Raw genomic sequence first — 115,343 nt, forward strand, 5'->3', positions numbered from 1 at the left:
CTTTGCCTACTTTCTTTGCGGCGGCAAAGAAAGTAGGTGCCGCCCCGCACAGGGGCGAAGCTAATAGACCACTAAGAATGCAAGGAAAGGCCAACGCCTCAAGAAAACAGCCAAAAACAGCCTGCGCAGCAACCCACATTTACAATTGGAAAAGACATGACGCAGATAGCACTGAAAGACCCATCCCTTTTCAAAACGAAGGCCTACATAGCTGGCGAATGGATCCAGTCGGACGACGAAACAACGCTAGAAGTCCAAAACCCGGCCACAGGCGAACTGTTAGGCAAAATCCCCCGAATGGGCCAACAGGAAGCCCGCCGCGCCATAGAAGCGGCCAATAGGGCTTGGCCAGAATGGCGAAAAAAAACCGCAAAGCAACGCTCGATCATCCTCCGTGCCTGGCACGACCTGATGCTCGAAAACGCCGATGACCTCGCCCTCATCCTCACCACCGAGCAAGGCAAACCTTTAGCCGAAGCCAAAGGCGAAATCCTCTACGCCGCCTCCTTCCTCGAATGGTTCGCCGAAGAAGCCAAACGCGTCTACGGCGACACCATCCCCACGCCGGCAAACGATAAACGTATCGTCGTCACCAAAGAACCCATCGGCGTCTGCGCAGCCATCACCCCGTGGAATTTCCCCGCCGCGATGATCACCCGCAAAGTCGGCCCCGCCCTCGCCGCCGGTTGCCCCATCATCGTTAAACCCGCCGAAGCCACGCCGTTCTCCGCGCTCGCACTCGCCGTGCTCGCCGAACGCGCCGGCGTGCCCGCCGGTATCTTCAGCGTCGTCACCGGCGATCCGAAAGCCATCGGCAGCGAAATGACCGCTAACCCGATCGTGCGTAAATTGTCGTTCACGGGTTCGACCGCCGTCGGTCGTCTGCTGATGGCGCAGTGTGCGCCCACCGTCAAGAAGGTCTCGCTCGAACTCGGCGGCAATGCGCCGTTCATCGTCTTCGAAGATGCCGATCTCGACGCGGCCGTCGCCGGCGCCATCGCTTCCAAGTATCGCAATAGCGGCCAAACCTGCGTTTGCACCAACCGCTTCTATGTGCATGACAAGGTCTACGATGCCTTCGCCGCCAAGCTGCGCGATGCCGTCGAACAGCTGAAAGTCGGCCGCGGCACCGAGGACGGTGTCACCCAGGGCCCGCTCATCAATGAAGCCGCCGTGCTCAAGGTCGAGTCGCATATCGAAGACGCGCTCGCCAAGGGCGCACGTATCGTCACCGGTGGCAAGCGTCACGCGCTCGGTCACGGCTTCTTCGAACCCACCGTCCTCTCCGACGTCACCCCCGCCATGAAAGTCGCGCGCGACGAAACGTTCGGCCCGCTCGCGCCGCTATTCCGCTTCTCGTCGGATGAGGAAGTGATCGCGCTTGCCAACGATACCGAGTTCGGCCTCGCGTCGTACTTCTATAGCCGCGATATCGGCCGCGTGTGGCGCGTCGCCGAGGCGCTCGAGTACGGTATGGTCGGCATCAACACCGGACTCATCTCCAACGAGGTCGCCCCCTTCGGCGGCGTCAAGCAGTCCGGTCTCGGTCGCGAAGGCTCGCACTACGGCATCGACGACTATGTCGTGATCAAGTATCTGTGCGTCGGCGGGGTCTGAAGCAAAACGGCATAGGCAGTCACGCGGACGACACAGCGTGACTGACTCGCAGTGCTGGGGTCTAGATGGCGCAGGCAGAACATCGCGCCGTCTCGGCCCTCGTATCGCATTCCACAAGGCACTCTCTGGACGGCACAGCGGGCGGGAAAGTGCCCGAAACGTCGGAGGAATGGGACGAACTTCGGGAGCGGTTGAGCTGGTTGACGGCGGAGCGGGCCAAGGATAGCGAAGCACCGCGTACGGGCTGCTGTCCGCTGCCGTACCGACTGTTTCGAGCGCCCACGTCATGCTGTTTCGATCGAAACGACACTCGGGGAGCCAGGTCATGAACAAGGATCAGATACAGGGCTGGGTGCGAGAGCACTCAGGCAAGCTGCGCGCAGGCGTTGGCAAGGTACTAGGCAACCGGGGCATCACCTGGAAGGGCCGCGTCGAACAGGTCATCGGCAAGACACAGGCGTCCTACGGCAATGCCAAGGCCCGCTTCAAAAAACGTTCATAAGCCCGGCGCCAAGGCCTGCTCCGAACCTCCGACGGCTCAATGGCGAGTCTTTGCCGCACTTGCACGGCACCGTATAGACGCCGCCGCACAACTGTGAGATGCTGAGGCCCTCCACTGTGGCGGAGGCCGATCAGCGGCGGTCAGGGCTAGTCCCGACCCGCAACGAATTCACGCTTTTCAGAGGCCGCCCGTCATGGCACGCTGCGTGCCGCCTCCAAGCGCTTAATCCTACCGAACGCCGCTAGCCGTATCCGTGCGTGCGAGGACGCTGCGCCGGTTCCTGGAACTCACCGATTTCACAAAACGCGTGAACATCCTGCTTATTGGATGTTTCCCTACCTTGGCGTCGGGTTTAGCGACGCGAACTATAATGGGGTAAGGGTCCGCCGCATTGCATTTCATCGCGTTACCTTGAGATCGTGCCGCAGCAGCACCACAGCACGGTTCAGCCAGCTTCACCTTGTGCCGTAGTGGAAGGCTGGCCTCAATAGTCGATTTTTCAGCTTAATTGTTCGAAGACGACGCCGTTTTTCAACAGAATGTCGAGGAGTGGCCGATGTCGAACCCGCAACACCCTAAACAGAATCACCTGCTATCCGTCTTACCCGATGCAGAGTGGCTACGCATCGAACCGCATCTCGTACCCGTGGAGATGCCGCTGGGACAAGTCGTCTACGAATCCGGCGACCGCCTCGATCACGTGTATTTCCCCACTACCGCCATCGTCTCGCTGCTGTACGTCATGGAAGACGGTGCGTCGGCCGAGATTGCGATTGTCGGTAACGAAGGGCTCATTGGCATCGCGCTGTTCATGGGCGGAGAGACCACGCCCAGCCGGGCTGTCGTGCAAAGCGCTGGGTTCGCCTACCGGCTCGACGCACGTCTTCTGAAGGAAGAGTTTCATCGCGCAGGCCCGGTGCAGCGGCTGTTGCTTCGCTACACCCAGGCACTAATCACGCAGATGGCGCAAACCGCGGTATGCAACCGGCATCATTCGATCGATCAACAGTTGTGTCGCTGGCTTCTCCTCAGCATTGACCGGCTGCCGTCCAACCAGTTGAAGATGACGCAGGAGCTGATTGCCAACATGCTCGGTGTACGCCGGCCTGGCGTGACCGAGGCGGCCACGAAATTGCAGGATGCAGGATTGATCCGCTACAGCTATGGTCATATCGAGGTGCTGGATAGGCCCGGCCTGGAGAACCGTGTCTGTGAGTGCTACGGCGTGGTAAGACGCGAGTTCGACCGCCTCCTACCCGATCTACGCGCGATCTAGGCGCCAATTTTCTGTTTCGACCAATAGCTCTCTCTGCCGTAAAACTCGTGCAACGCCGTTTCGTAGTCCCGAGTGACCGGCACCGTATCGTCGTATGCTGGGCTTTGTTTGATGGCATCGCGCGTCAGCATCGTGGACACAGTTGAGCCGAACCAGTCGATCAACTCGATCCACTCCGTCGCCAGCAGGACTTCCTTGCCCCCGGGCCACCAGTTGCGCGTGTCGACAGTCAGGTAGCGGATGACCCAGGTCTCATCGTCGAAGATGAAGCCGGATACGTGCCCAATGGTGCCGTCAATCGTTTCGATGTGGTAGCCCTTCACGCTCTCCGTGCTGCGTAAATGGATATCCAGGGGCGGCGCATCGGCGTCTGGCTCATCAGGCGGCAGAGCCGCTGTAGCGGCGAAGCCGTCGAAGGCGGGATACGCCCCCATGCCCCACAGGTTCGGGCCACCCCAATACGTCGGATAGCCGTAGTACCGCAGATACTCGATCTCGTGCTGACGCGACACCGGCTTATGGGCATCGATATTCGGACTGTCGCGCACCTGCTGCCGCGTGAGTCTCACCTGCACCTCGCTAGAACCGGGATCCGTGTGCAAAACCGCATAGGGTGAAATCAGGACCTGCCGGTCCCTCAGCCAATTGCCCGTGTCGACGACCAGATAGCGAACGCCCCACGCTTCGTCATCGAAGTAGAGCTGCGTAACGGTCCCGACATCACCGTCGCTTGCCTTCACGGTGGATCCCTGCAAAAACTCGATGTTGCGCAACATGTTCGATACTCCGTTTCTGCTTCGCCACCTGATTCGCCGCATCGTCTCCCAGACGGAAAGCGCGCGTTCAGCGAATGTGGCTTCCAAACAGCCCTAGCAGCCCGATCACGATCAGATAGATCGCGACGATGTAGTTCAACAGACGTGGTACGACAAGAATCAGAATGCCGGCGATCAGTGAAACCAGCGGACCGGCACTGGTGAGCATAGGCATGATTCCCTCCTCGCTCGCACGCGGCATGCACCGAATGCGAGTTCCAATCCGCTCGTGTTACAGGCTCGTGAGGCGGCTAACCTTCGTGCCGTCGAGCGTCGCGCCTGCCATCAACCCGGTGTTAGTCAACACGAATGCGTCCACCTGACTGCTTATCGTGCCCGTGTCGACATTGCCGTTCGCGCCGACTTTCAGCAACGCCACCGACGCATCGCCGCCTGCCGACCAACCTTCTGCACTACGGAATTTCGTCAGCGACTCGTCGGTCATGAACAGAAATACGATCGCCTTCGACTGCGCACCGGCTTGCAAACCGATCGAACCGGTTGCCGTGCTGTAGTACCCGACGGTATGGCCGCCGACTCGCAGCGAACCCTCTCCGTACTGGCCGCCAACCACGAATCCAGCATCGATCACCGAAGGAAACACCAGCACACCACGGGCTTTGGCCACCAGCTCGCGCGATCCATTGGCGGCGTTGTAGAGGCGCCCCAAGGTCGAGTCCACGCCGGCGTCGATACTGTGACGCTTGTCCGTCTGCGCGCTGCTACTGGTGTCGGACGAGCCAGTCATCGTGCAACCTGACATCGCAAGCCCGATCGCGAGGATCGAACCGGGTGTCGTCAAAATAAATGATCTTCGTAGCATGATGCCCTCCACTCTTCCAGATAATGACTTTGACACTACGCTGGATAGGGTCAGGAAGCGGTACGTCAGCGTACAAACTACCGACTATCTGTCACGTCGCTCATCGAGGGAAATGCTGGCCGAAAGCGGCTTATCGAATGCAATGCAGCTATCCCACAACGATCGATTCGGATTGCCATACAGCACTTGTACGGTAACGTGCAGACGTGGGATTTCAATCGGCCTATCTTCAAGGTGAGGCATTGACCAGCCTCACCAAGGAAAAACAATGTCACTGCATGACTTCGCCAAGGACTTGGCCCACCTCGAATATGTTGTCCCGCTACTCGAGAGAGGCAATCCGCTGTCACTACCGTACTGGCGCAATCGCGTCACCGCACTCCAGGCGCATCAATCCCTGCTGCCGGATGGCACCAAACGCGTGGCAAGACTGCTCAAACTCTTCACCGAATTTGAGCGCGTGTCGGGTACAGACCAATAGCACGCCCGCGTCATACCGGTTCGCCATGCCTGCACATGCGACGGCTACTAGAAGTAACGTTCGCGAAGGCTGTCCTCAGCGCGCTGTGTGGCGGGAACAGGGGGCTGCGCACGCACCGGCTGCACGCGCGGAACGGCATGCTGGCTGTACCTGTACAGCGAGGTCACGAATATCACGCCCATTCCTACTACGATTCCCCACATTGCAGAAGTCATATCGATCCCTAAGAGAATTAAGGGTTACTGTCCAGCCGTTACTACCCATCGTCCCCTCAACCGGGGCCCGTGTCTGTACGCTGCGGGACCGTCTCCGGATTGCCTGCCATCCAGCTCTGCCCCCAGATCAACGCCTGCTCCACATGGCCAAGCGCCTCGGCGCCTGGCGGCTCGCCGAGCTCGAAATGCACGCCGCGAATCGCCAGCAGCGTGCACGGTGGGGCCTCAGCGAAGTACAGGTCGCGATACACCTGCATCACCGCCTCGGGTGACATGGCATGGGTCGAGAAGCTGGCATCCCGCGCGGCGCGCAGCGTCGTCACTTCGAACGGGCTGTCGCAACTCAGGCTCGCGTCGACAAACAGCACACGTTCCCGTGACACCAGGTCGAGTGCATGCTCGACCTGGAGCTGGTAGTCCTCCAGAAACTCCACCTCGTTGCCCATTGCGGCTGCGGCCAGCGCGCTCAACTGCTGCACGAACAGCGGACCGAGGGCGTCGTCGCCGCGGCTCGCGTTGCCCCAACCGAACACCAGGAGCGGCGCTGTCATATGCCGTCACCTCTCGGAGAAAGCGCTCGGCGCTCCAGTTCGCCGTCGTGCGAGCGGGTAATGTGGTCGAGTTGTTCACCCGCAACGTCAAGCAGCACCACGTCCAGCGGCATCTTGCCCAACGCGTGCGTGGCGCATGAAAGACAGGGGTCGAAGGCGCGGATCGCGACTTCGATGCGATTGAGCAGGCCTTCGGTCAATTGCTTGCCGTCGAGATACTCGCGCGCCACTGAGCGTACTGCTTCGTTCATGGCCTGGTTGTTGTGCGTCGTAGAGACGATCAGATTGCACAGGGTGACGAGGTCGTCGCCACCCACGCGGTAGTCGTGAATCAGCGTGCCACGGGGCGCTTCGATGATGCCGACACCTCGCTCCTGGCGCTCGCCGCTCGCCATCAATTCGCCCTGCAGAATATCCGGATCGTCAAGCAGATCCTTGATCACCTCCACAGCGTGCAGCACCTCGATCATGCGTGCCCAGTGGTAGGCGAGCGTCGCATGAACCAGCGCCCCTTTACCCCAGTCGACGAACTCCTTACGCTGCGCTTCGGCCAATGGGCTCGGAATGAAGTCGCAGTTCTGCACGCGCGCGAGCGGCCCGACGCGATACCAGCCGGTTTCGCGGCCGATGCTGCGCAGATGCGGAAACTTCATATAGGTCCAGGGACGCGCCTCTTCCTCGATAAGGTCCATGTAGCGCTGGTCGCTCACGCCGTCGAGAATGATCTGGCCGTCGGCATCGCGAGCGCGCAGCACACCGTCGTAGAGGTCCATGGCGCCGTCCGCGCGCACGAGCGATAGCATCCTGGAGGGGAAGCTGGCGAAACCGTCGTACAGGGCGCGATTTTGCGCGTGCAACTGCTTGACGACGTCCACCGCTTCGGCAGCCCACGCGATCATCTGGCCCACGTCCTTGTAGAGCAGGTCGCGGTCCGTCCGGCTGACATGCCTGTTCATGCCGCCAGGTACCGAGCCGGTGCCGTGGATGCGCTTCCCCGAGGTCACGCGGATCAGCTCCTGGCCGAATTTACGCAGGAGAATGCCGTGCCGCGCGATGTCCGGATGCGCTTTCGACACGCCGACAATGTTGCGCAGGTTCACGTCCGAGTCGAATCCGAATAGCAGATCGGGCGATGCCAGGTAGAAGAAATGCAGCGCATGCGACTGCATCACCTGCCCGTAATGCATCAGGCGGCGGATCTTCTCGGCAGTGCGTGTAACCGGCCGTGCTCCTACGACCAGGTCCAGCGCTTTGGACGCCGCCAGTTGATGCGACACCGGGCAAATCCCGCATAGACGCTGCACCATCACCGGAACTTCCCAATAGGGCCGGCCTTCGATGAACTTCTCGAAGCCGCGGAATTCGACGATATGCAGACGTACCTGCTGGACGCGCTGCTGGTCGTCGAGCAGGATCGTGACCTTGCCGTGGCCTTCGACACGCGACACCGGATCGATGGCGACACGGCGCAGGCCGGTCGGGTTGGCGGCGGTCTCGAGGTCGAAGCTCATGGCGGGTTCATCTCCGGCACTCAGTCGTAGTGCATCAGTGCATGGGTCAGGCGCGGTGTGCGCCCGGCCATCAGGTCGTTCAGAAAACTCCAGAAGGCATCTGCCGAAGGCGGACAACCGGGTAGAAAGTAATCGACATGCACGACGGCATGGATCGGTCGCACTTGCCGCAGCAGAAGCGGCAGTTCGGGATCGTTCGGGATCGCGCTGCCCTCGCTCAGGCCGGGACGATCGCGGTAGACCTCATTGAGCACGTCGGCAAGCTCGAAGCGGTTTCGCTCTGCTGGCAGACCGCCATTGATGGCGCACGCCCCCATCGCTACCAGTGTCTTGCAGCGGGCACGAAACGCGCGTAGCACCAGCACGTTTTCGGAGTTGCAGACGCCACCTTCGATCAGCCCAATATCGCACAGGCCCACTTCTTTGATGTCCGTCAGCGGCGAGCGGTCGAACTCCACGTGCTCGATCAGTTCCAGCAGGCGTTCGTCGATATCGAGGAAGGAGGTATGACAGCCGAAGCACCCCGCTAGCGATACCGTAGCCACCTTCCACTTGCGCGGCTGATGGGCCACGTCCACACTCGTGAGCGTGCTCATGAGGCCTCCTGTGTATCCGGATCGGCGGCTGTGTGAGGATCGTAGCGGCGCTCGCCAATCGGAATCACGAAGCCACGCCGCTTGGGCAGAATCGCGCCAACGGGACAGATGCTCGCCGCGCGGTCGGTGAGTTCCATGGCGGTATCGGCCAGCTTGCCGCTCATGCTGTTGACCACCAGGTGCGTGCCGATACCGTGTCCGGCGATGGCGAACACATCCTTGCCGTCAATGTCATGACTCGCACGTACGCACAACTCGCACAGAATGCAGCGATTGAAATCGATCAGCAGATCGGCATGGCTTGCGTCGACGGGACGGCGCGGATAGAACTCGTCGAACAGTATGTCCTCCATGTTCATCTCGTAGGCCGTGGCCTGCAGCAGACAATTGCCGCTCTTCTCGCAGGAAGGGCAAAAGTGATTGCCTTCGACAAACAGCATCTGCAGCAACATCTTGCGTTCGGCGTTGAGCTCATCCGTGTTGCTCTCTACCACTTCGCCTGCTGCTGCGTGCTGGGTGCAGGCCGAGCAGGCGCGGCCCTTGACCTTCACCGTGCACACGCGGCAGGACCCTTGCGGATGGAAGTCCGGATGCCAGCACAGGTGGGGGATATAACGTCTTGCACGACGTGCGGCCTGCAGGATCGTTTCGCCCGGCTCGAAGGGCACGTCTTCGCCGTCGAGCGAGAATGTGGCCGTGACAGTTTCGACGAGGGTATTCATGACGGGCTCTCCAGATGCGCAGCCGCGTCGTCTCTGCCAGTCAGGCGGCGCGCGTCGGCCAGTTCGGCATCGAGATCGAAGGCCGGCTCAAACCGCAGCGACTTCAGGCGCCGCTCATAGGCGGGACGGAATTTGACGATGGTGTCATGCAACGCGTTACAGGCCGCGCCACCCAGACCGCAGTGGGTCGTGCCGTGCATCAGGTTGTCGACCTCGGAGAGCATGTCGACATCGCGCCGCGAGCCCCGGCCCGCGGCAAGTTTGTCCATGGTCCTGACAACCAGCGCGGTGCCGACACGGCACGGCGTGCAGAATCCGCAACTCTCTTCAGCGAAGAAACCTGCGTAGTTGCGCGCCACTTCGAACATATCGCGCGAGCGGTCGAAAACCATGAAGGCGCCCGCCGTCGGCACATCTTCGAATGCAATCCTACGGCCAAACTCCAGGACGGACAGACACTTGCCGGACGGGCCGCCAACCTGCACCGCCTGCGTATCGCGCGCGCCGCAGTCTTCGAGGATGCGATCGATGCTGGTGCCAAGCGGATATTCGTAGATGCCCGGTCGATCGCAGTCGCCCGATACCGAATGAACGCTGGTGCCGGTGGATTTCGGCGTGCCGATTGCGGCCCACCAGTCGCCGCCTTGCAACGCGATGTGCGTCGCGGCGCACAGCGTCTCGACGTTATCGACTGCAGTTGGCTGTCCCAGGTAACCATGCTCGGCCGGGAACGGCGGCCGGATACGCGGCGTGCCGCGCTTGCCCTCGAGCGACTCGATCAGCGACGATTCCTCGCCGCACACATAAGCGCCGGCGCCGACATGAATGTCTATGTCGAAATCGAAACCTTGTTGGCACTGGATCGATGCGCCGAGCAAATGCGCGTCGCGCCGTCGCTGCAGCACGTCGAGCAACGGCTCCAGCAGATAACGATACTCGCCGCGTAGATAAAGCATTCCGTGCCGCGCACCAATGGCGAGTGCGCCAATCGTCATCCCTTCAAAAACCATGTCGGGGTGACGCGACAGCAGCACGCGATCCTTAAACGTGCCGGGTTCGCCTTCATCGGCATTGCACACCATGTAATGTTCGCTGCCTTTCGCATCCCGGCACAGTTGCCATTTCATGGCAGTGACAAAGCCTGCGCCGCCACGCCCGCGAAGATTCGAGCGCTTCATTTCGTCGAACAGGGCAGGCACACCGCGTGCCAGAGCAGCCGCAATGGCTTCCCCAGGATGCAGGGACGTGCCGAGGAGAACATCCGCACGCCGCACATGGTCGTTCACACGAGACCAGTGCGCCGGCCAGGCCGACACCGGCACCCTTGCTTCGATCAGCCCTGCAAGCATCTCGACGCGCGCGGCATCAAGACGTGTCACCACCTGATGATGATTGATCAGCAGCGACGGTCCTTGATCGCACAACCCCGTGCAAGAGCAGAAGTCCACGCTGACGCGGCCATCGGCGCGCATCTTGCCGCGTTCGACGCCGAGCCGCTGACACAGGTCATCGAGCAACGACGCGTTACCGAGCATCCGGTCGGTGATATTGTCGCTAAACAGCACGCGGTACTCGCCCACCGGACTGGTATGAAAGAAACGGTAGAAGGTCGCCACTCCCTCCACGTGAGCCAGTGTCAGGCCCAGCCCGTCGGCCAGTTCGCCCAGCATGTCGCGCGGCAGCCAGCCGTGTTGCAGCTGGGCTTCACGCAGAATCTGCACGAGCGCATGCGGATTGTTGCCGTGGCGCGCCAGCAGCGCAGCGATCGGATCGCCGGGTACGTTGACGAGTTGGGCAGGCCCGGTCATGGCTTGTTCCTCGGTTGCGATGGTCTAGCGGGCTAGGCCACGGCGGGCAAGCCGAGCCCTCGGACCGCTTCGCTCATCTTGATGAGCACGGCCTGGGCGTCGCCATAGACCATGTTGCAGTTGTCCGCGTAGAAGAGTTCGTTGACGATGCCGGCGTAGCCCTTACCTTCCCCGCGCTTGATCACGAACACCTGCTTGGCGTGATCGGCGTTGAGAATCGGCATGCCGTAAATGGCGGACGATTTGTCGGTGCGCGCGGCGGGGTTCACCACATCGTTGGCGCCGATTACCAGCGCCACATCCGTGCTGGCAAATTCGTCGTTGATATCTTCGAGCTGAAAAATCAGGTCGTAGGGCACGCCGGCCTCGGCCAGCAGTACATCCATCTGGCCCGGCATACGGCCCGCCACCGGGTGAACCGCAAACTTCACCGATACGCCGCCCGTCTGCAACAATTTGACGAAGTCGTACAGCTTGCCTTGACCTTGCGAGACCGCGAGGCCGTAACCCGGCACGATGATCACCGACGCGGCATAGCGCATCGCGATGCCCGCGTCGCCCGGCTGCGTGGGCTTGAGACTGCCCTTGATCTTGCCCTGCTTGTGCGCAACCACGTCACCGAAATTGGTGAAGATCACATTGCTCACGGAGCGGTTCATCGCCTTGGCCATCAGCAGCGTCAGCAACATACCGGCCGCGCCCACCACCATGCCTGCGATCATCAATGCAGGGTTCTGCAGCACGTAGCCTTCAATGCCTACTGCGAGGCCGGTGAAGGCGTTAAAGATTGAAATGACCACCGGCATGTCCGCGCCGCCGATAGGCAGCGTCATCAGGATGCCGAGTGCCAGCGCACAAGCGAAGAACAGGTAGATCCATGTGGGCATAGTCAGAATCAACGCCGCATTGTCCGCGCCAGCGACGACGATGTAAGCGCCGAGCGCGACGGTAAGCAGCAGCACCAGCCCATTGAAAGCCTGCTGCCCCTTCACGCGTACCGGCTTGTTGATGACGCCGTCGAGCTTGGCCCACGCGATCAGCGACCCCGACAGGGACACGGCGCCGATCAGCGCGCCCAGCAAGGTCATGATGAGTGCGGTTGCGCCTTGTGCCTTGTTGCCGAACAGTTCCACCGCGGCAATCGCACCGGCCGCGCCGCCGCCCATGCCGTTGTAGATCGCCACCATCTGCGGCATGGCGGTCATTGCCACCTTGCGGCCGCCCCACCAGGCCACACCTCCGCCCAGTGCCAAGGCCACCACGGCCAACCCCAGGTTGATCGGCAGGTTGGGCCGTGCGGCCGCGCTCACATCGAACGCGTACAGGAAGCTTGCCAATACGGCGACTGCCATGCCGATACCGGCAACGAAGATGCCCGAGGGCGCGGTCACCGGCGACGACATGCGGTGCAGGCCATACAGGAAGAGGAAGGCAGCAGCGAGATCGGCTGCGCCAATGCCGATATGGGAGATCAGAGTCAACATGTCGGCATCCTCAATGTTTCTTTGCGTGGATGGACTTCACCGTACCGGCCTTGCTATGTGCGCCGTGCCCCGCAGGGTGCCCGCTGGTCTTGAACATCGCGAGCATGCGGTCGGTGACGGCATAGCCGCCCGCTGCATTGCCGGCACCGAACAGCACGGCAACGAAGCCAATCACCTGCTCCTGCACCGTACTCGCGTTCAGCAGCGCATAGATTCCGCCCACTACTACGATGCCGTGCACGAAATTCGAGCCTGACATCAACGGCGTGTGGAGGATGGCCGGCACGCGTCCGATGATCACCCAGCCGGCAAACGCAGCCAGCATGAAGATATAAACCGCGACAAAGCCGGAAATGCTGATCTGGAAGTCCATCTCTATGTCCTCAGTCGGAGCGTGCTCATGCTGGAGTCACGGGCGTAGCGGGCCTGGCGTGTGTCGCCTTCACGTGCAGCGTCTTCGCATCAGCGGCAGGCTTCGCCGCCTCGTCGCTCTGGTCCGCCTTGTTCTCGCCCGCATGCGTGAGCACCGTTTTGGCGAGCACCTCGTCGCTCCAGTCGATTTCGACCACGTTGTTCTTCATGAACAACGCGAGCAGGTTGTACTGATTCTTCGCATACAGCTCGCTCGCGTCCTCACCGAGCAGCGATGGCACGTTCAGCGGCGCGACAATCGTCACGTTGCCGATCCGCGTGGTCTCGCCGGGACGCGTGTCTTCGCAATTGCCACCGCCCTCGGCCGACAGATCGACAATCACGGAGCCCGCTTTCATGCCGCTTACCTGCGCGTGGCTGATGAGCTTGGGTGACGCTTTGCCAGGAATCGCAGCGGTTGTGATGATCAGATCGGCGCTCTGGATGTGCTTTGTCAGCACGTCCGCCACGCTGGAGTTTTCATCGGCGGTCAACTCGCGGGCATAACCCCCCTTGCCGCGCGCGTCGATCCCGGTATCGACGAAGGTGGCACCAAGCGAGAGCGCCTGCTCCTGGGTCTCGGGCCGTACGTCGTAACCCTCTACGACCGCCCCGAGCCGGTGCGCCGTTGCGATGGCCTCCAGCCCTGCTACGCCGAGGCCCATCACCAGCACATGGGCCGGTCCGATCGAACCTGCTGCACTGGTGATCTTGGGGACCACGCGAGCCAGATGCATCGAACCAAGTTGCACTGCGTAATAACCGGCGAGCGCGGACTGGCTCGATAACGCATCCATGGACTGCGCCCGCGTAATGCGCGGAACTCGCTCCATGGCGAAACAGGTGATCTTCTTTTCGAGCAGGCGCTTCACGAGCGCCGGTTCGTTGTGCGCGTAGATGAATGAGACGAGGATCGCGCCTTCCTTCATCGCGCTGACCACTTCCAGCGCGGGAGGCTGCACGGCGAGCACGACATCGGCGTCTTTAACCAGCGCCGTGCGGTCGGCAATGAACGCGACGCTCTCGAACGCGGTATCGTCCAGATGAATGGCTGCGCCCGCCCCCGGCTGCATGTGCAGCCGGGCACCCAGTTTGACCAGTTTCGGAACCACCGAAGGCACCAGCGCCACACGGCGCTCATGTGCCCGGGTCTCCGTCAAAACGGCAACGTTGATATACATGGCGAGCTTTCCTTGTGGCGATCAGGCCGGAGCGTCGAGGTTCAAGTTATGGCATGGGATGCTTCGTTAGCAGGTAATGGTTGCGTTTAGCGATGAGCGAACGAGTCTGCCATGGTCTCGTTAGGTTCGCGCCTACACGCGCTTCCAGTTCATCTTCGACACGGCCATATCCTGCGCTGCGCGCTGGCCGATGGCTGCCAATGTCTCGGTCTGCGACTTCTGCGCCATCTCGGCCAGCTCGCGCATGTCATCGAAGATCTTCTGAAAGGTCTGCTGTACAAACCGCCCCTGCTGCGAGAGTGCTTCGACAGGATTGCCGGTGTTGCCTTTCCGGACCGCCGCCTGAATCGTCTTAACCCGCTCGTTGAACATCTCCGCCTGCTTCTGCATCAGGGCCTGCATGCCTTCGTACGCGAGTTGATTGGCTGCAGTAAGCGCTTCGATGTTCTTGCGCTGCATTTCGATCACCGAGGCCATATCGAACCCAGGCAGCTTCACTTGCTCGATCAGCTTGCCAAAGTCGATGACGGAATGGACGGGCGTTGTCATGATGAATATCCTTGCTGCAAAAGGTGAAGCAATGAAACGGAGCAGGCGCGGACCCTACAGCCACAACAACTGGATCGCGTCCCGCGGTGCTGGGTATTACAGAACGACGGCGTGACCGGCGTCACGCAAAGTGAACTGCCTTGCTGCGCTACTGCATCGCAGCGCCGCTATCCGCCATGTGCGTGGCGGACAAAAGTAGTGTTCTCGGATGTACGGCATGATGGCCACTCCCTGGCTAAAGCGGGGCGGCACAGACGAGTGGTCCGGTTGAATCACATTGCGCTAGGCTGTCTCGAGCGCCTTTGGAATGGAAGCGCAAAGGCGCTTACGAACACGGTGCGCCTGCCGCGCACTGAGGTCGGTACGGTGGCGTACCAGGTTTTGTCCTGCTTCAGCACGAGCAGTAACAGGCGTTGGACGCTAGGCAATGCTCAGGCGAGCGAATACTGGGATCTTCACCGCGTTCATCACCACCGCAAAGACCACGGCGGCCCCCAGCACGCTAATCACCGTCATGGCCGGCAACGCCGTCATCGCTATTCCGCCAATGGCGAGAACCGAAGCAATCAGAACATCGGTCACTGACGACACGACCAGCCAGAGGCTCGGCGGTGCGCCCCACATGCGCCGACGCTGCCGGATCGCATATAGCGTGGCCTGACTGCCGAATACGAGCGTGACAAACGTCAGGCTTTGCAAGGCAGTCATACCCAGATGCAACTCGAACCGGCCGGTCGCGAGGATCGACGTGCAGAAGGCCAGCAACGCTGTGCCCATCACGATGCCTGCGATCGTCAGGTTGCCGATTTTCCAGGCGTTTGGCGACGGCGAAGGGTCCACGTTGTCCGTCGTCAGCGACATGGCAAGAAAGTCGCCTGCGATCATCAGGATGACCATGAGCAACGGCGTCAGTACCGCGTGACCGGTCATGACGAGGCCGAATACGAGCAGCAGCGCAGTCACGATCTTCTTGAGGATCGAGTTCAGCGTATAGGTCATGATGCGCTGAAAGGTGATGCGGCCTTCCTTCACCGCGGCAACGATCCCGGCGAGGCCAGGCTCGGTCAGCACCATGCCAGCGGCCGATTTGGCGACATCGGTCGCGGTCGATACTGCGATGCCGATTTGCGCCTGACGCAGCGCAGGCGCGTCGTTGGCGCCGTCGCCGCACATGCCGACGATATGGCCGGCCTGTTGGAACGCCTTGACGAGCTTGTACTTGTCTTCCGGCATCACGCCCGCGAACACCGCGAACGCTTGCGGCGCGACACCTTCCGGAATCGGCCCGGGTGGGCAGATCGCGCCGTCCAGACCCACTGCATGCGCGACAATCGCGGCGGTCGCGGGTGCGTCGCCGGTCACCATCATCGCGCGCACCCCAAGGCTATGGAGTTCGGTGACGAGCGCGGCCGAATCGGCGCGCGGCGGATCACTGAGCGCAACCAGTCCGACCAGTTGCAACGCGTCCGGGGCGCCAGCCGCGACAGCCAGCACACGGAAGCCCTGTTCTTCGAGCGTGTTCGCTTGAGCCGCCGCATTCGGCGATGGCGCAGCCAATGTTGAAACGACCGCGAAGGCACCCTTGACGACGCGCTGCGTGCCGCCGCCGGGCGCCGTGGCGAGCGCTTCGGACATTTTCCTCGCGGGGTCGAACGCGGTGAAGTTGACGAGCTTAGGTGCGTCAGCAACGGCACTGGCTTCGGCGGCCGTGCGGATCGCCGTGTCGACGGGGTCCTGTCCGCCCTCCGCGCTCGCCAGCGCCGCCAGCGTCAGCACGTGGGGGTTATCGAAACCGGGCATGGCCTGCACACAGGTGACGGTCAACCCGTTGCACGTCAACGTACCCGTTTTGTCGGCGCACAGCACGTCCATGGTGCCGGCTTCGTCCACCGCGGTAAGGCGTGTGGATAGCACGCCCAGCTTCGCCAGGGCTCGCGCGCCGAGCGCCGCAGACAGCGTGAAAGTGGCGGGCAGCGCAACAGGAATCGATGCGAGCACAGCTGTCAGCACCAGCGGCACGATATCCGCAACCGGCATGTGAACATAAAACGCGTACGCGATCAGTAGCGCGATAACCACGCCGTTGAACGCAGCAAGATTACGCACCACGAGCAGCACGGCCTTTTGCTGTGAACTCACCACGTGCGCGGTGCGCACCAGTTCCGCGGTGCGGCCGAAGCGCGTTCGAGAGCCCGTTGCCGTGACGACGGCCACCCCCTCGCCACGCCGTACCAGCGCGCCGGCAAAGGTCTGCACGCCGGCGCTCGCTTCGATCGGCTCCGACTCGCCCGTGAGCATTGAATGGTCGAGCAGCACGTTGCCCGAAGTGAGGCGCATATCGGCTGCAACCACGCCGCCTAGCGACAGCTTGACCACATCGCCGGGCACCAGGTCTGCAGCCGGGACAATCGACCACTTGCCGTCGCGCTGTACCGACGCACTCAGCGCGAGGCGCAATTTCAGCGCCGCGAGCGTCGCCTGGGCACGGCTCTCCTGCAATAGCCCGAGCGCTGCGTTAAACACGAGCAACCCCGCAATGATCCCCGCCTCGACGTACTTGCCGAGTCCACATTGCAGCACGATGGCGGCTTCGAGCATCCACGGTACCGGCGCCCAGAATTTTTCGAGCGCCACACGCAGCGGATGCGCCGACGTATCCGGCATGGTATTCGGCCCGGACGCCGCCAGTTCCTTACGCGCCTGCGTACTGCTCAGGCCGCCGGACGGTGCTGTCGTTGGCTGGCTAGTTGCGCCCTCTTGCGGCACGATCACTGCTGCGGGAGTCATGGTGGGTCAGCTCTCGGTTATCGTGCGCCGGATCGGCCGAGACGACGTGGGTGGAGGCGGCGCCCCACCCTCGATAGACTGGATCGGTCAGTGAACAGAAGGAGAAGGCGGCGGTGCGCTCGCCGAGGGACGCACGCGCCCCGTCGAGGTGTCACCGCTTGAGGGGACACAGTCAAACAGCCAATCCGCCATGGCAACCTGTTGACTCAGGATGCCCTCACAGGTGAACTTGGTTTCAAAGAAGCCGCTCGCTTCGGCAGCGGCAATCAATGAGGTGTAGGACGCAATCTCATAGCGTTTGAAAGCCATCAGAATGGCCAGATTACGGGCTAACTCTTCCGCCGTTTGAGCGATGCTTCCCGTTTCGATAGCACCAGCGACCTCATCAGGCAGTGTCGGCAGTATGGCGTCGCTACCGTCGGTGCCTTCAATACGCTCCATGCATCCTGCCAACGCTTTCTGGTTCGCAAGCGTAGCCGTCAGGTCTGCGTCAATGCGCTCGTTGACCTCGGGATAGAGCGTCGTTGCGGCTACGTGACTTCGCAGTAGCCACTCGGCATGCCGTTCCATCGCACAGGCGTCTCGCAGCGCGCGCATCAGGTCAGCTTTTAGATGAGTCATCGGGAATCCCTGTCAAAATCGTCCCAGCGGGTCTAACGAGCGCGTTTGCACCACGATGGGTAGTCGAAGCGTGAATTCGCTTCCCGCGCCGGGACCCGCACTGATCGCCGATACCGTTCCGTCGTGTGACTCGGCAACGGCCTTCACGACCGCAAGTCCTACCCCCAGACCGCCCGCGCTGGCCCCGATCGTTCTGCAGGATTGAGCGAACAGATCGAAAATATGCGGCAAAAGCGCATCCGATATCCCCATGCCATCGTCTTTCACCGATACGACCAGAACATGATGGTCCGCGAGCACGTTGACCGCGATGTGGCCATGTTCCGGGGTGTATTTAATCGCGTTATGCAGGAGATTGTTGACGGCCTGCGCGAGACGAACCGGGTCGCCTTCTACGCGCAGCGCCCTGTCCGCAATCTGCACCGCGAATGTCTGGCTGCGCTGGGCCGCTGCTAGCGCGGCGGCGGTCAGCGGAGCAGCGAGCACCGCCACCACGTCCACCTGAACCTTGCTCACGCGCAACGCACCATGCTCGACCCGCATGGCGTCCATCAAATCCTCGGACAAGCGCACGATGTGCGCGATTTGCCGGTCGATCATGTCCACTGAGCGGAGCACCTCCGGCCGGTCTGCCGATGCCCTGCGGATAAGTTGGGCCGCGAGCTGCAGCGGCGACAAAGGTCCGCGAAGCTCGTGTGCCACCATCGCCAGGATTTCGTCCTTGAGCCGCAACGCATCGAATTGACGAACGGGCTGCGAAGCGGGCTTGGTGAAAGCACCGGTGGGTCGCTGCTGCGGCTGCTCCAGTATGGCGTCGGTCAAAGGTGCATAGCCCGCCGCACGCGTGCCGACGGACCAGCGGAAAGAACCAGAATGAGTGGACATGTTGATCCCCAAATCCCGCCCCTTGTGGGAGCGATGGATCGATGGACGGCAGTTGGCCGTTGCCTGCCGCGTGAGAGCGATCGGAAGCTCACCGCTACGCAGAGGTGAAATAACAGAGTCCCACGAACGAAGCGGTAAGTCTGTACGGTAGCGTTCAAGTCAGTAATAACAACCGCACTCGGCGCGTGCGTTTAAACCGGGTGTTCTATTCCGCCGCTTTGTGTGGCCCTTCTGCACGCTGCACGGTGCCGCCTCTCAAGCGTACTGGCGAAGGCTCAGCGAGAATTCCACGAGTGCCTTGCTGCCACTCTGCTCAGCGCGACAGCACCAATCCTGCAACTGCGACAGCAACTGCTCGCTCGAGCGCGTCGACCGTTCCCAGATCGCCAGCAGTTCGTCACGCAACTCGACGTAGGTGCGCAATTTCTGGCTGCTTTCGACTATTTTCTTGAACTGTTGCTCATGCAGCCCGCTCTGTGCCGTGTGTGCGCAGCGAAGGCCTTTGCGTACCGCTCGCATCCGCGCGGCTCTTTCGCGGCGGCTGAGGTGCGCGCTTCGCTCCAGTTCCTGGCGGTACGCCCGCTCGGCTGTCTGCGAGTAACGCGCCATCACCTCAAGGCGGCTGCGAATGATGGCCTGCACCGCATCGTCGTCGAGCACGCATTTTCCTTTCACGAGACGCGGTTTCGGCGACGTTTTCCTGACCTTCGCCAAACCCACCGCAGAGAGCATGCAGATGTACACCCAACCGAGATCGAACTCATACCATTTGTTCGACAACCTGGCCGACGTCGCATAGGCGTGGTGGTTATTGTGAAGTTCCTCCCCGCCGATCAGGATGCCGAGGGGAAACACGTTCGTGCTTGCGTCTGCGGAATCGAAGTTGCGATAGCCCAGAAAATGTCCGACGCCATTGACCACGCCGCCTGCGAGGAACGGAATCCAGATCATCTGCACGGCCCAGATGGTCACGCCTATGCATCCGAACAACGCAACATCCATCACGATAAGCAGGCTGACGCCCAGATCCGGATACCGCGCGTAGAGGTTGCGTTCCACCCAGTCGTTGGGCGTACCATGGCCGAATTTGCGCAACGTCTCTTCGTTCTTCGCTTCAGCGCGATAGAGCTCTGCGCCGCCAAGCAGCACCTTCCAGATTCCACGAACCTGCGGACTGTGTGGATCAGCTTCGGTCTCGCACTTCGCGTGATGCTTGCGATGAATCGCAACCCACGGCCCCGTCGTCACGCCCGTCGTCATCCACAGCCAGAAACGGAAGAAATGGCTGACGGCGGGATGCAGTTCAAGCGCGCGGTGCGCCTGACAGCGGTGGAGGTACACAGTCACGCTGATAATCGTCACGTGCGTCAAGACGAGCGTGGTCAGCAGAATTTGCCACCATGACAGCGAAAGCACGCCGTGCGAGAAGAATGTAAGGGGAGTAGAGAACAAGATGGACCTTCGCGGTAGGGATCAGGCGTATCCGCGACAGCGTGCCTGGCAGAATCCGGCATGACAGTTCCCGGTGCCTCTTTATGACACCCAGATGTCGTGACCGGAGCATCGTTCCAAGCATAAGGTCCAGCGTGGAGTGTGTCGGTACGGTTCCGTACCGGAGCGGAAGTTTGAGGCAGCAAACAAGCCTGTTTGCCAAAGTCAAAGCCATGGTGGCTCGCACAGCCGCGCGGTCTGCACGAGCATCAAATGGTCTACCGCAAACGCCGCTAAGCCTCTCGTCGTGCGTCCTGGCGGCGAAGCTCGCCCGTGAATCTCTCGGGCGCCCACGACTCCCTGAGCGCCCGCCGGAAAAGTTCTTGCTGGCTTTCCGGCGCAAGGCCGCCGACAGGCGGGTCTCGGTCCAGATTGGTGGGAAATGGATAACCTTCGGCACACGATGCAATTACTGCATCGACCTCCACCACGGTCATCTGCTGCGAGGCGAGATTCTGCTGCAGGAGCGGATACATCACCTCGCACATCCGTGCACGATTTAACGATTCCATCGCACGACCGTAGGCCGAAGACATCTGCAACAGATTGGCCATGCGCTGAATCGACGAGGTCTGGTTCGAACCGGCAGCATGAAAGAGCGCTGGGTTGAAGAAGATCGCATCGCCTTTCTTCAGAGGCAGTTGTACAAAGTGACTCTCGAAGTAGGCGCGAAAATCCTCGCGACGCCAGGCGAGATAGCCCGCGGCATATCGCTGCGAAAACGGTAGCAGCCTGGTGGGACCGCTCTCAACGGGCATGTCGCTATGCACGACCGCCCCTTGGAGGGTGAGAAAAGGCGACATCGTATGCACATGGGCGGGGTATCGCTCGGCCTGGGCCACACTCTGAAATCCGAGGTGATAGTCCCGGTGTGCCTGCTGCGCTGCTCCACCGGGCCGGACAACATTGATCTGGGAAGTCACCTGGAAGTAAGGACCCAGCCATGCCTCGGCGGCGGCAACCAGTACAGCATTGGCGTAATAGCGCGCGAATACAGCCGGAGCGCGCAGGCAAAGCTTCTCCTGCGCGTTCCAGATACGGTCGTTGGCGCCAGCCTTCGCGAAGTGGTCTCCCACTGCGGTGCCGGCTTCGCGCTCGTCATGGATGATGGCTTCGAAGACTTTCGTCGCTTCGTCGATTGGCGTGGTATCGGCGAAGGCGCTTTCCAGTACCAGAACGCCCGCGCCGTGGTTCATCACTTCCGTCCACTCGGTCTGCAAGTCGCGGCGGCGGGACGGGGCATCGAGGTCCCGGCCGAGTTCGCGGCAGTCATAGATCGGAATGTGCTGACGTATTTCGGCAGCAAACCGCAGATCGCTATCTTCGGGGCGCGGTCGAAGTACGGCCAGAAAATCATCGAGCGAACAGTCCTGCTCGCGATACCAGGTGTCCTGTCTTGCGCCGGAGCGCGTGTCGTTGTGGTTCATGGTGTCTCCGCCATCAGTACTCCAAGCATAGCGCTTCACTGAGGTCCTGCGTTACCATCAAACACATCAAAAACACATCAAATCGGAACGTTTCAGTCATGGCTCATCGCTTTCTCATCAAGGAGATCGCGCTCCAGGCAGGCGTAGGCATGGCCACCGTCGACCGCGTGCTAAACGGCCGGGAACACGTGCGCGAACACACGCGTCAGCGGGTTCAGCAGGCAATCAAGGAACTCGAGAAACAAAAATTCCAGCTGGCTTCGAGCGGCCGGAAGCTCGTTGTCGATGTAGTTGTCGAGGCGCCGCGCAGGTTTTCCGATGAAATACGTGATGCGCTGGAAGCCGAATTACCCGCCCTGCTGCCAGCGGTATTTCGGCCGCGCTTCCTGATGCAGGACACCATGACGACCGCTGAAGTCGTCGAAGCGCTCCGGGCAATAGGCAGGCGAGGCAGCCATGGTGTATTCCTGAAGGCACGCGACGTGCCGGCCACGTCCGACGCGATTGCAGAATTGCAACGACGAGGTATTCCGGTTGTCACCATCTTCACGGACATTCCGGGGTCGGCGCGCATTGCCTATGCAGGACTCGACAACCGCGTGGCAGGCGCGACCGCCGCCTATCTGATAAGTCAATGGCTTGGCGGGCGAGCGGGCAACGTTCTCGTCACCATGAGCGACGACCGCTTCAGGGGCGAAGAGCAACGTGAGCTCAGCTTTCGCGACGAGTTGCGCACACGCCATCCGAACCTGACACTCATCGATGCGAGCGGAGGACACGGCCTCGATCTGCAGACGGAAGCGCGTGTGCGGCACGCTGTGGGAACAGCGCGCAAGATTGCGGCCGTCTATTCAATGGGTGGCGGCAACATCGCGATCCTTCGCGCGCTCAAGGCAATCGGTCAAACGCCGAAGTGCTTCATAGGACACGATCTCGACAGGGACAACGTCCAACTGCTCAAAGAGGGAAAGCTCAGCGCCGTGTTGCACCACGATCTGCGGCAAGACATGCGCACGGCATGTCGCCACATCATGCATTTTCATAGACTGCTGCCGGCTTCCGCCATTGGACTTTCGTCGTCCGTGGTCGTCGTTACACCGGTGAACATTCCGCATAGGTGAAGCCAACCCCGTCCGTAATGAGATCACGTGCGGGAGCATCGAGCAGTGCGAAACAATCAGGCAGCCGCCGCATCGGGGGGGTCCACCCGGAGCTTTTGCCGCAGCATCCTGGCCGCCGCAATCATGTTCGTGAGGGCGGCTTCAGTCTCCGGCCAGCCGCGCGTCTTCAGACCACAATCGGGGTTGACCCACAGGCGTTCGGCGGGGATTACCTCGCACGCACTCTCGAGCAAGCGCTGCATCGTTTCGACACTTGGCACGCGCGGCGAATGAGTGTCATATACGCCGGGGCCGATTCCGTTCGGATAGGCGAACGCGCCGAAGCCGTCGAGCAATTCCATCGACGATCGCGAGGTCTCGATTGTAATCACATCCGCGTCGAGCGCAGCGATGGACGGCAAGATGTCGTTGAACTCCGAATAGCACATATGCGTATGGATCTGCGTGGCATCCGAGACCCCACCCGACGCGATCCTGAACGCCCGCGTCGCCCATTCCAGATACGCTGTCCAATCGGCCTTGCGTAGCGGCAAACCTTCACGAAACGCAGGTTCGTCGATCTGAATGATGCGGATTCCAGCCTTTTCAAGGTCGATCACTTCGTCGCGAATCACCAGCGCCAATTGCAAGGCGGTGGTTGAACGCGGTTGATCGTCACGTACGTACGACCACTCGAGCATGGTGACCGGGCCGGTCAGTACGCCTTTTACGAGCCGGTCCGTCAAAGACTGAGCGTGACACGCCGCATCCACCATCATCGCTTCGGGACGATAGACGTCGCCGTAAATGATTGGCGGCTTCACGCACTGCGAGCCGTAGTTCTGGACCCAGCCGTTTTCCGTGAACGTATACCCCCACAGCTTTTCGGCGAAGAACTCGACCATGTCGTTACGTTCCACCTCGCCGTGCACGAGCACGTCGAGCCCGAGTTCCTCCTGTTTGCGCAACACCGTGGCCGTTTCCGCACGCATGCGTTCGAGGTAGTCCAGCGCGCGCAATTCGCCGCGCTTGTAGGCGGCACGCGCCTGGCGGATCGCGGGCGTCTGCGGGAACGAGCCGATGGTGGTGGTCGGCAACAGCGGCAGCTTCAAGGAATGCCGCTGCACGCGACTGCGGTCTTCAAACGGGCTCTTACGGCTCGCCATTGCGTCCGTCACGGCCGCCACCTTTCTTTGCACCAGCACGTTCATGACGGCGCTTGAACTGCGCCGCGCGTCGAGCGTTCTGTCCGCAGCCGCAAGCGCGGGCTCAGCCGCCGCCGGATCGCGTAGCGCGAGAGCGATGGTGCCGATTTCCTCGAGCTTTTCGGTCGCGAAGGCGAGCCACGATTTCACGTCGGCATCCAGCCGCTTTTCTGCGGCGAGCGAGACGGGCACGTGCAGGAGTGAGCAGGACGGCGCAATCCAGAGACGCTCGCCGCGTTCGGCATGAAGCTGCTGCAGCGAGCCGACGATTTCGCCCAGATCGGCACGCCAGATATTGCGCCCATCGATCACGCCGGCCGACAGCACCTTGTCCGCCGGCAGCGTCTTCTGCCATGCATCCAGCTGCTGCGGAGCGCGGACCAGGTCGATATGCACGCCGTGCACCGGTAACGTCGCGACCCGCGCCGCGTGATCGGCGGCGGTGTCGAAATACGTCGCAAGCAATACCTTGACGCCGGATGCGCCCAGCACGTCATACACCGCGGAAAACGCTTCGAGCCACTCGTCTTCGAGATCGAGACACAGCGCGGGCTCGTCGATCTGCACCCACTCGATACCCCGTTGCTGCAGCTTGTCTAGAATGCGCAGGTAGCGGATCACGAGCTTCGGCAGCAACGACAGCCGGTCGAATCCTGGTGTTTGACTCTTGGAGAGCCACAGATAAGTGATCGGTCCGATCAGCACGGGCTTGACCGGCAGATCCAGTGCGAGCGCCTCGTCGACCTCCTCGAAAAACCAGTCCACCCCGCCGTTGAAGGTCGTCTCCGGTCCCAGTTCCGGCACGAGGTAGTGGTAGTTGGTATCGAACCACTTGGTCATTTCCATCGCCGGCTGAGCCTTGTTGCCGCGCGCCAGTTCATAGTACTGGGCCAGCGACAGGGACATCGGCTCGAATTCGAAGCGCTCAGGCAAAGCGCCGAGGAGCGCAGTCAGATTCAGCATCTGGTCGTAGTACGCGAAATCGCCGACCGTCACGAAGTCCAGCCTGGCGGCGCGCTGCTGTTCCCAGTGACGGGCGCACAACTCCTTCGCGACGCCGCGCAGATAGGCATCGTCGGACTCGCCGCGCCAGAACGATTCCTGGGCAAACTTGAGTTCGCGATGGGCGCCGATGCGCGGAAAACCATGTATGTGAGTGCGAGCCATAGCGGATCCTTGACTGAATGGCGCACAGTTTGAGAGTCGCGCTATGATTCATCAAGCGACATGTTTTCATTATCGTATGAGCCACATTCATATCACCCATATCACTCACCCAGCGGCTTGTGGCCTCCCAAGGCAGCACCATGCTTGAACTGCGTCATCTGCGATCGCTGATCGCCATCGCCGATTCGGGCAAGCTGGTCACCGCCGCCGAGCGTGTCAATCTCAGTCAGTCTGCGCTGTCGCACCAGATTCGCGACATGGAGGCGCAATACGAGGTGTCCCTGTTCGAGCGCACCCGGCAAGGTCTGCGCTTTACGGTGGCAGGCGAGCGCCTACTGGCGCTCGCGCGCGAGACCGTGGCCGCAGTGGCTACTGCCGAGCGGGACCTGGTTCGCCTGAAGGGAGAAGTTCGCGGTGAACTTCGAATCGTGCTGGAGTGCCATACGTGCTTCGACTGGCTGATGCCGGTCATGGACGAATTTCGACGCCGCTGGCCGGAGGTCGAGGTCGATCTGGTCGCCGGCTTTCACGCCGACCCGATGAGGCTTCTGAAGGACGGGAAAGCGGACGTGGTGATCGGCTCAAAGCCCGCCACCCGGCGCAATCTGGACATTGCGCCGCTCTTCAGGTTCGAGATGCAGGTGGTAATCGCCAACGAACACCGTCTGCGCAACAAGCGGCGCGTGAATCCCGAAGATCTGCGCGGTGAGACGCTCATCACCTACCCGGTTCCTGAATCACGCATCGACCTGATTCGCGAAGTGCTGGAACCGTCCGGCATCCGGCTCGAGCGCCGGACCGCCGAACTGACCATCGCGATCATGCAACTGGTGGCAAGCCGCAGGGGCATCGCGGCATTGCCCAACTGGGGATTGAAGAACTACGTCGACCACGACTATGTGCTGGCAAAACGCGTGGGCGCGGACGGCCTGTGGAGCGAGCTGTATGCGATCGCGCCCAAAGGTACCGCTGGCCGGCCCTACTTCGACGATTTCGTATCGATTGTGCGCGACATCTGCGCCGCGCAACTTGATAGCATCGAACTGCTGTCCGGCCTCGATTGATGAGGCGTCCCGTGCCGTCACGGGCCCCGGATCAGCGATCTGGTCTGGTCAACTCGACATCGGCTGGGGCGGCTGGCAGCCAACCGGTCCTGCTCTTCTAGCCGACATCGACCAGCCTGCCTACGACGCGCAGGTCTGACAGGCTATTTGTGTGTCTTGCGATGAAAGCGGTGCTCAAGCGGCCGCAACGACATCGATGCGCAGCGCCTGCCCGCCAGCCACGATCGCGAGCAGGTGGTCGACGTTCGGGTGCGCACCCGGACGATTGCGCGCGTCGGCCGTGTGCTCGGCGAACACTGCGAGGCCATGTTCGGCCGCCTTGGCGTCGAGCGTGCCGAAAGTTTGCCGCAGATAGTGGTACACGGCCAGCGAGCCCTGTTTGCCCGGCTTGTTCTCGATGCTGGCCACCACGGCGCCCTTGCCGTCGACCAGATCGACGCGCTCGATACCGTCAATGGCGGGCAGCTGCGCGAGGTTGTCCTTGAATACGTTGCTCGGTTGAATCACTGAAATACTCCATCGGTTCGGGAAGTTGCATGACGGGCGCTATTTTATCCGATAGGGTTGTGCGCACGCGCCGAGCGCGGCGCATACCTTAGCCAAAACGCGCGTGCTATATTCATCCGATCAAAAGTCCGCGCCAGTTGTTGCGCGCGCTCGCCTGAGATGGGCCGCTCTCCTTCCTGCCGCGTTGCCAGTCAAGACATGTCGAACGCCGCCGACAAGACATCGCCTGCCGAATCCACCGCGTCGGCACCCGCCTGGAGCGGCATCGCACCGCGCCTGTGGCAACTCGCGGCGCTCGTTTGCGGCGTTCTGATCCTGCTCGGCTCTGTGCTGGCCGGCGCGCAGTACGCCACGCGCACCGTCGACGCACGCCAGCGGTTGATAGGCAGCGAACTCGCCATGTCGGTCGACCGCATCCTCAACAACGTGATATCGCGGCGTGGGGCCGAATTAGCGGCCCTGGCTGGGCGCCCATGCGCGCAGGTAGAGCGCCAGTTGTCGGAATTGCAGACCTACGTGACCTACGTGCGAGTGATCACGCTCGTCGAAGATGGGCGCCTGTATTGCTCATCCGCCCTCGGAGCGATCGACGTGCCTCTTTCGAGCTATCGATACAAGCCTGGCGCGCCCGTGAGCATCAAGCTTCTCCCCGGGACGCAATTTCAGCCAGATGTGCCGGTCCTCGCCCTGTACCATGCCACGAGCGACCGCCTTGGTGTTCTGTACATCATCGAGGGCGAGTACATTGCCGACCTGCTCGCGCACGGCGTCCGTTACGGCGCGCGGCAAACCGCCTTGTCGATGGCGGGCGTTGGGCGTCTTACGGACGACGGCACCTTTGTGGCGGCCAGCGAGCCGCCCCCCTCTGAGACCACCCGCGTGGCATCCGGCACGTGGCCGTTTTCGATCGAGCTGTCCGCTTCGCCGGAGTTCGTCTCGCAGATGCGCTGGAAGTACGGACTGCTGTTTGGCGGAATCGGCGTGCTTGTGAATGCGCTGCTTGCAGCTGTGTATCTCCTCACGTTCGCACCGCGTCGTCTGCTGCTCGCCGCGGTGCGGCGCGGCTTGCGGCAGGGCGAACTGTATGTCGTGTATCAGCCGATTGTCGACATCGCCAGCCGCGCTACGGTGGGCGTCGAAGCGCTGTTACGCTGGCATCATCCGAAGTGGGGGACCATCAGCCCCGCCGTGTTCATGATCGAAGTCGAGTCCAGCGCGCTGCTCGCCGATGTCACGCGCTTTACCCTGCGTACGGCGGCGGCGGAAATGAGCGCGCACATGCCAACGCGGCCGTTGCGCATTGCGGTCAACATCGCACCACGTGACCTCGAACGCAGAAGCTTCGTGACCGAAGTGCTGGCGGCGAACGATGGACTGCCTGAGGGCGTCAGCCTGGTGCTGGAACTTACCGAACGCTTTCTACTGAACAAAAGTCCTCGGATCATGGAGATCTTCGAGACACTCAAGGCGCACGGCGTTCGCTTCGCCATCGACGACTTTGGCACGCAGCACAGCAACCTCGATCTGCTCAGCCGTTTTCCATTCGACTTCGTGAAGATCGACGGGCAATTCGTGTCGCAGGTGGATACGGGCGGCGTCGAACTGATCAAAGGAATCGTGTCCGTCGCACGACACTTTGGGCTCCTCGTGATCGCCGAGGGCGTGGAGACGGAAGCGCAGCATCGTGCACTGCGCGACGTCGGCGTACCGTTCGGCCAGGGCTATCTGTATCAGCGGCCGCTGCGCGCAAACGAACTGGCGGAGAAGCAGAAAGCAGGTCTCTACGCGCATTCGTAATGACACGCTGCGGCCCTCTGCTACTGAACAGTAATCGTCGCCTTCATATTCGGGTGAATACCGCAGAAAATGTTGTACACCCCCGGCTTATCGAACTTGAACTGAAAAGTCTCATTCTGATCGAGCGCAGCAGAACGAAACAGCCCCGCGTCGTTGACCACCGTATGCGGTTCGCCATCGAGATTCTTCCACGTCACCGTCGTCCCTGCTTTAACGGTGACCGCCATCGGCGAGAACATAAAGTTCTTGATGACGACGGCATTCGCTTCCTCAGCCTGGGCAACCTGAAAGCCGGCTGACGCGGCCATCAACAGCATCGCTCCGAGATTGACGATCAACGCGCGTCTAATAGCAGTCCTGATCATGATGCTTTTCCCTTTCCAATCAATTAAATGTATCGATTCAAACGAGCGTGGTGTCGTCCAGCGTGGCCTTGAGCGGATGGTGCATGATCTTGATACTGGTCACGCCGAGCATCCGCGGTAGCTGATCGCTCGCCACGGTCAACGGCATGGGTCCAGGCCCGTTGCCGGCGGTCGGTTGCGGATAGGCGGTGGAACGCGCCGTATGGAAGGTGATATTGCCCTCGACCTTAGAGACGATCTGATGAATGTGCCCGTTGAGCACCGTGACCGAGCCGAAGCGCTTCAGATAGCTCATCGCCTGACCCGCGTCGCCGGTCCCCCAACCCCATGGCTCGTAGATCGTCCACATGGGCATATGCGCAAACACAACGATCGGTGTGCTCGACGAGCGGCCCTTCAGGTCGTTCTCAAGCCACTCGAGCTGGTCGTCGCCGAGGCCGCCCAAACCGTTCGGCTTGAAATGCATGACGTTCACGAGGCCAATAAAGTGCACACCATTATGGTCAAAGCTGTAATAGCCTTTGTTGTCCGACGCCTTGCCGAAACGACTGAAGTATTCAGCGCCGGGGCCGTCGGTCACGTCGTGCTCGCCCGGTACCGTATGCAGCTCGGTGATATTCAGACCTGACAACAACTGGGCCGCTAGATCGAACTGCTCCGGTTTCGAAAGATGCGTGATGTCGCCTGTGTGAATCGTCAGCGCGGGCTTGACCGGCATGGCATTGACGAAATCGATGGTCTGCTTGAGCGTGCCCGCCACATCCGGATTGGCCTCCTTGTTGAAGCCGATGTGAGTGTCGCTGATCTGCAGGAAGAGTGGCACGCCCGAAACCGCAGAGGAATCCTTAGTGCTGGCGGCAAGCGCAAGCTCCACTGGAGTAAGAATACCGCCTGCCAGGACAAACACAGTGCCCACGCCGCCGAAGGCGAGACACTTCAGCGCGCCGCGGCGCGACGGATCGGATGGAAGATCTGACGACATGGTGACCTCACGATTGAAGTTCAGGAGATCGTCCGCCGGACCATCCGGCGAGATTCCTGACTGGATTCAATGAGGAGACTGTAGCGATATCCGGTTTATTCCCTGTTTTACCGGTATTTATCAGCGGAGCCTCGCCTGGCAAGCAAGAGCGCTCCGCTGCACGCGCTACGAAGCAGGATGCGCCCGCAGATCCGTAATGAAGCCATTGAGTTCGGTTTCACCGGCATCGGTAATGGCCCAGTAGTTCATCCCTGCGGCACTCCAGTGCGCGAGGTGATAGCCCTGCCGCTCGTAGATATGCGGCGTTGCACCCGCATCGCTGCCCGGCCAGACATACAGGTTGATCGGATGCAGCTTGTAGCGATAGACCATCACCGCGACTGCTCGCCCGTTCAGGTAATCGAGCCGGCCACCCACCAGCGGATAACCTTGCTGCGCGAGGTCGATCACCGGCGGTGCAAAGTCGATCTTGCCGTCGAACCATGGCTTGACCGTGTGGCGGTCCGTCGAAATCACGTCATACAGGTGATCGAACTGTAACGACCGCACATGACTGTCCACCAGTTCCTCGGTCAGGTGCGTATCGCCGGACGGCGTCGAGAGGTAGAGCCCCGCACTCCAGGTCAACGCCACCAGACTCACCACCATCGCGCCGACGGGCGCCCAGCCCAGCGTTCCACGAGCGCCAGCAGTGCCACCCGTGCCACCCGCCACGCTCATGCCGCCGAATCCAGCGACTCCGCTAAAGCGCTCGCTCAATCGCTGCCACAGCGAGCGCTGCACCGGGAGCGCTGCCCGGATCCGTTTCACCAGTTCCGGCGGCGCATTCATCCGCAAATCGTTTTGCCGCAGTTGCGCACTAACTTGACGCTGCTGCTCATAAGCGCGCTTGCACTGCTCGCAACCGGCCAGATGACGCTCGAATTCGAGCGACTCGGACAAACTCAGTTCCTCGTCGATATAACCCGGCAGAAATTCAAACGCCTGTTCGTGATCCATCACGCCTCCTGATCCGTCGGCGCGAGCAGCGCCGCAAGTTGCTGGCGGCCGCGGCCGAGGCGAGACATCACCGTCCCCATCGGGATACCCACGATGACGGCGATTTCCTTGTATGACAACTCTTCCAGCTCACGCAGCACCACCACCTCCCGGTATTCCAGACGCAAGCTCGAGAGCGCGTTGTGCACCCGCTTGCGGCTCTGGCTGCGAATCAGCGTCGCTTCCGGGCTGTCGTCGTGCCCCGCACCATCGGCCTCGAGACTATGCACGTCTTCCTCGAACTCCGTGGTTTCCGCTGCATGCTCCCGGTTCTGCTGAAGCCAGGTGTAAAACGTGTTGCGCACGATGCTCAATAGCCAGGCGCGGGCGTCCTCGCCGCGGAACCCGCCAAAATAACGAAACGCGCGCAGATACGCCTCCTGGACGACGTCCTGGGCGTCCTGGTCGTTATGCGTCAGCCAACGCGCGACGTTGAAGGCCGAATTCATGTGCGGCAAGACGAGCGCCTCGAAGCGCTTCGCGATGATTGGATCGGCCATTGTTAAATCCCTGCGGTGCCCCTATCCGTGACCGACATTGATAAGACTGCAGGCAGAGCGTTTTTATTCCCGGACGGTCGAATCGACCCGCCTCACTTTGCCTGACAAGCGGATACCCGCAACCGGCGCCCCTCCCACCACGCATTGTGACGCAAGTTGAAAGTAAAACCATGTAACCTCTCGGTTTTTCCTAAAGTCGTGAAGCGGATGATCCGAGTGTTGGCGAGCCTGACAAAATCAGAAAAAGCGGCATATATAAGGCCCAGCCAAGCAACAGACCGCCTGCATTGCGCCGCCGCGCTGCTGGTATTCGGACTGCTTGCCTTTGTGGAATCCGCCCATGCAGCAGACGCGGCCTGTACGCCTCACGCCGGACCGGACGGCCGTCCCGCAGTCGGTCTCGTGCTGTCCGGCGGCGGCGCACGGGGCTACGCGCACCTGGGTGTACTGAAGGTGCTCGAAGAAAACCGCATTCCAATCGACTGTATCGCGGCCACCAGCATGGGCTCGGTGGTCGGCGGCCTGTATGCGAGCGGCATGACCGCGCAGGAAATGGAAAGGCGTCTCGCGCAGGTCAATCTGGCCGATATCGCCTTCGACGTAACCGAGCGCGCCGATCTGCCGCAATCGCAACGCGAGGACGAGCAGTTATACGCAGGCAGCCTCTCCTTAGGCTTTGGCAGCAACGGTTTCAGGCTACCGGCCGGACTCGTGCAAGGCAACCGTTTGCAGGCCTTACTGCAGGACTGGACCGCCGCGGTGCCGGGCAATGCCTCCTTCAATGAGTTGCCGATCCCGTTCTGCGCGATTGCCACGGACTTGCAGACCGGCCAGAAAGTCGTGCTCGAAAACGGTTCGTCAGCCTGATCCGTCGCGCGCTGAAAAAGGGCAGCGGGGTCCACTTTTACTGCGTCGTCTCGCCCTGCGGGGTGATCTGCACCGCCGCCGCCGACACGAAGACTGCGTGAACCATATCGCCCACCTTCACGTCCTTGAGATCGACGTCTGGCCCAACCTGCAAGGTCTGCGTCTGAGCGGCACCGCGCAACGTGACGAGTCCCTTCTTGTGGTCGATTTTCTGCACGGTGGCGAGCACCTCGATCTGCCGCGCCGATTCGAAGCCACCCGAAGCCGGTGCGTAGACCTGCGTGTCGACGCGCGAACGAATGCCGTTGTTGCCGCCCGACACCTTGTCGGCCTTGACGAGCAATGCGTTCTTATAGAGGACGTCGACCCGGTCACCCACCTTGAGTTTCTCGAAGCCTGCCACTTGCTGGCTCACCATCACGGCAATGACATGGCCGGCCGGCCCTTGCAAGGTCACAGTGCGCATGCCCGGATCGATACCGACGATCTCCGCTTTGATATGCACGGGCTCCACCGCGGTGGCCACACCACGTGTGGCGTCCGCGAGTGAGTTCTGCGCCCATACGGGTTGCGCGGTGGTCATCGCCAACAGCAGAGCTGCCCCTATCGTCGCTGCTTTCATTGATGCTCTCCTTGAAATAATCTGATTCAATACTGCGGCAAGGTAAATACTGAAATGCCCATATAAAGAATCATTGAATAAAACAGTCTTTCCGGACTAATACCATTCAAGGAACATCAGCGCAATGACTGAACGCGTCACGCTGAAAACCGCGAGTCTATATCTACTCAAGCGTCATCTGCTATGCGTCAGACATTAAATACATACGGAATATATGACGCCGTCATCCTGACTGGATTATTTAATTTTTATCAGTCGTGCCATGAATAAAATGGGGAATCCACTGCAAACCAACTGACGGCGGACACACGGAAATGTTTGAGATAAAAAAAGCCCCATTCGCTAGCGAACGGGGCTTCAATCCTTCATTCCTATGTGTCGCGGCGGCTCAACCTCGCCGCTCAACGGCGCCGCGCGCGTCGCAGTGAACAGCTACCGCTCAACACCGCGCCGCAAATTCAAACGCGCTCGATCGCGATCGCGATGCCTTGGCCAACACCGATGCACATCGTACACAACGCGAAACGCCCTTGCGTGCGCTGCAGTTGATACATCGCCGTGGTCACGAGCCGCGCACCGCTCATGCCGAGCGGATGGCCGAGCGCGATCGCGCCGCCATTCGGATTAACACGCGCGTCGTCGTCCGCCACGCCCAATGCGCGCAACACCGCCAACCCCTGCGACGCAAATGCCTCATTCAACTCGATCACATCGAACTGATCGATGGTCATGTTCAAGCGAGCCAGCAGCTTTTGCGTAGCAGGTGCCGGGCCGATCCCCATCACGCGCGGCGCGACGCCAGCGGTGGCGATACCGAGCACGCGTGCCCGCGGCGTCAGGCCGAAGCGCTTGGCAGTCGCTTCGTTGGCGAGCAGCAGCGCAGCCGCGCCGTCGTTCACGCCCGAGGCGTTGCCCGCCGTCACCGTGCCGTCCGCACGCACCACGCCCTTCAACTTGGCCAGCGCCTCGATACTGGTCTCACGCGGGTGTTCGTCTTGCGACACCACCAGCGGATCACCCTTCTTCTGCGGAATCGTCACGGAGACGATCTCCTGCGCGAGCGTGCCGTCGCGCTGTGCACGTGCCGCCTTTTGCTGGCTACGCAGCGCAAACGCGTCCTGATCGGCGCGGCTTACCTTGTAGTCGGTCGCGACGTTTTCGCCGGTTTCCGGCATCGAATCGACGCCGTAAAGTTGCTTCATCAGCGGATTGACGAAACGCCAGCCAATCGTCGTATCGAAGATATCGGCCTGGCGCGAAAACGCGCTGGTCGCTTTGCCCATCACGAAAGGCGCACGGCTCATGCTTTCGACACCGCCCGCCAGCATCAGCGCCGCCTCGCCCGATTTAATCGCGCGCGCGGCAATGCCCACTGCGTCCATACCCGAACCGCACAGACGATTGACCGTGGAGCCCGGCACACCCTCCGGCAAGCCCGCGAGCAGCAGCGACATGCGCGCAACATTGCGGTTGTCCTCGCCGGCCTGGTTGGCACAGCCGTAGATCACGTCGTCGATGGCGCTCCAGTCGACGTCCTTGTTACGCTCCATCAGCGCCTTGAGCGGCACGGCGCCCAGGTCGTCGGCCCGCACCGACGACAACGAACCCGCATAGCGGCCGATCGGCGTGCGAATCGCGTCGCACAGGAAAGCTTCAGTCATGTGATGTCTCCAGTTGGATGCTGCGCCGCTTGCGCGCTACATGAACGAACCGGCGCGCGGCCGCCACGTCGCGCAGCACAGCCGCCTTGCCCGGTCACGCCGTCACGGCGAGCGGAAGGGGTTATCCGGAGTCGATGCACTGCCCAACGCAGACTCCGTGCAGCCCATAGCAGAATAGCAGCGAATGGGCGCCGGCCGGCTCCAGATTGTTCGATATACGAACAACGGATCGCATATCGAACATTCAGGCTCGATGATAGGCGTGCTCCGGAAAGTGTGTCAAGCACGCCTAGCCGTCGTCAGGGAAATACCTGAACGGTAATGGCGGCCAGAGGCCTAAGCGTGGGCGTTATAGCGGCGCGCGCGTAGCCGGTGGCCATGCGTAACACCGCGGGTCCGGCAACCACAGGTAAACATCTGAAGAATGCCGTTGCGTTCCGATCAAACGGGGCGAATATGCTCGTCCTCGATGTAGCTGCGGATCACGTCCGCAAAACTCTTCTCGCCCGTCAAACCGAGTTGCTCCGCGCGTGTGGTGTCCCAGCGTCCCGGCCAACTGCCGACAATCTTCTCAATGCCCGGGTCCGGTCGCCATTCGATGCGCTTAACCACCTCCTCGCCCGCGACCTCACGCAGCGCGGCGACCATCTCGTCGACGCTAACCGAAATACCCGGCAGATTTAGCCTACGCTGGTTGCCGAGCGCGGCGGCGTCGACTTCGAGCCCAGCGATCAGGCATGCGATCGCCTTGCGCGGCGACAACAGCCACAAACGGGTGCTGCCCGCCACCGGACAAACGGTGGCCTCGCCGTTCAGCGGCTCACGGATGATGCCGCTCGCAAACGACGAAGCCGCCGCGTTCGGCTTCCCGGGACGTACGCTGATGGTCGGCAAGCGCAACACCCGCCCGTCGACGAAACCGCGCCGTGTGTAGTCACTCAGCAGCAGTTCCGCAATCGCCTTTTGCGTACCGTACGACGACTGCGGATTCAATGCCGTATCGTTACGCACCACGTCCGGCATATCGCCGCCGTACACCGCAACCGAGCTCGTGAACACGACCCTCGGCTTGTGCCCACGCAACCGGCACGTTTCGAGCAGCAGGCGCGACGCATCGAGATTGATCCGCATGCCGAGGTCGAAATCCGCTTCCGCCTGGCCACTCACAATCGCCGCCAGATGGAAGATGGCTGAAGTTTGGTCGTCGATCAGACGCTCGAGCACACTGCGCTCAGCGATGTCGCCCACTTCGGCGCGCACCCGGTTGTCGCCGTTGAAACCGCTCGCTGCAACGACGTCCATCAACACGAGTTCAGTGATCGGCTGCGGCTGGCCGTCCGGCCCCTTCAGTTCGCCGCGTGCCAGCAGTTCGCGTGCGAGGCGCTGACCGAGAAACCCTGCGCCGCCGGTGATCAGTACTTTCATGATGTTCGTTGTCCTTAATCGTTGCTAGTCCTGGCGTGCGTAGCCGTATCTGCGCGTGACCGAGTGTCTGAGTGTCTCAGCACGCATGAAGGCCTTCGATTCAGGGGTTATTCTGCAAATAAGGCTTAACCCAGCCCAACCCCGCCGACGTCCCCGCGCGCGGCCGATATTCGCAGCCGATCCAGCCGTCATAGTCGAGTGTGTCGATCAGATCGAACAGGTACGGGTAGTTCAGTTCGCCGAGATCCGGCTCGTGCCGCTCAGGGACACCAGCAACCTGAATATGGCCGATGCCCGCCATGTCGCGTTTCAGCTTGACCGCCAGATCGCCCTCGACGATCTGGCAGTGATAGCAGTCGAATTGCACCTTCAGATTCGGCGCGCCAACTTCTGCACAGATCGACTGCGCATCGTCCTGGCGATTCAGAAAGAAGCCGGGGATATCGCGCGTGTTGATCGGTTCGATCACTACAGTGATCCCGTCGGCCTGTGCAGTCTGCGCGGCGTACGCCAGGTTGCGCAGATACACCTCGCGATGCCGCTCGCGCGGCTGGTCCGCCGCGATCAAGCCGGCCATCACATGCAGTTTGCGGTTGCCGATCTGACGCGTGTAGCCGAGCGCGGTATCTATGCTGCGGCGGAACTCGTCTTCGCGCCCCGGCAGCGAAGCGATCCCGCGCTCGCCCGCCGCCCAGTCACCCGGAGGCGCATTGAAGAGCGTCTGGGTCAGGCCGTGTTCGGTGAGACGCGCCTTGATCTCAGCGGCCGAAAAATCGTAGGGGAACAGAAACTCCACGGCTTTGAAGCCGTCTTGCGCCGCAGCGGCAAAACGCTCGAGAAAGCCGTGCTCGTTGTACATCATGGTCAGGTTGGCAGCGAAGCGAGGCATTGCAGTAACTCCTTTTAAGCGTGACGCACGCGTTACCAGCGCGCGCCAAATACGTTGCGCAACTCATCCAGCGCCGCAGCATCGAGCGGTGCCGGACGCGGGTTCGTCATCAGCCACAGGCGCGCAGTCTCCTCGAGCTCCTCGAGCGCATACGACGCCTGCGCCACCGAGCGCTCCCACACCACGGGCCCGAGCCGCTCCAGCAGCACGCCGCGCACGGTGTCGGCCAGCGCCGCGATCTGCTCCGCGACCTGCGGGTCGCCCGGCCGCCGGTAGCGAATCAGCGGAATGTGGCCGACTTTCATTACGTAGTACGGCGTGATCGGCGGCAACACGTCGGTCTCGCTCCACACACCGGCCAGGGTCAAGGCAACCAGATGCGTCGAATGGGTATGCACGATGCCACGGGTTTGCGCGTTGCGAGCGTAGATGCCGCGATGCAACGCCAGCGTCTTCGACGGCTTGCCGCCCGACACCGCATTGCCCGCCAGATCGACCTTGGCAATATCAGTCGGATCGAGGCGCCCGACGCACGCGTCTGTTGGAGTGATAAGCCAGCCGTCGTCGAGGCGTGCGCTGATATTGCCTGCGCTGCCCACTGTATAGCCACGTTGGTACAAACTCGCCCCTGTGATGCAAATCTCCTCGCGGATCCTGGCTTCATCACCAATATGGATTCCTAAGCTCATGATGCCGCCCCGTCGAGATGACGCAGCGCCTTGGCAAAGAAATCGGTCGCACCGAAGTTGCCGGACTTGAGCGCGAGCGCAAGCGGGTCATCGCCGGTGGTCGCGGTGGCGGGCACACCTGGATCGATCTGCGCGCCGATACGCAGCGTATGCACCTCGAGCGCCTGTACCACGGCGCCCGAGGTCTCGCCACCGGCCACGACGAACTTGCGCACGCCCAGCTCGCGCAGGCCGCGCGCGATGGCCGCGAGTGTGCTTTCAACCAGATGTCCCGCCTGTTCGACGCCGAGTTCGCGCTGCACCGCCTTGACTTCGTCGGGCGTCGCGGTTGCGTAGATCAGCACCGGTTGTTGGTTGGTGAAGTGCTCGCGCGCAAACGCGAGCGCCTGTTCGACCACCGGCTCACCGCGCGCGGCCGCCAGCGGATCGATCCGGAACGCAGGCCGGCTTTCGCGCCAGGCCGCTACCTGCGCGTTGGTCGCTTTCGAGGCGCTGCCCGCCAGAACGACCGATAGGCCATTAACCGGCGGCAACTGACCCGCGTCCGCTGTCCCGGACAGCAACCCGGCGCGGCGAAAGTTCGCCGGCAAACCGATTGCGATACCGGAGCCGCCCGTGATCAGCTTGAGATCTGCGCAGGCCTCACCGAGCGTGTGCAGATCGGCGTCGGAGAGCGCGTCGGCAATCGCCATGCGCACTCCCTCGCGCCGCAGGGCGTCGAACCTCTCACGCACTGCCGCCGTACCCTGCGCCACACTGTCATACCGCACGAGTCCCACCTTCGATGCGGTCTGCCGCTGCAAGACGCGCACCAGATTCGCGTCCTTCATCGGTGTGAGCGGGTGGTTCTCCATGCCCGACTCGTTGAGCAATATGTCACCGACGAAGAGATGACCGCGATAGATCGTGCGGCCGTTCTCGGGGAATGCGGGACAGGCGATCGTGAAGGCTTCAACGCTGGTATCGGCCTCGCTGGAAACGCCCAACGCAGAAGCTGCAGAAGTAGGGCCCGCGCCAGGATCCGAGCCCGAAAGCACATCGAGCAACGCATCCGCAACCGGCCCGATGTTGCCCGCATCCGTCGAATCGAATGTCGAGCAGTACTTGAAGAAGAATTGGCGACACCCTTGCGCGCGCAACCAGTTGAGCGCGGCAAGCGATTGCGCCACCGCATCAGCGGCGGGGATGGTGCGCGATTTCAGCGCCACCACCAGTGCATCGGCCTCTACCGGTTCATCTGAAGAAGGCACGCCGATGGTCTGAACCGTGCGCATGCCGCCGCGCACCAGCATATTGGCCAGATCTGTCGCCCCGGTGAAATCGTCGGCAATGCAGCCCAGCAACGGCCGCGGGGATGAAATCGTCATGTCAGCGCTCCGGCTACGACTTCGCCGCCGGCACCTCGATGCCGGGGAAAATCTTGATCACTGCCGAGTCGTCCTCGCCGCCATGCCCTGCCGATGACGCCATCATGAACATCTGATGCGCGGCGGCAGAGAGCGGCAACGGGAATTTCGAACGGCGCGCGGTATCGAGCACGAGGCCGAGGTCCTTGACGAAGATATCGACCGCCGAGAGCGGCGTGTAGTCCCCTTTGAGGATGTGCGGCACGCGGTTTTCGAACATCCAGGAATTGCCGGCGCTATGCGTGATCACGTCGTATAGCGACTCGGCGTCGACGCCCTCGCGCAAGCCGAGCGCCATCGCTTCCGCAGCGGCCGCGATATGCACGCCCGCGAGCAACTGGTTGATGATCTTCACTTTCGAGCCGATGCCATGCGCGGCGCCCAGCCGGTAGACCTTGCCGGCCATCCCTGCGAGTACCTCCTCGCAGGCGGCATAGGCCGCAGCCGGACCCGCGGTCATCATGGTCATCTCGCCGGAGGCGGCACGCGCCGCGCCACCGGAGACGGGCGCGTCGAGCATCTGCAAGCCGGCCGCCTCGATACGCTGGCCGAGTTCGATGGCGAAATCAGGCGACACGGTGGCACTGGCAATCACCACGCCGCCCGGCTTCATGCTGGCCACCGCGCCCTGCTCGCCGAACAGCACCGCTTCGGTCTGTGCCGCATTGACCACCAGCGTGATGACAACCTCGCATTGCGCGCCCAGTTCAGCCGGGTTCGCACAGGCGACACCACCGTCCGCGGCGAAACTCTCCAGCACGGTGCTGCGCAGATCGCACGCGTGCACACGAAAGCCTGCCCGCAACAACGAGCGGGCCACGCCGAGCCCCATTGCACCGAGGCCGATGACTCCAACATTTCTGGACATGCTCTACTCCGGATGAGATTCGTAGGGTTCGACGTCGCCGCGCTACCGGTGACCAAGCACTGAGGCCAGGCCCAGCTTAAACGTCTCACGGCTCAGCAAATGCCGGCTTCCGCCAGACGGCGCGCGGCGTTGTACATATGCGTGCGGGCGGCGTTGCGCGCTGCCATCGGATCGCCCGCGCGGATCGCGGCGACAATCGCCGCATGCTCTTCGCGCACCTCGCGCGAAAAGTCCTCGCGCAGCGCCTCGTTGCGCCGCGTAACGACGGTCCCCGCTTCGAGGTACTGATTCAGGAACGCCAGTGTCTTGAGGAAATACGGATTGCCCGTGGCCACGGCGATCGCGCGATGAAACGCCACGTCCTCGGCGACCCCGTCGTGGCCAACGGCCACTGCCTCGTCGATCCTGGCGAGGGCGGCGTCAATCGACACCATGTCCGCGTCGCTGCGCCGCGTCGCGGCCTCGGAGGCCACCTCGGCCTCAATCGCCCGGCGCAGCGCGAGGATCTGCAACACCGAGCCGGCTTCGACCGCTTCCGCGTAGTCGATGCGCAGCGGCCGGATCGCGCCGTGTGCCGCGATGAACACTCCGCTGCCCTGGCGCGGCTCCACCACGCCCTCGTTCTTCAGGCGCGAAATCGCCTCGCGGATCACCGTGCGGCTTACGCCGAACTGCTCCGCCAGCACGGCTTCGGTCGGCAGCTTGCCACCCCGCGCGAAGGTGCCCTTGTCGATCTGCGTGAGCAATTGCTGCGCGACCGTGTCGCTGAGTGCGCGGACGGGAATCTTTTCGAACATGCTGCTCTCAATTGATCATGTTATCGGGTCATCATACAAATTATGACCACGTTCGGCATCGACAAAAACCCTGGGTATGCCGTCCGCGCTGTCGTCTTTTGTTGGTGGACGGCTCGAGGCCGATCTATCTTCTTCAGAACCCGCGTCTGGCCAAGCGCCAGGCAAGATACAAAATCGGCGAGGTTGGCGAAACGCAAGGCATAAGCTATCTTCACGGCTTTCTGCGCCGGCTCGTAGGCTGGCCCGCGCAGCGGCGACCTTGACTCGCGGCGCCAACCGGTAGCCCGCGCCGGTGGCGCGCCCTGTTACCCCATGCATATCTAAAAAGGCCCATGAGCAAAGCCCCCCAAGCGTCTCCTGCCGATCCAGCCAGCGCTCCCGACGCCACGGACGCACCGGACAAACCGGGTGATTCCTATGTGCAGTCGTTTGCACGCGGTCTCGCGGTGATCCGTGCGTTCAACGCGGAGCGTCCCGAACAGACGCTCACCGACGTCGCCGCCGCCACCGGTCTCACGCGGGCGGGGGCACGGCGCATTCTGCTGACCTTGCAGACGCTCGGTTATGTCGAAACGGAGGGGCGCCTGTTCCGCCTCACGCCGAAGATTCTCGACCTCGGCTTCGCGTATCTGACCTCGATGCCGTTCTGGAATCTCGCCGAACCGGTGATGGAAGAACTTTCGGCGCACGTCCACGAGAGCGTTTCGGCGGCTGTGCTCGATCGCACCGAGATCGTCTATGTGCTGCGCGTGCCGACCCACAAGATCATGACCATCAACCTGTCGATCGGCAGCCGTCTGCCGGCGTATTGCACCTCGATGGGCCGTGTGCTTTTGGCCGCGCTCGACGACGAGACGCTCGACGCCACGCTCGGCTCGACGCCGTTATACGCCCACACGCCACGCACGGTCACCGACAAGGAAGAGTTGAAGAAGGTGCTCGCCCAGGTGCAACGCCAAGGGTGGGCAATCGTCGATCAGGAACTGGAAGGCGGCTTGATTTCGCTGTCCGCGCCGATCCGCAACCGGCAAGGGCGTGTGATCGCCGCGATGAATATCAGCGGCAATGCCCAGCGCAATTCGGCCAAGCAGATGGTGAAAGCGTTTCTGGAGCCGCTACAGCAAGCGGCGCAGAATGTGTCGGATCTGGTGGCGCGGCGCGGTTGAAGATGGGGCGCCGCATCATGCGTCTTCCTTCCTGATAGTTAGTTGCGTACGCAACCACCGGTCCGGTCGCCGCGTCACTGCCCCAGATAGCGCTCGACGAGCCGTGTCCAGTACGCCGCGCCGACGGTCAGATTGCGGTCGTTGAAATCGTAGTGCGGGTTGTGCACCATGCAGGCGTCCTCGCCCACGCCGTTGCCGATGCGCAGAAACGTGCCGGGCCGCTTTTGCAGCATGAACGCGAAGTCTTCGCTGCCCATCAGAATGTCGGTTTGCGCGACCACCTTGTCGTCGCCCACCAGCTCGCGGGCGACTTCGATTGCGAACTCTGTTTCCGCATCCGAGTTGACCACCACTGGATAGCCCTCGATATACTCGACGAGTGCCTTGGCGCCATAACTCTGCGCCTGGCTCTCAGCCAGCTCGATGACGCGTTTTTTCAGCAGCGCGCGGATCTCCGGGCTAAACGAACGTATGCTCAATTCGAGTTTGGCCGTGCTGGAAATCACGTTGTTAGCGGTGCCCACGTGCATCGAACCGACGGTCACAACGGCCGGTTGCGACGGATCGACATTGCGCGCCACGATGGTCTGCAAAGCCATCACGATGCTCGCCGCCACCACGACCGGATCGATCGTCAGTTGCGGACGCGCCGCATGCCCGCCTACGCCTTCGATGGTGATGATCGCCTTGTCGCCCGCCGACATGAACGGCCCCTTGCGGAACAGGAGCACGCCTGGCTCCGCACCCGGATGGTTGTGCACGCCGAACACGGCGTCGCAAGGAAAGCGTTCGAACAGACCGTCTTCGATCATCTTCTTCGCACCGCTATCGATCCCGCTTTCTTCAGCGGGCTGGAAATACAGATGCACCGTGCCCGAGAACCGGCGCGTCTTCGCCAGATGCTCTGCCGCGCCGAGCAGCATGGTGGTGTGACCGTCGTGGCCGCAGGCGTGCATCTTGCCGTGGGTGCCGCTTGCATACGGCAGGCCGGTCTGTTCGATGATCGGCAGCGCGTCCATGTCCGCGCGAATCCCGATGCTGCGCGTGCCGTCGCCCACCTTGAGCGTGCCAACCACGCCGGTACGCCCCACTCCGCGCGTCACCTGCCAGCCCCATTGCTCAAGCTTGTCCGCCACCAGCGCCGCAGTCGCGACCTCTTCGTAGGCCAGCTCCGGGTGATGGTGAATGTGGTGGCGGATTTCGCGCAGGTGCTCGGCCGCGGGCGCCAGATGCTCGACCTCGGTGAAATGGCCGGCAGGATGGGATGCTTCGCTCATCGTGGACTCCGAATGGGTGACGCCGCGGACAGCGCCGCGAACAGGAGAACACTATAGCAATACCGTCGCAGCACGCGGCACGCAAACCGTCGCTATAGCGGCGCCGTCACAGCCCGAAGGCAACCGCGCCGCGCACTACCTCGACGAATGCGCGGCCAGCGTCTTCGAGTGCGCCGGAATTGTCGATAGTGGTGAGGTGAACCCCATCGGGCAACGAGAACGGCGCGCGCCGCGCGAGGCGTGCCGCCACCTGTTCCGCGCTTTCGCGGGCGCGCGCGCCGAGCCGCGCTTCGAGTACATGGGGCGCCGCGTCGATATGGACCACATCGACCGCCGGATAGCGTCTGAGCGTTTGCTCCAGATGCTGGCGCGAGCCGTTGATCACCACCGTACAGCCACGCTCGAGCCACGCATCGATTTCGATGCCAATGCCATAACGCAGGCCATGACTCGACCACTCAAGCGCAAAGAGACCGAGCGCGCAGCGCACCTCAAATTCCTCAACGGTCAGTTCGACATGCGCTTCGCCATTGCCGCTCGGCCGCGTAATGTAGCGATGCGCAAACAGGATGGGTTCAGCCTTGAGGCGGTCGCGCGCAAAACCCAGCAGTGAATCCTTGCCCGCGCCGGACGGGCCCATCACATAGATCAAACGGCCATTCATTGTTGCGCCACTCCCCCAGTCTGAAACGGCAGGCGCTGCCACAGCACGAAGGGCTCGCCCGGCGCCGGTTCGACAAACAGCGCTGCACTGTCGACCACCAGCGGGCCGAGTCCGGCAATCCTGTCGTGCCACCACGCGACCAGCGCGGCGCGCTCATCCGCGGCTTCGAGCGAGCTCGATAGCGTCATGTGAAAACGGAATTCGTCGAAGACGTACGGATAGCCCCACTCGATCAGCAAGGTCCGCTGGCGCTCCGTCAGCGGCGCAGCCAGCCGGCGTGCCAGATCTGCGGAGGATGGCTTGGCCCGCAGCCCGCCGAGCGTGCGCAGCGCGCTGGCTGCAAGCTCCCGCATGGCGGCTTCGCCTTCGGACGCGGCCGGCCGCAGCGCGACGAAATCGCCAAGCGTCGCGGCTTCCACCGGCAAATTAAAGGGCGCTTGCTGCTGCGCCCAGCCACGTGCGTCATCCAGCACGGCGAGGGGTGTCACGCCGTCAGCGAGTCGAAAGGGAGCGACCAGCGTGCCATGCCAGCCATAACGGCGCGGCGCTTTCGTGAGCTCACTCACTGCGCGCACCAACGTTGGCGGTTGCGGCGGCGTGTACGGCACACCGCTCTCCACATCGCCGCCGAGCCATTCGGAGCCCGCTCGCCACCAGGCGGAATCGCGTGACGGCGCGTAATACACCGCGAAACGCGCTTCGGCAGACCACTCGAGCGCTTCGTTCACTACTTTGGTCGCGCTGCTCATACGTCGTTTTCCACCATCAGTTGCACGCGATCCGCGGCGAAGTGCGTGATGCCGTATTTGACCGGCACGCCTTCCAGATCGACGTCGACGTTCTCGACCCACAACACCGGCTGCTGCCGGTTGATATTCAGGCGCCGCGCCACTTCGGGCTCGGGCAGCACGCTGCCGATACGGCTCCACTTGCGCAGATAGTCGGACACGCCTAATTCAGCCAGCGCCTTGGTGATGCCGCCAGTGCGCTCCAGTACGTCGGGCAGATCCGGAAAACGCGCGGCCGGATACCAGCTGCGCGCAAAGGTCAGCGGCACGCCGTCCGATTCATGTATCGTCTCGATCCGGTAAACCGGCGCGCCGGCACGCACGCCCAGCGCCTTGGCGACGTTCGGTTCGGCCTTTACCCGCGCCGCCGACAACATCGCCCCGGCCGTCGCATGATGCTGCTGGCGCAGATTCTCGGTAAAGCGCGTGCGACGGCCGATCGAATAGTCGATTGCGCCCGGTTGCACGAACGTGCCACGCCCCTGCTCCACACTCACGAGGCCAAGCGCGGCAAGACCCAGCATGGCGCGCCGCACAGTATGACGGTTGACGTCGAAGCGCTTGGCCAGTTCGCCTTCGCTCGGCAGGCGTCCTTCTGCGCCGAAGCCGCTCGCCGCAATCTCGGCAGCGAGGATCTGCTCGATTTGCCGCCACACGGCAACGCCCGCGCCCCGTTCAAGCTGTGTGCCTGGCGTAGCGGTGTCGTTCGATGTCATGGTGCTGTCATTCCCTTCGGTTCAAATATTCGTTGTGACGTGCATTGTAGTGCGCAAGCCGTGATGGAAATATGAAAACACGAGCGCGCTGCAGACACAACCACTTTACCTCCAAACGTCTAGACGTTTAGATGAATAGATGGTCAAATGATGACTCGCTGGAATAACAGGAACCCCGATGAGTGCCTCTTCCGCCTCGCCTTCCTCCGCCATGCGGCGCGCATGGATGGCCGTACTGGCGCACACGCCGCGCGCCGAACTCGAAGCCGCACTGAGCCAGGCGCTGGAGGGTGCCAGCCCGCCTGAATTCGACTGGCTGCGGCCGCCCGAAACCGGCCTCGCCATGGTGCGCGGACGCATCGGCGGTAGCGGCGACGCTTTCAATCTCGGCGAAGCAACCGTGACCCGCGCCACGCTGCGCTTGCGCAGCCCGGCCGAGCACGCGCCAGTCGGCGTCGCCTGCCATCTGGGCCGCGACCGTCGCCGCGCCGAACTGGCGGCACTCGCCGACGCGCTGCTGCAATTGCCGGAGCAGCATGCGCATCTGCACGGTCAACTGATCGAGCCGCTCGCCGCCCAGCTCGCCGCGCAGCGGGCAACGCGCCGGCAAGAAGCCGCTTCGACGCGCGTCGAATTCTTCACGATGGTGCGGGGCGACTGATGGACAACCTGACGAAAAACGCGATGAATCCCTCACAGATTGCCCTTTCCACGCTGGCACCGGGCTTTACCGATCCGGTCCACGACACTCAGGCGGTGTTCCGCACACTGCTCGATGCGTTGTCGCGGCCGGGCACGGTTGGAGTGGTGGAGCACGTCCTGCCGGCGTCGCAAGCAACGGGCACGCATCGCTCGCGCGCCGATCTGGCTGCATTGGCGGCACTCCTTACGTTGTGCGATTACTCGACGCCCGTGTGGCTCGCGCAGCCGGATGCAGCATTGGCTTCGGCGCTGCGCTTTCATACCGGCGCACCGCTCGTCGACGACGTGCATGACGCTGCGTTTGCCTATATCCATGACGCCGCGTTGATGCCGGAACTCGAGCACTTTTCGCTCGGCGCGGCGGAAACGCCGGAGCAGTCGGTGACCATGCTGATCCGTGTCGAGGCACTGAGCGGTGGACCGCAGATCGTACTGAGCGGCCCCGGCATCGAGCACACCGCCACCATCTCGCCGGTCGGTCTGCCTGAACATTTCTGGCGCGATCGCGCCACCCTCGCGCCGCTGTTTCCATGCGGCATCGATTGCTATCTCGTCTGCGGCAGCAAGCTGATCGGCCTGCCACGCACAACTCAAGCAAAGGTGAACTGATGTACGTAGCCGTCAAGGGTGGAGAACACGCGATCGAAGCATCGTGGCGTCTGCTCGACAAGTCGCGCCGCGGCGATCCGCGGCTCGCCGAGTTGAGCGTGGGGCAAATCCGCGAGCAGTTGCGTCTTTCGGTGGCCCGCGTGATGACCGAAGGTTCGGTGTACGACGAAGATCTCGCAGCGCTTGCGATCAAACAGGCCGCCGGCGATCTGGTGGAAGCGATCTTCCTGCTGCGCGCGTATCGCACGACATTGCCGCGTTTCGGCTACACGCAGCCGCTCGATAGCGAAACCATGGTGGTCGAACGCCGCATCTCGGCGACGTTCAAGGACCTCCCGGGTGGGCAGTTGCTTGGTGCGACTTACGATTACACGCAGCGTCTGCTCGATTTCAAGCTGATGGCTGAAGCGCAGGCCAACGGCGGCGACTCGACAAGCGGCCACGCTGCACAACAACCGCGTGCTGCGCTTCAGGAGCCCCCTGAAGCCATGCCGCGTGTGGTGACGCTGCTCAACAAGGAAGGCCTGATCGAACAGGAAACGCCGCTGACCGGCACGCCCGAACCCGGCGACCTCACGCGCGAGCCGCTCGCGTTTCCGGCGAGCCGCGCAACGCGTTTGCAGAATCTGGCGCGCGGCGACGAAGGCTTTTTGCTGGCGATGGGCTATGCAACGCAGCGCGGTTACGCAAATTCGCATCCGTTCGCGGGCGAGATCCGTTTCGGCTCGGTGACGGTCGAGATGGAACTCGACGAACTCGGTGAAGCGGTGGAAATCGGTGAGATCGACATTACCGAATGCCAGATGATCAACCAGTTCGCCGGCAGCACCGAAGTGCCGCCCACCTTCACGCAAGGCTACGGCCTCGCCTTCGGCCATTCGGAACGCAAGGCGATGGCGATGGCACTGGTGGACCGCGCGCTGCGTGCCGAAGAACTCGGCGAAACGCTGGCGTCGCCGACCCAGGACATTGAATTCATGCTGTCGCATAGCGATAACGTCGAAGCGTCCGGTTTCGTGCAGCATCTGAAACTGCCCCACTACGTCGACTTCCAGGCCGAACTCGAACTCGTGCGGCGCTTGCGTGCGGACCATGCTGCGCAAACGGCACAAACCGCACATACGCCCGACGCGGTCGAGGCGACGCAAGCCTCGCAACCGCACACCGGCCACGATCAAGAGGAGCAAGCGGCATGAACGCGCCCGACACTCAACTGGCCAGCGCACCGTACGACAGCGCGGCTGAAGGCTACAACTTCGCCTATCTCGACGAACAGACCAAGCGGATGATCCGCCGCTCGCTGCTGAAAGCGGTCGCGGTGCCGGGTTATCAGGTGCCGTTCGCTTCGCGCGAAATGCCGTTGCCGTTCGGCTGGGGCACAGGCGGTATTCAGGTGACCGCAGCAATCATTGGCCGTAGCGACACGCTAAAGGTGATCGACCAGGGTTCGGACGAAACCACCAACGCGGTCAATATCCGCCGCTTCTTTGCACGTACCACCGGCGTGGCGACGACGCGCCGCACCTCGGAAGCGACGATCGTGCAGACGCGTCACCGGATTCCCGAGACGCCGCTCACCGACAAGCAGATTCTCGTCTACCAGGTGCCGATGCCTGAGCCCTTGTTCCGGCTCGAACCGCGCACCGCCGAAACCAAGAAGTTGCATGCGCTGGCCGACTACGGCCTCATCAGCGTGAAGCTCTATGAAGACATCGTGCATCACGGCGGTATCGCCACCACCTACGACTATCCGGTGATCGTCAACGAGCGCTATCTGAGCTCGCCCTCGCCGATCCCGAAGTTCGACAACCCGAAGATGCATATGAACCCCGCGCTGCAGTTGTTCGGCGCCGGGCGCGAACGGCGCATCCATGCGATTCCGCCGTACACGAAGGTGCGCAGTCTCGACTTCGACGATCATCCGTTCGAAATCCAGCGCTGGGAACACGCCTGCGCGCTGTGCGGATCGAAAGAAAGCTTCCTCGACGAAATGATCGTCGACGATGCGGGCAAGCGCATGTTCGTCTGCTCGGATAGCGACTACTGTCACGACCGGCGCGAACAGCAGGCAGACGAGACCGGTGCAATCGCTGAAGGAGAATCCGCATGACAGCGCGCATGACCCCGCTTCTGAGCGCCCGCGCCATCACGAAGCAATTCGGCGGCCGTAACGGCTGCAGAAACGTGAGCTTCGATCTGTATCCGGGCGAAGTGCTGTGCATCGTCGGCGAATCAGGTTCGGGCAAGACGACGTTGCTGAACACGCTCGCGCTGCGTACCGAAGCCGATAGCGGCACGCTGCACTACCACGCCACGCACGGCGATATGCTCGATCTGCGGGCATTGTCCGAGCCGCGCCGCCGCTTGCTGATGCGCACCGAATGGGGCTTCGTCCAGCAGAATCCGCGCGACGGCCTGCGCAGTGGCGTCTCCGCCGGCGCCAATATCGGCGAGCCGCTGATGGCAGTCGGCGCGCGCCACTACGGCCAGATTCGCCATACCGCGACGCAATGGATGGAGCGCGTCGAACTGGATGCCACGCGTATCGATGAATTTCCGGCCGCGTTTTCCGGCGGTATGCAGCAGCGTTTGCAGATTGCCCGCAATCTCGTCACCGGACCGCGACTCGTGTTCATGGACGAGCCGACTGCCGGTCTCGACGTGTCCGTCCAGGCGCGGCTGCTCGATCTTTTGCGCACGCTCACCAGCACGCTGCATCTGTCGGTGCTGATCGTGACGCACGATATTGGCGTGGCACGTTTGCTCGCGCATCGCTTGATGGTCATGCAAGGCGGCGAGGTTGTCGAAGCGGGATTGACCGATCAGGTGCTCGACGATCCGCAACACCCCTATACGCAAACGCTGGTTTCTTCCGTCCTGCCGGTTTGAGGTCCACGATGTCATCCATCGAAACACACGCGTCCGAACGCGCTTTCATCGACAACGCAGCGCTCATGCTGCGCGCCGTCAACATCGGCAAGACCTTCACGCTGCATGCCCAGGGCGGCGTGCAAATCGATGCGCTCGCGGGCGTCTCACTCGAAGTCGAACAGGGCGAATGCGTCGTGCTGGTCGGGCCGTCAGGCGCGGGCAAAAGCACGCTGTTGCGCTGCCTGTACGGCAACTATCTGGCGAGTTCGGGTTCCATTGCGATCCGCTCGGATGCACACGATGCGCAGCACGTCGCCATTACCGGCGCCGAACCGCATGATGTGCTGCGCCTGCGGCGCAATGTGGTGGGCTACGTGAGTCAGTTCCTGCGCGTGATTCCGCGTGTGACTACGCTCACACTGGTCGCGGAACCGCTGGTCTCGCGCGGTGTGGCCGAAGACGAAGCGCGCGAGCGCGCCGCCGCACTGTTGGCACGCCTGAATGTGCCCGAGCGGCTGTGGTCGCTTGCGCCTGCAACGTTTTCAGGCGGTGAACAACAACGCGTAAACATTGCGCGCGGCCTGATCGCCGGGCATCCGCTTCTTCTGCTCGACGAACCCACCGCTTCGCTCGACGCCGAGAACCGCGACGTGGTCGCCGATCTGATCATCGAAGCACGCGAGCGCGGTGCGGCGATTGTCGGTATCTTCCACGATGAAGATACGCGCACGAAAGTGGCCACACGCCGCCTTGAACTCCAGCCGCCGCTGCGTCGTCAAGCAGCGCTACACTGAAGTAAAACCGACTACGGAGCAATTTCGATGTTGATCAGGAACGCTCGCATCGTGACGCGAGACGAAGTATTTACCGGCGTGGTGCGCATCGAAGACGGCAAGATCCACGACGTCGAGCGCGGCACGACCTCCGCACGCGAAGCCGAAGACTGGGACGGCGATTACCTGCTGCCGGGTCTGATCGAACTGCATACGGACAATCTCGAGAAGCATCTGGCGCCGCGCCCCGGCGTGCTGTGGAATACGGATGCCGCTTTCGTGATCCACGACGCGCAGGTTGCAGCGGCCGGCATCACTACCGTGTTCGACGCGCTTGCCATCGGCTCGCGCGCGAACGCCGGCCTGCGCGACCGCGATGTGCAGACGCAATGCGCGATGGCCCTCACCCGTTTCTCTGAACGGCGCTTGCTGCGCGCCGAGCATTTTCTGCATCTGCGCTGCGAGATCGCCACCGCCGATGTCGTGGAAGTGTTCGACTCCCTATGCGAGCACCCGCTGCTTCGGCTTGCCTCGGTGATGGATCACACGCCGGGTCAGCGCCAATGGCACGACCGTGAACAATGGCGCCGCTTCCAGGAACGCAACGGCAAGCTGAGCGACGAGCACGTGAGCACGGCACTGGCCGAACTGACCGTTGAGCAGGAACGTTATGCCGACGTCCACCGCCGCGAGATCATTGCACGCTGCAAGGCGCTCGGCTTGCCGGTGGCGAGCCACGACGACACGCTCGTCGAGCACGTCGAACAGGCCGCCGCCGAGGGCATTGTGCTGGCAGAGTTTCCGACCACCCGCATCGCCGCCGAAGCGGCCCGCGAGCATCGCATCTCCACGATCATGGGCGCACCGAATATCGTGCGCGGCGGTTCGCACTCGGGCAATGTCTCCGCGCTCGAACTGGCCAAGGCGGATCTGCTCGACATTCTGTCGTCGGATTACGTGCCGTCGAGCCTGCTCACCGCCGTGTTCGAACTGGTGGAGAAGGCGGGCTGGACGCTGCCGCGCGCCATGGCGACCGTATCTGCCGAACCCGCGCGCACAGCTGGGCTGCATGATCGCGGCGCGATTGCGCCGGGTCTGCGGGCCGACTTCGTGCGGGTGACGATGCTCGATACGCTGCCGGTGCCGCGCGCCACGTATCGCGAGGGTGCGCGGATCGTTTAAGCGCGGTGCGGGGCCCGAACGGCAAAGTTGCGCATTTGCGTCACTTATTTGCGTCTTTTACCTCTCCGCATCTTTACGTTCGCCAAGGCCGTGCGCGGTTTCGTCACCGCATTGGCCGGGGCGAACGCGCCCTCTTAGGCAACCTGCGCGGAAATCGGCCGCCCCTGTGCATCAACCCACTCACGGATCGAATGCCGTTGATTTAATTGCGAAATCCTGGCGATTAGCGTGGGCAACGGGAGCCCTTCATGCATGACGCATGACGATGCCACTAGCCCCATCAAGCCGGCAGGCAGCACGGTCAGCCCATCAGAACAAGCGCACACAAGGCGAATCCAACCGCGCGCCGCATGCAAACTCCGAGTGCCTTGTCAAGGCGCCATCCGGTGTTTTACTGAGTACGTAAACTTTTTGAACTGATAAGCTTTGCCCGCGCTGCTGGCCGCCCGGGTCCGCAGCCGTTCAACCCTGCCCGGTTGTGAGTCGCGCCGGACACTATCTCGCAGCGGCACAACCGCGTGCGTGAGTAATACGAACTACCACCGAGGAGTAAAACAGTGAAAAAACTGCTAGCGGCTTTGACGGTTGCTCTGCTTGCCACCGTCTCGATTGGCGCACACGCGAAAGACTGGACCACCATCCGTTTCGGCGTTGACGCCAGCTACCCCCCGTTCGAATCGAAGGGTTCGGACGGCAAGCTCGTCGGTTTCGATATCGACCTCGGCAATGAAATCTGCAAGCGTCTGAACGCGAAGTGCGTCTGGGTCGAAAACGACTTCGACGGCATGATCCCGGCACTGAAGGCCAAGAAGTTCGACGGCGTGCTGTCGTCGATGTCGATGACGCCGCAACGTGCGGAACAGATTGCCTTCTCGGCAAAGCTGTTCAACACGCCGACGCGCCTCGTCACCAAGAAGGGTTCGGGTCTCCAGCCGACGCCGGAATCGCTGGCAGGCAAGTCGGTGGGCGTCGAACAGGGCACGATCCAGGAAACGTACGCGAAGACCTACTGGGAGCCGAAGGGCGCCAAGGTTGTGTCGTACCAGAACCAGGACCAGGTCTACACTGACCTGCTGTCGGGTCGTCTGGATGCATCGCTGCAAGATGCCGTGGAAGCTGACATCGGCTTCCTGAAGACCCCGCGCGGTGCTGGCTACGAGTTTGCCGGCAAGGACATCGTCGACGAGAAGGTCCTCGGCAATGGCGCAGGCATCGGCATGCGCAAGGAAGACACCGATCTGAAGACCAAGGTCGACAAGGCAATCGCCGACATGATCAAGGACGGCACGTACAAGAAGCTCGAGAAGAAGTACTTCGACTTCGACGTGTACGGCAGCTAAAGCGAAGCTGGCGCGGCTTGCCGCGCCACTTCGAGTTGTGCAGACGGGCTCCGCAAAATGCGGAGCCCGTTTCGTTTGATGCTGCGCATCAATTCACATCCCGCCCGCATATCGGCTAAGATCGAGCGATTACGCTACGCCGCGCGAGCCGCACTCGCGGTGCAGCAAGCCTCCCAAAAGATCGATTTTCCAAACTGAAATCAACGACATAGCGCGACTCCTCGCGAGGCCGCCGCGCTTCAGACATCATGCAAACCCAAACCCATCCGCTGATTTCCCCGACGCTCGGCACCGCACGCAACCTGACGAGTTTTCACTACGGTCCCGGCGGCGGGCAAAAAATCTACATCCAGTCTTCGCTGCACGCCGACGAGCTGCCCGGCATGCTGGTGTCCTGGGCGCTGCGCAACAAGCTGGCTGCGCTCGAAGCCGCGGGCAAGATCAAGGGTGAGGTCGTCATCGTGCCGGTGGCGAACCCGATCGGTCTGAACCAGCATTTTCTCGGCCACCACACGGGCCGCTTCGAGACCAATACCGCGCAGAATTTCAACCGCAACTTCCACGATCTGTCCGCCCTCGTGCAACCGGTGATCGAAGCGCGCCTGACCGACAACATCGACCAGAACCGCAAAGCGATCCGCACCGCAATGCGCGAAGCGCTCGATGCGATCAAACCGGAAACGGAACTGGAATCGCAACGCCTCGCGCTGCAAAAACTCTCGTATGACGCCGATGTCGTGCTCGACCTGCACTGCGACTGGGAAGCGGCCATGCACCTCTACACGAATCCGGACCTGTGGCCGGAAGTCGAGCCGCTCGCGCGCTATCTGGAAGCCAAGGCTTCGCTGCTGGCGCTGAATTCGGTCGGCAACCCGTTCGACGAAATCCATAGTTTCTGCTGGTCGGATCTGCGCGGCCGTTATGGCGATCGTTTCCCGATCCCGAACGGCTCGGTCTCGGTGACGATCGAACTGCGCGGCCAGCGCAACGTCTCGTACGAATTTGCCGAGCACGACGCGCAGGGCATCATCGAGTATCTGACGCAACGTGGCGTGATCGACGGCACTGCGGCGCCGATGCCCGCGCTCGAATTCGCCGCGACGCCGCTCGCCGGCGCTGAGCCGATCGTTGCGCCGATTAGCGGCGTGCTGGTGTATCGCACGGAAGTCGGCACCTGGGTCGACGCCGGTCACGAGATCGCCGATATCGTCGACCCGCTGACCGGTCAAGTCGTGACACTCAAGAGCACCGTCGCCGGCGTGCTGTATGCGCGGCATCTGACGCGCTTTGCGACCGTTGGGCTTGAATTCGCCCGCATCGCCGGCGCGAAGGCATTCCGCTCGGGATCGTTGTTGTCCAACTGATTGATGCGATGACGGTGGCGGCAGAGATGCCGCTGCCGGTTTGGCTGTCCGTCGTCATATGGCGCAGAATAAATTAGTTGTACTTGTCATTGCCCATCGCATCTCACGGACATGGGTTATTCATTTTTGTTGGCTATTCATTTTCATCGCGCCGCCATTGGTTATTGATTTTGAATGATGAGGGCCTCACGCTGCGATCCCGCCTCTTTTCAATAATAAAACTGGGTACCACGGTTTTATATACCTTATTATCCGCAACAATCCTCGTCCGCACGCCAGCACAGGCGTTAGCCGCGCGCACGACTTTCGTCATGTCAATCATTCGAATGTCGCATTCGTACGACAGATTCCGCAAATAATCTAGCTGTCACATTCCTTACCTGTCGCTCCCTTAAATTGGCGGCCATCGCGCGACCTGCCCAAAGAGCCAGGCTCGCGATCGCCTCTTTTAAATCGGAGAATCACTTGAAAAAGACAGTTTTTGCCACCGCTATCCTCGCGACATTCGCCGGCACCGCTCATGCACAAAGCAGCGTCACGCTGTACGGCCTGGTTGACGCAGGTATCACGTATGTGAACCACGCCAATGCCAAGGCGCAAGACCTCGTCCAATACGGCGACGGCGTCGCTCAAGGCAGCCGTTGGGGCCTGCGCGGTTCGGAAGACCTCGGTGGCGGTCTGAAGGCCATTTTCACGTTGGAAAACGGCTTTAACTCGGGCACAGGCACGCTGGGTCAAGGTGGCGACCTGTTCGGCCGCCAGGCCTACGTCGGCCTGACCAAGGACGGTATCGGCTCGCTGACGCTCGGCCGTCAATACTCGTTCTCGACCGACTATCTGGGCGGCACGTATGCCAACGGCGGCCAGACCGTCGCGGGTAACTACGGCTACCACATCAACGATGTGGACCAGCTCACGTCGAGCCGTATCAACAACTCGATCAAGTTCAACAGCGCGAACTTCTACGGTCTCACGTTCGGCGCGATGTACGGCTTCTCGAACCAGGCTGGCGCGTTTGCGGGCGCACCGGGCACGAGCGGCTCGTCGTCGGCGTACAGCTTCGGCCTGAACTATGTGAACGGCCCGTTCGGTATCGGCGCAGCGTACACGGACATCCGCTTCCCGGGTTCGGCATCGCCGGCGTTCTCGACGTCGCTGGCCAATGCATCGGCCCTCACGGGTACGAGCGTGGCGAAGGACCTGGCTACGGCTGGCGTCGGCGCCAAGTACTCGATCGGACCGGCTACGTTGTGGGCTCTGTGGACGCACACGGACATCGAGCAGCTGACCGGCCACATGACGACGTTCAACGCGTATGAAGCAGGCGCCAAGTACTCCATCACGCCAGCACTGTCAGGCGCGCTGGGCTACACGTACATGCAGGCGAAGGACCAGACCAACGGTCACTGGAACCAGGTTGACGCCAGCGTCGACTACGCACTGAGCAAGCGCACCGACGTGTACCTGCTCGGCGTGTATCAGGCAGCCAAGGGCAAGACCGCGAGCGGCGCTGCACTGCAATCGCAGATCGGCGTGAGCACGAGCAGCTACCTGCCGGTGGCTGGCGCAGACACGCAGCTGGCCGTTCGCGCCGGCATCCGCGTCAAGTTCTAAGCGGAATCTGCGTCTCCCGGCGGCAGCACGCTGCCCGGGACGTGCCGTGTGAACTGAAAAACGCCTGAGCGGGGCGCCTGTCATGGGCACTTCGTTCGGGCGTTTCTTCATTTGAAAAGCCCTCTGCGTCACCCCGCCCCTTCCTGCGCAAGCGCCGCTTCTGGTACCCTGCGCCCTTTGCTACCGCTTGCATTCGACCCGATGGAAACCCCTTTCAACGACCGTGGCGTCTCGGTCACGCGCAATGCACTTTCCGCCGCCGGACAGGTTTTCCCGCTCCGCGACATCCTGAACGTGCGCGTCGTCACCGTGCAGAAGAACAAGGTTCTGCCCATTGGCATCTCGGTGATCGGGCTGATCGGCGCCATCGTCGGCGGCGTGTTCCGCTCCTCCGCAGGCATCGTGTGCGGCGTCATGCTGGTGGTCGTAGGCTGGCTCACGTGGCTTACCCAGGACGTCACGCACCGCCTGATCGTCGAAACCAGCACCGGTGAGCGCGAAGCGCTGTCGAGCATCGATCTCGAGTTTGTCGAACGGGTGGCGCAAACGGTCCGCGAGGCCCTCGCAGCCGCTCCGGCCGCGGCGCCGGTGCCGAAAGCCTGATTTCGCGCCACTTGCGGGCAAAAAATCGCGCCGCTCGCCGCTTCGGCGTTAACACAAAATTAACCTGAAAGCCGTGAGCTTTTGCACTCGCTTGAGACTCACACGGATACAGTGGACTCGTCTCCACAACACGCCGCCCAACTCCGTAGCGGCGCACCACGATGTTACAGTCCACCGCCACGCCTGCCACCGTCGTCCCCCGAGGTTTGCGCTCACTTGCGCCCTCCACACCCGTCCGTGTACCCCTCGTGACACTCGACGTCACGGTGCCCGGCACCTCCTCGGCCATCGGCAGGCAGGCATTGCATGCAGCGCTAGGCAAGAATCTACGGCTTTATGTGGTGACCATCGACAAGCGCAACGAGCGCATCACCTTCCGCGTCGAAGTCATCTCCCGCACCCTCGATGAAGTAATCGGCGCGCTGGCCGGCGCACTCGACCGGGCCATCCTCGGCCGCGCAGTGGAAAGCGTGATCCGCCGCCCACTCGATCTCCCCTGCGATCTTTGATCGAAATCAAGCCTTTACACATTTTTGCAATTCGGTATAGCGAGGCAGGTAGAGTCAGCGGTCCTGTTATCCCGCGTTCCCTTCCGCAGGCCTCGCAAGCGCCTCCACTCCACTGCTCACAAGGCAAACGGCCCTCGCGACTGTCGCCACTGCGGCACGCTTTACAGTTCACGATGCACCGCCTCCGTCAGGGACACGCACTTTTGCAAAGTGTGGCCCCATGTATCTGCTGTCCCGAAATTCCCTGCGTTCCCTGCGTGGCCGTCTGACGGCCCTCACTACCGCTACGCTCGTCGGCGCGGCTTCATTAAGCGGCTGCGGCGTCACCTTTCCCGTGCCCACTCCTCCCGCCCCGGCCGCCACGTTGATCAATGGCGGCAATGACGGTGTGCTGATTCCGCTGCATGTCGAGCGTGCCGATGAAGGCCACGCGCGACTCGGCTTGCCGGTCCAACTCGATGGGACGGCCGTGTATATGGCATTCGACACCGGCACCCAAGGCGTGCGCGTGCTGTCGTCGGTGCTCCCCGGGGTGAACTATCCCGTCACCGGCCCGGCGACCTCCCTGACTTTTGCGAATGGCGCCGTGGTTTCAGGGCCGTCGGCCAAGCTGCCGTTTAGCGTAATCGGTACCAAGCCGGTGGACGTCACCGTGCAAACCGTCAACGACGTTCGCTGCCAGCGCAACCAGAGAAAATGTCTCGCTATGGACGGCTATACCGGCGAGTTCGGCTTTGCGTTCTCCGGCATCGTCGGGGCAGGCGCTGCGCAATCAAACGACGACTGCTGCACGCAGCCGCTGCGAGCGCTGCCGGGCAATATCGGCCAGCGCTATCTGGTCCACGCCAATTTCGGCAAGCCGTTTGTGATTCTGAGTCCGTCCACGGGCCTCACGCATGAGTTCACGCTGGTGCCAATGACGGCGTCGCAAAACGGCGCAATGCAATGGCCAGTGGGCTGCGTGCAGGTGGGCGACAAGATGCGCTTCTGCGCACCGGTGGTGTTCGCCACCGGCAGCACCGAAATGATTCGCATCGAAACCGACAAGGCGCCGAACTGGACCGGCGACGGCGATGTGAACGACGTGCTCACGCAAGGCAACTACGATATCGCGCTCGGCGTCGGCTCGTGGGTGCACCGCTATGAAAGCGCTCAGGTGACGATTGCCAAGGCGAATCCAGGCGCGAACCGCATCGTGATCGGTCTGATGGCAATGCAGAACCTCGACGTGCTGCTCGATTTCCCGCGCGGCCAGCTTGGACTGCACGCCGCGAAGAGCTCTGAAACGCTCGCGCCGTAACGACACGCTCCTACCCGCATACGTAAAACGCCGCCGGGCCGCATGCTCCTCCATGCGGCCCGGCGGCGTTTACCGGCGTTTACTGTTTAACCAACCTCACGACATATCGAGCGGCTTCACGTGCCAGATATTGCGTGCGTATTCGCCAATCGTGCGATCGGACGAGAATTGCCCCATGCCGGCCACATTCTCGATTGCGCTTTCGGCCCACGCGCGCTGGTCGCGGAAGCGCTCATCCACCTCCTTTTGCGCCTCGGCAAAGGCCGCAAAATCCGCCAGCACCATGTAGTGATCGCCCCAGTCGACCAGCGTATGGAAGATGTCCGCGAAACGCAGCGGATCGTCGGGTGAGAAGAAGCCCGTGCGAATCTGGTCGAGCGCCATGCGCAGTTCGGGGTTTTCTTCGTAGACCTGCCGCGGACGGTAACCGGCCGCACGCAAGCCGTCCACCTCGTCGGCGGTATGGCCGAAGATGAAGATATTCTCCCGCCCGACCGCATCGCAGATCTCGATGTTCGCGCCGTCCATCGTACCGATCGTCAGCGCGCCGTTGAGCGCCAGCTTCATGTTGCCGGTACCGGACGCTTCGGTGCCCGCCATCGAGATCTGCTCCGACAGATCGGCGGCCGGGATGATCAGCTCGGCGACGCTCACGCCGTAATTTGGCACGAACACCACCTTCAAGCGATCGCCGACCAGCGGGTCGTGATTGACCTTTTCGCTGACGTCGCCAATCAGCTTGATGATGGTCTTCGCCATCCGGTAAGCCGAGGCCGCCTTGCCCGCAAACATCACGACGCGCGGCACCCAGTCGCGTTCCGGATTCGCCCGGATCTGGTTGTAGCGCACGATCACGTGCAGCACGTTCAGCAGCTGCCGCTTGTATTCGTGGATGCGCTTCACTTGCAGATCGAACAACGCATTCGGATCGAAGGAGACCTTCGTATGGTGGGCGAGATGATGTGCGAGGCGCAGCTTGTTCTGCCGCTTGGCTTCGCGAAACGCGTCGACAAATCCGCTGTCATTGCGCAGATCGCGCAGTTTCTCGAGCTCGAACAGATCGCGGCGCCAATGTGTGCCGATCTGCTGGTCGATCAGCGACGACAACGACGGACTCGCCTGCGCCAGCCAGCGGCGCGGCGTGATGCCGTTGGTCACATTGGTGAAGCGCTCGGGGTAGATGCGCGCGAAGTCCGCGAAGATATCGCGCGTCATCAGTTGCGAATGCAGCTTTGATACACCGTTGACCTTCTGGCTCGCGACGATCGCCAGGTAGGCCATCCGCACGCGCCGCTGGCCGTATTCGTCGACGAGCGAGATGCGCCGGATCATTTCAGCGTCGTGGCCGGACTGTTCGCTCACGTGCTTGAGGAACTGCGCGTTGATCTCGAAGATGATCTCGAGATGACGCGGCAGCAGGCGCGCGAGCGTCTCGACATCCCACGTTTCGAGCGCTTCCGGCATCAGCGTGTGGTTGGTGTACGAGAACATCTGCTGGATCTGATGCCACGCCTTGTCCCACGGCACGTGATGCACGTCCACGAGTAGGCGCATCAGTTCAGGAATAGCCAGCACCGGATGCGTATCGTTCAGGTGCACCGCGACCTTCTCAGCGAAGCGGCCGAAGGTGCTATGCGTGCGCTGATAGCGGCGGATCAAATCCTGCATGGTCGCCGAAACGAAGAAATACTCCTGACGCAGCCGCAGTTCGCGGCCCGCCGGCGTGGAATCGTCCGGGTACAGCAGGCGCGAGACGTTCTCCGACATCGTCTTCGCGTCGACGGCGCTGCGGTAATCCCCGCGATTGAACGCGGATAGATCGAGTTCTTCGCTCGCCCGCGCAGACCACAAACGCAGCGTATTGGTCGCGCTGGTCGCATAGCCGGGGATGACCGTGTCGTAGGCCATCGCGTTGACATGCTCGGTGTCGATCCATTCGACGTGCTCGCCCCGCTGCACCGTGCGGCCGCCGAAATGGACCAGATATTGAATCTCGGAGCGCGGAAACTCCCATGGGTTGCCGGCGCGCAGCCAGTAATCCGGCGCTTCGACTTGCTCGCCGTTGACGATCTGCTGGCGGAACATGCCATATTCATAGCGGATACCGTAGCCGAACCCCGGAATGCCGAGTGTGGCCATCGAATCGAGAAAGCAGGCGGCGAGGCGCCCCAGGCCGCCGTTGCCGAGCGCGGCATCGGGCTCCATATCGGTCAGGACTTCCATGTCGACGCCAAGGCCCGCCAGCGCTTCGCGCATCGGCTCATAGATGCCGAGCGCCAGCAACGCGTTGGTGAACGTGCGGCCGATCAGAAATTCCATTGACAGGTAGTACACGCGCTTCACATCCTGCTCGTATTGCAGGCGCGTGGTCTTCATCCAGCGGGCGACCAAACGGTCGCGTACCGCGAGCGCCGCGGCGTGCAGCCAGTCATGTGGACGGGCCGTGACGGCGTCCTTACCGACACCGTACATCATGCGATTGGAAATAGAGCGCCGTAGCGCATCGACAGTGCTGTTGAGCTGGTCAAACTCCAGATCCACGGCTGTCATTGAAGCCTCCGGTAAATGCGACGCGGTACACGCGAACCGCTCAGTTGACGGACGGGAGGCGCGTGCCGGTCAGGCGGGTAAACATGCAGAGTAGGACATTTCCGACTTTCCGTCACCGGGACGCTCGGCCCGCGGCGCTGCGCGCAGCGTGCCTTGCGCGGTGACTAAACACCGCGCAAGGGCACATCAAGCACAGATACGGTGCAGGCACGCCTCAATCGGCCCGCTTGCCTGCACTAGTATGGAGGAAGAAGAAGGCACATCCGCGACCGCGTACCCGGTACATGCATACGCCGCGCCCGCCCTCTTCATCCTGCTCCGACGGAGGTCGAGATGAACGCACAATCCATGCTCGGAATGTTCCACGCCCAGGAACTGCTGCTGGTCTCGCTGATTCGCGCCCTACCGCCGGAGACGCGCCGCCAGATTGCCGACGAATTCCAGCAACAGGTCGAACTTGCCGAAGCGCCGCATTTGAGCGCCGGGCATGAACGCGAGACGACGGAAGCGTTCAAGGCGCATATTCGCAAGCTGTCGATTTTGTTGGCTTCGTTGAGTTGACGGATTGGGTGGCGGAGGGGATTGACGAGGCCACGGTGGAGGGTGATGCTCGCGGCCTCGCTGTGCGGGCTGGTTTGACCTCAGAACGTCACACGGCCCACGATCGCCGGTGCTCTTGGGGGTACGCCGGGCTTGACCGTTAGTTGCGTTATGGCATCGCCACGCGGAGTTGGCTGTTAGTTGCGTTTTAAGCCCCAACACATATTCGGAACAACGATAAGCCGCCCCACGACCCTGCCCGGCCGCCAGCAGGATTTCAGCGGCTCTGTAACAATCTGCTTAACGCAGCGTGTCTGGGCGTCGGGCCAATCGCGGTCGCTCACGCAAGCCCTGCATGCAGTCGTTGAATCCGCTTCATCCTTTTAATCCGCGCAATTGCATCGATCCCGCGAGGCGCTCCCCAGCCGCCTCGCCGAGGAACGCGCGCCACCCGACGAGCCACGCCCTTGTCTGCGAAGACCCCGGTTTCTCCCGATTACACACCGCCTGACGATGGGCCGATGTCCGCCAGCAACCGCCGCGCGATGGCGGCGATCATGCTGGCCGTCGCGCTCGCTTCACTCGACACCGCAATCGCCAACACCGCCCTGCCGACCATCGCCGCCGACCTGCACGCCGCGCCCGCCGCGTCGGTCTGGATCATCAACGCCTACCAGCTCGCGATGGTCGCGACCTTGCTGCCGCTCGCGGCGCTCGGCGATATCGTCGGCCATCGGCGCATCTATATCGCGGGCATCGCGGTGTTTACCGTGGCCTCCCTCGCCTGCGCGCTCTCCGGCACGCTGCCTCTACTCGCCGCAGCGCGGGTGCTGCAGGGGCTGGGCGCCAGCGCGATCATGAGCGTCAATACCGCGCTGATTCGCTACCTGTTCCCGCCGCATAGGCTTGGGCGCGGCTTAGGGATGAACGCGCTAGTGGTAGGGGTGTCGTTCGCAGTCGGGCCGACGGTGGCTTCGCTGATCCTGTCGCTCGCCACCTGGCCGTGGCTGTTTGCGATCAACGTTCCGCTGGGCATCATCGCGCTGACGTTCGCCCTGCCCGCGCTGCCCCACACCACGCGCGGCACGCATAATTTCGACCGGGTTGCCGCACTGCTTAACGTAATCACGTTTGCGGCGTTGATCTTCGCGCTCGGCGAAGCGGCGCAGCGTGAGCCAGCCCAGTACGTCCTGAGCGCGGCGGCCGTGGCGATCGTGTTCGGGCTGCTGCTGATGCGGCGCGAAGCCGGACACCCGGCGCCGATGCTCCCCGTCGATCTGTTCAAGCTGCCGGTTTTCGCGCTGTCGGCGGTAACCGCGGTCTGCTCATTCGCCGCGCAAGGCCTCGCATTCGTCTCGCTGCCGTTCTACTTCGAAGGTGTGCTGCATCGCAGCCAGGTCGAGACGGGTTTTCTGATGACGCCGTGGCCAGTGGTGGTCGCCCTGGCGGCGCCGATTGCCGGACGCCTGTCGGATGTCTATCCACCTGGCCTGCTGGGCGCCATCGGACTGGCGGTGCTGTCCGCGGGCATGGCGTCGCTCGCGCTGCTGCCGGCGCATCCGCAGGTGTGGGACATCGGCATCCGGATGGCGGTCTGCGGGGCGGGGTTTGGCTTTTTCCAGTCGCCGAACCTGAAAGCGTTGATGGCCAGCGCGCCACCCGAGCGCAGTGGCGGCGCGAGCGGCATCATCGCCACCGCGCGGCTGCTAGGTCAGACGACGGGCGCGGCCTTGGTGGCGCTGAGCTTCGGAATTGCCGGCCGGCATGGACCGACGCTATCGCTGAGCGCCGGCGCGGTGTTCGCGGGCGCCGCGAGCATTGCGAGCGGCTTGAGATTGTTCGCGCCTTCGCATCGTGCGGCGGTGAGTGCGCCGTCGTCGGCGAAGTGAATTGAAATGATGCCTGGCTAAGTGCGGTTGGTGGCGTTTGCTGGCCTTGGCTGGCATAAGCCCGCCAAGGCCTCAACATCAGCCCCTCGCCACGCCTCAATGCGCGGCGAAATACCCCTTCACCGCCGCGAGGAAGGTGTCAATGTCCGCGCGCGACACATCCATATGCGTGACGAAACGCGACGCATACAGCATCTGCGTGAGGATGCCACGCTCCTTCAGCCATGCTTCGAGCGGCGCGCAATGTTGCGACGGAAACTGCGTGAACACCATATTGGTGGCGTGCGACAGCACCTTGACCTGATCGATCTGCGCGAGACCCGCAGCCAGATGCGCGGCGTTGGCGTGGTCCTCGGCGAGGCGTTCAACGTTGTGATCGAGCGCATAAAGGCACGCCGCCGCCAGCACGCCGGCCTGGCGCATGCCGCCGCCCAGCACCTTGCGCCACCGATGCGCACTCTGCAGCAAATCCTTGCTACCGACCAGCACCGAGCCCACCGGCGTCCCTAGCCCTTTCGAAAAGCAGATCGATACCGAATCGAACGGTGCGCACAGCGCCGCCACCGGCTGACCGGAGGCGACCGCGGCGTTGTAGACGCGCGCGCCGTCCAGGTGAGTCGCCAGCTTGTGTTCACGCGCGAGTTGAACCGCTTCGGCCACATAGCCCGCCAGCAGCACCTTGCCGCCGATCGTATTCTCGAGCGCCAGCAAGCGCGTGCGGGCGAAGTGGTCGTCGATAGGTTTGATGGCGGCGGCGATCTTGTCGAGCGGCAACGAGCCGTCAGCGGCATTCTCGATCGGCTGCGGCTGGATGCTGCCCAGCACCGCGGCACCACCGCCTTCGTATTTGTAGGTGTGCGCCGCCTGGCCGACGATGTATTCGTCGCCACGGGCGCAATGCGCCATCAGCGCGGCCAGGTTGCTTTGCGTGCCGCTCGGAAAGAACAGGCCCGCTTCCTTGCCCGCGCGCTCGGCCATGGTGGCTTGCAGACGCAACACGGTCGGGTCGTCGCCCCAGACGTCATCCCCTACTTCGGCGGATGTCATGGCCGCCAGCATGGCCTGACTCGGACGGGTGACGGTATCGCTGCGCAAATCAATCATCTTACATTCCTGTGTGAGAGAGCGCCTCGCGCCGGGGACGATTTCCGCTCGTCCCCGGCATGGGTTGCGGCGCGTGAATCAACGAGTGTATTCAATTACGCAGGCGCTGGAAACTGTGCGAAAAAACGGCGCCCCTCTCGCAGCCGCTCTCGTCACACTTACCCGCCTGACTTCGGCAACCACGTCAGCGGATCGACAGGATGTCCGTCCTGGCGCACCTCGAACTGGATAGAGCCGACACCCCGGCTATCCGCGCCCACCGCGCCGATGACCTGCCCCTGCGTGACGGCGTCGCCTTCCTTGACGAGCAATGTGCTGTTCTGGCCATACGCCGTAATCAGCGTGTCGCTGTGCTTGATGATGATCAACGGCCCATACGCCTCGATACCGGTGCCCGCGTACACGACACGCCCTGCAGCCGCGGCCTTGACCGGATCGCCGATCCTGCCGCCGATCACGATGCCCTTGCTGCTACCCGGCACGAAAGGCTTGAGCACCGGCCCACGTAGCGGCCACATCAGCACGCCCTGCTGCGCGACCGCGCCGGCAACCGGACCACCCGGCTCAGGCGGCGCCACGCCGGCCGGCGGTGGCGCCACCCGCAGTACCTGGCCGACCGTTACGCTCGCGTTGGGCTGCAGACCGTTCCAGCGCGCCAGATCTTGCGGACGCTGGCCGTAGGCGGCAGCGATACTCGGCAGCGTATCGCCGGGGTTGACGCGGTAGTAACCGGCGGCCACCTGCCCCGTTGGCACGTTGTTGGTCTGATAGCTCCCGGAAGCGCCGTTGTACGAGGAGCTCTCGCCCCATGGCGTCGTCATGCAACCGCTGAGTGCGGCCACGACCGAAACAGCAATCAGAACCTGCAAAGCTGCACGTTGCGACTTTTTTGTCATCTGATAATCCTCGGCACGTGAGTGAATCAATCTTCAAACGTCTGCGCTCTGGCCGCTGCGGCACGACGAGCGCACTTCGACACTGCTGCACTGGCGACGCCTCTCTTACACCGCCGGTCCCCGACCACGAGCAACGGCATGCAAATCCGCACCGCCACTGCAGTTGGCGCTATTGTTTCGCGCTCCGAAACAACCTCGCTCGGCGCACTCAAACGCTGCCCTCGGACTCGACCACGAGAATGCGCGCTTCACCCAGCGGATGCGCAACATGTTCGGTGCCGACCGACGCATAGAACACATCGCCCGTCTCCAGTAGCACTGAACGTTCCTCGCCCGCTTCGCGGTAGCGCATCTCAACCCGGCCATCGAGGACGGCAAAGACTTCCTCGCCGTCGTTGACGTGCCACTTGTACGGCTGATCGGTCCAATGCAGCCGCGTGGTGATGCCGCGCATGTTGGCGATATCGAGTGCGCCCCAAGGACGCTGCGCTGTAAATGCCTTGCTGCGGAAAATCTTCATGATGAACGGTTATGCCAAGCGGATCGGCCAAGGCTAAACAAGGTCATGGTGCGCTGCACAGGAGCGGCCTCAGAACCCCCGCCGGACCGGCTTGTGCACCGCGGCAGCGAAACCTCGCCGTCGAAATCTGCTGGCCCCATTATAGGGTGCACCGCCGGCTCGCCAGGCCCCGCAGAGTCCCAGCGCGCGAGGCCGCGATTCGTGTGACCATTGAATCCATCCCCGGCTCGCCTATACTGGGTCTTGCTGACGCAACGCACAGCAGGCGAACCGCTCGCCGCCATGTCCTGTCCGTGAGGGAGCTCGGGGATGAACAAAGCCACATTTCTGGCCGTGCAGTTAAACGTTGAAGATGTCGCGACATCCCCGGGTTTGGTTGAGCTGCTCAATACCCACCTCGTCTTCGCGGCAGACGTGGCCGAAGCGGCCGACGCCCTGGTCCAGCTAGCCAGCATTGCCCGTCTTTCGAGCGGTGTCGAGGCTAGCGTCGAGCTTCCCGCTCTCGCGCTCGAGCGACTGCGCGAAGCGCTCGACAACCTGAGCGGCTACGACGAATCGTGGCTGCTCGCACTCGAGCCGAGCAGCGCGCTGTTCGACGGTATCGCGCGCCGGCATCGCACGTTGCACTGAGTCGCATGCTGCGGGCTGGCGGCTTCTGCCGCTGCGCCCCTCCGCTTTCGTTCACCGCACGCACTGCCTTGCGGCCCGGCATGCTCCACCGTCGGCGCCGCCTCGCGGTTTCGGGCGAGTCACTTTGAGGAACTGCTGTGAAAAGTCTCCTGAACCGACGCAGTGCAGTGCTTACCACTGGCCCCTCCCACCTCGTCCAGATGGCCCACGATAGCGCCACAACATCACACGACGCGCTCAATGCCTCACCCGCCGCCATCGCGGCTGCACCGGCGGCCGCCTCCTCCGAGACCGTCGAGAATACCCGGCCGGTGACCACCTTGCGGCCCGTGCCGGTCGTGCCCTCGCCGCCAACCGGCCGGGCCATACAGATAGCCGACACCGCGGAAGTCGAATGGCTGGCAGAGGAAGAAGCACTGACGCCGTTCCGGGTCTTCCGAAGTTTCGACTACTCGGTGAGCCTGTTGTTCCATGCCCGCGAACTGGCGTATTACGTGGCGTTATACCAGGAAGGCGCGCTGTGGCGAGCCTTGAAAGCCGCAGACCTCGATGCCGCCGAGGCCGCCTTCCACCACTTCGAGGAACAGGCCACCCGCTTGTCCGAAGGCGAAACGCGCCGCGCCCAACTGGCGGCACAGAACGAACAACTCGCGCGGATGATCGCGCAATCGGAAGCCCAGGCGGAACGCTTGCGTTGCGACTTGCAGCGTAACGCTGCGCAGGAGCAGGCGGTGACGGGACGGCAGCATCAGGTGCGCAAGGAGGTGTCGCAACTGGAGGCGCAGCGGGTGGCGGCGCAAGCCCAGTTGAACAAGGCGCATCGGCAGATCCATCAACTCAATCTGACGAGCAACGAAGGGGTGCCACATTTGCATGGCCGCTGAAGGGCAAACTCGGGTGAGGCTGCGAGAGGGACGCCTTCATAGGGACAGTGCGGTACACGCGAAGAGGTAAACGCAAGACGCCGGCCAGCTAGCCTGGTCGGCGTCTTTTTCATTCCCGTTCACTGAGGAGATTTAGGCCCCGGGCGACAAGCCCCGCGCCACTACAGAATCGCCGGTACGTACCGCCCAGTGCAGAGTACTTACGTCAGTGACTCCGATTCGCCTCACTGCCCGTTTTGCGACGAACCAGCGCTCGCCGGGCCATAGCCGCTGGCGTTGGCCTGCGCCGCGGCGTCCTGCGCACTCACACGCGCTTCCGCTGCCTGGATGTGGACCGGGTAATCGTTACGGTCGCTGCCGGGGGAGTAACCGGCTTTCTCGAGCTGCGCGAGTTCGGCACGCACCTGAGCACGCGTCACTGGCGGGTTCGATTGAGCAAAAGCAGCGACAGGAGCGGCAAGAACCGTAGCGACAACCACTGCAGAAATAAGGGCTTTCATAACTACCTCCGAACTGTCTTTGGTTCGCTCGCGGCCCCACGTCGTGAAGCGATTAGGTACAGTCTAGGCAAAGCACTGACTGGGGAAATCCCGTGTTTGAGATTAATTCTATTGCGAACGACGCAATGATCTTTCGACCATGCACAAATTCGGCCATCGCATGGACAGCCTCACGCAGCAAAAACGTCATTGCCAGCGGACGAATCACGTTGCCGGCGCATGATTCAGCCGCACCAAAAGAAACAGCCCGGCCCACCCCGTGACGGGGCGGGCCGGGCTGCGGCTTGGCGGACCGAAGTCCTGCTACGCTCAGGACCAGCTGGCGTGGAAGCTGCCCGGCTTGTCGATGCGCTCGAAGGTGTGCGCGCCAAAGAAGTCACGCTGCGCCTGCACGAGGTTGGCCGGCAGACGTTCCGAACGATAGGCGTCAAAGTACGACACCGCCGAGGCAAACGCCGGCACCGGCACGCCTGCCTTAATCGCGGCGATCACCACGTCGCGCAGTGCGGACTGATAGTTAGACGAGATGTCGTTGAAGTACGGATCGAGCAGCAGGTTGGCGATCTGCTTGTCCTTCGTATAGGCGTCCGTAATCTTCTGCAGGAAGCGGGCGCGGATGATACAGCCCGCGCGGAAGATCTTCGCAATCGTGCCAAAGTCGAGATCCCATTTGTACTCTTGCGAGGCGGCGCGCAACTGCGCGAAGCCCTGCGCGTACGAGATCACCTTACTGAAGTAGAGCGCGCGGCGCACCGATTCGATAAACGCGGCGCGATCGCCGTCGAACGCTTTGGTGGCGGGTCCCTTGATGACCTTGCTCGCCGCCACCCGCTCGGTCTTCAGCGACGAGAGCACGCGCGCAAACACAGCTTCGGTAATCAGCGGCAACGGCGCACCGAGGTCTAGTGCGTTCTGGCTGGTCCACTTGCCCGTGCCCTTTTGCGCCGCGCGGTCGAGGATCACGTCGACCAGATCCTTACCCGTCTCGTCGTCCTTCTTGCTGAAGATCTTCGAGGTGATTTCGATCAGGTAGCTGTCGAGCTCGCCCTTGTTCCATTCGGTGTAGACCTCGCCCAATTTCTTGTTCGACAGGCCGACGACCTCCTTCAATACCGAGTAGCTTTCGGCGATCAGTTGCATGTCGCCGTATTCGATGCCGTTGTGCACCATTTTCACGAAGTGACCCGCGCCGTCCGGGCCCATGTAGGCCACGCACGGCTCGCCGTCCGGCGCCTTGGCGGCGATTTCCGTGAGGATCGGGGCAACCAGGTCGTACGCGTCGCGCTGGCCGCCCGGCATGATGGACGGGCCTTTCAGCGCGCCTTCTTCGCCGCCCGAGACGCCCGTGCCGATGAAATGCAGACCGTCCTTGGCCAGTTCCTGGTTGCGGCGAATCGTGTCGGTGAAATGCGTGTTGCCGCCGTCAATCAGGATGTCGCCCTTGTCCAGCAGCGGTTTGAGCGAGGCGATGGTGGCGTCGGTGCCTTCGCCGGCCTTGACCATCATCAGGATGCGGCGCGGCTTCTCCAGCGACTCGACGAATTCTTCAAGCGTGAAAGTCGGCACCAGCTTACGGTCAGGAAACTCTGCGATAAGTTCATCGGTTTTCTCGCGGCTGCGGTTGTACACGGACACCGCATGACCACGGCTCTCGATGTTGAGTGCCAGATTGCGGCCCATGACCGCTAGCCCCACTACGCCGATTGCCTGTTTGCCCATTTGAATTCTCCAGATTCCAGATTGTCGTGGCGCCGTGCCGGAATTGCCGTCGGCAGGACGTCGAGGATGAAAGCATAAAAGAAATGCCCAATTGCCGCTCGTAAGTGGACCCTGCGCGCCCGAATTTCTCTTCGGACCCGATTCGCGCGCTAGCGTTTCGTGAGCACCAGACTGAAATTGTTCGCCGGCATCTCGACCGGCTCGCCGCACACAAACCCTTGCGCCTCGCCGAGCGCCGCCACGGCCTCCATATTGCGCACGCCCCACGCGGGATTGCGGCTGCGCAACTGCTGATCGAAAGCTTCGTTACTGGGCGACGTGTGCGCGCCGTGACGCCGGTACGGGCCGTACAGATACAGTACACCGCCGCTGCCGAGCAGGCGGCTCGCGCCATCGAATAATGCCTCCGTGGCGGTCCACGGCGAGATGTGAATCATGTTGATGCAGATCACCGCCTGTGCCGAGTCGATGCCCCACGGTGTGCGCTCGACGTTCAGTTCAAGCGGCGCGCGCACATTGGCGAGCCCGGCATGGTCCGTCCACGCGGCAATCGAGGCACGCGCGTCGGCGTCTGGATCGCTCGGCTGCCAGACCAATTCAGGCAGCGCCGCCGCAAAATGTGTCACGTGCTGGCCGGTGCCGCTGGCGATTTCAAGCACTACGCCGGTTGCGGGCAATACGCGCTTCAGAACCGCGAGAATCGGCTCGCGATTGCGTTCGGCGGCGGGGGCATGCTGGCGCATCGAGGGATCGGATGGAGTCATGTTCAATAAAGGCCCGTGCGCAGTCTTTCGACTAGTTCGAGGTCGTACTTGACGGCATCGAAGGTGTCCCCACTCAGACGCTTGAGGATCGACCCTGTGCTCGGCAGGCGCGAGCGTTCGACGTGGCGCGCCGGATCCCACAGTCTGGAGCGGGCCAGCGCCTTCGAGCAATGGAAATATACGGCGTCGACGTCGACCAGCAGTACCGTGCGCGGCAACTTGCCGTCGACGGCGAAGCTCGCGAGCAGCGCCGCCTCATTGGAGATGCGGCCGCGGCCGTTGACCCGCAGCGTCTCGCCGACACCCGGCACGACGAATAGCAGCGCGAGGCGCGGTTCGACAATGATGTTACGCAGGCTGTCGATGCGATTGTTGCCCACCCGGTCGGGAATCGCCAGAGTCTTTTCGTCGATGATACGTACAAAACCGGGCGCATCGCCGCGCGGCGAACAGTCGAGGCCTTCCGGCCCCGCAGTGGCCAGCACGAGGAACGGCGCGAGCTCGATAAACGCGCGGTAGTCCTCGTTGACGTACGGAATCTCTTTGCGCAGCGCGCGTTCGTTCGGCTCGCCGTAGATCGTCTCAAGTTCTTCGATGGTCGTCAGCATGGAGCTTCCTGGGGTTTGGCGCGACGCTGGGATACCCGTCGGCGCGGCAAGCGGCTTTCCATTATCGGCGATCTGGGCTCAGCGTGGCGAGGGCTCTCAATCCACCGCAAGACGTGCAGCCAGCGCCGTCAGCGTCTCCGCGCACGGCGCGGCGACCTTCAGCGCCAATAACGGGTCGGCGCGCGTGCGCCCCAGATTGATCGCGGCGATCGGCTTGCCCATCTTTTGCGCCCAGACGCAGAAGCGATAGCCCGAATAAACCATCAGCGACGAACCCACCACGAGCATCGCATCCGCCGCCTCGAGCGCGCGGGTGGCTTCATCGACCGTCACCCGTGGCACATTCTCGCCAAAGAACACCACCGACGGTTTCAGCAGTCCACCGCAATTCGGACACGCCGGAATGCGAAAGCCGCCCAAATCGTGCCATTCGAGGTGCGCGTCGCCATCGGCGGCGGGCCCGGCGATTACATCGAGCAGCGCGGGGTTGTCGGCTTCGAGCATTTGCTGGATCGTTGCGCGAGCATGCCGCGTGCCGCAATCCAGACAGGTCACGGCACCGATGCTGCCGTGCAGTTCGATCACGTCGCTGCTGCCCGCGCGTTGATGCAGGCCGTCGACGTTTTGTGTGACGAGAGTCGGCACATGCTGAGCGGCTTCGAGTCTGGCCAGCGCACGATGGGCGGCGTTCGGCTGAGCCTCCGCCACCACCGGCCAGCCAATCATGCTGCGCGCCCAATAACGCTGCCGCGACGCCAGCGAGCCGAGAAACTCCTGCAAGGTGATCGGCGGCGAACGCTTCCACTCGCCGTTTTCGTCGCGGTAGCCGGGAATGCCTGAGTCGGTGCTGATGCCCGCGCCGGTCAGTACGAACAGACGCGGGTGCCGCTGCACGAAATCATGCAGTTCGTTGAGTGCGGGCGTTTCGATTGGGGCGGGCTGGAGGTCGGTCATTTGCGCGGACTATCTATCAGGGGAAGGCGGAGAATATGCGGCAATCCGACGGCAAGGCGATGATGAAGTTCCGGCAGACAGACAGGCCACGCCAATCTATCGCCGGCGGCCACGTGCGCCCGCGGCAACCTTCGTCTGGCGCGCCTGCCACTCGGCGAGCGCCACGTAATAGCGCTCGAGCGCGTCATCGTACAGATCGAAGACACAGGGGCTGCATCCGCTATGACAGCAATCGTCGAGGCCGGGCCGCACAGGCGGCACCGGGGGTGGATCGTCGAGCGGGTTGTTCTGCGGCTTCTTGCGCAGTTTGTCCTTCGGCGAAGCTTGAGGCACGGCTCTATCCGGGTGATCTGGATCGGTCAGTATAAGTTGATCTGGCGCGGGACGTGGGGCGAGCGGCGTGCGGTGCGGGCGGCGAGAACGCCGTTCGCGGCAAGTGAGCCGCCGGGGACGTGGCGCCCCCGGCGCGGCTTACCTCGTCGCTCACCGCCGCCCTTAGCGCCGCTTAGCCGCGTCCAACGAACGGCATCTTGCTCGCCATGATGGTCATGAACTGCACATTCGCGGACAAAGGCAGCTCCGCCATATGCAATACCGCATCGGCGACCAGTTCCACATCCATCAGCGGCTCGATCGCGATCTCCCCGTTGGCCTGCGGCACGCCACGCGCCATCCGCGCGGCCATCTCGGTCGCCGCATTGCCGATGTCGATCTGCCCGCAGCAGATGTCGTACTTGCGGCCGTCGAGCGAGACGGATTTGGTCAGTCCGGTGATGGCGTGCTTGGTCGACGTGTAGGCAATGCTGTTCGGACGCGGCGCGTGTGCCGAGATCGAGCCATTGTTGATGATGCGGCCGCCGCGCGGCGTCTGCGTTTTCATCAGGCCGAAGGCCGCACGAGTGCAGAGAAACACACCGGTCAGATTGGTGTCGACGACGGCGCGCCAATCTTCGACGCTGAGCTCGTCGATATCGACCGGCGGTGCACCGCGCCCGGCGTTGTTGAACAGCACATCGAGGCGTCCATAGCGCTGCCGGATCGCGTCGAACAGCGCGGCGACGCCTGCTGCGTCGCTCACATCACACGCAACCGCGAGCGCGTCCGTGCCGCGTTGCCGCGCCTCGTCGGCTACTTCATCGAGCGGCGCCTGGCGGCGTCCGGTCAGCACCACGCTATAGCCGTGCTCGAGCAGCCTGAGCGCCGTCGCGCGGCCGATGCCGCTGCCCGCGCCGGTTACCAGCGCCACCTTGTTTGTTGCGGTCACAACGAGTCTCCTTGCAAATGCGCCGTACACGACCCGTCATGCGTGCTGATGCAACCGGGTGGGCGGCGTTCGCGCACGGCCGTGTCATGTATGCCGCGCGCGAAGGGTTCAGGGGGAAGATTCAGGGTGGATGGCCACGCATGCGAACGCCATCCACCAGAGAAATCGCGTCCAACGTACCACGTCTGCGCGCCGACGGCAGCGAAGTTCGCAGGCTGCTTGCCCAACCTTCGCAATCTGCTCAGCCGACGTTCATCGGCAACAGCACCATCTGCCTGCCCTGCTGATGCAGACGCGTCTGGATTTCGACGGGCGTCTGGTTATGCAGCCATGCGGTCAGGAAGTTGACGCGCTTGAAGATCAGTTTGCTGGCAAAGCACACGCTGTTCGGAAACTCGTCCATGGTCGCGTCGGCGAGCTTCATGAACTCGATCACCGGATGCGTGCCGAACGCCATCCGGTAATCGGCGGCGATGCCATGCTGACGGCAAAACCCCACGTAGTAGGCGAGCGACGCGCTGATGGTTTGCTGCAAGCGCTGCAGGTGTTCTTCGCCCTCGTAGCTCTTCGCGTCCACTTCGCCTACGGCGAGAAAGATAATGCTCTTGAAGTGGCCGGGAAACAGCCGGTTGACCCACAGCAGCGCATGCATGCTCGCGCCACGGTGTTTGCCCACCAGCAGGATCGCCGTAGGCTGCGCCGGATCGGGCTTGAGCAAGGCCGCTTCGCCGGACAGCGCAGGCGGATCGCCAGCAAAGAGCGAATCCTCCTTGGCCAGTTGCGCACGCGTATCGCTGTAGTGGCGCTTGATAAGAAAGCACAGCGCCACCACAGCGCTCGTCACCAGCACGGTCAGCCAGCCGCCTTCCGTGAATTTCTCGACCAGCGTGATCACCAGCACCGTGCTCGTGACCGCCAACCCGAGCGCCGACAGCGCGAAGTGCCGCACCCAGCCGCCCTCGTGACGATGCTTCCACCAGTAGATGCACAAGCCCAGCAACGACAGGCTGAAGGTCAGAAACACGTTGATGCTGTAAAGCACGACGAGGATGTCCACGTTGCCGCGCGTCCACATCAGGATCGCGAGACTTGCGACGCCCATCACGACGATGCCGTTCTGCCGCACGAGGCGCGTCGACAGGTCACGGAAATGTCGCGGCACCCATGAGTCGGCCGCCATGTTCGAGAGGACCGCCGGGCCGTCGAGAAAGCCGGTTTGCGCGCCGACCAGCAACAAGCCCGCTTCGAAAGCGAGCACAGCGGCCAGCAACGCATGGCGCGCGGCGGCGGAACCGAGACCCAAATGATCGATCACGCTGCCGAACACCACCGCGTTGAGCGTTTGTCCCTCCACCGGCTGGGCGTGCCACAACATGTAAAGCAGGATGATGCCGCCCGCGGTGAACGCGAGCGATGAGGCCATATAGAACATCGTTACCTTGCCGGCCGGCACGCGCGGTTCGGCCAGCATATTGACATTGTTCGAGACCGCTTCGAGGCCGGTGTAGGTGCCGCCGCCCAGCGAAAACGCTCGCATCAGCAGCGCCGCGACCACCAGAGGTCCTAACGAATGCGACATGCCGCGCGCTTCACCCACGGCGCCAGGCACTACAGCAGCCAGATTACTGCCGTGCACGGCCACGCCGTAGACGATCAGCCCCAGATGCAGCACGACAAAGCCCATGAAAATGGGCAGAAGAACCATGATGGATTCGCGCATGCCGCGGAAGTTGAGGCCTGTCATCAGCACGATCAGGATCAACTCGGTGGTGAGCTTGAATTCCTGCGCGCCGACCGGCAACAGACTAAAGAAAGCATCGACACCGCTGGCAAGCGAGGTCGCCACCGTCAGTACGTAGTCGACCAGCAGCGCCGCACCGGACACCAGCCCCGGACGCGGCCCCAGCAACGCAGTCGCAACCCGGTAGCCGCCGCCACCGGTCGGGAACAGTTCGATCACCTGGTTATAGCCGAGCGCGATGATGAACACGGTTGCCGCGGTGGCCAGCGCGAGGAACAGCGCGAGCTGGGTGTGCTGGCCAAGCGCGAGGAACGCTTCTTCCGGCCCGTAGCACGAGGAAGACAAACCGTCGGCGCCGAGTCCCACCCACGCGAGTATCGGCGTGACCGCGATTGCGTGGCGGGTGCGGGGATCGAGCGGGTCGAGGGGTTTGCCGAAGAGCAGTTGCCACATCCTGTTGACCGCTGTCATGGCGTCTCCTCGCGAGGGATGTCGTCAACGGACTACGCATTGGAAATGTAGGGCAGTTCCATGGCGTCTGCCAGTCGGCGTTACCCGTGACGCGACCGGTCGGCCTCCGCGAATCGGTCCACGCGCCGTGTGACATGGCACGGGGGCGCCACAGTCTTTCAACTCGATTTCGATTCACTGTCGAATCGCACAGCACTCGCTGTGACGTGCGCGCTGATCCTCACGCCCAATCAAACGCGTGATTGCGTAAATGTTTTGTTATGTTATAACATATTACAATTCGCAATCAGACTCCGCCGTAATGCGGCGCGAAATAGCCTGGTGCGACAAGAGGATTTCCCACCCGCACAACAAAAAGATGAAACATCACACACTCATTTCGCGTGCCGCATTGCTGCTGTTTGCGCAGACGGTTTCCTTGCATGTCCTCGCCGCCTCCGCAGGCGCTCCTGTGAAAGGCACCGTCACCGATACCCAGGGGCATGCGGTCGAAAACGCCGCTGTCTCCCTCCAGGACGCCGACGGCCATACGCTCGCGCAAACCCATACGGGCCACGACGGCAGCTTCGTGCTGCCGGATGTCCAGCCCGGCACCTATGCGGTCACGGTCGGCGCGAAGGGGTTTGGCGCCAATACCAGCATCGCTACCGTCGACGGCGGCGCGCCGCATCCGTTGAAGGTGGCGCTCGAAAAAGGCAGCGCGATCGATGTCAACGTAGAGGCGCAACGTCTCAACGTGGCCCGTAACGGCCTGCAGCCTGACGCCGGCGCAAGCGTCTACCGTTTCACGCAAGCGGACATCCAGGCCCTGCCGCAAGGCGACAACACGCCGATCAACCAGGTGCTGCTGCAGGCGCCGGGCGTGGCCAACGATTCGTATGGCCAGCTCCACGTGCGCGGCGACCACGCCGACCTGCAATACCGCATCAACGGCATCATCATTCCCGAGCCGATCAGCGGCTTTGGGCAGTCGCTCGATACGCACATCGTCGACCAGGTGAACCTGATCACTGGTGCGTTGCCCGCGCAATACGGCTATAAAACAGCCGGGATTGTCGATATCACGACGAAATCAGGCGACCTCGGCAACGGCGGCGCGATCGACGTGTACGGCGGCAGCCACCAGACGCTGCAGAGCAATGCCGACGTCTATGGCTCGCAAGGACCGCTAAGCTATTTCTTCACCGGCACGCTCGGGGTGAACAACCTCGGCATCGAGGCGCCAACCTCGGACGGCAGTCCGCTGCACGACCATACACGCCAAGGCAATGGCTTCGGCTACCTGTCGTACATCATCAACCCCCTCACACGTGTGACATTGATGGCGGGCACGGCCGCCAATCAGTTCGAACTGCCAAATACGCCGGGCCTGCCGACCAATTTCGCGCTCGCCGGCCAGACGACCTTCAATTCCGCCAACCTCAACGAAACGCAATCGGAGCTGAACAACTTCGCCGTGCTGGCGTTGCAGGGCACCAATGGCGGCGCGCTCGATTATCAGGTGTCGCTGTTCACGCGCTATACGCGCACCCAGTTCAATCCCGACCCGATCGGCGATCTGATGTTCAACGGAGTGGCGTCGACAGACTTCCGCAGCAACCAGGCAGAAGGCGTGCAGGCCGATACGACTTACCGGCTCAACGACGCGCATACGCTGCGCGGCGGCGTGTGGGTCGAGCAGGAACACGCCGTCTTCAACGACAGCGTCTCCGTATTCCCGGCCGACGCCAACGGCAACCAGCTTTCGGATGTCCCGTTCACCATCAACGATTCGGGCGCGAACACCGGCTATCTGTATAGCGCGTACCTGCAGGATGAGTGGAAGCTCAATAGCAAGCTGTCGCTGAACTACGGTCTGCGTTACGACGGCATGGCCGAGTTCGTGCACGCGAGCCAGTTGAGCCCGCGCATCGGTCTGGTATTCACGCCGACCAACGCCACCACGCTGCACGCCGGTTACTCGCGCTATTTCACGCCGCCTGACTTCGAGCTGGTTGCGCCATCGACCGTCACGCGCTTTAACGGCACCACCAACCAGAGCGAGGTCACTCAGGACAGCCCGGTGCAACCTGAACGCAGCGACTATTTCGACATCGGCGTGACGCAGCGCATCACGCCTGCGCTCACCGTCGGGCTCGACGCGTACTACAAGATTGCGAGGAATCTGCTCGATGAAGGCCAGTTCGGCACCGCGCTGATCGAAACGCCATTCAACTACCAGTACGGCCGCGTCTACGGGCTCGAATTCACCGCCAACTACAAGCAGGACAACGTTTCCGCGTATCTGAATCTCGCGTGGAGCAAGGCCCAGGGCAAGGACGTGGATTCGGCGCAGTTCAACCTCACCGCGGCAGAGCTTGCCTACATCGCCAACAACTGGGTGTTCCTCGACCACGACCAGCGCGTGACTGTTTCGCTCGGCGGCGCCTATGACCTGGGCAGAACCACCTTCACGGCCGATGCGATCGTCGGCAGCGGCTTGCGCAGCGGCTTTGCGAACACCGACAAGCTGCCGTGGTACGGACAGCTCAATCTGGCCGTGATCCAGCATTTCGACGAACCGATCGTCGGCAAATTCGAAGCGCGGGTCGTGCTGATCAATGCGATCAACAGCGCGTATGAACTGCGCGACGGTTCGGGCATCGGCGTCGAGGCGCCGCAATTCGGTCCGCAACGCGCCATTTACGCCGGCATCACGAAGCGGTTCTGATCACGCCGGCGACAGCAGGGCAACAGAAGGAGTTTAAGCATGAACGACTGGACCAATCTCGCCGATGCAGCACGCCTCGGCGGCTGGGTGATCTATCCGCTGACCGTGCTGGCAATCGTCGCGCTCGCCATCACGCTCGATCGGGCTTATGCGTTCTGGAGGTTCGCGCGGATGCCGGTGTGGGCGGACTCGGCACTGGCGAACGCAGAACACGGCGCGGGCAACGAGCTCGCGTCGGGGCCGACCGCAGACTGCCCGGCGCGACCTGGCTCTCGCCTGACCGGCACCTTGCCGCAACAGCACGCCCTTACCCGGATTGGACGCTTGCTCGGCGACACGCGTGTGCCGCTGTGGCGCATCGAAACGCGGGTCGAAGCCGCCGCCGCGCAAATCGAGCGTGACATGGGCCGCGGCCTGTGGCTGCTCGAGACCATCGTTACGGCGGCGCCGCTGCTGGGCCTGCTGGGCACGATCGTCGGCATGATGCATTCGTTCAAGCTGATCGGCGGCGATGGTCTGGTCAATCCGTCGGGTGTCACGGGCGGCGTCGCGCAGGCGCTGATCGCCACCGCGATCGGTCTGGTCATCGCCCTCCTTGCGCTGTTTGCGTTCAACTTCTTCTCGCGCCGCATCGACCGGCTGATGGACGAACTCGAATCGTTCGCCAACGAAGCCCTCAGCGACCTGCGCCTCGCGAGCGAAAACGCCGGACTGTCATCATGAAACTGCGGCGCTCACGCCGCTCGAAGCGCGGCCGCATCGAGATCATCCCCATGATCGACGTGATGTTCTTTCTGCTGGCGACTTTCATGCTTACTTCTCTGGCCATGCAGCGTCTCGATGCGGTACGGATCAACCTGCCGCAAGGACACGCGCAGCAACTGTCGCGGGACAAACCGCTGACACTCTCGGTGAATCAGGCCAATCAGGTGTTTATCAATCAGCAGGCCGTGCGGCTCGATCAGGTGACGCCGATGATCGCGCGCCTGCTGCGCCCCGATGCCAACGTGGTGGTGGCCGCCGACGATCATGCGTCGCATGGCGTCGTCGTGCAGGCCATGCTGGCCGCGCGCCAGGCTGGAGCCGAACACTTTCTTGTCGCCGTGCATCGTGAGTAGCGGCTTGCAACGGCTGCTGGCGCTCGCTGACCGGGAGCGCGTACGGTTTTCGATGGCGGTTGTGCTGGCTGCGGTACTGTGCCTGGTGCTGCTGGGGCGTTCGGCGGCGTGGCTCTCCAGTCGTGAGCCCGAGCCACACGCGCCGCCGACGACGATGGAGATGCGGCTGGTCGAACTGGCGCCGCCAACGCCAGTGGCTCCCGCTGCGCCAGCCACGCAGGCACAAGCGGCACCGCCGCCGCAGGCTCCTGCAAAGCGTGCGCCGCGCGAGGCGCAGGCTCGGCAGCAGCTGCTCACGCACGTGGTCACTCCGCGCAATAGTCCGGCGCGCTCGCCAATTGAACCGGCAACGCACGATCAACCTGTGGCGCCTTCGGCGCTAGGGCAAGCACCAGCACCAGCGGTCGCGCAGGCTGCATCAAGTACGACAACAACGTCGTCGAACGGCACGGTCTCCTCAGCGCCACCCGCGCCATCCGGCAGCACCCAGGCGCGCCTGCTCTCGCAACCTATGCCGGTTTTGCCCGACGATCTACGCGAGCAGGGTTATCAGGTCACGGCCGTCGCCCACTTCAAGGTACACGCAGACGGGACATTCGAAGTCGAACTGGTCAAGCCGACGCAAAATCCGCGGCTCAACCAGATCCTGCTGGAAACCTTGCACCGCTGGCGCTTCTTTCCGGCTATGGAAAACGGGCGTCCGGTCGAAAGCGATCAGGACGTGCGAGTGCACTTCTCGGTGAGCTGAGCGGGCAGCGCGTGTCACGCGGCGCTGCCGGGCAAGCGAAACGCCTGAAGCCGTGTGCGTGCGAAACGTCTGACGCACCGCCCTGCATCGATGCGTGACGGCTCAGACTGCTCCGCTGAGGATTACAGACGAAAATCCGCTGCCATATCCTCATCGCTACGCGCCTCAAGTTCGCCACCACGGCAGGCTTTCATGAACACGTCGTAGTCCTTCTCGACCTGGTCCGAATACGCGGACGCATACTCGGTCAGCGCCTCGCCGAACTGATCGCCACGGCCGATATACGAACTGATCTCGATCGCCTTGCCGCTCGCCTTCGCATGGGCTCGCGCCATGACCCAGCCGCACAGCTTCGCGTAACCTAGCAGCAAGTCGTTATCGAACAGTTCGATGTTCGCCGAGAGTTTCATGTCGCGCAGTTGCCGGAAATAAAAATGCCGGCCGGATGGACCGGTCGCCCAGCCGAGGAAAATATCGCTCGCCGCCTGCAGCACGCGCTGCCCGCGCACGACGCGTTCGCCATCGTGATGCAACGTCTGGCCCTTGAAGTACTGCGAGATCACCGACTGACGCGCTTCCTTGATCTGCAGGAAAAGCGGCTTACCCATGTGATCCGTGTTGAGCAGCACCAGACAGCGCGTGCCGACGCTGCCGACGCCGACCACCTTGAACACCAGGTCCTGCATCGAAAAATGAGTGAGCAGCTCGCGCCTGTCATGGGTCAGCGTTTTCAGGTATTCGCCGTACATCGGGCAGATCAGTTTGCGCCAGTCGCCGATCGTGAACCAGTCGTCTTCGGCTTCGAACAGCGTATTGGCGCCATGCACGTGAAAGAGTCCGGGCGGCGCATCACGGATGGTGAGCTTCTCGCCGTCGTGTTCGCACATCTTGTCGAGCATGCTCTCCTGGGTGCGCCCAGCGGCCTTTTCCATGCCCCGCCTGACCGTGCGGCGACGCTCGGGCGTCAACGCCGTTTCGGCCATTCGTTCGAACGTGATACGTTCGTACCACAGCTCCAGCGACCCGCACTGCGCATACTGCGTCATGCGATCACGGTATTCGCTCACTGCCGTCATCACCAGATCGGCGGCGAAGCCGCGGCTCAGGCGCATATGCCGCGCGGCCACCACGAGACTCGCCGTCAGCCGCTTGAGATCCCATTCGAATGGGCCAAGCGCCACTTCGTCGAAGTCGTTCATGTCGAATATGAGTTGCCGTTCGGGCGTCGCGAAACCGCCGAAGTTCATCAGATGGCCGTCGCCGCAGATCGGCATCACGAGGCCTGTATCGGAGACCCGGCTGAGGTCGTGGGCCTGGATGATCGCGCTGCCGCGAAAGAAAGTGAATGGCGACACGGCCATGCGACCGTAGCGCAACGGTACCAGCATCTGAACCCGCCCTTCGCTGCTTTGCTTGAGAAGATCGATCGGGTTGCGGTGGATATCGCCCAGCGCGCGATGACTCGAACGCTTCGAATGCTCGCGAGCCGCCCGGCCGATGGCTTCCCGCTCCGCGATGGTGCTGGCTTTCATGCTCTTCTCCGTTTATGGTGACTCGCTGTAGCCGGCCTCACGCCGCTACCGTGCCGATGCGCCCCACATGCGCGCGCAACGGATTGCACTGTTCGTTATTCTTCGAAGACCACCTTACAACCGCGTGGGTAAGCGCCATCGCGTTGCCGTATTAAATCCTGTGGTGAACGCGGGCGCAAGTGCCGCGACCCCAGATGCAGAAAGGGGCGGGCGCCGCCTGTGCGCGCCCGCCCCCTTATCTTCTCGCACCGCGACTTCACCGCGCATAAATAACAGACCGGCGACGCCGCCGCTGTCACGCCAGTGTCACCGGAACGTGTCATCCGCGCGAGGTTGCCGAGGTGCCGTTCGACTTGCTGAGTCCGTGCAAACTCAGTGTGCGGCGAGTGGTGCGTTCGACGCGGTACGCATATCGGCAGACAACCCCACGAGCTGATCACGTGCAACGCCGGCCACCTGATCGAACGCCGCACGTTGAGCGCCCGCCAGCGGTAGCGCGAAGCGGCTCGTCAATCTGAGCGGGTTAGTGGGCTGATTGTTCAGGCGTACTTCGAAATGCAGGTGCGGTCCAGTTGCGACGCCCGTCTGTCCGACCGCGCCCAGAGATTGGCCCTGTCTGATTTGTGCGCCTATCCGCAAGCCGCTCGCGAACGCCGACAGATGCGCATAGTAAGTGGTGTAGCCCCGCGCGTGGCGCACGATGACATGCTTGCCGTAGCCGCGGTCGAAGCCGACGAACTGCACCGTGCCTCCCGCTGCAGCAACGACGGACGTACCCTGCGCCGCCGTGAGGTCCACGCCCGTATGCAGCAGACGCTGTCCAGTGACCGGATGAATCCGGTACCCGAACGGCGAACTCACGCGGACGTAGTTCAACGGCATGGCGAACGGTTCAGCGGTGAGACGTTCGCCGTTGAACGAGTAATAGTCTCCAGCGGTTCGCCCTGGTGCGACGAACCACACGGCCTGGTACATCCGGCCCGCGAACCGGATCTCGACTGCTGTCACGCGTCTGCGCGACGGGCTCGCCCGGTTGCCTGCGACGGGTTCGTAGACGACGCGATAGTAATCGTCGGCTTGGGCTGGCCGCGTGGCATCCAGTCGCCCTGCGAGGATCCGGCTGAGTTGCGCTGCGAGATCCGCGGGCAACCCGATGGCCGTCCATGCGCCATGCAAACCACCTTTCATCTGTCCGGCATAGGTGCCGGTGTCGGGCACCGGCATGCTCAACGGCGCGGCGCTCGAAAGTGTGGAAGGAGTGCCGCGTGCGACGCCCTGGCGAGGCAGGCCGCTGTTGGCAGCGACGCTGCCACTGCTGACGGCAACCCGCCCGTACCATACATCTGGGTGCGCCACCGGAGCGAGCGGCGCGCAAATGGAAGGGCTGAACCGGCACATTGTCGCGGGCACCGATTCATTCAGCAATAGCACGAGCGGGGGATGCGCATGCAGATCGCGGTGCATAGGCGGCATATGCGCATCGGACACGGAGCGCATGACGGATACCAGAGGTAGATCGCCAGCGCCTGTTGGGCTTGCAGCGCTGGGCACCTGGGGTTGCGCGCCCAGCATGGCCGATTCCACCGCGAGTCCGCGCGTGCCGGCCGATGCGGCCCGGCTGAACGTCTTCGCTGCCACGCCCGGTGCGACCGGCGCGCCCAGCGCGGCGATCGCGCCGCTCAGCAACGCCGCATTGGCGGCAACACCTCGCGGGGATTTGCGTTTGAAATGAGCCTCGCGGCTCGTATCAGTGGAAGTGACCTGCTCGCGCGCGATGATGTTACGTAGATACGGCCACATTACGGAGAAATCTCGCAGTCGAAACAGAAGGCTGCGGGCATGAGCGCCAGTGCAATAACACTTGGCAGCGGTGCAGAACAGATGGGTAAGCGACTGTAGGAAGGTTACGACATCGGACTGCACGGCCCGGCAACAGGAATCACCAGTCTACTGACAGCTATGAATCGGAAAAATAGGACAAGTCCTGTCTTACACGACTTGAGTCTGAATTTCGCCGATCGTCGTACAGACCGTGTTGAGGGGCTCTACGACAGCTTCTCAACACACGCTGCGGCCCACCCCGTGCGCTTCTCGACCTATAACCCATCGTTAATGCATCGCCGCAGAAACTTTAACTATCCCCAATCGTAGCCGCCTCTTATGCTCGGACCGTGGCCCTTTCCGGCCGCGTCCTGCAGCACTGGCGTTATCGTCGGCGCAGCGCGCACGGCACGCGGACGCGCCTCGCGCGCTGACGGGCAAGCGGTTTTTCATTGTGACTGAGGCGATAAATCATGAAAATCTGTATCTTCGGCGCAGGAGCAATCGGCGGTCTCATGGGAGTGCAACTCGCGCGCGCGGGCGCCGACGTGAGCTTCATCGCACGCGGCCCCCATCTGGCCGCGATGCGCGAGCACGGCGCGCGTTTGCTGATGGATGGCGAGGAACTCAGCGCACCAGTGCGGTGTACGTCCGATCCCCGCGAACTCGGCGTGCAAGACTATGTGATCGTGACGCTCAAGGCACACTCACTGCCTGGCGTCGTGGAGTCCATGCAGCCCTTGCTCGGCAAACACACGGCAATCGTCACCGGCGTCAACGGCATCCCTTACTGGTATTTCTATCAGCACGGCGGCAAGTTCGCGGGCACTCGCCTGTCCAGCATCGATCCGGACGGCACGCAATGGAGTCGTCTCGGCCCTGAGCGCGCGATAGGCTGCGTGCTGTATCCCGCAGCGGAAATCGTCGAACCGGGTCTCATCAAGCATGTGTATGGCAAGAAATTCCCTATTGGCGAGCCCAGCGGCGAGCGCACGCCGCGCATCCAGCTGCTTCACGAGATCATGCAGGCTGCCGGTTTTGACGCACCGATCCGCGAAAACATCCGCGATGAAATCTGGCTCAAGCTGTGGGGCAATCTGTGCTTCAACCCGATCAGCGCACTGACTCACGCAACGCTCGACGTCCTCACCAGTGACCCCGGCACACGCGCCGTGTCACGCACCATGATGCTCGAGGCGAAGCAGATAGCGGATCACTTCGGCGTACATTTTCGCGTCGACGTCGAGAAGCGGATCGACGGCGCCGGTGCGGTGGGCGCACACAAGACTTCGACGCTGGTCGATCTGGAAAACCGGCGGCCGATGGAAATCGATCCGTTGCTCACCGTCGTGCAGGAAATGGGCCGCCTCGTCGGTGAGCCCACGCCGACCATCGACGTCGTGCTGGCGCTGATCAAGCTCCGCGAGCGCATCGCGCTACAGGGCGGATGATTCTTCGCATCCCGTAACAGCTCGCTTTCTCCGCTGACCTGTCAATTGAAAACGGAATCGAGCCCAAAAGGCTCGATTCCATTGCCGCGCATCCAAACCTCATTGATCGATCGACAGCCACACCGCCTTGGGTTCCGTGAAGTTTTCGATTGCCACATCGCCGTGTTCACGGCCGAACCCTGAATCGCCCGCCCCGCCCCACGGCAGCCGCACATCAGTGTAGCCATACGTATTGATCCACACCGTACCCGCCTTGAGCGCATGCGCCACCCGATGGACACGGCCAATATCGGCGCTCCACACGCCTGCAGCCAGGCTGTATAACGTACCATTAGCAATCCGTATCGCATCGTCCTCGTCATCAAAGCGGATCACGCTCGCCACCGGCCCGAAGATCTCCTCCTGCGAAATCCGCATCTCGTGTTCCACGTTGGCAAACACGGTAGGTTCAACGAAAAAGCCGCGTTTGCCCAGACGAGCGCCACCCGTCACGAGCGTTGCACCTTCCTCACGGCCTATGTCGACGTAATCGAGCACGGTCTTCATCTGCGCGGCCGAGACGACCGGTCCCATCGAGGTTTCGCGCGCCGCAGGATCGCCGACCTTGATCGACTTCGCACGCGCCGCAAGCCGCTCGACGACTTCGTCATAGACGTCGCGATGCGCCAGGATGCGCGAGCCTGCCGAGCACACCTGGCCGGTGTTAAAGAAGATACCTGACGCCGCTGCACGCACGGCGTTGTCCACATTCGCATCGGGGAAGATCACGTTGGCCGATTTTCCGCCGAGCTCCAGCGTCACGCGCTTGAAGTTGACGGCGGCACCTTGCAGGATGCCGCGCCCAACCGAAGGCGACCCCGTGAACGTCACCTTGTCGCCACCCGGATGCGCGACCAGTGCATCGCCGACCACGCGTCCCTTGCCGGTCACGATGTTCAGCACGCCAGGCGGCACACCCGCCTCCAGCGCGAGTTCGCCCACGCGCAATGCCGTGAGCGGCGTAATCTCAGCGGGCTTGACGATCATCGTGCAGCCGCACGCTAGCGCAGGCGCGATTTTCCACATGCCGATCATCAACGGAAAATTCCACGGCACAATCGCCGCCACCACGCCGACAGGTTCGCGTATCGTGTACGTCAGCGCATCCGGGCGCACGGGCACCACCTGCCCGGTGATCTTGTCGCACCAGCCGGCGTAGTAGGCAAGCGTATCGATTGCGGCGGGCAAATCCTGCCGTTGCACGGCGGCAATTGGCTTGCCGGCGTCGAGACTTTCAAGCGTCGCCAGTTCATCCTGGTGCGTGCGCAACAATTCCGCAAAGCGGACCAGGATACGGCCTCGTTCGGCCGCACGCAGCGCGTTCCAGACCTTCAGCGCGGCGCGGGCGGCACGCACCGCTGTGTCGACATCGGCGGCGCTGCCTTGCGCGACGAGCGCGATCGGCTCTTCCGTGGCGGGGTTGATGTCGATCGAATATTCGCCGCTGCCAGGCGGTACGCGCTTACCGTCGATCAGGAGGTCATGTCGCCTGAGGTCGAGTTCGGTGTCCATCATGGTGCTCCTTGCTTTGAGGTACAGCGTTATTCACCGGTCTGCTCCGGCCAGTGACGCAGATGCGCCTGACCATTGGCAGCGGCGGCAGGCTCATTGCGCAAGCCGATCCAGCGCGCACGCATCGGGGCAAGAATGAACTTCGCCGCGACGGCTGCCGTAATCGCGACCACTGCGGATACGATAAAAACCAGACTCCAGCCGCCGGTCGCGGACAGCACTGAGGCAAGCGGCACAAGCAGCGAAGCCGTCCCTTTCGCTGTGTACAGCGTCCCCGCGTTAGCCGCCGCGTACTTGCTGCCGAAGGTATCCGCACAGATCGCGGGAAAGATCGAGAAGATTTCGCCCCAAAACAAAAAGATCAGGGCTGCGAAGGTCATGAAGGCATAGGGGTTACTGCCGTATTGCATCATGCCGAGCAACGCGAGGCCTTCGCCGATAAAGATCATGAACATGGTGTTCTCGCGGCCGATCTTGTCGGAGATGAAACCGCATAGTGGGCGCGTGAAGCCGTTGCAGATATTGTCGATCGACAGCGTTGCCGTCAGCAGCGGCAAGGTCATGCCGAAGAAGCTCATGGGAATCCGGGCGAGCCCCCAGTCCTTCGCGATCGGACCAAGCTGAGCCGTGGCCATCAGGCCGCCCGCCGCGACGGCAACGAACGAGACATAGATCACCCAGAACAGCGGCGTCTTGATCATTTGGCCCGGGGTGTAGTCGACCTTGGAGACGATAAACTTCTTGTTCGGCGCCTTTACGTGACGCGCATCCGGCTTTTTCAACAGCATCGCGAGGCCAAGCATGCACACGCCCTGGAGGATGCCGAAAAAGAAAAACGCGTGCTCGTAGCCCGAGCGCACGATCATGGTGGCAATCGGAATCACAGTCACCGCGGCACCGGCGCCGAAGCCGGCAGCGGTCAGCCCTGCTGCAAGGCCGCGCCGGTCGGGAAACCATTTCAGTGCATTTCCGACGCACGTGCCGTACACACAGCCTGCACCGATACCGCCAATGACAGCCGCCACATAGAGATGCGGCAATGTCGTCGCATACGAATCGATCACCCATGCGAGCCCGGCGCACACCGCACCTCCCGCCACCACCGGACGCGGGCCGAATTTGTCGACCAGCCAGCCCTCGATCGGCACGAGCCACGTCTCGGTCAGAATGAAGATCGAAAACGCCAGCTGAATGGATGCGTCGCTCCAGTGATGGCGCGTGCTCATCGGTGTCACGAAGAGCGTCCACGCGTATTGCAGATTCGCCACCAGCGCCATGCACAGCATGCCGATGACGAGCTGGCACCACCGGTTCGCGCCGGCGGCGTGGGTCGGCGCGCGCTGAGTGATATCGTCCATGTGCCTTGTCTCCGCTATCTATTTAGAGCAGCCGGCCATTTCGCCGTGCTGTATGCAGCCCACCTTATGGTTGCGACCCGAAAAGCCTGCCATCGGGCATATTTAATCTTTGCACCGCGCATTACGACCATTTAAATCAGGCGGCACGGAAATCTGAATTATTAGTTAGATAAATCGGTTCGCTTCCGCACGATCGGCGTTAACCCTTTCCATATAGGGCCTCGCTCCGCGCGTTAACCCGGTAGTCGCTCCTCTCCAATCTGCTTCTTTATCTGAATCCATGCTAGGGTCATTGCTGAATTACGAATAATTAAAGTTTGTTATTATGTTGATTCACATTCGTTTATACATCGGCCATGACGATGAGAAACGCGACACTGCGGCAATTGAAGGTCTTCGAGACGGTGGCGCGCCATCTGAGTTTCTCGCGTGCAGCCGAGGAACTGCATTTGACCCAGCCGGCCGTCTCCACTCAGGTACGCCAACTCGAGGAGCACGCGGGGCTGCCGCTCTTCGAGCAGCTCGGCAAGAAAATTTACCTGACGCCTGCCGGCACCGAGATGCTCCACTACAGCCGTGCGATCATCCAGCAGTTCCACGAAGTGGACGAAGCGATGAGTCAGTTGAAGGGCGTCTCTGGGGGCAAGCTGAATGTCGCAGTCATCAGCGCGGGCGACTACTTCTTTCCGCGCCTGCTGGCCGAGTTCACGCGTCGCTATGCGGGCGTCGTGCTGAATCTGGCGGTGCATAACCGCGAGGAACTGTTGCATCAACTCTCCACCAACCAGACCGACCTCGCGGTCATGGTACGTCCGCCGCACGAGATGGACGCGACCAACGAACCGTTTGCCCCGCACCCGTATGTGATCGTCGCCGCGCCGAGCCATCCGCTCGCGCACAAGCGCAACATCAAGATGAGTCAACTGGCGAACGAAGCCTTTATCGTTCGCGAGCGCGGTTCGGACACGTGGAATTCGATGGAGGAAGGGTTTGCCGGCCGCCTCACCAACCTCAAGATCGCCATGGAGATCAAGAGCACCGAGACAATCAAGCAGGCCGTGATTGCCGGCATGGGCATCGCGTTTCTGTCCGCGCATACCATCAGTCTGGAATTGCAGGTGGGCAATCTTGTGGTGCTTGATGTCGAAACCTTCCCCGTCATGCTCAACTGGTATGTCGTGCATCGTCGCAACAAACGCCTGCCGCCCGTTGCGGTGGCCTTCAAACGCTTCCTGATGGAGGAAGGCGCCCCTCTCATCGAGAGAATCACGCGTGTCAAGGAGCTGAGCGTTCATAAGCAATAGGCTATGGATTTCCAATAAAACTCTAACTATTGCGACCTTGGCCTGCGGTTTCGCTGGGACCGCGATACCCCGCGATTTCTTTGCCGCTCGTGACAACCGTGGCGCTCGCCCCGCGTTACCGAGTGACCGACGCTGCGGTCACAGCGACAAGTGCCGACGCGTAGCGCCTCAGCCACACGATGCGAGTCGTCAAGCGGCGACCACGACTGCGCGAAGTCGTCGTCGAACAGCGCAGGCATGTGATCGTCAGGCCATTCGAAGCCTTCCAGCACATTGAGTACACCGCGGCGCTGCACAACGCCACAGCGGACCATCGAACGCTGACCCAACCCTCCGGCGAACGCATAGCGTCCACGGGCGGTGCCCGCGTTTATCATCAGATGGGCGCCCAAGGCGGTCGCGAGCAGGCTCAGCGCCAGCAGCACGGCCAGCCCGAACGGTTGCGCATGTTCGGTCACGAAGCCGTAGCCCATCCAGACGCAGAGCAGGATCGCCGTCAGATTGACCACGCCGGTACCCGGATGCACGACCCCTTGCGCAATAAGCCAGCCGCGCGAGATGCACCAGGCCGTCGCCGAGACAGCAAAGAGCAACGCGCCGATAAATACCGCGACATACACCTCGATGCACGCCCACTCCCCGCAGGACGTCGACGACAGATAGCGCGCGAAGCCACCCAGCATCGCGGCCATCCCTACGCCGCTGCCGCGTAACGCAACGTGCTGCGGCCTGGCTCGAAAATCATGCCGCCACGCGAAGCGCGCGCCGAGTGCCGCACCAGCGATGGCGGCCGCAATGCTCGCGGCAGCCACGCCCATGCCCGCAGCCAGCAATCCAGTCAACATGGCAGTCGTGACCATGGAACGCCATGGCGTACGCTGGCTTTCCTCCTCGCAACGCGATGTGCTCACCAGTTGCGCGACGCCTGCCAGCACCACAGCTAGCAGGATGGAAAGCAAGAAGCTCGCAGCCACCCACACGGTATTGCCTCGTAAATCCGGCATGCGCGTCCCCTCATGCTTGCTTGGCTGCGGTCCCGTTCAGACGGCGTTCGCTGCGGTGCGTGCTGCCGCAACGGCCTCGATTTCCCGCGTCGCTTCGAGCGTATTGCTCAAAGTGCCGATGCCCGCGATCGTGACCGTCACTGTCGCGCCATCCTTGATCGAACCGACGCCTAGTGACGTCCCGCAAGCGATCACATCACCCGGCTCCAGCGTGAGATCCTGCGAGATCAGGCTGACCTGCTCCGCCGGCGAAAACACCATGTCGGCCAGTGGGTAGTTCTGCCGCTCCACGCCATCGAGCATCGTGACCACGCTGCCCGCTTGCCAGTCGAAGCCCGAGACGATGGCCGGTCCGAGACAGCAAAACGTGTCGAAGCCCTTGGCGCGGCACCATTGCGGAAAGTGCGGATTTTCGTTGATCAGGTCGGCCGCGGTGACGTCGTTGACGATCGTGTAGCCGAAGATCGACGCCGCCGCGTCGGCCAGATTCGCGTTGCGGCAGCGTCGTCCAATCACGATGCCGAGTTCGCCCTCGTAGACGATCTTGCCCGCGTAACTCACCGGTCGTCGTATGGTTGCGCCGTCACCTATTACCGAACCCGCGGGCTTGAGCAGGAACAACGGATGCGCCGGCACCGGCTTGTCGAGTTTCGCGGCCAGCGCGTGATAGTTGTTCCAGAGCGCGATGACCGTTCCGGGCGCGCAAGGTGCGAGCGGCGTCAAGGCCCGCGTCGACAGAACCGCGCCGGTCGGCACCCGCTGGTCGAGGCTTTCGTACTCGTGCAGATAACCACCTTCGACACGGCCAAACACGATCCCGCCATCGCTCGACATGAAACGCATCCACGTATCCACAGTTCGCTCCCTGGTCATCAGATCGCGCCAACCGCGCGCAACGCGCTGATCTGGTCGCGCGAATAGCCGAGCTCGGCCATCACTTCATCCGTATGCTCACCCAGCAGCGGCGAGCGCTTGACATCCGTCGGACTGTCCGACAGTTTGATAGGATTGCCAACCGTCAGATATTTGCCGCGCACCGGGTGATCCACTTCGACGATCGTTCCGGTCTTGCGCAGTGAGGGTTCTTCGGCCAGTTCCTTCATCGACAGGATCGGGCCGCACGGAATATCGTATTGGTTGAGGATCTCCATGGCCTCGAACTTGGTCCGGGTCATGGTCCAGCGCTCGATCTCCGCGAAAATTTCCTTAAGGCGCGGCAAGCGTGCGGCAGGTGTTGCGTAGTCGGGGTCGGTAGTCCATTCTTCCTTGCCGATCACGTTGCAGATCTTCGTCCACACCGGCGCCTGGGCAATGAAATAGATGTAGGCGTTCGGGTCTGCCTCCCAGCCCTTGCACTTCAGGATCCAGCCAGGCTGTCCGCCGCCCGACGCATTGCCGGCACGTGGCACCGCCTCGCTGAAGGTGCCGTTGGGATACTGTGGGTACTCCTTCATGACGCCAGTACGATCCAGTCGTTGTTGATCGCGCAGTTTCACCCGGCACAGATTCAGCACGCCGTCCTGCATCGCTGCGAGTACCTTTTGACCGCGGCCGGTCTGGGTGCGCTGATAGAGCGCCGTCACGATCCCCAGCGCCAGATGCAAACCGGTGCCGCTATCGCCGATCTGAGCGCCGGTCACAACCGGCGGACCGTCGTCGAAGCCCGTGGTCGAGGCTGCACCACCGGCGCACTGGGCGACGTTCTCGTACACCTTGCAGTCTTCGTAGGGACCCGGACCAAAGCCCTTGACGGACGCCACGATCATGCGCGGATTGAGTTCCTGGATGCGCTCCCAGGTGAAACCCATCCGGTCAAGCGCGCCCGGTGCGAAGTTCTCCACCAGCACATCGCATTTCTGGATCAGCGCTTCGAGCACCTGCTTGCCCTCCGGATTCTTCGTGTCGATCGTCACCGAGCGCTTGTTGTGATTGAGCATCGTGAAGTAGAGGCTGTCCGCGTCCGGAATGTCGCGCAGTTGCTCGCGCGTGATATCGCCTGCGCCGGCCCGCTCCACCTTGATCACGTCTGCGCCGAACCACGCCAGCAATTGCGTGCACGTCGGACCCGATTGCACATGCGTGAAATCGAGGATGCGTACGCCGTCGAGTGCTTTAGCCATGCCTATCTCCTTAGGGTGCGGCCGTTTTACTTGTACATGGTCTGGTTTTTGGTGCCCGGCGCGTATTCGCGCGGGTCGACCCAGATGTTCACCACCGCCGAGCGTCCGGTACGATGAATCGCTTCGCGAGCGCGTTGCAACGCGCCGGCAATGGCGGCCGGATCGCGCACTTCTTCGCCATAGCCGCCGAGCATCTCCGCGAACTTGCCGAACGGCACGTCGCTCAACAGATTGCCGACGTTACCGCGCTCCTCGCCGTACTTCGCAAGCTGGCCGTAGCGGATCTGGTTCATCGCCGAGTTGTTGCCTATGACGGCCAGGTATGGCGCGCCGAAGCGGTTGGCGGTTTCCATGTCGAAGGCGGTCATGCCGAACGAACCGTCGCCGTAATAGCACAGCACTTCCTTGTGCGGATGCGCAAGCTTCGCAGCGAGTGCAAAGCCGGTGCCGACACCGAGCGAGCCGAGCGCGCCAGGATCCATCCATTGCCCCGGGCGGCGCGGCCGCACCGCCTGCGCAGAGATCGTGACCACGTCGCCGCCGTCGCCGATGTAGACGGTATCGTCAGAGAGAAACTCGTTAAGTTCGTAGGCGACGCGATACGGGTGAATCGGCGTGTTGGTCGACTTGAACAACGGCATCAGCTTTTCGGTCGCGGTGGCTTCGGCGTCCTGCAACTGCGCCATCCATTTGCGGCGCGCCTGGCGTTTGTTGTCCTTCAGGCGTCCGCTCGCCGCTTGCAATACCGCAGCGAGAATTGCTCCGGGGTCGCCGACCATGCCGAGGTCGATGTCACGGTTCTTGCCCACCGTGCGATAGTCCATATCGATCTGCACCAGCTTCAGTTCCTTGCCGATACGCTTGCCGTAGCCCATTCTGAAGTCGAAAGGAGTCCCAACGACAATCAATACGTCGGCGTTCGCAAATGCCTGTGAGCGTGTTCGGTCGAAATGGTGCGGATCGCCCGGCGGCAACAGGCCGCGGCTCGCACCGTTGAAGTAACCGGGGATATCGAGTCCGCGCAACAGCGCCACCGCTTCTTCATGACCGCGCGCGGTCCACACCTGCTGCCCGTACAGGATGGCCGGACGTTCGGAATTGACGAGGATGTCCGCCAGTTTTTCGATGTCGCGGGGGTCGCCGATCGATTTCGTCGACGCGCGATAGTGGCCGGCTTGCGGCACCACGGCCCGCGTCAGTTCGATTTCGCGATCGAGCACGTCGCGCGGAATTTCCAGGTACGCAGGCCCCGGCGCGCCGTTGACGCATTCGCGCGCCGCCATCGAAATCATGTCCGCCACCCGCTCAGTGCTCGGTACGCTGGCCGCGAACTTGGTGATCGGCGCCATGATGTCCACGTGAGGCAGATCCTGCAGCGAGCCCATCTTGTGCTGCGTCAGCGCCCCTTGACCGCCGATATGCAGGATCGGGCTTTCCGAACGGAATGCCGTGGCAATGCCGGTAACCGCGTTCATACAACCGGGGCCCGCCGTCGTTACCACACACCCCAGCTTGCCGGTTTGCCGCGCATAGCCGTCCGCCGCATGCGCCGCGACCTGCTCGTGGCGCACGTCGATGATACGAATCCCCTCGTCGACGCAGCCATCGTAGATATCGATGATATGACCGCCGCACAGCGTGAAGATCGTATCGACCCCTTCGTTTTTCAGCGCCCTCGCGACCAGATGGCCGCCAGAGACAACACCGGCATTGCGGGCCTTCTGCTTGAGCGTGTCTTCGGCCGTCGTGCTGCCCGTGGTGGGGTTGACGGATGAAACAACTGCAGACATGGTCGTCTCCTGGTCAATCGGTTGTTCAGCGTTGCTCGACGGACGCGGCCGCTTCTATGACTCCTCGCTGGGGAGTCTGGCAGGCTCTGGTCCATACGGTATGTGATATATCACATTCGATCAAGTGTAAATTGCACGTAAGGATTAACGCGAGATTAGTGCTCTTGAGGCTTGCCTGGAGGCGATTTCGAGGGGAAATTGGGCTTCAGACGAGGACTTTCCAAGGGAAAACACTGATACGCCGTCCAATCCTTGTGTCTTGATATATCACATACTATATTTTTAAGAACGTCAAGGAAGATCTGTTGCGCATCGCGGCGAGCTGCGGCGTTACAGACGAGAGACGCGAATTAATCAGGAATACCAGGCGAATGGCGATACGCGCGCCAATGCGAAAGGCCAGCGGTGTCGCCACCACTGGCCTTACTTACGCATTAGAAGCAGCTACCAGCCGCTCAATCCAGGAAGTCGCAATTCGCTTCGACGAAGGTCGCGAGATCCAGCGAGTGCTGGCGCGTGAGCCGCTCCGCCAGTTCGGTATCGCGTTTCTCGAGCGCCTCGATGATGCGCAGATGGTCGACGATCGAACGCGACGCGCGGTCGCTTTGCGAGATCGTCATCCGGCGGATGGCTCGCACGTGGATGAAGATGTTCTTGATCGTATCGAGAATGATCTGCGACTTCGACAACTCGACAATCGCCTGATGGAACGCGATGTTCGCGTCCGAGTACTCGGCAATGTGCTCGGCGGGCGTCGTGTCCTGGAAATTGTCGAACATATGGCGTAGCTTGGCGATCTCCTGGTCCGTGGCGTGCAGCGTGGCTAGCCGTGCCGCCATGCTTTCGAGGGCGGCCCACATCTGGATCATCTCGACAATTTCGCGCTTGCTCTTGCGCACGATGTAGATCCCGCGACGCGGCACCATGCGCAGAAAGCCTTCCTGTTCGAGCAGCGTCATCGCTTCGCGCACCGGTGTCCGGCTGACGCCAAGTGACTCGCTCAGCACGCGCTCGTCGAGGCGAATCTCCTCGCGCGACTGATAGATGTCCGCGTCGGCAATGGCCTGGCGCAGCATCGCATAAGCCTGATCGCGCAAGCTCGCGCTCGCGCCGATGGGCTGCAACGACAGTGTGAGAGGGGTGGCCACTGCTTCAGTTTGAAGTTCTGACGACATTCATCGCCTCTTGTTGAACACGTGCAACCACCTGGGTACCGGGATTTCCGGCCGGGTGAACATCATAAGACGCACCGGGCGTGGCCGCGCTGTCCTGCTCGCCCAGCCCAACGAAACGTCCATGTTGCGCTGCCAGTGCTGCAACCGGCTGCGGAATCCATTGGGCCAACAACACGGTGGCGGCCGAACCCAAACCTACGACGGCAATGGCAAGCAGGGCCAGAGGAACAAACTCCATTTGCAACTCCGAATGATTGAATCTGCAGATCGTCCGATGATATGCTGCATCGCCGCAAATATCAATATTCCGTATGTAGTATATCAATCCTGTTTGCTGGTCTTCGATGGTTTTTTGACCGTAGAACTATGGCGACGTATCGGCTGCGGCGAACGTACGGCCCCGCGCGGCGTCAGCGGCTCACCAGATTCCTCCGAGCGCCTTGACCAACAACACACTCGCGTCCATCTGGCGGCGCTCCAGGTCGACAGCGGTGCGCTCGTTCGCCAACGCCGTGCTCTGCGCGGTGACCACCTCCAGATAGCCTACGGTACCGATCCTGTACTGGTCTAACTCAAGCTGCAAGGTCTTTTTGGCCGATGCGACCGCTTCGTCCTGCTTGCTGGCCTCCTGCTGCAAGATGCGCAATGACGCCAGGTTGTCTTCGACCTCCTGGAAGGCTGTCAGGACGGTTTGGCGATAGTCGGCCGCGCTGGCATCGTATTGCGCCCGAGCCTTCTCGGTCATCGCACGCCGCCGGCCGCCGTCGAACAATGTGCCGACCAGCGCCGGTCCGATGGTCCACATGCGCGCCGGCGCGGTGAGCCAGTTCGTCAGCGACGAACTCTCAAGGCCCCCGGTGGCCGACAGCACCAGATCGGGGAAAAACGCGGACTCGGCGATGCCGATCTGGTCATTGGCTGCTGCCGCCAGCCGCTCCGCGGCGGCAATATCGGGCCGGCGCTGCAGCAGTTCGGAGGGCAGTCCCACGGGGATCGCCGGCGGTGTGAAGTCCGCTGTGGCGGGCGGTAACGTGAACGTCGATGCAGGAACGCCGGTCAGCGTGGCGATGGCGTGCTCGTATTGCGCCCGGGCGACGCCCAGGTCGATATCCTGCGCCTCGGTCGCCTGCAGTTGCGTCTCGGCCTGGGTGACGTCCGACTGCGACGATACTCCGACCGTGAAGCGGCTTTTGGTCAGGTCGAGCGTCTGCTGATAGTCGGCGATGGTCTGGTCAAGCAACTGCTTCGAGGCATCGAGTCCGCGCAGGTTGAAGTAATCGACCGCGAGTTCGGCGTGCACGCCAAGCCGCACGCTCTCCAGATCGGCGGCGCTTGCTTGCGCACCAGCCCGCGCGGCGTCATTCTCGTGCGCGATTTTGCCCCACAGATCGGGCTCCCAACTCGCATCGAGCGCGACGGCATAGTCGTTGTACGACTTGCCGGCGGTCTGCTGATGACCGAACAGGTATTGTGAATCGTGCAGGCGGCTCCCGTCCGCCTCCACGCCGACCGTCGGCAAGTACGCGGCATGGGCGGATTCGACCATCGCGCGCGCTTCCTGGAGCTGCGCAACGGCCTTCTGGATGGTCTGGTTCGAGACGCTCACGCTTGCTTCGAGTGTGTTCAGTTGCGGATCGCCGAAGCGGGTCCACCATTCGCCGCGCGAGTCTGTATCCGCGGGCGTGGCGCTAGTCCAGCCAAGGGTGGCTCGTGCCGGTGCAGGAGTGGGCTTGCCGGCGGTGGTCGAGAGCGCGCCGCTGCCGGTGGCCGCGGCCCCGCCATTTTCCTTAAAGGCTGCGGGCACCGTCACGGAGGGACGCACATAGTCAGGCCCGATCGAGCAGCCCGCCACGCCCAACACACTCGCCGCGCAGACGGCGCCGAGCAGCAGCGAGCGAACCCCGTGCAGCGGCTTAAGGTCAAGCGGCCTTGTCTTCATGACCGGCTCCCTGCGCCGTTTGCTGGCGCTGTCGACGAGCCGGCAGTGGCGCTCGTAGAAACCCGCACGGCTTGACCATTGGTAATCGAGTCGGACGGATTGAGGATCACCCGGTCGGTCGCGGCAAGCCCTGAGGCCACTTCGATACGCGTGCCGAAGTCGCGGCCGGGTTTGATGGTCTTCAGCAGCACCTTATGTTCCGCGTCGACGGTGGCGACCTGCAAACCCTCCGGCCGATACAGCAACGTGTTCACCGGCAGCGACAATCCCGGCTGTGCCGCTTTCACTGACAGACGCACTTGCCCATACGACCCCGGCAGCACCGCTCCATCCTTGTTGGGCACGTCAACTTCGATGCGCAGCGTGCGCGTGACGGCATTAATGGCCCCCGCGTTGCGCGCCACTGTTCCCGGCAGACAAGTCCCCGCGACTTGCGAGACTTCGAGGCAGGCCGACGTGCCGTCGAGCGAGGCACTTGCATTGTTCTGCGGCACATCGGCGTACACACGCAGCACGCCCGTTTGCGCCAGATCGAACATCTCTCTGGCGGGACCGCCGACGCTACCCGCATCGATCAACGCGCCGACGTCGATGTTGCGCGCCGTAATCACGCCGTCGAACGGCGCATAGACCTTCTCATAGGACTGCATTTGCGCGAGGCGGGCCACATTCGATTGCGCCGCGAGCAGCGCCGCGTGCTTCGCCTGCGCATCGCTGTCTTTCATATCCGTATCCTGCTGCGAGACTGCGTGCGTCTGCACCAGTTGCTGCCAGCGTGTCGCGCTCACCTGGGCAAACTGATCGTTCGCCTGCGCCTGTTGCTCGTCGGCGCGCGCCTGGCGCAGCGCGGCGTCCACCTCGGGCGCGTCGATGGTTGCCAGCAGTTGCCCGGCTTTCACGTGGGTGCCGATATCCGCGTACCAGGCCTTCAGATAACCGTTGGTACGCGCGAAAATCGGCGTCTGCTGATACGCCTCGATATCGCCCGGCAACACCAGCGTCTGGTCGGGCGGCGCGATGGTGGGCAGCGTGACCTGAACCGTGGGTACCGCGAGCGCCGCGGTCTGCTGTTGCAGCGCGGCACGCGCATCGAGCCGCGGCACGATGCCCACGGTCAGCAAGACGGTAAAGCCCGCTGCGATCAAGACGACACGCACGGCGCCGCTCCGGCGCTGTGGAGCGGGCTGGACGTCCGGCGCGGACTGGGGAGATTGAGTGGACATGCGGCGTACTCCGTTTATTTCAGAAGATCGAGTTCGGCTTGCGTCAGACCACGTGGCTCGCGCTTCGCGAGCCACGCATGCACCAGCGAGAACACAACCGGCAGGAACATCAGCGTCGCGACCGTGCCGATCATCAGGCCGCCGATGACGGCGCGGCCGAGTGGCGCATTCTGCTCACCGCCGTCGCCCATGCCGAGGGCCATCGGCACCATGCCGATCATCATGGCGAGCGCCGTCATCAGCACCGGACGGAAGCGCCCGGCGCCTGCCGCCAGGGCCGCCTGCAGTGGCGCCATGCCTTGCGCCAGCCGCTCGCGTGCAAAGCTCACCACCAGAATGCTGTTAGCCGTCGCCACGCCGATACACATCATGGCGCCCGTCAATGCGGGCACGCTCAGCGTCGTGTGAGTCAGGAACAGCATCCAGACGATGCCGGCCATGGCACCCGGCAGACCGCAGATGATCACCAGCGGATCGATCCACGACTGGAAATTGATCACCATCAGCAGGTACACGAGCAGCACCGCGAACGCGATGCCCGTTGCGAGGCCGCTGAACGAGCTCTCCATGGTCTGGACCTGACCGCGAATCACCACGCGGGCACCGCGCGGCAAATTCGCTTTAGCGGCGTCGACGATACGCGTCACGTCCGATGCCACGCCGCCCAGATCGCGTCCCTGCACCGAGCCGTAGATATCGATCACCGGTTGCACGTTGTAGTGCGTCACCACCGCCTGCTGCGTCGTGCGCGAGAACGTGCCGAGCGAGCCGAGAATCCCGTCGACCCCGCCCGCGTTGCTGCCCGAGCCGCCGGTGCCCGGCGTGAACGTCGCGGCGAGCGGAATATTGGCCAGAGCCTGCAGCGAGTTGACGTCGTACTGCGGAATCTCCGTCATCACGGGATAGCTCACCCCGTTCTGCGGATTGAGCCAGAAGTTCGGCGAGGTCTGCGAACTGCCGGACAGCGCAATCAGCAGACTACGCGCCACGTCCTGCTGCTGCAGACCCGCTTGCAGCGCCTTGGTACGGTCCACATCGACCGCGATCGCCGGTTGATCGTCCGGCTGCTGGATGCGCAGATCGACGAGCCCTTTGACGTTGCGCAACTGGTTCAGCAACGTATCGGCAAACGCGCGGTTGTCGTCGAGGTTGTTGCCCACCACCTGAATGTCAATTGGCGCCGGCAGCCCGAAGTTGAGGATCTGACTCACCATATCGGCCGGCAGGAACGAGAACGTGACCGCGGGGAACTTCTCGCCGAGCATTTGGCGTAGCTTCACCACATACTGCGCGGTCGGTTTGTGTTTCTCGTTCAGCGTGATCAGGATGTCGGCATCGGCGGTGCCGATCGGCGCGGAACTGCTATACGACAGGTTGATGCCGCTGGTCGGCAGGCCGATGTTGTCGACGATGGTCATCAACTCGTTTGCCGGGATCACCGTGCGGATGCTGTTCTCGATTTCGTCGGCAAGACGCGCGGTCTGTTCGATGCGCGTGCCGGTCTTCGCCCGCATATGCAAGCGAATTTGCCCCGAGTCGATTTGCGGAAAGAAGTCGCGGCCGAGCAATGGCAGCAGTGCAAGCGAGCCGATGCACACAATCAGGAAGCCCGCGATAAAACGCCGCGGTGCAGCGAGCGCGCCTTGCAGCAGCCGCTCGTAGCGGCTGCGCAGCGCTTCGAAGCGCCTTTCGAAGGCTTGCTGGAAGCGCACAAAACGGTTCGCCGGCCGCGCCGGCTGAGTACCCGGCTGAGTACCCGGCTGAGTACCCTCCTCACCCGACTGATGGGCGCCGCGCAGCAGATACATCGCCAGCGTCGGCACCAGTGTGCGCGACAGGAAATACGACGCGAGCATCGCGAACACCACGGCTTCGGCGAGCGGCGTGAACAGATAACGGGCCACGCCCGACAGCAACAACATCGGCACGAACACGATGCAGATCGATAGCGTCGAGATCAAGGTCGGCACAGCAATCTCGCCGGAGCCTTCAAGGATCGCCTGCAGTAACGGCTGTCCTTGCTCGATGTGATGCGTCATGTTCTCGATCGCAACCGTCGCGTCGTCGACCAGAATCCCCACCGCCAACGCCAGACCGCCGAGCGTCATGATGTTGATCGTCTGGCCGAGCACCGACAACATGATCAGTGACGAGATCATGGCCAGCGGAATCGAGACCGCAATGATCAGCGTGGCTCGCCAGCTGCCGAGAAACAGCAGGATCATCACCGCCGTCAGGCCGGCAGCAATCAGGCCTTCGCGAATCACGCCCTGCACCGCCGCCTTGACGAACACCGACTCGTCCGTGACGGTCTGGATATTGAGGGCTGTTGGCATCTGTGAGCGAATCCGCGGCAACAGGCTCTTGATGTTGGAAATGATATCGAGCGTCGAGACGCTGCCGCTCTTTTCCACTTCGAGCAACGCGGCGCGTTGCCCGTCATGGCGCACGATGTTGGTCTGCGGCGCATAGCCGTCGCGCACGGTCGCGACGTCGTGCACATAGGTCACCGTGCCGTCGGGTTGGGTGCGGATCGGCATGTTGTTAAGTTCTGCCACCGAAAGCGCCGCGCCGTTCATGTTCACGTTGTACTCGAACGTGCCGATCTTCGCCGTGCCGCCCGGCAACACCAGGTTCTGCGCGTTGACCGCATTGACCACCTCGCTCGGTGTCACGTGGTGGGCCTGCATCGCCTGCGGATCGATATCGACCATGATCTGGCGAACCTTGCCGCCGTACGGAATCGGCACTGCGGCGCCTTGCACGGTGGCCAATTGCGTGCGAATGAAGTTGTTGCCGAGGTCGTAAAGCGTCTGTTCAGGCAGGGTCTTGCTCGACAGCGCCAGTTCCATGATCGGCACGGTCGACGCGTTGAACGCCAGCACCATTGGCGGCAGCGTGCCGGGCGGCATGATCTTCAGCAACGACTCGGCGCTCGTCGACGCTTCCGTCTCGGCTCGCGTAATGTCCGCACCGGGATGGAAGAACACCTTGACGACGGCCACGCCGTTGAGCGACTGTGATTCGATGTGCTCGATATCGCCAACATCGGAGGTCAGGGCGCGCTCATATGGCGAGATGATGCGATGCGCCATATCCTCAGACGTCATCCCGTTGTAGCTCCATACGATGCTGATCACCGGGATATTGATGTTCGGAAAAATATCGACAGGGGTGCGCACGATCATCAGCGGCCCGATGATCAGGAGCAGCAGCGCCAGCACGATAAACGTGTACGGGCGGCGAAGAGCGACTTTGACGATCCACATGATGAAGACGACGCCTGGAGGGGAGCAATGGCCGCAGTCTAGTGAGCGGGGTTTTGCGTCGGGATTGCGCCTGGATGACAAACTCGTAATGAACCGCGGCGCCTCGCGCAGGTATCATCAAAGGCATCCGCCGGGTTCAACCCGATGGCAATCCGATGGAAGGCGACTGCGATGAAAATCCTCGTAATCGAAGACGAACCGAAGGCCGGCGAATATCTGAAGAAGGGCCTCGAAGAATCCGGCTTTGTGGTGGACCTGGCGCGCAACGGGGTCGACGGCCTGCACGCTGCGCTGGAGGAGTCGCACGACGTAATCGTCCTCGATGTCATGCTGCCGGGCATGGACGGCTGGCAGGTGCTGCAGCAATTGCGTGGCCGCAAGGACACGCCGGTGCTGTTTCTGACCGCACGCGACGAGATCGAAGACCGCGTGCGCGGCCTCGAACTGGGCGCTGACGATTATCTGATCAAGCCGTTCGCGTTCGTCGAACTGCTTGCCCGGGTGCGCACGCTGGCGCGCCGCGGCCAGGCTCGCGAGAGCGATACGCTCAGCATCGGCGACCTCGAGATCAACGCGAGCCAGCGCAAGGTGCGACGCGCGGGCCAACGCATCGACCTCACGCCGCGCGAATTCGCGCTGCTGCATCTGCTGGCGCGGCGCAGCGGCGAAGTGCTGAGCCGCACGCAGATCGCCTCGTATGTGTGGGATATGAACTTCGATAGCGACACCAACGTCGTCGACGTCGCGATCCGCCGGCTGCGCGCGAAGATTGACGACAACTATCCGGTGAAACTGGTGCACACGGTGCGCGGCGTCGGCTACGTGCTCGAAGTAAAGGACGCGTGATGCGGCGGTTCTCGTTGACCGCGCGGCTGGCCACCTGGTTTGCGCTGATCACCGTGTTGGTGTTTGGCGTGGGCGGTGGCGTGCTGTATCACACGCTGGCCCAGCAGATTCGCGCCCAGGACAATTTCGATCTGGTGCTGACGGCCCAGCGTCTGCGGCGCTTGACAAGCGAACTCGATTCGCCGCAAGGCATTACGCTTCATGAGTCCCGGCTCGATAGCCTGGTAATCGGCAATCAGGCCTTTTTCCTGAGAGTGCAGGACTCGGACGGTCACGTGCTGCTCGAACGCAATCCCTCGCACTTTGCGATTGGCGATCTGCAAAAAGTGAAAGCGCCGAACCGGATTTTCGAGCACGACGTGCAGGAATGGCACAGCGCCGATGGCCTGACCATGCGCGGTATCGCCACGGATATTGCACTGGGTGACGGCTCCGTCGTTCATGCCGTGGTCGGGCGCGAGATGAGCGATCGTGAGGCGCTGCTCGCCCTCTACCGCGACACGCTCTACCTCACGACGCTGTGCGCGTTGCTTGCAGCGGCAGCGTTAGGCTATCTCGCGGTGCGCACGTCGCTGCGTCCGCTGCGCGACATTGCCGGCAGCGCCGCGCACGTGACGGTGGGCAAACTCGATACGCGCATTCCGTCCGGGCGTGTACCGCGCGAACTCGAGGCGCTGGTCGACGCGCTGAATTCGATGCTCGCGCGCATCGAGATCGGCTTCGAGCGGCTCTCGCAATTTACGTCCGATCTCGCGCACGACCTGCGCACGCCGCTTGGCAATATGCGCGGGGCGAGCGAAGTGGCGCTCGCGCGCTCACGCTCGGCCGACGAGTATCAAGCCGTGCTGGTATCGAATATCGAAGAGTGCGAGCGTTTGTCGCGGATGGTCGAAAACGTGCTGTTTCTCGCCCGCGCCGACAATCCCCAATACGTGACGACGGCCGCCGACTTTTCGGTGCGAGACGAAATCCAGCGCGTAGCCGAATACTTCGAAGGCATCGCGGACGACGCAGGCATTGCGATTCGCGTCATGGCGAGCGGTCAGTTGCATGCGGACGTCGAGCTGTTTCGTCGCGCCGTCAGCAATCTGCTGGCGAACGCGTTGCGCTATACCCCGCGAGGCAAGACGGTGTCCATCACGGCACATGGGACTACCGATGGCGTCACTGTCACGGTCGCCAATCCCGGCACGCCGATCCCGCCGGAGCACCTGTCACGGCTCTTCGACCGCTTCTATCGCGTCGACGGGTCGCGCAGCAATTCAGCCGGCTCGACCGGGCTCGGACTCGCCATCGTGCGGACCATCATGGAACTGCACGGCGGCAGCGCCAGCGTCGAGAGCGACGCGGCCGCCACGCAGTTCCATTTGCACTTTCCACCGCGCTGAGCATCCGATAGGCCGCGTCAATTCGATGTGGTGCTGACGACCGACCATCTAGCCGCTTCTAGAAAATCGATGCTGCAGTGCAGAATCGCGCTGCGCGGAGCGGCGAGACGGTGTTTGAATGCGCCGCCAACGCCCTCTCCGAATACCGTCCTGCGCCGCATTTTGCGTTTTAGTTGCACTGCCAAACGCGGGCGAGCCGGCGCCTGATCTCACGCCGGTCCAATACCAGGCGAACACCTTATGCATTCCTATCTCATATTGCCAACGCAATCGACGCCACCTATCGTGTGACTGACGACATAAGCGTTATATGCATCTCTAATCAATATGAAATTGGAGAGCATATATGGGGCGACGGGGTCAACGTGCCCTGTCACGCCAAGGCTTTCAAGCCTTGGCAGGTAAGTGCCGATAACAAACAAGACACGCAAACGGAGACGCACCATGAGCAGCATTACCGAGCCTAGGGGGAAGTCAGGCTCTGCCCCCTTCTTTTCCAAACAGGCTACCGTCGCAGGCCCGGGCTTTTCACGCTGGATGGTGCCGCCCGCCGCCCTCGCCGTGCATCTGTGTATTGGCCAGGCGTACGCGTTCTCGGTGTTCAACGGACCGCTCACGAAGGTGATCGGCATCACGCAATCCGCGCCGGACGACTGGTCGCTCACGACGCTCGGCTGGATCTTTTCGCTGGCGATCGTATGCCTCGGTTTGTCAGCGGCGTTCGCCGGCAAATGGCTCGAGCGGGTGGGTCCGCGCCGCACGATGTTTACCGCCGCGTGCTGTTTCGGCGGCGGCTTTCTGGTTTCGGCGCTCGGGGTCTGGATGCACCAGATCGTGTTGCTCTATCTCGGCTATGGCGTGATCGGCGGCATCGGCCTTGGGCTCGGCTATGTGTCCCCAGTCTCCACGCTGATCCGCTGGTTCCCCGACCGTCGCGGCATGGCAACCGGCATGGCGATCATGGGCTTCGGCGGCGGCGCGATGATTGCCGCCCCGCTGTCGGTAGCGCTGATGAATCACTTCCGCAGTGCAACCGGCAACGGTGTTGCGGAAACCTTCGTAGTGCTGGGCATTGCGTACTTCATTTCGATGTCGATCGGCGCGCTCGCGATCCGCGTGCCGCCCGCCGACTGGAAGCCGGCCGGCTGGACGCCGCCCGTCGGCAACCAGAACAAGATGATCTCTCGCAATCACGTGCACATCGATCAGGCGTTGAAGACGCCGCAGTTCTATCTCATCTGGCTTGTGCTGTTTCTGAACGTGACGGCGGGCATCGGCATTCTCGGCCAGGCGTCGGTGATGATTCAGGAGAGTTTCAAGAACACGGTGACGGCCGCGTCGGCGGCGGGCTTCGTCGGACTGCTGTCGCTCTTCAACATGGGCGGACGCTTTGTGTGGGCTTCTGCGTCCGACTGGATTGGCCGCAAGAACACCTACTTCATCTTCTTCGTGCTAGGTGCCGTGCTGTACTACTTCGTTCCGGGGTTTGCCGCGTCGGGGCAAATCGCGCTATTTGTGCTTGCCTACTGCGTGATCCTGTCGATGTACGGCGGGGGCTTCGCGACGGTACCCGCCTATCTGGCGGATATGTTCGGCACGGCTTTCGTCGGCGGTATTCATGGCCGACTGTTGACGGCATGGGCAGCGGCGGGCGTGGCCGGACCGGTGCTGGTGAATTACATCCGCGCCTATGAAGTGGCACATGGCGTCGCCAAGGCAGACGCGTACACGATGACAGTGCACATCATGGCGGTCCTGCTGGTCGTCGGTTTTGTTTGCAACCTGCTGGTCAAACGCGTGGACGACAAGCATCACATGAGCGATGCGCAACTCAAGAGCGGCCAATAAAGGAAACTGATATGAGCACGATTCAAACTACCCAGTCCACCTCTACGGTCAAGCTCGCCGTCTTCTGGCTGTATGTGCTGATTCCGCTTGCATGGGGCGTCGTCAATACGCTGCTGCAAGCGGTGAAGCTGTTTGGCTGATTGCAGCGACCAGGAAGAGCCACCCCACGTAAAGGACGCGTGGGGGGATTCAGCCTTGGTCACTCAGCGTCAGGCGCACCGGCTTGCGCCTGACGTTTCGCTCAACGCGCTAGCACCGCCCTACCACTGGTACGCCGCGCCGGCACCGACCGTCGTCGTGGCTGAACTGATACCGGCGCCAAGTTTGACCTTCAGGCTTTGGGTCACGCGAGCCGACAGACCCACCGCCACCGCCTGATAGCCCTTGTAACCCGACGTACCCACACCGATGGCGAGGTTCTTGTTCGCATCGACGTCCGGGATCATTGTCAGCGCAATCGCCGATGCCGTCCCGCTATAGGCGTTGCGTGCGATATCGCTCATGCCCGACTCGAACTGGCGCATGTTGACAGCGTCTGTTGGCGCGAGACCGTCTGCGACGTTGGTGATGCGCCGCTCGTTGCCCGCTGATCCGACGGATATCGTATTGGGCTGGTCGGCCAGCGAACCCTGGCCGAAGGCGACCGAGTTCGCTGCGCTCGCGGTTGCACCACCGCCGATCGCGGCAGAGCTCGTACCGGTTGCCGCCGCCGGGACTCCGCCGGTATTGGTCGCGATACCGATGGTGCCGGTCGTTTGCACGTTCTGCACGGCCTGCGTGAGATCGCTGACCTGCTGGTTAGTGGTCCAGAGTTGCGCGCCGGTAACAGCATCGGTGCTGGTCGCCGATAGGGTCCCGGCCTGCAGGTTGGTCAACTTCACCGGCGGCGCGCTGGACGAGCCACCCAGCGTGACCGAGTTATGAGCGGAACTGTCGTACTGCACCGCGTTGGCCACGGTTCCGCTGATCGAGCCGACCGTGGTTTGCAGGTTTGCAATGTCGTTGGTGTTCTGCGTCACGCGGCCGTCGAGATTGCTGATTGCGCCACCGACACTATTTACAACCGTGCCGCCGACGCTATAGCTCGGCGCCGTGATCGTGCCATCGGCGTTCACGGTCGAGCTGCCACCGAGCGCCACCGCCGTGCTCGCGGCATGCGCATACAGTTGCGAGCCGTTGACGGCGTCCGCGCTGGTGGCATTGATCGCCCCGGCCGCGACACCGGTCACGACACGATTGCCCGCCGTGCCGGCCAGATTGATCAGCGTGCCGTCCGTCGCTCCACCTATGTTGATGGTACGGCTTGCCGCGTCTTGCGTGACGAGACCGATATTGCCCGTGGCGATGTCCTGCTGCAGAGTCGTCAAACCGTTGTCGAGCGAACCAAGCGCATCGCCCACCGTGGTCTGCGTGCCGCCCTGCACGTGGTAGGTGGGCGCCGTCACCGAGCCGTCAGCGTTGATCTGCGCGCCGCCGCCCAACGCCGAGACAAGAGGCTTGAGCTGGCCCACGTTGACCGCGGAACCGTCGGTCGTGCCGGCCGCGACGCCTAGCAATTCACGCGCGCCGGCTGTACCCGTGAAGTCGACTTGCGTGCCGTCCGTGTCCTTGCCGACGGTCAGATCGCGCGAGGTGGGATCCTGTTGCACAAGACCCACTGTCCCAGTGTTGATCTCGTTGGTCAGGTTCGTGATCGAACCTTCGACCGTCGTGACACGCGTGTCGAGGTTGGTGATATCGCCAGTGTTCTTTGCGATGTCGCTGGTGTTCTGGGCAATGTCGGTGGTGTTCTGGGCAATGTCGCTGGTGTTCTGGGCAATGTCGGTGGTGTTCTGGGCAATGTCGGTGGTGTTCTGGGCAATGTCGGTGGTGTTCTGCACGATGTCGCCGGTGTTTTGCGCAATAGCACCTGTGTTTTGCGCGATGTCGCTCGTGTTCTGCGCGACATTCTGGTTGGTGGCGTACAACTGCGCGCCATTGACCGCATCGGAACTGTCGGCAGCCAGCCTCCCTGCTGCGACATTGGTAATCCGCACGGGCGCGCCGGCATTGCCTAGCGTCACGCTGTCATGCGCGCTCGAGTCGTACATCACCGCATCCGCACTCGCGGCTGTGCCCGACGTGACCGCAGCAGCCAGCGCTGCGCCCACGTCGTTATAGGTGTTGCCGCCAATGGTGTAAGCCGGCGCGCTTACTGTGCCGTCCCCATTGACTTTCGACCCGCCGCCCAATGCTGCCGCCGTGCTGGCCGCATGTGCGTACAACTGCGAGCCGTTCACCACGTCAGAGCTGCCCGCGTTCACCGCGCCGGAGGCCACATTCGTGAGCGTGACTGGCACTCCTGCACCAACGCCACCGAAGCTCACTTTACTCTTTGACAAATCGTCGTATGCGACAAAGCTATTGAGCAGGTTGCCGCTGGAGTCCATTTTGGCCCCAAGGGTCTTCAACTGAATCACGTTTACTGCATCGGTATCCTGCGTACCTGCTGCCACATTGACGATCTGGCGTTGCTGCGTGCTACTGCCTACCGAGACGGTATTTGTACGATCCGCAACCGTGCCGCTGCCCAGCGCGACCGACCCGATAGCCGTTGCGCTGGCGTTACCGCCGATTGCAACCGCGTTCATGCCAGTTGCTGACGAATCAGCCAGCGTCGAATTAGTGTGGAAGTATTTGATACCACCTCCGTTGACAACGTTGTTGACCGTGTTGCTCATGTTCGTCACGTTCGTTGTAACGTTCGCTACGCTAGCCGCGAGGTTTGCAGCGTCCTGGTTCGTCTGGTACAGCTGTGAACCGTTCACCGCATCTGTGCTCGATGCCGACAAACTCCCCGCTGCCAGACCGGTGACCTTCGTACCACCTGCACCCTTGAGCGTGATCATGTCTTGCGACACGTCGTCATAGGCGGCAAAGCTGTTCGTCACATTGCCACCCGTGTCGATGTTGGCACCCAGATTCTTCAACTGGCCGACGTTAGCCGCATCGGTGTTCTGCGCACCCGCTGCCACGTTGGTGAGCAGCACCGGCGTAGTTGAGCCCGCGCCGCCGAGCGTCACCGTACTATGCGAGGACGTGTTGTACGTTACGGCGTCAACTGAACCGGCAGCCGCAGCCGAAATGGCCGAAGCAATGTCCGTGTAGGTCTGTCCATTGACGTTGAACGAAGGTTGCTGGATCGTGCCATCCGGATTCACAGTGGCGCCGGCGCCGATGGCGGAGATCACACCAACGAGCTGACCGACGTTCACGACGTCCGTATTTCGCGTACCGGCTGCCACATTGACGATCTGGCGCTGCTGCGTGCTGCTGCCCACCGAGACCACGTTGACGCGATCCGCTATCGAGCCGTTGCCCAAAGCGAGCGAACCGCCTGCACTAGCCGACGCATTGGTACCCAGCGCCATTGAATTCGTGGCGCCCGTGTTGACGAACGCGTTGTAGCCAATAGCAATCGAACTGGTCGCACCGGCGCTGGCGGTGGTGCCGAGCGACAGCGCGTTGATCGCAGCTGAACGCGCGTTGTAACCGATCGAAACGGAGCCATCCGACGCTACGGCAACGGACGCGCCCGTACCAATTGCCGTCGCATTCGGAGAGAGTGCGCCTGCCCCGGAACCCACTGCAGTCGAACCGGAACTGCCCGCGGCCGAACCCGCGCCCACCGCTAGCGCGTTGATGCCGGCCGCTGCGGCGGCCGGGCCGATCGCCATGGCGTTCAGATCGTTCGACGCCGTCGTCGCAGTGCCTTGAACAACATTCGGGCTCACGGCGATATAGCTCGTCACCGGGGCCGCACCCAGCAGCGTCGACTTCACATTGCCCGTTTGCGACACGTCCTGCGCGACTTGCGTCTGCAGTGCTTTGAGCTGGCTGGCCGTCGATGAATCTGTAGCGTTCAGAATGTCATACACCTGGCCGACCGTCGCCGCATCGGTCATATTGGTACCGCTTGCCACATTGGTGATGCGACGCTCCGCCCCCCTGCTGCCCACCGACACCGTGTTGGCTGCAGTAGTCGACGAGTTCGCGCCGATGGCCGTCGAGTCCGCGTACATGGAACGCGCGCCCGAACCGAGCGCGATCGCGTCGTTGCTGGCGGCAAAGGCACTGCCGCCAATTGCGATCGCTTCGGCGCCGGTCGCCATCGACCCGCTCGCGGTCGAGAGCACCTTGACGTACTTCGAGCCGCTAGACGGATCCCCAACGGCCGCGTTGAGCGCCGCCAGCGCGCCGCCCACGTTGCTGTATGTCATGCCGCCGATCACATAACCCGACGTCCCGACCGTGCCGTTCTGGTTCACCACCGTGCCGGCACCCAGCGCGGCGGCCACGCTGTTGGCCACGCTGTACACTTGCCCGCCGTTCACTGCATCCGTGCTGCCCGCCGCTACGGTGCCGGCGGCAAGACGCGTGATCTTCGTACCGTTCGCGCCCTTCAGCGTGAGCGTATTCATTGTCATGTCGTCGTACGCGACAAAGTTGCTCCATACGTTGCCGCTGCTGTCCACGTTCGCACCCATTGCCTTGAGCTGGGCCAGATTGACCGCGTCGGTATTCTGCGTCGCCGCCGCCACGCTCGTAATCTGGCGCAAACCCACATCAACCGTATTGGCGCGCCTCGCCACCGTCCCCTGACCCAAAGCAACGGCGTTGTTCGCGCTGGCAGTCGAATACTTGCCCAGAGCCATGGCGTTGCTCGCGCTGGCTACAGCGCCGCGGCCGACCGCTGCGGTTCCAGCCGCTGTTGCCGAAGCGCCCTCGCCGATCGCAATGCCGTCATTCGACGCCGACGAAACACCGCCCAGTGCAATGGCGCCAGTCCAGCCCTGGCTACCCGCCTGGGCGCCGCGCCCAATCGCGATTGGGTCGATACCGCCGCCCGCGCCAACCGTTGCGACGGCGTTTGACCCGATGGCAATGGCCCCTTGAGCGGCTGCAACCGGTGCCTGATCCGTGCCGTCGTTCATGCCGGTTACGGCGACGTAGCTGGCCGGAGTTGAGGAGAGCAACGGCGACGTCACCCGATCCGTTTGCTGCGTATCGCCGTTCGCAGAAAGAAGCACCGCGTCGGGAAGAGAACTGCCGCTGGCAGTTGCAAACGCCTGCGTTGGGAACATCGCCGCCGCGGCCGTCAATGACGAAAGAGCCATGACTTGCAGCGCCCTGCCCGATGCCGCTACAGCCGCCAGCAGCGTGACATTCCGAGCCTTGCGCCCAGACGATTTCTTCCCGCGTCCCTTCGCGTTCTCTGCGACAGCCACAAATGTGCCGGCTGACGCATTCCATACAGTTTTATAAGACTGATTCAAGATTTATCCCTTCCTCTCATACGATCAACTCATCCCAGACGGGACCGATATTTCTTATGGATTCCTAAACGAACAACTGAAATGGAAAAATATTTAAGACTCCCTTACCCCGCGAACATCCGAAATTCTGCCGCGCAACGAAGCGCCTCCTCACTCACACCGAAACCTGAACCGGCTCTTCATCCCATTCAGGCAAACACACCCATTTTTATCCCAATCAAGCGAAATGAGATATACGAAAACTCTTAAACTAGATTCGAACAGCGCAGTCGTGGGCAAGCGCATGAACTCACAGGTCCAGCCGCCCGGTGCGATGCGGGTGCGGACAAGGTCGGTACCAGCTCGAGGTGACGTGCGCTATTCCGTCTGATTCCAGTCTATCGGGAGCGACCCGGGAGTTCAGCCTGGCCAAACGGCCAACGCGTGTCACACAGCACACATCCCACAGCCAACATCATCGTCAAAAGGGAAGGCCATGAGGTGGTACCCCTGTACTACCCGCCAGGTCGCTTCATACCGGGTCGACCAAAGAAAAAACCCCACATCGGCAAAGATGTAGGGTTTCTATGACACGCAACCAGCCAGCAACCAAAGACGACAATTCAACAACACGACAACTTACTATGGATACCAAACAACTCACGCAAGCTCCCCCTCGCCTCCCTCGCGCGCATCGAGCCCCACCGGAAACGTAATCTCAAAACTCGTCCCCTCGCCCTCGTTCGAGTCGAAGCGGATCTGCCCGCCCAGCACTCGGGTCAACTCGCGGACAATCGCAAGTCCAAGGCCCGCGCCGGGGATATCGTCTTCCGTCGCCCGCTCGAATTCCTTGAACACCCGCTCGCGATCCGATGCCCCGATCCCTACGCCGGTATCCGAGACCCGCAAGCGCCATTGATGGTCGCCGTCCGCCGTCATCGCCAGTTCGACCTGGCCCACCTTGGTGTACTTCGCGGCGTTGGTCAGCAGGTTGAGCGCCACCTGTTTCAGCTTGAGCCGGTTCGACACGATCGTGCTCAAAGCGTCATCGAACGAAGGACTCAAACGCAAGCCTTTGGCTTCAATCGCAGGACTGCACGAGGCCACCAGTTCGTCGAACAGACCGCGCAATTCGAAACGTTCCACAGCTGGTTGATGACTATCGCCGAGCACGACCGAATATTCGACCAGTTCGTCCACCAACGCCTTCATGTCGACCGCCTGGCGGTTAGCGAGCGCAAGCGCCGCTTCGACCTTTGCAGGCGCGCGCGACATCAGCTGCAGCGCCATCGAAAAGACATTCAGGAAATTACGCAGATCATGTACGACGCTACGTGTGATTTGCATGCGCGACTCGTACAGATCGCCTACCAGCTTCTGCTTCAAGGTGAGTTCGTGATTCGCCCGTTCCAGCTGTCCGGTGTATTCGTCGATTTTCCGGTCGCGTTCGGTGAGCACTTCGCGAATCGAAGTGAGGGTGACGAAGCTGACTGCCTCGTCGATGAAGTGCCGTGCACGCTCCTCATGACGGCGTGTAAAAAATGGCCGCGATTCGCTGAACTGGACAATCTGACCGGCCAGCATCTGCCGGAACAGATCGAGTTCGCGTACCAGTTCGTCGATCCGATAGCCCTGCCGCCAGCGCAGCTTGCCGTGCTTGCGCGCGTTGCGCTCGATAGCCGGCTCGACCTGATCGAGATCCTGGTCTTCCAGCGCGCTGCAGATTTCCTCGAGAATGGCCGGAATGTGGTCGGAGAGTTGCTCATACGTCAGCCGGTCGGCGTCGCTCAGCTCGATGTCATGGAACACAGCCCTCATCCAGCGCTCGGTCAGGTTGACCTGTTCCAGGCGAAGGCTCTCGGCAAATGCGCGGAGCGGACGGAGTTGAGTATCGGGCATGAATCAGGGCCTGCCGCCACGAAGAAGGAGAATGGGTGACACATGGCCGGAGGCATGTCGAGGGCAAGGTCCATTTCCTTTCCGCACGACCGGTCACGCCTCAGTATGCGCGATCTCAGCGGCAAACATCAATTTTGCCCGCGCACGACTGGCTTTCAAATGGATTTCGCCGCCTGCACCGCTAGTTTATCCGCGCAAAACAGCGGACGAGGAGCGGACCGGACGAATCCATCACGGCGACCGCGCAGGCCGCCTTCTCCTTCTTCGATTCGACCCACCTCAACCATGCGTGGGAGGCGGCCTGCGATATCGCCCTCGGTCTAGCGGACGCTCGCAGGCAAGCCGCGACTAGACCCGTTCGAACAACACGTCTTGTGCGCCTTCCCACAGCACCTTGGTGCCGAGTTCGCGCAGACGTTCCTTGCCTTCGACGACAGCCAGGAAATGATTACCGGCCAGTTGCCCCATCTTGCTGGCAAAGCAGCACGAGCCATAGGCGAGGATGATCTCGGTTTCGCTATAGCCACCGGGGTAAAACAGGATGTCGCCCACCGACGGATGGCTCGTGTGATTTTCGAAGCCCACGGCCTTGCCGTCGTTCTCCAGCTTGAAGTCGCCGAGCGGCACCCAGCAGCCTTCACCGCTCCAGCGAACGTGGATCAGCTTCTGGCGATACGGCAGAAGCTTCAGGAAGGCCGCCACCGTCTGCGGCGCGTCCGGGTGGGTCTCGGCGAGAAATTCGTGGCCGCAGGAGGTGATTCGAAGTCGCGTCATTGCAGTCTGTCCGCTTGGTCAGGTTGAAGGGATGGTCGGCCGGCCGTTATTTTGTGGGCGAAGGCCGCTCGCCGACAGATACAGTTTCGGCGGCGCCGGTCAGGCCAATTGTTGGCAGCGCAAGCCGGAGGAAGCCCTGGACACGCGCCGCGCCCAGGCATTCGCGGACCATCCTGACAGGCTTAAACGGCATTGGCAACGGCGGCGCGCGACGTGCCAAATGCGCGGTGCTGCGGTGCCGCCGCGGGGGCGCCCCGCTGCGCTGCATGGAGACCGCACATCAAGTCAAGTTACGGCACGGCACGCCACGCTCAATCAGGCTCTGCGCAGTGTCTGCAAGCAATCATGCGCCAGCTGCTGGTAAATTCGCGTTCCGCTAGCTTTCGCGGCGATTTCATCGTCACTAAGTGCCCGGATCACGCGACCGGGCACACCTGCTACGAGTACGCGCGGTGGCACGTGCCAGCCCACCTTGACGAACGCGCAGGCGGCCACAATAGAGGCCGCACCGAGCACGACGCCGTCCATCACCACAGCGTTCATCCCCACCATCGTGCCGGGCTCGAGCGTCGCACCGTGGACAATCGCGCCGTGTCCGATATGACTATCCGCACCGAGCCGACAAGCGTTGCCGATACCTGTATGCAGCACGCAGCCATCCTGCACGTTGCTGCCGCGCTCCACCACGATCGGGCCAAAATCGCCGCGCAAGCTCGCATGCGGGCCGATATAACAATGCGGGCCAATCGAGACGTCCCCAATCAGCACCGCGCTCGGATGCACATAGGCGAGCGGATCGATGCGCGGCCTCACACCCTTGAACGCATACAGGGTCATTGCCCGAGTCCCTCGCTCAGGCTGCGCCGCCCGCGACGTGATAGTCGTCGCGTCCCCAATACGCACGCATGCGCACGATCTTGCCGGCTGCGTCGAAATCCATCACGTCGGTGACGTCGATATGCGCCGGCTGTCCTTCCATGACCGTATGCACGCGAAAGCTGATGGTCGCGCTACTGCCGTGCGAGCCACGCGGCGGCGCCACCAGTTCGAGGCGCGCGCCCAGCGAGGTCGCATAGCCGTAAAACTGCGCGATCTCGCTCTTGCCCTGCTTCACCGGCGTGCCAACCGGGTCTTCAATGCTCGCCTCATCGGCAAACAGTGCGACGACGCGCTGCGCGTCGTCCGCGTTGAACGCTTCTATGTACTCAAGAAGGCGCGCTTTCATATTTTCACTGGTATTCATGCTGGTTCCTAGCGTGCGGTATAGCCGCCGTCGATCACCAGTTCCGTGCCGGTCACATAGCGACCGGCTGGCGACACCAGGTACAGGATGCCCGCGGCAATATCCTGCGGATCGCCGATTTTCGCGAGCGGCACGAGCGTCTTCATGTGCGCGAAGATCTGCTCGGGGTCGCCGAGTTTCGCAAACGCTTCTTCGAGCAGCGGCGTGCGGATGAACCCAGGGTGTACCGAGTTGGCGCGAATATTCTGTGCCGCGTACAGCATGGCTTCGGTCTTCGCCATCAGACGCACCGCCCCCTTTGAGGCGTGATAGGCCGGCACATCCGGACCACCGACGAGGCCGTACATGGAAGACAGATTCACGATCGAACCGCCGCCCGCTGCCAACAGATGCGGAATCGCGTACTTCGTGCACAGGAACACCCCCGTCACGTTCACGTCGATCACTTTCTGCCATTGCTGCAGCGTCATCTCGTGGGTAGGCAGATTGGCACCTTCGATGCCCGCGTTATTCACGAGCGCATCGAGCCGTCCAAAGCGCGTGGCGATTTCACCGAACACGCGCGCCACCTCGGTCTCCTGCGTCACATCCATGTGCCAGAACGCCGCCTTGCCGCCTGCCTCGTTGATCTCGGCGACAAGTTGCTCGCCGTTTTCGGTGAGCAGGTCGAGCACGACGACCGCCGAACCCGCGGCCGCGAGCGTGCGCGCCGTCTGCGCACCGA

At 62.3% G+C, this 115,343-nt stretch carries 101 protein-coding genes and 2 pseudogenes (1 of these 103 running past the window's edge); 36 read left to right on the plus strand and 67 right to left on the minus strand.

The genetic code is table 11. The features are described 5' to 3' along the window. The first annotated feature begins 156 nt into the window (after positions 1-156). From P3T40_RS07180 to P3T40_RS07190, 3 genes are all read left to right on the plus strand, one after another. Positions 157-1,617 (plus strand): NAD-dependent succinate-semialdehyde dehydrogenase, encoded by a 1,461-nt coding sequence (locus tag P3T40_RS07180; RefSeq protein WP_429266995.1) that lies wholly within the window; start codon positions 157-159, stop codon positions 1,615-1,617. Positions 1,618-1,942: 325 nt separating this feature from the next. Continuing rightward, a complete protein-coding gene (locus tag P3T40_RS07185; protein WP_429266996.1) occupies positions 1,943-2,119 on the plus strand; it encodes a CsbD family protein in 177 nt (58 codons plus the stop codon). A 556-nt stretch (positions 2,120-2,675) separates the two neighbouring features. Next, positions 2,676-3,395 (plus strand): Crp/Fnr family transcriptional regulator, encoded by a 720-nt coding sequence (locus tag P3T40_RS07190; RefSeq protein ID WP_429266997.1) that lies wholly within the window; start codon positions 2,676-2,678, stop codon positions 3,393-3,395. On the opposite strand, the gene P3T40_RS07195 is transcribed toward P3T40_RS07190, so the two are convergent. From P3T40_RS07195 to P3T40_RS07205, 3 genes are all read right to left on the minus strand, one after another. Continuing rightward, complete coding sequence (locus P3T40_RS07195; protein ID WP_429266998.1) at positions 3,392-4,171, minus strand: PRC-barrel domain-containing protein; 780 nt, start codon at positions 4,169-4,171, stop codon at positions 3,392-3,394. The genes P3T40_RS07190 and P3T40_RS07195 overlap by 4 nt on opposite strands. Positions 4,172-4,238: 67 nt before the next feature. Next, entirely contained in the window at positions 4,239-4,385 is a 147-nt protein-coding gene (locus P3T40_RS07200) for a DUF3096 domain-containing protein (RefSeq protein WP_429266999.1), read from the minus strand. A gap of 57 nt (positions 4,386-4,442) precedes the next feature. Further along, positions 4,443-5,033, minus strand: coding sequence for a BPSL1445 family SYLF domain-containing lipoprotein (locus tag P3T40_RS07205; protein WP_429267000.1), 591 nt, complete (start codon positions 5,031-5,033; stop codon positions 4,443-4,445). A 268-nt stretch (positions 5,034-5,301) separates the two neighbouring features. Between P3T40_RS07205 and P3T40_RS07210 the strand changes: the two genes are divergently transcribed. Further along, positions 5,302-5,514 carry a hypothetical protein gene (locus P3T40_RS07210; RefSeq protein ID WP_429267001.1) on the plus strand — a complete coding sequence of 71 codons (213 nt, stop codon included), beginning with the start codon at positions 5,302-5,304 and terminating at the stop codon, positions 5,512-5,514. Positions 5,515-5,785: 271 nt separating this feature from the next. On the opposite strand, the gene P3T40_RS07215 is transcribed toward P3T40_RS07210, so the two are convergent. The 14 genes from P3T40_RS07215 to P3T40_RS07280 form a co-directional block, all read right to left on the minus strand. Then, positions 5,786-6,280, minus strand: coding sequence for a hydrogenase maturation protease (locus P3T40_RS07215; protein ID WP_429267002.1), 495 nt, complete (start codon positions 6,278-6,280; stop codon positions 5,786-5,788). After that, entirely contained in the window at positions 6,277-7,791 is a 1,515-nt protein-coding gene (locus P3T40_RS07220; protein WP_429267003.1) for a Ni/Fe hydrogenase subunit alpha, read from the minus strand. Before P3T40_RS07220 ends, P3T40_RS07215 begins: the two co-directional genes overlap by 4 nt. Before the next feature lie 20 nt (positions 7,792-7,811). Then, entirely contained in the window at positions 7,812-8,387 is a 576-nt protein-coding gene (locus tag P3T40_RS07225; protein WP_429267004.1) for an NADP oxidoreductase, read from the minus strand. Beyond that, the gene (locus P3T40_RS07230; protein WP_429267005.1) at positions 8,384-9,109 is read right to left on the minus strand and encodes a 2Fe-2S iron-sulfur cluster-binding protein; all 726 of its coding nucleotides are present in this window, start codon (positions 9,107-9,109) and stop codon (positions 8,384-8,386) included. Before P3T40_RS07230 ends, P3T40_RS07225 begins: the two co-directional genes overlap by 4 nt. Beyond that, positions 9,106-10,917 carry an NAD(P)H-dependent oxidoreductase subunit E gene (locus tag P3T40_RS07235; protein ID WP_429267006.1) on the minus strand — a complete coding sequence of 604 codons (1,812 nt, stop codon included), beginning with the start codon at positions 10,915-10,917 and terminating at the stop codon, positions 9,106-9,108. Before P3T40_RS07235 ends, P3T40_RS07230 begins: the two co-directional genes overlap by 4 nt. Before the next feature lie 32 nt (positions 10,918-10,949). Further along, complete coding sequence (locus tag P3T40_RS07240; RefSeq protein ID WP_429267007.1) at positions 10,950-12,401, minus strand: NAD(P)(+) transhydrogenase (Re/Si-specific) subunit beta; 1,452 nt, start codon at positions 12,399-12,401, stop codon at positions 10,950-10,952. A 10-nt stretch (positions 12,402-12,411) separates the two neighbouring features. Then, positions 12,412-12,774 carry an NAD(P) transhydrogenase subunit alpha gene (locus P3T40_RS07245; protein WP_175773150.1) on the minus strand — a complete coding sequence of 121 codons (363 nt, stop codon included), beginning with the start codon at positions 12,772-12,774 and terminating at the stop codon, positions 12,412-12,414. Positions 12,775-12,799: 25 nt separating this feature from the next. After that, a complete protein-coding gene (locus P3T40_RS07250) occupies positions 12,800-13,993 on the minus strand; it encodes an NAD(P) transhydrogenase subunit alpha (RefSeq protein WP_429267008.1) in 1,194 nt (397 codons plus the stop codon). A gap of 132 nt (positions 13,994-14,125) precedes the next feature. Beyond that, entirely contained in the window at positions 14,126-14,542 is a 417-nt protein-coding gene (locus tag P3T40_RS07255) for a phasin family protein (RefSeq protein ID WP_429267009.1), read from the minus strand. A gap of 420 nt (positions 14,543-14,962) precedes the next feature. Continuing rightward, positions 14,963-17,329 carry an HAD-IC family P-type ATPase gene (locus P3T40_RS07260; RefSeq protein ID WP_429267010.1) on the minus strand — a complete coding sequence of 789 codons (2,367 nt, stop codon included), beginning with the start codon at positions 17,327-17,329 and terminating at the stop codon, positions 14,963-14,965. 87 nt (positions 17,330-17,416) lie between these two features. Next, positions 17,417-17,950 (minus strand): DUF892 family protein, encoded by a 534-nt coding sequence (locus P3T40_RS07265; RefSeq protein ID WP_429267011.1) that lies wholly within the window; start codon positions 17,948-17,950, stop codon positions 17,417-17,419. 12 nt (positions 17,951-17,962) lie between these two features. Then, positions 17,963-18,835, minus strand: coding sequence for a sensor histidine kinase (locus P3T40_RS07270; RefSeq protein WP_429267012.1), 873 nt, complete (start codon positions 18,833-18,835; stop codon positions 17,963-17,965). A 255-nt stretch (positions 18,836-19,090) separates the two neighbouring features. Continuing rightward, complete coding sequence (locus P3T40_RS07275; RefSeq protein WP_429267013.1) at positions 19,091-20,287, minus strand: DesA family fatty acid desaturase; 1,197 nt, start codon at positions 20,285-20,287, stop codon at positions 19,091-19,093. Positions 20,288-20,559: 272 nt separating this feature from the next. Continuing rightward, positions 20,560-21,753: a phytanoyl-CoA dioxygenase family protein gene (locus tag P3T40_RS07280; RefSeq protein ID WP_429267014.1), complete on the minus strand. Its 1,194-nt coding sequence runs from the start codon at positions 21,751-21,753 to the stop codon at positions 20,560-20,562. A 98-nt stretch (positions 21,754-21,851) separates the two neighbouring features. On the opposite strand from P3T40_RS07280, the gene P3T40_RS07285 reads away from it, so the two are divergent. Continuing rightward, a complete protein-coding gene (locus tag P3T40_RS07285; RefSeq protein ID WP_429267015.1) occupies positions 21,852-22,874 on the plus strand; it encodes a LacI family DNA-binding transcriptional regulator in 1,023 nt (340 codons plus the stop codon). 56 nt (positions 22,875-22,930) lie between these two features. Here the strand turns inward: P3T40_RS07285 and metE are convergent, their stop codons facing one another. Then, entirely contained in the window at positions 22,931-25,225 is a 2,295-nt protein-coding gene (metE, locus tag P3T40_RS07290) for a 5-methyltetrahydropteroyltriglutamate--homocysteine S-methyltransferase (protein ID WP_429267016.1), read from the minus strand. A 140-nt stretch (positions 25,226-25,365) separates the two neighbouring features. Between metE and P3T40_RS07295 the strand changes: the two genes are divergently transcribed. Continuing rightward, positions 25,366-26,289 carry a LysR family transcriptional regulator gene (locus P3T40_RS07295; RefSeq protein ID WP_429267017.1) on the plus strand — a complete coding sequence of 308 codons (924 nt, stop codon included), beginning with the start codon at positions 25,366-25,368 and terminating at the stop codon, positions 26,287-26,289. A gap of 174 nt (positions 26,290-26,463) precedes the next feature. Here P3T40_RS07295 and P3T40_RS07300 read toward each other — a convergent pair whose 3' ends face one another. Further along, on the minus strand, positions 26,464-26,796 hold the full coding sequence (locus P3T40_RS07300) for a DUF2322 family protein (protein ID WP_429267018.1): 333 nt from the start codon (positions 26,794-26,796) through the stop codon (positions 26,464-26,466). Positions 26,797-26,994: 198 nt separating this feature from the next. Here P3T40_RS07300 and P3T40_RS07305 point away from each other — a divergent pair, with 198 nt between their 5' ends. Further along, complete coding sequence (locus P3T40_RS07305; protein WP_429267019.1) at positions 26,995-28,593, plus strand: EAL domain-containing protein; 1,599 nt, start codon at positions 26,995-26,997, stop codon at positions 28,591-28,593. Between the two features lie 20 nt (positions 28,594-28,613). Here the strand turns inward: P3T40_RS07305 and P3T40_RS07310 are convergent, their stop codons facing one another. The 4 genes from P3T40_RS07310 to P3T40_RS07325 all read right to left on the minus strand — a co-directional run bounded on the left by P3T40_RS07310 (position 28,614) and on the right by P3T40_RS07325 (position 31,478). Next, positions 28,614-28,958, minus strand: a complete 345-nt coding sequence (locus P3T40_RS07310; RefSeq protein ID WP_429267020.1) for a cupredoxin domain-containing protein — start codon at positions 28,956-28,958, stop codon at positions 28,614-28,616. 37 nt (positions 28,959-28,995) lie between these two features. After that, positions 28,996-29,940 (minus strand): metallophosphoesterase family protein, encoded by a 945-nt coding sequence (locus P3T40_RS07315; protein ID WP_429267021.1) that lies wholly within the window; start codon positions 29,938-29,940, stop codon positions 28,996-28,998. A gap of 165 nt (positions 29,941-30,105) precedes the next feature. Continuing rightward, positions 30,106-30,939 (minus strand): anti-sigma factor family protein, encoded by an 834-nt coding sequence (locus tag P3T40_RS07320; protein ID WP_429267022.1) that lies wholly within the window; start codon positions 30,937-30,939, stop codon positions 30,106-30,108. After that, the gene (locus P3T40_RS07325) at positions 30,939-31,478 is read right to left on the minus strand and encodes a sigma-70 family RNA polymerase sigma factor (protein WP_429267023.1); all 540 of its coding nucleotides are present in this window, start codon (positions 31,476-31,478) and stop codon (positions 30,939-30,941) included. The genes P3T40_RS07320 and P3T40_RS07325 overlap by 1 nt, the downstream gene beginning before the upstream one ends. A 207-nt stretch (positions 31,479-31,685) precedes the next feature. Between P3T40_RS07325 and P3T40_RS07330 the strand changes: the two are divergent. Next, positions 31,686-32,336, plus strand: a pseudogene (locus P3T40_RS07330) (patatin-like phospholipase family protein); the annotation flags it as partial. A gap of 46 nt (positions 32,337-32,382) precedes the next feature. Here P3T40_RS07330 and P3T40_RS07335 read toward each other — a convergent pair. The 8 genes from P3T40_RS07335 to P3T40_RS07370 form a co-directional block, all read right to left on the minus strand. Further along, the gene (locus P3T40_RS07335; protein ID WP_429267024.1) at positions 32,383-32,967 is read right to left on the minus strand and encodes a hypothetical protein; all 585 of its coding nucleotides are present in this window, start codon (positions 32,965-32,967) and stop codon (positions 32,383-32,385) included. Between the two features lie 458 nt (positions 32,968-33,425). After that, entirely contained in the window at positions 33,426-34,628 is a 1,203-nt protein-coding gene (gene pcaF / locus P3T40_RS07340) for a 3-oxoadipyl-CoA thiolase (protein WP_429267025.1), read from the minus strand. Positions 34,629-35,069: 441 nt separating this feature from the next. After that, positions 35,070-36,053 (minus strand): D-erythronate dehydrogenase, encoded by a 984-nt coding sequence (gene denD / locus P3T40_RS07345; RefSeq protein ID WP_429267026.1) that lies wholly within the window; start codon positions 36,051-36,053, stop codon positions 35,070-35,072. 100 nt (positions 36,054-36,153) lie between these two features. Then, entirely contained in the window at positions 36,154-36,942 is a 789-nt protein-coding gene (otnI, locus tag P3T40_RS07350) for a 2-oxo-tetronate isomerase (RefSeq protein WP_429267027.1), read from the minus strand. 32 nt (positions 36,943-36,974) lie between these two features. Further along, entirely contained in the window at positions 36,975-37,631 is a 657-nt protein-coding gene (locus P3T40_RS07355) for an aldolase (RefSeq protein WP_429267028.1), read from the minus strand. Next, positions 37,628-38,998 carry a 3-oxo-tetronate kinase gene (otnK, locus tag P3T40_RS07360; protein ID WP_429267029.1) on the minus strand — a complete coding sequence of 457 codons (1,371 nt, stop codon included), beginning with the start codon at positions 38,996-38,998 and terminating at the stop codon, positions 37,628-37,630. The genes P3T40_RS07355 and otnK overlap by 4 nt, the downstream gene beginning before the upstream one ends. Before the next feature lie 13 nt (positions 38,999-39,011). Further along, on the minus strand, positions 39,012-39,905 hold the full coding sequence (gene ltnD / locus P3T40_RS07365; protein ID WP_429267030.1) for an L-threonate dehydrogenase: 894 nt from the start codon (positions 39,903-39,905) through the stop codon (positions 39,012-39,014). Positions 39,906-39,997: 92 nt separating this feature from the next. Continuing rightward, complete coding sequence (locus P3T40_RS07370; RefSeq protein WP_429267031.1) at positions 39,998-40,702, minus strand: FadR/GntR family transcriptional regulator; 705 nt, start codon at positions 40,700-40,702, stop codon at positions 39,998-40,000. Positions 40,703-41,034: 332 nt separating this feature from the next. On the opposite strand from P3T40_RS07370, the gene P3T40_RS07375 reads away from it, so the two are divergent. Then, a complete protein-coding gene (locus tag P3T40_RS07375; RefSeq protein WP_429267032.1) occupies positions 41,035-41,868 on the plus strand; it encodes an IclR family transcriptional regulator in 834 nt (277 codons plus the stop codon). Between the two features lie 74 nt (positions 41,869-41,942). Here P3T40_RS07375 and P3T40_RS07380 read toward each other — a convergent pair whose 3' ends face one another. The 4 genes from P3T40_RS07380 to phnF all read right to left on the minus strand — a co-directional run bounded on the left by P3T40_RS07380 (position 41,943) and on the right by phnF (position 45,313). Further along, complete coding sequence (locus tag P3T40_RS07380; protein WP_429267033.1) at positions 41,943-43,145, minus strand: M20 aminoacylase family protein; 1,203 nt, start codon at positions 43,143-43,145, stop codon at positions 41,943-41,945. A gap of 106 nt (positions 43,146-43,251) precedes the next feature. Beyond that, on the minus strand, positions 43,252-43,809 hold the full coding sequence (gene phnN / locus P3T40_RS07385; RefSeq protein ID WP_429267034.1) for a phosphonate metabolism protein/1,5-bisphosphokinase (PRPP-forming) PhnN: 558 nt from the start codon (positions 43,807-43,809) through the stop codon (positions 43,252-43,254). Continuing rightward, positions 43,806-44,558 carry a DUF1045 domain-containing protein gene (locus P3T40_RS07390; RefSeq protein ID WP_429267035.1) on the minus strand — a complete coding sequence of 251 codons (753 nt, stop codon included), beginning with the start codon at positions 44,556-44,558 and terminating at the stop codon, positions 43,806-43,808. The genes phnN and P3T40_RS07390 overlap by 4 nt, the downstream gene beginning before the upstream one ends. After that, positions 44,555-45,313, minus strand: coding sequence for a phosphonate metabolism transcriptional regulator PhnF (gene phnF / locus P3T40_RS07395; RefSeq protein WP_429267036.1), 759 nt, complete (start codon positions 45,311-45,313; stop codon positions 44,555-44,557). Before phnF ends, P3T40_RS07390 begins: the two co-directional genes overlap by 4 nt. 178 nt (positions 45,314-45,491) lie before the next feature. On the opposite strand from phnF, the gene phnG reads away from it, so the two are divergent. The 13 genes from phnG to P3T40_RS07460 all read left to right on the plus strand — a co-directional run bounded on the left by phnG (position 45,492) and on the right by P3T40_RS07460 (position 58,180). Continuing rightward, entirely contained in the window at positions 45,492-45,974 is a 483-nt protein-coding gene (phnG, locus tag P3T40_RS07400) for a phosphonate C-P lyase system protein PhnG (RefSeq protein ID WP_429267037.1), read from the plus strand. Between the two features lie 23 nt (positions 45,975-45,997). Next, positions 45,998-46,624: a phosphonate C-P lyase system protein PhnH gene (gene phnH / locus P3T40_RS07405; protein ID WP_429267038.1), complete on the plus strand. Its 627-nt coding sequence runs from the start codon at positions 45,998-46,000 to the stop codon at positions 46,622-46,624. Beyond that, positions 46,624-47,820: a carbon-phosphorus lyase complex subunit PhnI gene (locus tag P3T40_RS07410; RefSeq protein ID WP_429267039.1), complete on the plus strand. Its 1,197-nt coding sequence runs from the start codon at positions 46,624-46,626 to the stop codon at positions 47,818-47,820. The genes phnH and P3T40_RS07410 overlap by 1 nt, the downstream gene beginning before the upstream one ends. Continuing rightward, the gene (locus P3T40_RS07415; protein WP_429267040.1) at positions 47,817-48,734 is read left to right on the plus strand and encodes an alpha-D-ribose 1-methylphosphonate 5-phosphate C-P-lyase PhnJ; all 918 of its coding nucleotides are present in this window, start codon (positions 47,817-47,819) and stop codon (positions 48,732-48,734) included. Before P3T40_RS07410 ends, P3T40_RS07415 begins: the two co-directional genes overlap by 4 nt. An 8-nt stretch (positions 48,735-48,742) precedes the next feature. Then, positions 48,743-49,513 carry a phosphonate C-P lyase system protein PhnK gene (phnK, locus tag P3T40_RS07420; RefSeq protein WP_429267318.1) on the plus strand — a complete coding sequence of 257 codons (771 nt, stop codon included), beginning with the start codon at positions 48,743-48,745 and terminating at the stop codon, positions 49,511-49,513. Between the two features lie 8 nt (positions 49,514-49,521). Continuing rightward, complete coding sequence (gene phnL, locus P3T40_RS07425) at positions 49,522-50,289, plus strand: phosphonate C-P lyase system protein PhnL (protein WP_429267041.1); 768 nt, start codon at positions 49,522-49,524, stop codon at positions 50,287-50,289. Positions 50,290-50,316: 27 nt separating this feature from the next. Continuing rightward, positions 50,317-51,450: an alpha-D-ribose 1-methylphosphonate 5-triphosphate diphosphatase gene (locus P3T40_RS07430; protein ID WP_429267042.1), complete on the plus strand. Its 1,134-nt coding sequence runs from the start codon at positions 50,317-50,319 to the stop codon at positions 51,448-51,450. A gap of 557 nt (positions 51,451-52,007) precedes the next feature. Next, a complete protein-coding gene (locus P3T40_RS07435; RefSeq protein ID WP_429267043.1) occupies positions 52,008-52,790 on the plus strand; it encodes an ABC transporter substrate-binding protein in 783 nt (260 codons plus the stop codon). 248 nt (positions 52,791-53,038) lie between these two features. After that, on the plus strand, positions 53,039-54,154 hold the full coding sequence (locus P3T40_RS07440) for a succinylglutamate desuccinylase/aspartoacylase family protein (RefSeq protein WP_429267044.1): 1,116 nt from the start codon (positions 53,039-53,041) through the stop codon (positions 54,152-54,154). 465 nt (positions 54,155-54,619) lie between these two features. After that, on the plus strand, positions 54,620-55,768 hold the full coding sequence (locus tag P3T40_RS07445; protein ID WP_429267045.1) for a porin: 1,149 nt from the start codon (positions 54,620-54,622) through the stop codon (positions 55,766-55,768). 201 nt (positions 55,769-55,969) lie between these two features. Continuing rightward, a complete protein-coding gene (locus P3T40_RS07450) occupies positions 55,970-56,371 on the plus strand; it encodes a DUF6232 family protein (protein WP_429267046.1) in 402 nt (133 codons plus the stop codon). Positions 56,372-56,532: 161 nt separating this feature from the next. Continuing rightward, the gene (locus P3T40_RS07455) at positions 56,533-56,880 is read left to right on the plus strand and encodes a hypothetical protein (RefSeq protein WP_429267047.1); all 348 of its coding nucleotides are present in this window, start codon (positions 56,533-56,535) and stop codon (positions 56,878-56,880) included. Between the two features lie 220 nt (positions 56,881-57,100). Beyond that, positions 57,101-58,180: a hypothetical protein gene (locus P3T40_RS07460; protein ID WP_429267048.1), complete on the plus strand. Its 1,080-nt coding sequence runs from the start codon at positions 57,101-57,103 to the stop codon at positions 58,178-58,180. Between the two features lie 96 nt (positions 58,181-58,276). On the opposite strand, the gene P3T40_RS07465 is transcribed toward P3T40_RS07460, so the two are convergent. Next, positions 58,277-60,730, minus strand: coding sequence for a glycogen/starch/alpha-glucan phosphorylase (locus tag P3T40_RS07465; protein ID WP_429267049.1), 2,454 nt, complete (start codon positions 60,728-60,730; stop codon positions 58,277-58,279). A 333-nt stretch (positions 60,731-61,063) separates the two neighbouring features. On the opposite strand from P3T40_RS07465, the gene P3T40_RS07470 reads away from it, so the two are divergent. Continuing rightward, positions 61,064-61,291, plus strand: coding sequence for a hypothetical protein (locus P3T40_RS07470; RefSeq protein WP_429267050.1), 228 nt, complete (start codon positions 61,064-61,066; stop codon positions 61,289-61,291). Positions 61,292-61,791: 500 nt separating this feature from the next. After that, positions 61,792-63,159 carry an MFS transporter gene (locus P3T40_RS07475; protein WP_429267319.1) on the plus strand — a complete coding sequence of 456 codons (1,368 nt, stop codon included), beginning with the start codon at positions 61,792-61,794 and terminating at the stop codon, positions 63,157-63,159. Between the two features lie 96 nt (positions 63,160-63,255). On the opposite strand, the gene ltaE is transcribed toward P3T40_RS07475, so the two are convergent. The 3 genes from ltaE to P3T40_RS07490 all read right to left on the minus strand — a co-directional run bounded on the left by ltaE (position 63,256) and on the right by P3T40_RS07490 (position 65,679). Beyond that, a complete protein-coding gene (ltaE, locus tag P3T40_RS07480; protein WP_429267051.1) occupies positions 63,256-64,263 on the minus strand; it encodes a low-specificity L-threonine aldolase in 1,008 nt (335 codons plus the stop codon). Positions 64,264-64,421: 158 nt separating this feature from the next. Next, positions 64,422-65,159, minus strand: a complete 738-nt coding sequence (locus P3T40_RS07485; RefSeq protein WP_429267052.1) for a peptidoglycan DD-metalloendopeptidase family protein — start codon at positions 65,157-65,159, stop codon at positions 64,422-64,424. Between the two features lie 208 nt (positions 65,160-65,367). Continuing rightward, a complete protein-coding gene (locus tag P3T40_RS07490) occupies positions 65,368-65,679 on the minus strand; it encodes a cupin domain-containing protein (protein WP_429267053.1) in 312 nt (103 codons plus the stop codon). A 309-nt stretch (positions 65,680-65,988) separates the two neighbouring features. Here P3T40_RS07490 and P3T40_RS07495 point away from each other — a divergent pair, with 309 nt between their 5' ends. After that, positions 65,989-66,309 (plus strand): hypothetical protein, encoded by a 321-nt coding sequence (locus P3T40_RS07495; RefSeq protein ID WP_429267054.1) that lies wholly within the window; start codon positions 65,989-65,991, stop codon positions 66,307-66,309. 137 nt (positions 66,310-66,446) lie between these two features. Further along, a complete protein-coding gene (locus P3T40_RS07500; RefSeq protein WP_429267055.1) occupies positions 66,447-67,193 on the plus strand; it encodes a DUF2968 domain-containing protein in 747 nt (248 codons plus the stop codon). Positions 67,194-67,417: 224 nt separating this feature from the next. Here P3T40_RS07500 and P3T40_RS07505 read toward each other — a convergent pair whose 3' ends face one another. The 8 genes from P3T40_RS07505 to P3T40_RS07540 form a co-directional block, all read right to left on the minus strand. Continuing rightward, positions 67,418-67,693 (minus strand): DUF4148 domain-containing protein, encoded by a 276-nt coding sequence (locus P3T40_RS07505; RefSeq protein WP_429267056.1) that lies wholly within the window; start codon positions 67,691-67,693, stop codon positions 67,418-67,420. A gap of 309 nt (positions 67,694-68,002) precedes the next feature. Beyond that, on the minus strand, positions 68,003-69,412 hold the full coding sequence (gene gndA, locus P3T40_RS07510) for an NADP-dependent phosphogluconate dehydrogenase (RefSeq protein ID WP_429267057.1): 1,410 nt from the start codon (positions 69,410-69,412) through the stop codon (positions 68,003-68,005). A 149-nt stretch (positions 69,413-69,561) separates the two neighbouring features. Further along, positions 69,562-70,176: a DUF938 domain-containing protein gene (locus P3T40_RS07515; RefSeq protein WP_429267058.1), complete on the minus strand. Its 615-nt coding sequence runs from the start codon at positions 70,174-70,176 to the stop codon at positions 69,562-69,564. 2 nt (positions 70,177-70,178) lie between these two features. Next, positions 70,179-70,784: a pyridoxamine 5'-phosphate oxidase family protein gene (locus tag P3T40_RS07520; protein ID WP_429267059.1), complete on the minus strand. Its 606-nt coding sequence runs from the start codon at positions 70,782-70,784 to the stop codon at positions 70,179-70,181. Between the two features lie 96 nt (positions 70,785-70,880). After that, positions 70,881-71,738 carry an NAD-dependent protein deacetylase gene (locus P3T40_RS07525; RefSeq protein ID WP_429267060.1) on the minus strand — a complete coding sequence of 286 codons (858 nt, stop codon included), beginning with the start codon at positions 71,736-71,738 and terminating at the stop codon, positions 70,881-70,883. Positions 71,739-71,834: 96 nt separating this feature from the next. Continuing rightward, positions 71,835-72,071, minus strand: a complete 237-nt coding sequence (locus tag P3T40_RS07530; RefSeq protein ID WP_429267061.1) for an oxidoreductase-like domain-containing protein — start codon at positions 72,069-72,071, stop codon at positions 71,835-71,837. Positions 72,072-72,243: 172 nt separating this feature from the next. Beyond that, positions 72,244-73,002 (minus strand): SDR family oxidoreductase, encoded by a 759-nt coding sequence (locus P3T40_RS07535; RefSeq protein ID WP_429267062.1) that lies wholly within the window; start codon positions 73,000-73,002, stop codon positions 72,244-72,246. Positions 73,003-73,243: 241 nt separating this feature from the next. Further along, positions 73,244-75,214, minus strand: coding sequence for an APC family permease (locus tag P3T40_RS07540; protein ID WP_429267063.1), 1,971 nt, complete (start codon positions 75,212-75,214; stop codon positions 73,244-73,246). A gap of 358 nt (positions 75,215-75,572) precedes the next feature. On the opposite strand from P3T40_RS07540, the gene P3T40_RS07545 reads away from it, so the two are divergent. From P3T40_RS07545 to P3T40_RS07560, 4 genes are read left to right on the plus strand one after another with little or no spacing between them, the layout of a single operon-like run. Beyond that, complete coding sequence (locus tag P3T40_RS07545) at positions 75,573-77,924, plus strand: TonB-dependent receptor (protein WP_429267064.1); 2,352 nt, start codon at positions 75,573-75,575, stop codon at positions 77,922-77,924. Positions 77,925-77,963: 39 nt separating this feature from the next. After that, on the plus strand, positions 77,964-78,647 hold the full coding sequence (locus P3T40_RS07550) for a MotA/TolQ/ExbB proton channel family protein (RefSeq protein WP_429267065.1): 684 nt from the start codon (positions 77,964-77,966) through the stop codon (positions 78,645-78,647). Beyond that, entirely contained in the window at positions 78,644-79,042 is a 399-nt protein-coding gene (locus tag P3T40_RS07555; RefSeq protein WP_429267066.1) for an ExbD/TolR family protein, read from the plus strand. The genes P3T40_RS07550 and P3T40_RS07555 overlap by 4 nt, the downstream gene beginning before the upstream one ends. Further along, the gene (locus P3T40_RS07560) at positions 79,020-79,790 is read left to right on the plus strand and encodes an energy transducer TonB (protein WP_429267067.1); all 771 of its coding nucleotides are present in this window, start codon (positions 79,020-79,022) and stop codon (positions 79,788-79,790) included. Before P3T40_RS07555 ends, P3T40_RS07560 begins: the two co-directional genes overlap by 23 nt. A 122-nt stretch (positions 79,791-79,912) precedes the next feature. On the opposite strand, the gene P3T40_RS07565 is transcribed toward P3T40_RS07560, so the two are convergent. Together P3T40_RS07565 and P3T40_RS07570 are read right to left on the minus strand one after the other, a co-directional pair. After that, the gene (locus P3T40_RS07565; RefSeq protein ID WP_429267068.1) at positions 79,913-81,322 is read right to left on the minus strand and encodes a DUF2252 domain-containing protein; all 1,410 of its coding nucleotides are present in this window, start codon (positions 81,320-81,322) and stop codon (positions 79,913-79,915) included. Between the two features lie 372 nt (positions 81,323-81,694). Further along, on the minus strand, positions 81,695-83,122 hold the full coding sequence (locus P3T40_RS07570) for a M23 family metallopeptidase (protein ID WP_429267069.1): 1,428 nt from the start codon (positions 83,120-83,122) through the stop codon (positions 81,695-81,697). A gap of 494 nt (positions 83,123-83,616) precedes the next feature. On the opposite strand from P3T40_RS07570, the gene P3T40_RS07575 reads away from it, so the two are divergent. Further along, complete coding sequence (locus P3T40_RS07575; RefSeq protein ID WP_429267070.1) at positions 83,617-84,594, plus strand: 2-dehydropantoate 2-reductase; 978 nt, start codon at positions 83,617-83,619, stop codon at positions 84,592-84,594. A gap of 99 nt (positions 84,595-84,693) precedes the next feature. On the opposite strand, the gene P3T40_RS07580 is transcribed toward P3T40_RS07575, so the two are convergent. Beyond that, complete coding sequence (locus tag P3T40_RS07580) at positions 84,694-86,145, minus strand: aldehyde dehydrogenase family protein (protein WP_429267071.1); 1,452 nt, start codon at positions 86,143-86,145, stop codon at positions 84,694-84,696. A 29-nt stretch (positions 86,146-86,174) separates the two neighbouring features. Beyond that, positions 86,175-87,503 carry an oxalate/formate MFS antiporter gene (oxlT, locus tag P3T40_RS07585; protein WP_429267072.1) on the minus strand — a complete coding sequence of 443 codons (1,329 nt, stop codon included), beginning with the start codon at positions 87,501-87,503 and terminating at the stop codon, positions 86,175-86,177. Positions 87,504-87,859: 356 nt separating this feature from the next. Between oxlT and P3T40_RS07590 the strand changes: the two genes are divergently transcribed. Continuing rightward, on the plus strand, positions 87,860-88,807 hold the full coding sequence (locus tag P3T40_RS07590; RefSeq protein ID WP_429267073.1) for a LysR family transcriptional regulator: 948 nt from the start codon (positions 87,860-87,862) through the stop codon (positions 88,805-88,807). A gap of 26 nt (positions 88,808-88,833) precedes the next feature. Here P3T40_RS07590 and P3T40_RS07595 read toward each other — a convergent pair whose 3' ends face one another. The 9 genes from P3T40_RS07595 to P3T40_RS07635 form a co-directional block, all read right to left on the minus strand. Beyond that, entirely contained in the window at positions 88,834-89,811 is a 978-nt protein-coding gene (locus P3T40_RS07595) for an NAD(P)(+) transhydrogenase (Re/Si-specific) subunit beta (RefSeq protein WP_429267074.1), read from the minus strand. 36 nt (positions 89,812-89,847) lie between these two features. Then, a complete protein-coding gene (locus tag P3T40_RS07600; RefSeq protein ID WP_429267075.1) occupies positions 89,848-90,666 on the minus strand; it encodes a fumarylacetoacetate hydrolase family protein in 819 nt (272 codons plus the stop codon). Positions 90,667-90,683: 17 nt separating this feature from the next. Beyond that, positions 90,684-91,931 carry a formyl-CoA transferase gene (gene frc / locus P3T40_RS07605; RefSeq protein ID WP_429267076.1) on the minus strand — a complete coding sequence of 416 codons (1,248 nt, stop codon included), beginning with the start codon at positions 91,929-91,931 and terminating at the stop codon, positions 90,684-90,686. A gap of 26 nt (positions 91,932-91,957) precedes the next feature. After that, complete coding sequence (locus tag P3T40_RS07610) at positions 91,958-93,721, minus strand: thiamine pyrophosphate-binding protein (protein ID WP_429267077.1); 1,764 nt, start codon at positions 93,719-93,721, stop codon at positions 91,958-91,960. 455 nt (positions 93,722-94,176) lie between these two features. Next, on the minus strand, positions 94,177-94,896 hold the full coding sequence (locus P3T40_RS07615; RefSeq protein ID WP_429267078.1) for a GntR family transcriptional regulator: 720 nt from the start codon (positions 94,894-94,896) through the stop codon (positions 94,177-94,179). Then, entirely contained in the window at positions 94,874-95,134 is a 261-nt protein-coding gene (locus P3T40_RS07620; protein ID WP_429267079.1) for a hypothetical protein, read from the minus strand. The genes P3T40_RS07615 and P3T40_RS07620 overlap by 23 nt, the downstream gene beginning before the upstream one ends. A gap of 180 nt (positions 95,135-95,314) precedes the next feature. Further along, complete coding sequence (locus P3T40_RS07625) at positions 95,315-96,835, minus strand: efflux transporter outer membrane subunit (RefSeq protein WP_429267080.1); 1,521 nt, start codon at positions 96,833-96,835, stop codon at positions 95,315-95,317. Then, on the minus strand, positions 96,832-98,058 hold the full coding sequence (locus tag P3T40_RS07630) for an efflux RND transporter periplasmic adaptor subunit (protein ID WP_429267081.1): 1,227 nt from the start codon (positions 98,056-98,058) through the stop codon (positions 96,832-96,834). The genes P3T40_RS07625 and P3T40_RS07630 overlap by 4 nt, the downstream gene beginning before the upstream one ends. 14 nt (positions 98,059-98,072) lie before the next feature. Further along, positions 98,073-101,327, minus strand: a complete 3,255-nt coding sequence (locus P3T40_RS07635; RefSeq protein WP_429267082.1) for an efflux RND transporter permease subunit — start codon at positions 101,325-101,327, stop codon at positions 98,073-98,075. Positions 101,328-101,498: 171 nt separating this feature from the next. On the opposite strand from P3T40_RS07635, the gene P3T40_RS07640 reads away from it, so the two are divergent. The 4 genes from P3T40_RS07640 (at position 101,499) to P3T40_RS07655 (ending at position 105,549) form a co-directional block, all read left to right on the plus strand. Further along, positions 101,499-102,173 carry a heavy metal response regulator transcription factor gene (locus tag P3T40_RS07640; protein ID WP_429267083.1) on the plus strand — a complete coding sequence of 225 codons (675 nt, stop codon included), beginning with the start codon at positions 101,499-101,501 and terminating at the stop codon, positions 102,171-102,173. Continuing rightward, entirely contained in the window at positions 102,173-103,561 is a 1,389-nt protein-coding gene (locus P3T40_RS07645) for a heavy metal sensor histidine kinase (protein WP_429267084.1), read from the plus strand. Before P3T40_RS07640 ends, P3T40_RS07645 begins: the two co-directional genes overlap by 1 nt. Before the next feature lie 444 nt (positions 103,562-104,005). Beyond that, on the plus strand, positions 104,006-105,409 hold the full coding sequence (locus tag P3T40_RS07650) for an L-lactate MFS transporter (RefSeq protein WP_429267085.1): 1,404 nt from the start codon (positions 104,006-104,008) through the stop codon (positions 105,407-105,409). Positions 105,410-105,420: 11 nt separating this feature from the next. Further along, complete coding sequence (locus P3T40_RS07655; protein ID WP_429267086.1) at positions 105,421-105,549, plus strand: MFS transporter small subunit; 129 nt, start codon at positions 105,421-105,423, stop codon at positions 105,547-105,549. Positions 105,550-105,669: 120 nt separating this feature from the next. Here the strand turns inward: P3T40_RS07655 and P3T40_RS07660 are convergent, their stop codons facing one another. The 7 genes and pseudogenes from P3T40_RS07660 to P3T40_RS07690 form a co-directional block, all read right to left on the minus strand. Beyond that, on the minus strand, positions 105,670-110,565 hold the full coding sequence (locus P3T40_RS07660) for a beta strand repeat-containing protein (protein ID WP_429267320.1): 4,896 nt from the start codon (positions 110,563-110,565) through the stop codon (positions 105,670-105,672). A gap of 30 nt (positions 110,566-110,595) precedes the next feature. Further along, a pseudogene (locus P3T40_RS07665) lies at positions 110,596-110,724 on the minus strand (ESPR domain-containing protein); the annotation flags it as partial. 639 nt (positions 110,725-111,363) lie between these two features. Further along, positions 111,364-112,602, minus strand: coding sequence for a sensor histidine kinase (locus tag P3T40_RS07670; protein WP_429267087.1), 1,239 nt, complete (start codon positions 112,600-112,602; stop codon positions 111,364-111,366). 348 nt (positions 112,603-112,950) lie between these two features. Then, positions 112,951-113,376 carry a DUF3830 family protein gene (locus tag P3T40_RS07675; RefSeq protein ID WP_429267088.1) on the minus strand — a complete coding sequence of 142 codons (426 nt, stop codon included), beginning with the start codon at positions 113,374-113,376 and terminating at the stop codon, positions 112,951-112,953. Between the two features lie 315 nt (positions 113,377-113,691). Further along, a complete protein-coding gene (locus P3T40_RS07680) occupies positions 113,692-114,213 on the minus strand; it encodes a transferase hexapeptide repeat family protein (RefSeq protein WP_429267089.1) in 522 nt (173 codons plus the stop codon). Between the two features lie 16 nt (positions 114,214-114,229). Next, positions 114,230-114,619, minus strand: coding sequence for a nuclear transport factor 2 family protein (locus tag P3T40_RS07685; protein ID WP_429267090.1), 390 nt, complete (start codon positions 114,617-114,619; stop codon positions 114,230-114,232). Positions 114,620-114,627: 8 nt separating this feature from the next. Beyond that, positions 114,628-115,343, minus strand: the 3' portion of a protein-coding gene (locus P3T40_RS07690; protein ID WP_429267091.1) for an SDR family NAD(P)-dependent oxidoreductase. It continues 70 nt past the right edge of the window; 716 of the gene's 786 nt are visible here — the last part of the coding sequence; its start codon lies off the right edge, out of view — the gene reads right to left on this strand; it ends in the stop codon at positions 114,628-114,630.

The organism is Paraburkholderia sp. EB58, from assembly GCF_050436665.1.
Lineage (GTDB): Bacteria > Pseudomonadota > Gammaproteobacteria > Burkholderiales > Burkholderiaceae > Paraburkholderia.

Excerpts from the sequence above, each read along its gene's own strand:
- P3T40_RS07240 (WP_429267007.1), bottom strand. The coding sequence starts at position 12,401 with ATGTTGACTCTGATCTCCCATATCGGCATTGGCGCAGCCGATCTCGCT.
- P3T40_RS07285 (WP_429267015.1), top strand. The coding sequence starts at position 21,852 with ATGGCTCATCGCTTTCTCATCAAGGAGATCGCGCTCCAGGCAGGCGTA.
- P3T40_RS07265 (WP_429267011.1), bottom strand. The coding sequence starts at position 17,950 with ATGACTCATCTAAAAGCTGACCTGATGCGCGCGCTGCGAGACGCCTGT.
- P3T40_RS07620 (WP_429267079.1), bottom strand. The coding sequence starts at position 95,134 with ATGGAGTTTGTTCCTCTGGCCCTGCTTGCCATTGCCGTCGTAGGTTTG.
- P3T40_RS07545 (WP_429267064.1), top strand. The coding sequence starts at position 75,573 with ATGAAACATCACACACTCATTTCGCGTGCCGCATTGCTGCTGTTTGCG.
- P3T40_RS07575 (WP_429267070.1), top strand. The coding sequence starts at position 83,617 with ATGAAAATCTGTATCTTCGGCGCAGGAGCAATCGGCGGTCTCATGGGA.
- P3T40_RS07415 (WP_429267040.1), top strand. The coding sequence starts at position 47,817 with ATGAACGCGCCCGACACTCAACTGGCCAGCGCACCGTACGACAGCGCG.
- P3T40_RS07590 (WP_429267073.1), top strand. The coding sequence starts at position 87,860 with ATGACGATGAGAAACGCGACACTGCGGCAATTGAAGGTCTTCGAGACG.
- P3T40_RS07320 (WP_429267022.1), bottom strand. The coding sequence starts at position 30,939 with ATGGATCACGAACAGGCGTTTGAATTTCTGCCGGGTTATATCGACGAG.
- P3T40_RS07655 (WP_429267086.1), top strand. The coding sequence starts at position 105,421 with ATGAGCACGATTCAAACTACCCAGTCCACCTCTACGGTCAAGCTCGCC.
- P3T40_RS07220 (WP_429267003.1), bottom strand. The coding sequence starts at position 7,791 with ATGAGCTTCGACCTCGAGACCGCCGCCAACCCGACCGGCCTGCGCCGT.
- frc (WP_429267076.1), bottom strand. The coding sequence starts at position 91,931 with ATGGCTAAAGCACTCGACGGCGTACGCATCCTCGATTTCACGCATGTG.
- P3T40_RS07505 (WP_429267056.1), bottom strand. The coding sequence starts at position 67,693 with ATGAAAGCCCTTATTTCTGCAGTGGTTGTCGCTACGGTTCTTGCCGCT.
- P3T40_RS07205 (WP_429267000.1), bottom strand. The coding sequence starts at position 5,033 with ATGCTACGAAGATCATTTATTTTGACGACACCCGGTTCGATCCTCGCG.
- P3T40_RS07180 (WP_429266995.1), top strand. The coding sequence starts at position 157 with ATGACGCAGATAGCACTGAAAGACCCATCCCTTTTCAAAACGAAGGCC.
- P3T40_RS07625 (WP_429267080.1), bottom strand. The coding sequence starts at position 96,835 with ATGAAGACAAGGCCGCTTGACCTTAAGCCGCTGCACGGGGTTCGCTCG.
- oxlT (WP_429267072.1), bottom strand. The coding sequence starts at position 87,503 with ATGGACGATATCACTCAGCGCGCGCCGACCCACGCCGCCGGCGCGAAC.
- P3T40_RS07495 (WP_429267054.1), top strand. The coding sequence starts at position 65,989 with ATGAACAAAGCCACATTTCTGGCCGTGCAGTTAAACGTTGAAGATGTC.
- pcaF (WP_429267025.1), bottom strand. The coding sequence starts at position 34,628 with ATGACTGAAGCTTTCCTGTGCGACGCGATTCGCACGCCGATCGGCCGC.
- denD (WP_429267026.1), bottom strand. The coding sequence starts at position 36,053 with ATGAAAGTACTGATCACCGGCGGCGCAGGGTTTCTCGGTCAGCGCCTC.
- P3T40_RS07270 (WP_429267012.1), bottom strand. The coding sequence starts at position 18,835 with ATGTCCACTCATTCTGGTTCTTTCCGCTGGTCCGTCGGCACGCGTGCG.
- P3T40_RS07630 (WP_429267081.1), bottom strand. The coding sequence starts at position 98,058 with ATGTCCACTCAATCTCCCCAGTCCGCGCCGGACGTCCAGCCCGCTCCA.
- P3T40_RS07430 (WP_429267042.1), top strand. The coding sequence starts at position 50,317 with ATGTTGATCAGGAACGCTCGCATCGTGACGCGAGACGAAGTATTTACC.
- P3T40_RS07190 (WP_429266997.1), top strand. The coding sequence starts at position 2,676 with ATGTCGAACCCGCAACACCCTAAACAGAATCACCTGCTATCCGTCTTA.
- P3T40_RS07260 (WP_429267010.1), bottom strand. The coding sequence starts at position 17,329 with ATGACTCCCGCAGCAGTGATCGTGCCGCAAGAGGGCGCAACTAGCCAG.
- P3T40_RS07595 (WP_429267074.1), bottom strand. The coding sequence starts at position 89,811 with ATGCCGGATTTACGAGGCAATACCGTGTGGGTGGCTGCGAGCTTCTTG.
- phnK (WP_429267318.1), top strand. The coding sequence starts at position 48,743 with ATGACCCCGCTTCTGAGCGCCCGCGCCATCACGAAGCAATTCGGCGGC.
- P3T40_RS07450 (WP_429267046.1), top strand. The coding sequence starts at position 55,970 with ATGGAAACCCCTTTCAACGACCGTGGCGTCTCGGTCACGCGCAATGCA.
- P3T40_RS07670 (WP_429267087.1), bottom strand. The coding sequence starts at position 112,602 with ATGCCCGATACTCAACTCCGTCCGCTCCGCGCATTTGCCGAGAGCCTT.
- P3T40_RS07520 (WP_429267059.1), bottom strand. The coding sequence starts at position 70,784 with ATGCTGACGACCATCGAAGAACTTGAGACGATCTACGGCGAGCCGAAC.
- P3T40_RS07640 (WP_429267083.1), top strand. The coding sequence starts at position 101,499 with ATGAAAATCCTCGTAATCGAAGACGAACCGAAGGCCGGCGAATATCTG.
- ltnD (WP_429267030.1), bottom strand. The coding sequence starts at position 39,905 with ATGTCCAGAAATGTTGGAGTCATCGGCCTCGGTGCAATGGGGCTCGGC.
- P3T40_RS07465 (WP_429267049.1), bottom strand. The coding sequence starts at position 60,730 with ATGACAGCCGTGGATCTGGAGTTTGACCAGCTCAACAGCACTGTCGAT.
- P3T40_RS07370 (WP_429267031.1), bottom strand. The coding sequence starts at position 40,702 with ATGTTCGAAAAGATTCCCGTCCGCGCACTCAGCGACACGGTCGCGCAG.
- P3T40_RS07235 (WP_429267006.1), bottom strand. The coding sequence starts at position 10,917 with ATGACCGGGCCTGCCCAACTCGTCAACGTACCCGGCGATCCGATCGCT.
- P3T40_RS07305 (WP_429267019.1), top strand. The coding sequence starts at position 26,995 with ATGTCGAACGCCGCCGACAAGACATCGCCTGCCGAATCCACCGCGTCG.
- phnG (WP_429267037.1), top strand. The coding sequence starts at position 45,492 with ATGAGTGCCTCTTCCGCCTCGCCTTCCTCCGCCATGCGGCGCGCATGG.
- P3T40_RS07255 (WP_429267009.1), bottom strand. The coding sequence starts at position 14,542 with ATGACAACGCCCGTCCATTCCGTCATCGACTTTGGCAAGCTGATCGAG.
- P3T40_RS07555 (WP_429267066.1), top strand. The coding sequence starts at position 78,644 with ATGAAACTGCGGCGCTCACGCCGCTCGAAGCGCGGCCGCATCGAGATC.
- P3T40_RS07685 (WP_429267090.1), bottom strand. The coding sequence starts at position 114,619 with ATGAATACCAGTGAAAATATGAAAGCGCGCCTTCTTGAGTACATAGAA.
- P3T40_RS07200 (WP_429266999.1), bottom strand. The coding sequence starts at position 4,385 with ATGCCTATGCTCACCAGTGCCGGTCCGCTGGTTTCACTGATCGCCGGC.
- P3T40_RS07230 (WP_429267005.1), bottom strand. The coding sequence starts at position 9,109 with ATGAATACCCTCGTCGAAACTGTCACGGCCACATTCTCGCTCGACGGC.
- P3T40_RS07245 (WP_175773150.1), bottom strand. The coding sequence starts at position 12,774 with ATGGACTTCCAGATCAGCATTTCCGGCTTTGTCGCGGTTTATATCTTC.
- P3T40_RS07455 (WP_429267047.1), top strand. The coding sequence starts at position 56,533 with ATGTTACAGTCCACCGCCACGCCTGCCACCGTCGTCCCCCGAGGTTTG.
- P3T40_RS07310 (WP_429267020.1), bottom strand. The coding sequence starts at position 28,958 with ATGATCAGGACTGCTATTAGACGCGCGTTGATCGTCAATCTCGGAGCG.
- P3T40_RS07440 (WP_429267044.1), top strand. The coding sequence starts at position 53,039 with ATGCAAACCCAAACCCATCCGCTGATTTCCCCGACGCTCGGCACCGCA.
- P3T40_RS07565 (WP_429267068.1), bottom strand. The coding sequence starts at position 81,322 with ATGAAAGCCAGCACCATCGCGGAGCGGGAAGCCATCGGCCGGGCGGCT.
- P3T40_RS07225 (WP_429267004.1), bottom strand. The coding sequence starts at position 8,387 with ATGAGCACGCTCACGAGTGTGGACGTGGCCCATCAGCCGCGCAAGTGG.
- P3T40_RS07470 (WP_429267050.1), top strand. The coding sequence starts at position 61,064 with ATGAACGCACAATCCATGCTCGGAATGTTCCACGCCCAGGAACTGCTG.
- phnH (WP_429267038.1), top strand. The coding sequence starts at position 45,998 with ATGAATCCCTCACAGATTGCCCTTTCCACGCTGGCACCGGGCTTTACC.
- P3T40_RS07635 (WP_429267082.1), bottom strand. The coding sequence starts at position 101,327 with ATGTGGATCGTCAAAGTCGCTCTTCGCCGCCCGTACACGTTTATCGTG.
- P3T40_RS07410 (WP_429267039.1), top strand. The coding sequence starts at position 46,624 with ATGTACGTAGCCGTCAAGGGTGGAGAACACGCGATCGAAGCATCGTGG.
- P3T40_RS07660 (WP_429267320.1), bottom strand. The coding sequence starts at position 110,565 with ATGGCTCTTTCGTCATTGACGGCCGCGGCGGCGATGTTCCCAACGCAG.
- phnN (WP_429267034.1), bottom strand. The coding sequence starts at position 43,809 with ATGAATGGCCGTTTGATCTATGTGATGGGCCCGTCCGGCGCGGGCAAG.
- P3T40_RS07390 (WP_429267035.1), bottom strand. The coding sequence starts at position 44,558 with ATGAGCAGCGCGACCAAAGTAGTGAACGAAGCGCTCGAGTGGTCTGCC.
- metE (WP_429267016.1), bottom strand. The coding sequence starts at position 25,225 with ATGGCTCGCACTCACATACATGGTTTTCCGCGCATCGGCGCCCATCGC.
- P3T40_RS07185 (WP_429266996.1), top strand. The coding sequence starts at position 1,943 with ATGAACAAGGATCAGATACAGGGCTGGGTGCGAGAGCACTCAGGCAAG.
- P3T40_RS07680 (WP_429267089.1), bottom strand. The coding sequence starts at position 114,213 with ATGACCCTGTATGCGTTCAAGGGTGTGAGGCCGCGCATCGATCCGCTC.
- P3T40_RS07355 (WP_429267028.1), bottom strand. The coding sequence starts at position 37,631 with ATGAGCTTAGGAATCCATATTGGTGATGAAGCCAGGATCCGCGAGGAG.
- P3T40_RS07280 (WP_429267014.1), bottom strand. The coding sequence starts at position 21,753 with ATGAACCACAACGACACGCGCTCCGGCGCAAGACAGGACACCTGGTAT.
- P3T40_RS07250 (WP_429267008.1), bottom strand. The coding sequence starts at position 13,993 with ATGTATATCAACGTTGCCGTTTTGACGGAGACCCGGGCACATGAGCGC.
- P3T40_RS07215 (WP_429267002.1), bottom strand. The coding sequence starts at position 6,280 with ATGACAGCGCCGCTCCTGGTGTTCGGTTGGGGCAACGCGAGCCGCGGC.
- P3T40_RS07315 (WP_429267021.1), bottom strand. The coding sequence starts at position 29,940 with ATGTCGTCAGATCTTCCATCCGATCCGTCGCGCCGCGGCGCGCTGAAG.
- P3T40_RS07380 (WP_429267033.1), bottom strand. The coding sequence starts at position 43,145 with ATGAGCGAAGCATCCCATCCTGCCGGCCATTTCACCGAGGTCGAGCAT.
- P3T40_RS07580 (WP_429267071.1), bottom strand. The coding sequence starts at position 86,145 with ATGGACACCGAACTCGACCTCAGGCGACATGACCTCCTGATCGACGGT.
- P3T40_RS07490 (WP_429267053.1), bottom strand. The coding sequence starts at position 65,679 with ATGAAGATTTTCCGCAGCAAGGCATTTACAGCGCAGCGTCCTTGGGGC.
- phnL (WP_429267041.1), top strand. The coding sequence starts at position 49,522 with ATGTCATCCATCGAAACACACGCGTCCGAACGCGCTTTCATCGACAAC.
- P3T40_RS07525 (WP_429267060.1), bottom strand. The coding sequence starts at position 71,738 with ATGACCGACCTCCAGCCCGCCCCAATCGAAACGCCCGCACTCAACGAA.
- P3T40_RS07610 (WP_429267077.1), bottom strand. The coding sequence starts at position 93,721 with ATGTCTGCAGTTGTTTCATCCGTCAACCCCACCACGGGCAGCACGACG.
- otnK (WP_429267029.1), bottom strand. The coding sequence starts at position 38,998 with ATGACGATTTCATCCCCGCGGCCGTTGCTGGGCTGCATTGCCGACGAT.
- P3T40_RS07460 (WP_429267048.1), top strand. The coding sequence starts at position 57,101 with ATGTATCTGCTGTCCCGAAATTCCCTGCGTTCCCTGCGTGGCCGTCTG.
- P3T40_RS07615 (WP_429267078.1), bottom strand. The coding sequence starts at position 94,896 with ATGTCGTCAGAACTTCAAACTGAAGCAGTGGCCACCCCTCTCACACTG.
- P3T40_RS07475 (WP_429267319.1), top strand. The coding sequence starts at position 61,792 with ATGTCCGCCAGCAACCGCCGCGCGATGGCGGCGATCATGCTGGCCGTC.
- P3T40_RS07550 (WP_429267065.1), top strand. The coding sequence starts at position 77,964 with ATGAACGACTGGACCAATCTCGCCGATGCAGCACGCCTCGGCGGCTGG.
- ltaE (WP_429267051.1), bottom strand. The coding sequence starts at position 64,263 with ATGATTGATTTGCGCAGCGATACCGTCACCCGTCCGAGTCAGGCCATG.
- P3T40_RS07375 (WP_429267032.1), top strand. The coding sequence starts at position 41,035 with ATGAGCAAAGCCCCCCAAGCGTCTCCTGCCGATCCAGCCAGCGCTCCC.
- P3T40_RS07295 (WP_429267017.1), top strand. The coding sequence starts at position 25,366 with ATGCTTGAACTGCGTCATCTGCGATCGCTGATCGCCATCGCCGATTCG.
- P3T40_RS07515 (WP_429267058.1), bottom strand. The coding sequence starts at position 70,176 with ATGACTCCATCCGATCCCTCGATGCGCCAGCATGCCCCCGCCGCCGAA.
- P3T40_RS07540 (WP_429267063.1), bottom strand. The coding sequence starts at position 75,214 with ATGACAGCGGTCAACAGGATGTGGCAACTGCTCTTCGGCAAACCCCTC.
- P3T40_RS07195 (WP_429266998.1), bottom strand. The coding sequence starts at position 4,171 with ATGTTGCGCAACATCGAGTTTTTGCAGGGATCCACCGTGAAGGCAAGC.
- P3T40_RS07325 (WP_429267023.1), bottom strand. The coding sequence starts at position 31,478 with ATGGCCGATCCAATCATCGCGAAGCGCTTCGAGGCGCTCGTCTTGCCG.
- P3T40_RS07335 (WP_429267024.1), bottom strand. The coding sequence starts at position 32,967 with ATGAAAGCAGCGACGATAGGGGCAGCTCTGCTGTTGGCGATGACCACC.
- gndA (WP_429267057.1), bottom strand. The coding sequence starts at position 69,412 with ATGGGCAAACAGGCAATCGGCGTAGTGGGGCTAGCGGTCATGGGCCGC.
- P3T40_RS07650 (WP_429267085.1), top strand. The coding sequence starts at position 104,006 with ATGAGCAGCATTACCGAGCCTAGGGGGAAGTCAGGCTCTGCCCCCTTC.
- P3T40_RS07210 (WP_429267001.1), top strand. The coding sequence starts at position 5,302 with ATGTCACTGCATGACTTCGCCAAGGACTTGGCCCACCTCGAATATGTT.
- P3T40_RS07485 (WP_429267052.1), bottom strand. The coding sequence starts at position 65,159 with ATGACAAAAAAGTCGCAACGTGCAGCTTTGCAGGTTCTGATTGCTGTT.
- otnI (WP_429267027.1), bottom strand. The coding sequence starts at position 36,942 with ATGCCTCGCTTCGCTGCCAACCTGACCATGATGTACAACGAGCACGGC.
- P3T40_RS07570 (WP_429267069.1), bottom strand. The coding sequence starts at position 83,122 with ATGTGGCCGTATCTACGTAACATCATCGCGCGCGAGCAGGTCACTTCC.
- phnF (WP_429267036.1), bottom strand. The coding sequence starts at position 45,313 with ATGACATCGAACGACACCGCTACGCCAGGCACACAGCTTGAACGGGGC.
- P3T40_RS07675 (WP_429267088.1), bottom strand. The coding sequence starts at position 113,376 with ATGACGCGACTTCGAATCACCTCCTGCGGCCACGAATTTCTCGCCGAG.
- P3T40_RS07645 (WP_429267084.1), top strand. The coding sequence starts at position 102,173 with ATGCGGCGGTTCTCGTTGACCGCGCGGCTGGCCACCTGGTTTGCGCTG.